Source organism: Halorussus amylolyticus (genome assembly GCF_004143485.2).
Classification (GTDB): domain Archaea; phylum Halobacteriota; class Halobacteria; order Halobacteriales; family Haladaptataceae; genus Halorussus; species Halorussus amylolyticus.
This window is the reverse complement of sequence record NZ_ML974130.1, coordinates 532363-647705: the sequence shown is the minus strand read 5'-3', so window position 1 is coordinate 647705 and position 115343 is coordinate 532363. Positions and strand designations below refer to the sequence as shown.

96 protein-coding genes, 1 tRNA gene and 1 pseudogene are annotated in these 115343 nt (G+C 62.6%); 61 read left to right on the top strand and 37 right to left on the bottom strand.

Annotated features, from left to right (window positions below; genetic code table 11):
* The first annotated feature begins 260 nt into the window (after positions 1 to 260).
* Positions 261 to 1796 carry a matrixin family metalloprotease gene (locus EKH81_RS03215; RefSeq protein ID WP_132057786.1) on the top strand — a complete coding sequence of 512 codons (1536 nt, stop codon included), beginning with the start codon at positions 261 to 263 and terminating at the stop codon, positions 1794 to 1796.
* Positions 1797 to 2078: 282 nt separating this feature from the next.
* On the opposite strand, the gene secY is transcribed toward EKH81_RS03215, so the two are convergent.
* Positions 2079 to 3539, bottom strand: coding sequence for a preprotein translocase subunit SecY (gene secY, locus EKH81_RS03210; RefSeq protein ID WP_132057787.1), 1461 nt, complete (start codon positions 3537 to 3539; stop codon positions 2079 to 2081).
* Positions 3540 to 3720: 181 nt separating this feature from the next.
* On the opposite strand from secY, the gene EKH81_RS03205 reads away from it, so the two are divergent.
* On the top strand, positions 3721 to 4923 hold the full coding sequence (locus tag EKH81_RS03205; protein WP_132057788.1) for a sugar phosphate nucleotidyltransferase: 1203 nt from the start codon (positions 3721 to 3723) through the stop codon (positions 4921 to 4923).
* Between the two features lies 1 nt (position 4924).
* Entirely contained in the window at positions 4925 to 6730 is a 1806-nt protein-coding gene (gene glmS / locus EKH81_RS03200; protein ID WP_132057789.1) for a glutamine--fructose-6-phosphate transaminase (isomerizing), read from the top strand.
* A gap of 27 nt (positions 6731 to 6757) precedes the next feature.
* Here the strand turns inward: glmS and EKH81_RS03195 are convergent, their stop codons facing one another.
* Positions 6758 to 7153 (bottom strand): PIN domain-containing protein, encoded by a 396-nt coding sequence (locus EKH81_RS03195; protein ID WP_132057790.1) that lies wholly within the window; start codon positions 7151 to 7153, stop codon positions 6758 to 6760.
* Positions 7150 to 7383, bottom strand: coding sequence for an antitoxin VapB family protein (locus tag EKH81_RS03190; protein WP_132057791.1), 234 nt, complete (start codon positions 7381 to 7383; stop codon positions 7150 to 7152). The genes EKH81_RS03195 and EKH81_RS03190 overlap by 4 nt, the downstream gene beginning before the upstream one ends.
* Before the next feature lie 165 nt (positions 7384 to 7548).
* Between EKH81_RS03190 and EKH81_RS03185 the strand changes: the two genes are divergently transcribed.
* On the top strand, positions 7549 to 8814 hold the full coding sequence (locus EKH81_RS03185; protein WP_132057792.1) for an MFS transporter: 1266 nt from the start codon (positions 7549 to 7551) through the stop codon (positions 8812 to 8814).
* Positions 8815 to 8906: 92 nt separating this feature from the next.
* Here the strand turns inward: EKH81_RS03185 and EKH81_RS03180 are convergent, their stop codons facing one another.
* Both EKH81_RS03180 and EKH81_RS03175 read right to left on the bottom strand, forming a co-directional pair.
* Positions 8907 to 9386, bottom strand: a complete 480-nt coding sequence (locus EKH81_RS03180) for a hypothetical protein (RefSeq protein WP_132057793.1) — start codon at positions 9384 to 9386, stop codon at positions 8907 to 8909.
* Complete coding sequence (locus EKH81_RS03175) at positions 9386 to 9883, bottom strand: DUF4330 domain-containing protein (protein ID WP_132057794.1); 498 nt, start codon at positions 9881 to 9883, stop codon at positions 9386 to 9388. The genes EKH81_RS03180 and EKH81_RS03175 overlap by 1 nt, the downstream gene beginning before the upstream one ends.
* A gap of 231 nt (positions 9884 to 10114) precedes the next feature.
* Here EKH81_RS03175 and pdhA point away from each other — a divergent pair, with 231 nt between their 5' ends.
* Both pdhA and EKH81_RS03165 read left to right on the top strand, forming a co-directional pair.
* Positions 10115 to 11233, top strand: a complete 1119-nt coding sequence (gene pdhA, locus EKH81_RS03170) for a pyruvate dehydrogenase (acetyl-transferring) E1 component subunit alpha (RefSeq protein ID WP_132057795.1) — start codon at positions 10115 to 10117, stop codon at positions 11231 to 11233.
* 96 nt (positions 11234 to 11329) lie between these two features.
* On the top strand, positions 11330 to 11704 hold the full coding sequence (locus EKH81_RS03165) for a VOC family protein (protein ID WP_132058218.1): 375 nt from the start codon (positions 11330 to 11332) through the stop codon (positions 11702 to 11704).
* Between the two features lie 43 nt (positions 11705 to 11747).
* Here EKH81_RS03165 and EKH81_RS03160 read toward each other — a convergent pair whose 3' ends face one another.
* Positions 11748 to 11984 (bottom strand): cyclophilin-like family protein, encoded by a 237-nt coding sequence (locus EKH81_RS03160; RefSeq protein ID WP_132057796.1) that lies wholly within the window; start codon positions 11982 to 11984, stop codon positions 11748 to 11750.
* A gap of 379 nt (positions 11985 to 12363) precedes the next feature.
* Between EKH81_RS03160 and EKH81_RS03155 the strand changes: the two genes are divergently transcribed.
* The 3 genes from EKH81_RS03155 to EKH81_RS03145 are packed head-to-tail and all read left to right on the top strand — an operon-like array spanning position 12364 to position 15557.
* On the top strand, positions 12364 to 13569 hold the full coding sequence (locus EKH81_RS03155) for an NAD-dependent epimerase/dehydratase family protein (RefSeq protein ID WP_132057797.1): 1206 nt from the start codon (positions 12364 to 12366) through the stop codon (positions 13567 to 13569).
* A gap of 6 nt (positions 13570 to 13575) precedes the next feature.
* On the top strand, positions 13576 to 14562 hold the full coding sequence (locus tag EKH81_RS03150; protein WP_132057798.1) for an NAD-dependent epimerase/dehydratase family protein: 987 nt from the start codon (positions 13576 to 13578) through the stop codon (positions 14560 to 14562).
* Positions 14559 to 15557 carry an NAD-dependent epimerase/dehydratase family protein gene (locus EKH81_RS03145; RefSeq protein WP_132057799.1) on the top strand — a complete coding sequence of 333 codons (999 nt, stop codon included), beginning with the start codon at positions 14559 to 14561 and terminating at the stop codon, positions 15555 to 15557. The genes EKH81_RS03150 and EKH81_RS03145 overlap by 4 nt, the downstream gene beginning before the upstream one ends.
* A 5-nt stretch (positions 15558 to 15562) precedes the next feature.
* Here EKH81_RS03145 and EKH81_RS03140 read toward each other — a convergent pair whose 3' ends face one another.
* From EKH81_RS03140 to EKH81_RS03120, 5 genes are all read right to left on the bottom strand, one after another.
* Positions 15563 to 16417 carry a TrmB family transcriptional regulator gene (locus tag EKH81_RS03140; protein WP_132057800.1) on the bottom strand — a complete coding sequence of 285 codons (855 nt, stop codon included), beginning with the start codon at positions 16415 to 16417 and terminating at the stop codon, positions 15563 to 15565.
* A gap of 109 nt (positions 16418 to 16526) precedes the next feature.
* Complete coding sequence (locus tag EKH81_RS03135) at positions 16527 to 17381, bottom strand: alkaline phosphatase family protein (RefSeq protein WP_132057801.1); 855 nt, start codon at positions 17379 to 17381, stop codon at positions 16527 to 16529.
* A gap of 180 nt (positions 17382 to 17561) precedes the next feature.
* On the bottom strand, positions 17562 to 18530 hold the full coding sequence (locus tag EKH81_RS03130) for a hypothetical protein (protein WP_132057802.1): 969 nt from the start codon (positions 18528 to 18530) through the stop codon (positions 17562 to 17564).
* 61 nt (positions 18531 to 18591) lie between these two features.
* A complete protein-coding gene (locus tag EKH81_RS03125) occupies positions 18592 to 19770 on the bottom strand; it encodes a glycosyltransferase family 4 protein (protein WP_132057803.1) in 1179 nt (392 codons plus the stop codon).
* Between the two features lie 180 nt (positions 19771 to 19950).
* Positions 19951 to 21432: a lipopolysaccharide biosynthesis protein gene (locus tag EKH81_RS03120; RefSeq protein WP_132057804.1), complete on the bottom strand. Its 1482-nt coding sequence runs from the start codon at positions 21430 to 21432 to the stop codon at positions 19951 to 19953.
* A 102-nt stretch (positions 21433 to 21534) separates the two neighbouring features.
* On the opposite strand from EKH81_RS03120, the gene EKH81_RS03115 reads away from it, so the two are divergent.
* The 8 genes from EKH81_RS03115 (at position 21535) to EKH81_RS03080 (ending at position 31271) form a co-directional block, all read left to right on the top strand.
* Positions 21535 to 22794, top strand: coding sequence for a glycosyltransferase (locus EKH81_RS03115; RefSeq protein WP_132057805.1), 1260 nt, complete (start codon positions 21535 to 21537; stop codon positions 22792 to 22794).
* A gap of 76 nt (positions 22795 to 22870) precedes the next feature.
* Positions 22871 to 23764: a methionyl-tRNA formyltransferase gene (locus EKH81_RS03110; protein ID WP_132057806.1), complete on the top strand. Its 894-nt coding sequence runs from the start codon at positions 22871 to 22873 to the stop codon at positions 23762 to 23764.
* Positions 23765 to 23774: 10 nt separating this feature from the next.
* Positions 23775 to 24464, top strand: a complete 690-nt coding sequence (locus EKH81_RS03105; RefSeq protein ID WP_132057807.1) for a PIG-L deacetylase family protein — start codon at positions 23775 to 23777, stop codon at positions 24462 to 24464.
* A 311-nt stretch (positions 24465 to 24775) separates the two neighbouring features.
* On the top strand, positions 24776 to 26350 hold the full coding sequence (locus tag EKH81_RS03100) for an alkaline phosphatase family protein (RefSeq protein WP_132057808.1): 1575 nt from the start codon (positions 24776 to 24778) through the stop codon (positions 26348 to 26350).
* A complete protein-coding gene (locus EKH81_RS03095) occupies positions 26347 to 27696 on the top strand; it encodes a hypothetical protein (protein ID WP_132057809.1) in 1350 nt (449 codons plus the stop codon). Before EKH81_RS03100 ends, EKH81_RS03095 begins: the two co-directional genes overlap by 4 nt.
* A gap of 165 nt (positions 27697 to 27861) precedes the next feature.
* Entirely contained in the window at positions 27862 to 28713 is an 852-nt protein-coding gene (locus tag EKH81_RS03090) for a glycosyltransferase family 2 protein (RefSeq protein ID WP_132057810.1), read from the top strand.
* Positions 28714 to 28715: 2 nt separating this feature from the next.
* Positions 28716 to 29909: a glycosyltransferase family 4 protein gene (locus tag EKH81_RS03085; protein WP_132057811.1), complete on the top strand. Its 1194-nt coding sequence runs from the start codon at positions 28716 to 28718 to the stop codon at positions 29907 to 29909.
* A 45-nt stretch (positions 29910 to 29954) separates the two neighbouring features.
* A complete protein-coding gene (locus EKH81_RS03080) occupies positions 29955 to 31271 on the top strand; it encodes a sulfatase family protein (protein ID WP_132057812.1) in 1317 nt (438 codons plus the stop codon).
* Positions 31272 to 31293: 22 nt separating this feature from the next.
* On the opposite strand, the gene EKH81_RS03075 is transcribed toward EKH81_RS03080, so the two are convergent.
* From EKH81_RS03075 to EKH81_RS03065, 3 genes are read right to left on the bottom strand one after another with little or no spacing between them, the layout of a single operon-like run.
* A complete protein-coding gene (locus tag EKH81_RS03075) occupies positions 31294 to 31752 on the bottom strand; it encodes an NUDIX domain-containing protein (RefSeq protein WP_132057813.1) in 459 nt (152 codons plus the stop codon).
* Entirely contained in the window at positions 31745 to 32710 is a 966-nt protein-coding gene (locus tag EKH81_RS03070) for a GDP-L-fucose synthase family protein (protein ID WP_162224353.1), read from the bottom strand. Before EKH81_RS03070 ends, EKH81_RS03075 begins: the two co-directional genes overlap by 8 nt.
* Positions 32707 to 33729: a GDP-mannose 4,6-dehydratase gene (locus tag EKH81_RS03065; protein ID WP_238392104.1), complete on the bottom strand. Its 1023-nt coding sequence runs from the start codon at positions 33727 to 33729 to the stop codon at positions 32707 to 32709. The genes EKH81_RS03070 and EKH81_RS03065 overlap by 4 nt, the downstream gene beginning before the upstream one ends.
* A 139-nt stretch (positions 33730 to 33868) precedes the next feature.
* Between EKH81_RS03065 and EKH81_RS03060 the strand changes: the two genes are divergently transcribed.
* Positions 33869 to 35116: a glycosyltransferase family 4 protein gene (locus EKH81_RS03060; RefSeq protein ID WP_132057815.1), complete on the top strand. Its 1248-nt coding sequence runs from the start codon at positions 33869 to 33871 to the stop codon at positions 35114 to 35116.
* Positions 35117 to 35127: 11 nt separating this feature from the next.
* Here the strand turns inward: EKH81_RS03060 and EKH81_RS03055 are convergent, their stop codons facing one another.
* Entirely contained in the window at positions 35128 to 36570 is a 1443-nt protein-coding gene (locus EKH81_RS03055; RefSeq protein WP_132057816.1) for a sugar transferase, read from the bottom strand.
* A 63-nt stretch (positions 36571 to 36633) separates the two neighbouring features.
* Positions 36634 to 36798: pseudogene (locus tag EKH81_RS03050) on the bottom strand (NAD-dependent epimerase/dehydratase family protein); the annotation flags it as partial.
* Between the two features lie 1366 nt (positions 36799 to 38164).
* Here EKH81_RS03050 and EKH81_RS03040 point away from each other — a divergent pair.
* The 3 genes from EKH81_RS03040 to EKH81_RS03030 are packed head-to-tail and all read left to right on the top strand — an operon-like array spanning position 38165 to position 40481.
* Positions 38165 to 39178: a thiamine pyrophosphate-dependent dehydrogenase E1 component subunit alpha gene (locus EKH81_RS03040; RefSeq protein WP_132058220.1), complete on the top strand. Its 1014-nt coding sequence runs from the start codon at positions 38165 to 38167 to the stop codon at positions 39176 to 39178.
* Positions 39178 to 40215 (top strand): alpha-ketoacid dehydrogenase subunit beta, encoded by a 1038-nt coding sequence (locus EKH81_RS03035; protein ID WP_132057817.1) that lies wholly within the window; start codon positions 39178 to 39180, stop codon positions 40213 to 40215. Before EKH81_RS03040 ends, EKH81_RS03035 begins: the two co-directional genes overlap by 1 nt.
* A complete protein-coding gene (locus EKH81_RS03030; protein ID WP_132057818.1) occupies positions 40212 to 40481 on the top strand; it encodes a lipoyl domain-containing protein in 270 nt (89 codons plus the stop codon). Before EKH81_RS03035 ends, EKH81_RS03030 begins: the two co-directional genes overlap by 4 nt.
* A 47-nt stretch (positions 40482 to 40528) precedes the next feature.
* On the opposite strand, the gene EKH81_RS03025 is transcribed toward EKH81_RS03030, so the two are convergent.
* Positions 40529 to 41869, bottom strand: a complete 1341-nt coding sequence (locus tag EKH81_RS03025; RefSeq protein WP_132057819.1) for an aminotransferase family protein — start codon at positions 41867 to 41869, stop codon at positions 40529 to 40531.
* A gap of 240 nt (positions 41870 to 42109) precedes the next feature.
* A complete protein-coding gene (locus EKH81_RS03020; protein WP_132057820.1) occupies positions 42110 to 42634 on the bottom strand; it encodes an Lrp/AsnC family transcriptional regulator in 525 nt (174 codons plus the stop codon).
* Positions 42635 to 42918: 284 nt separating this feature from the next.
* Here EKH81_RS03020 and EKH81_RS03015 point away from each other — a divergent pair, with 284 nt between their 5' ends.
* The 9 genes from EKH81_RS03015 to EKH81_RS02975 all read left to right on the top strand — a co-directional run bounded on the left by EKH81_RS03015 (position 42919) and on the right by EKH81_RS02975 (position 54293).
* Positions 42919 to 44094, top strand: a complete 1176-nt coding sequence (locus tag EKH81_RS03015) for a M20 family metallopeptidase (protein ID WP_132057821.1) — start codon at positions 42919 to 42921, stop codon at positions 44092 to 44094.
* A gap of 174 nt (positions 44095 to 44268) precedes the next feature.
* A complete protein-coding gene (locus tag EKH81_RS03010) occupies positions 44269 to 44454 on the top strand; it encodes a hypothetical protein (protein WP_238392102.1) in 186 nt (61 codons plus the stop codon).
* Positions 44441 to 45880 (top strand): sodium:solute symporter family protein, encoded by a 1440-nt coding sequence (locus tag EKH81_RS03005; protein ID WP_132057823.1) that lies wholly within the window; start codon positions 44441 to 44443, stop codon positions 45878 to 45880. Before EKH81_RS03010 ends, EKH81_RS03005 begins: the two co-directional genes overlap by 14 nt.
* A gap of 179 nt (positions 45881 to 46059) precedes the next feature.
* Positions 46060 to 47301, top strand: coding sequence for a Zn-dependent hydrolase (locus tag EKH81_RS03000; protein ID WP_132057824.1), 1242 nt, complete (start codon positions 46060 to 46062; stop codon positions 47299 to 47301).
* Between the two features lie 219 nt (positions 47302 to 47520).
* Positions 47521 to 48999, top strand: a complete 1479-nt coding sequence (locus tag EKH81_RS02995; protein WP_132057825.1) for an aldehyde dehydrogenase family protein — start codon at positions 47521 to 47523, stop codon at positions 48997 to 48999.
* Between the two features lie 202 nt (positions 49000 to 49201).
* Positions 49202 to 49954, top strand: coding sequence for an SDR family oxidoreductase (locus EKH81_RS02990; protein WP_202935041.1), 753 nt, complete (start codon positions 49202 to 49204; stop codon positions 49952 to 49954).
* 1 nt (position 49955) lies between these two features.
* Complete coding sequence (locus EKH81_RS02985; protein WP_132057827.1) at positions 49956 to 51218, top strand: ArgE/DapE family deacylase; 1263 nt, start codon at positions 49956 to 49958, stop codon at positions 51216 to 51218.
* 158 nt (positions 51219 to 51376) lie between these two features.
* Positions 51377 to 53221 (top strand): aldehyde ferredoxin oxidoreductase family protein, encoded by a 1845-nt coding sequence (locus EKH81_RS02980; protein ID WP_132057828.1) that lies wholly within the window; start codon positions 51377 to 51379, stop codon positions 53219 to 53221.
* A 220-nt stretch (positions 53222 to 53441) separates the two neighbouring features.
* Positions 53442 to 54293 carry a DUF7847 domain-containing protein gene (locus EKH81_RS02975; protein ID WP_132057829.1) on the top strand — a complete coding sequence of 284 codons (852 nt, stop codon included), beginning with the start codon at positions 53442 to 53444 and terminating at the stop codon, positions 54291 to 54293.
* A 48-nt stretch (positions 54294 to 54341) separates the two neighbouring features.
* On the opposite strand, the gene EKH81_RS02970 is transcribed toward EKH81_RS02975, so the two are convergent.
* A complete protein-coding gene (locus tag EKH81_RS02970) occupies positions 54342 to 56708 on the bottom strand; it encodes an STT3 domain-containing protein (protein WP_132057830.1) in 2367 nt (788 codons plus the stop codon).
* A gap of 86 nt (positions 56709 to 56794) precedes the next feature.
* Positions 56795 to 57298, bottom strand: coding sequence for a hypothetical protein (locus EKH81_RS02965; RefSeq protein ID WP_202935040.1), 504 nt, complete (start codon positions 57296 to 57298; stop codon positions 56795 to 56797).
* A 195-nt stretch (positions 57299 to 57493) separates the two neighbouring features.
* Here EKH81_RS02965 and EKH81_RS02960 point away from each other — a divergent pair, with 195 nt between their 5' ends.
* The 4 genes from EKH81_RS02960 (at position 57494) to EKH81_RS02945 (ending at position 66937) form a co-directional block, all read left to right on the top strand.
* Positions 57494 to 58459: an ROK family protein gene (locus EKH81_RS02960; RefSeq protein WP_132057831.1), complete on the top strand. Its 966-nt coding sequence runs from the start codon at positions 57494 to 57496 to the stop codon at positions 58457 to 58459.
* A 95-nt stretch (positions 58460 to 58554) separates the two neighbouring features.
* On the top strand, positions 58555 to 59481 hold the full coding sequence (locus EKH81_RS02955) for a DMT family transporter (protein WP_132057832.1): 927 nt from the start codon (positions 58555 to 58557) through the stop codon (positions 59479 to 59481).
* Positions 59482 to 59856: 375 nt separating this feature from the next.
* Positions 59857 to 60795: a phage tail protein gene (locus EKH81_RS02950; RefSeq protein ID WP_132057833.1), complete on the top strand. Its 939-nt coding sequence runs from the start codon at positions 59857 to 59859 to the stop codon at positions 60793 to 60795.
* Between the two features lie 259 nt (positions 60796 to 61054).
* A complete protein-coding gene (locus EKH81_RS02945; protein ID WP_132057834.1) occupies positions 61055 to 66937 on the top strand; it encodes a carboxypeptidase regulatory-like domain-containing protein in 5883 nt (1960 codons plus the stop codon).
* Between the two features lie 158 nt (positions 66938 to 67095).
* Here EKH81_RS02945 and EKH81_RS02940 read toward each other — a convergent pair whose 3' ends face one another.
* On the bottom strand, positions 67096 to 68061 hold the full coding sequence (locus EKH81_RS02940) for a transcription initiation factor IIB (RefSeq protein WP_132057835.1): 966 nt from the start codon (positions 68059 to 68061) through the stop codon (positions 67096 to 67098).
* A gap of 200 nt (positions 68062 to 68261) precedes the next feature.
* Here EKH81_RS02940 and EKH81_RS02935 point away from each other — a divergent pair, with 200 nt between their 5' ends.
* Positions 68262 to 69239, top strand: a complete 978-nt coding sequence (locus EKH81_RS02935; protein ID WP_202935039.1) for a M48 family metalloprotease — start codon at positions 68262 to 68264, stop codon at positions 69237 to 69239.
* Positions 69240 to 69257: 18 nt separating this feature from the next.
* Here the strand turns inward: EKH81_RS02935 and EKH81_RS02930 are convergent, their stop codons facing one another.
* From EKH81_RS02930 to EKH81_RS02920, 3 genes are all read right to left on the bottom strand, one after another.
* A complete protein-coding gene (locus EKH81_RS02930) occupies positions 69258 to 70214 on the bottom strand; it encodes a DMT family transporter (RefSeq protein WP_202935038.1) in 957 nt (318 codons plus the stop codon).
* Between the two features lie 238 nt (positions 70215 to 70452).
* Positions 70453 to 72219, bottom strand: coding sequence for a glycoside hydrolase family 13 protein (locus EKH81_RS02925; protein ID WP_132057836.1), 1767 nt, complete (start codon positions 72217 to 72219; stop codon positions 70453 to 70455).
* A gap of 173 nt (positions 72220 to 72392) precedes the next feature.
* Positions 72393 to 73451, bottom strand: coding sequence for a TrmB family transcriptional regulator sugar-binding domain-containing protein (locus tag EKH81_RS02920; protein ID WP_132057837.1), 1059 nt, complete (start codon positions 73449 to 73451; stop codon positions 72393 to 72395).
* A gap of 120 nt (positions 73452 to 73571) precedes the next feature.
* Between EKH81_RS02920 and EKH81_RS02915 the strand changes: the two genes are divergently transcribed.
* Positions 73572 to 75590 carry a DUF7997 domain-containing protein gene (locus EKH81_RS02915; RefSeq protein WP_132057838.1) on the top strand — a complete coding sequence of 673 codons (2019 nt, stop codon included), beginning with the start codon at positions 73572 to 73574 and terminating at the stop codon, positions 75588 to 75590.
* Positions 75591 to 75800: 210 nt separating this feature from the next.
* Here EKH81_RS02915 and EKH81_RS02910 read toward each other — a convergent pair whose 3' ends face one another.
* The gene (locus tag EKH81_RS02910; protein ID WP_132057839.1) at positions 75801 to 76931 is read right to left on the bottom strand and encodes an ABC transporter ATP-binding protein; all 1131 of its coding nucleotides are present in this window, start codon (positions 76929 to 76931) and stop codon (positions 75801 to 75803) included.
* Between the two features lie 250 nt (positions 76932 to 77181).
* Between EKH81_RS02910 and EKH81_RS02905 the strand changes: the two genes are divergently transcribed.
* The 4 genes from EKH81_RS02905 (at position 77182) to EKH81_RS02890 (ending at position 81599) form a co-directional block, all read left to right on the top strand.
* Positions 77182 to 78492: an extracellular solute-binding protein gene (locus EKH81_RS02905; RefSeq protein ID WP_132057840.1), complete on the top strand. Its 1311-nt coding sequence runs from the start codon at positions 77182 to 77184 to the stop codon at positions 78490 to 78492.
* A 7-nt stretch (positions 78493 to 78499) separates the two neighbouring features.
* The gene (locus tag EKH81_RS02900) at positions 78500 to 79465 is read left to right on the top strand and encodes a carbohydrate ABC transporter permease (RefSeq protein WP_132057841.1); all 966 of its coding nucleotides are present in this window, start codon (positions 78500 to 78502) and stop codon (positions 79463 to 79465) included.
* Positions 79462 to 80544: a sugar ABC transporter permease gene (locus tag EKH81_RS02895; RefSeq protein ID WP_132057842.1), complete on the top strand. Its 1083-nt coding sequence runs from the start codon at positions 79462 to 79464 to the stop codon at positions 80542 to 80544. The genes EKH81_RS02900 and EKH81_RS02895 overlap by 4 nt, the downstream gene beginning before the upstream one ends.
* A 140-nt stretch (positions 80545 to 80684) precedes the next feature.
* Complete coding sequence (locus EKH81_RS02890) at positions 80685 to 81599, top strand: DMT family transporter (RefSeq protein WP_132057843.1); 915 nt, start codon at positions 80685 to 80687, stop codon at positions 81597 to 81599.
* A 54-nt stretch (positions 81600 to 81653) separates the two neighbouring features.
* On the opposite strand, the gene EKH81_RS02885 is transcribed toward EKH81_RS02890, so the two are convergent.
* A complete protein-coding gene (locus EKH81_RS02885; protein ID WP_132057844.1) occupies positions 81654 to 82424 on the bottom strand; it encodes a fumarylacetoacetate hydrolase family protein in 771 nt (256 codons plus the stop codon).
* 243 nt (positions 82425 to 82667) lie between these two features.
* Between EKH81_RS02885 and EKH81_RS02880 the strand changes: the two genes are divergently transcribed.
* Together EKH81_RS02880 and EKH81_RS02875 are read left to right on the top strand one after the other, a co-directional pair.
* On the top strand, positions 82668 to 83444 hold the full coding sequence (locus EKH81_RS02880; protein WP_132057845.1) for an HpcH/HpaI aldolase family protein: 777 nt from the start codon (positions 82668 to 82670) through the stop codon (positions 83442 to 83444).
* Positions 83445 to 83552: 108 nt separating this feature from the next.
* The gene (locus tag EKH81_RS02875) at positions 83553 to 84362 is read left to right on the top strand and encodes a fumarylacetoacetate hydrolase family protein (protein ID WP_162224352.1); all 810 of its coding nucleotides are present in this window, start codon (positions 83553 to 83555) and stop codon (positions 84360 to 84362) included.
* Between the two features lie 64 nt (positions 84363 to 84426).
* Here EKH81_RS02875 and EKH81_RS02870 read toward each other — a convergent pair whose 3' ends face one another.
* Complete coding sequence (locus EKH81_RS02870; protein ID WP_132057847.1) at positions 84427 to 85245, bottom strand: aldo/keto reductase; 819 nt, start codon at positions 85243 to 85245, stop codon at positions 84427 to 84429.
* Positions 85246 to 85439: 194 nt separating this feature from the next.
* On the opposite strand from EKH81_RS02870, the gene EKH81_RS02865 reads away from it, so the two are divergent.
* The 9 genes from EKH81_RS02865 to EKH81_RS02825 all read left to right on the top strand — a co-directional run bounded on the left by EKH81_RS02865 (position 85440) and on the right by EKH81_RS02825 (position 95416).
* Positions 85440 to 86234, top strand: coding sequence for a fumarylacetoacetate hydrolase family protein (locus EKH81_RS02865; protein ID WP_132057848.1), 795 nt, complete (start codon positions 85440 to 85442; stop codon positions 86232 to 86234).
* 116 nt (positions 86235 to 86350) lie between these two features.
* A complete protein-coding gene (locus EKH81_RS02860; protein WP_132057849.1) occupies positions 86351 to 87007 on the top strand; it encodes a thioredoxin family protein in 657 nt (218 codons plus the stop codon).
* A 312-nt stretch (positions 87008 to 87319) separates the two neighbouring features.
* Complete coding sequence (locus EKH81_RS02855; protein WP_132057850.1) at positions 87320 to 88222, top strand: ABC transporter permease; 903 nt, start codon at positions 87320 to 87322, stop codon at positions 88220 to 88222.
* Between the two features lies 1 nt (position 88223).
* The gene (locus EKH81_RS02850; RefSeq protein ID WP_132057851.1) at positions 88224 to 89267 is read left to right on the top strand and encodes an ABC transporter ATP-binding protein; all 1044 of its coding nucleotides are present in this window, start codon (positions 88224 to 88226) and stop codon (positions 89265 to 89267) included.
* The gene (locus EKH81_RS02845; protein WP_132057852.1) at positions 89264 to 90343 is read left to right on the top strand and encodes an ABC transporter ATP-binding protein; all 1080 of its coding nucleotides are present in this window, start codon (positions 89264 to 89266) and stop codon (positions 90341 to 90343) included. The genes EKH81_RS02850 and EKH81_RS02845 overlap by 4 nt, the downstream gene beginning before the upstream one ends.
* The gene (locus EKH81_RS02840; protein WP_132057853.1) at positions 90340 to 91338 is read left to right on the top strand and encodes an ABC transporter permease; all 999 of its coding nucleotides are present in this window, start codon (positions 90340 to 90342) and stop codon (positions 91336 to 91338) included. The genes EKH81_RS02845 and EKH81_RS02840 overlap by 4 nt, the downstream gene beginning before the upstream one ends.
* 186 nt (positions 91339 to 91524) lie before the next feature.
* On the top strand, positions 91525 to 93345 hold the full coding sequence (locus EKH81_RS02835; protein WP_162224351.1) for an ABC transporter substrate-binding protein: 1821 nt from the start codon (positions 91525 to 91527) through the stop codon (positions 93343 to 93345).
* A gap of 112 nt (positions 93346 to 93457) precedes the next feature.
* Positions 93458 to 95023 carry an amidase gene (locus EKH81_RS02830; protein ID WP_132057855.1) on the top strand — a complete coding sequence of 522 codons (1566 nt, stop codon included), beginning with the start codon at positions 93458 to 93460 and terminating at the stop codon, positions 95021 to 95023.
* 162 nt (positions 95024 to 95185) lie between these two features.
* Positions 95186 to 95416 carry a DUF7385 family protein gene (locus EKH81_RS02825; RefSeq protein WP_132057856.1) on the top strand — a complete coding sequence of 77 codons (231 nt, stop codon included), beginning with the start codon at positions 95186 to 95188 and terminating at the stop codon, positions 95414 to 95416.
* A 104-nt stretch (positions 95417 to 95520) separates the two neighbouring features.
* Here EKH81_RS02825 and EKH81_RS02820 read toward each other — a convergent pair whose 3' ends face one another.
* Entirely contained in the window at positions 95521 to 96753 is a 1233-nt protein-coding gene (locus tag EKH81_RS02820; protein WP_132057857.1) for an ornithine cyclodeaminase, nickel-pincer nucleotide-dependent, read from the bottom strand.
* A gap of 223 nt (positions 96754 to 96976) precedes the next feature.
* Here EKH81_RS02820 and EKH81_RS02815 point away from each other — a divergent pair, with 223 nt between their 5' ends.
* Positions 96977 to 98203: an MFS transporter gene (locus tag EKH81_RS02815; protein ID WP_132057858.1), complete on the top strand. Its 1227-nt coding sequence runs from the start codon at positions 96977 to 96979 to the stop codon at positions 98201 to 98203.
* A 377-nt stretch (positions 98204 to 98580) separates the two neighbouring features.
* Here the strand turns inward: EKH81_RS02815 and rdfA are convergent, their stop codons facing one another.
* The 3 genes from rdfA to thrC form a co-directional block, all read right to left on the bottom strand.
* A complete protein-coding gene (gene rdfA / locus EKH81_RS02810) occupies positions 98581 to 99198 on the bottom strand; it encodes a rod-determining factor RdfA (RefSeq protein WP_132057859.1) in 618 nt (205 codons plus the stop codon).
* A 450-nt stretch (positions 99199 to 99648) separates the two neighbouring features.
* Entirely contained in the window at positions 99649 to 100887 is a 1239-nt protein-coding gene (locus tag EKH81_RS02805; RefSeq protein WP_132057860.1) for a Zn-dependent hydrolase, read from the bottom strand.
* Positions 100888 to 101194: 307 nt separating this feature from the next.
* Complete coding sequence (gene thrC, locus EKH81_RS02800) at positions 101195 to 102418, bottom strand: threonine synthase (RefSeq protein ID WP_132057861.1); 1224 nt, start codon at positions 102416 to 102418, stop codon at positions 101195 to 101197.
* A gap of 303 nt (positions 102419 to 102721) precedes the next feature.
* Here thrC and EKH81_RS02795 point away from each other — a divergent pair, with 303 nt between their 5' ends.
* Positions 102722 to 103153 (top strand): GtrA family protein, encoded by a 432-nt coding sequence (locus tag EKH81_RS02795; protein WP_132057862.1) that lies wholly within the window; start codon positions 102722 to 102724, stop codon positions 103151 to 103153.
* A 56-nt stretch (positions 103154 to 103209) separates the two neighbouring features.
* The gene (locus EKH81_RS02790) at positions 103210 to 103374 is read left to right on the top strand and encodes an HVO_A0556 family zinc finger protein (protein WP_162224350.1); all 165 of its coding nucleotides are present in this window, start codon (positions 103210 to 103212) and stop codon (positions 103372 to 103374) included.
* A gap of 24 nt (positions 103375 to 103398) precedes the next feature.
* Here the strand turns inward: EKH81_RS02790 and EKH81_RS02785 are convergent, their stop codons facing one another.
* On the bottom strand, positions 103399 to 104562 hold the full coding sequence (locus EKH81_RS02785; RefSeq protein WP_202935037.1) for a tubulin/FtsZ family protein: 1164 nt from the start codon (positions 104560 to 104562) through the stop codon (positions 103399 to 103401).
* A 364-nt stretch (positions 104563 to 104926) separates the two neighbouring features.
* Between EKH81_RS02785 and trmY the strand changes: the two genes are divergently transcribed.
* The 5 genes from trmY (at position 104927) to EKH81_RS02760 (ending at position 108273) form a co-directional block, all read left to right on the top strand.
* The gene (trmY, locus tag EKH81_RS02780; RefSeq protein WP_132057863.1) at positions 104927 to 105523 is read left to right on the top strand and encodes a tRNA (pseudouridine(54)-N(1))-methyltransferase TrmY; all 597 of its coding nucleotides are present in this window, start codon (positions 104927 to 104929) and stop codon (positions 105521 to 105523) included.
* A 322-nt stretch (positions 105524 to 105845) separates the two neighbouring features.
* Entirely contained in the window at positions 105846 to 106298 is a 453-nt protein-coding gene (locus EKH81_RS02775) for a TIGR00725 family protein (RefSeq protein ID WP_132057864.1), read from the top strand.
* A 42-nt stretch (positions 106299 to 106340) separates the two neighbouring features.
* Positions 106341 to 106413: transfer RNA gene (locus tag EKH81_RS02770), tRNA-Pro, on the top strand.
* Positions 106414 to 106785: 372 nt separating this feature from the next.
* Positions 106786 to 107178 carry a cupin domain-containing protein gene (locus EKH81_RS02765; protein WP_132057865.1) on the top strand — a complete coding sequence of 131 codons (393 nt, stop codon included), beginning with the start codon at positions 106786 to 106788 and terminating at the stop codon, positions 107176 to 107178.
* A gap of 63 nt (positions 107179 to 107241) precedes the next feature.
* Entirely contained in the window at positions 107242 to 108273 is a 1032-nt protein-coding gene (locus tag EKH81_RS02760; RefSeq protein WP_132057866.1) for an LLM class flavin-dependent oxidoreductase, read from the top strand.
* Positions 108274 to 108336: 63 nt separating this feature from the next.
* Here EKH81_RS02760 and EKH81_RS02755 read toward each other — a convergent pair whose 3' ends face one another.
* From EKH81_RS02755 to EKH81_RS02740, 4 genes are all read right to left on the bottom strand, one after another.
* The gene (locus EKH81_RS02755; protein ID WP_132057867.1) at positions 108337 to 109554 is read right to left on the bottom strand and encodes an MFS transporter; all 1218 of its coding nucleotides are present in this window, start codon (positions 109552 to 109554) and stop codon (positions 108337 to 108339) included.
* A gap of 114 nt (positions 109555 to 109668) precedes the next feature.
* Positions 109669 to 111132, bottom strand: coding sequence for a short-chain fatty acid transporter (locus EKH81_RS02750; protein ID WP_132057868.1), 1464 nt, complete (start codon positions 111130 to 111132; stop codon positions 109669 to 109671).
* Positions 111133 to 111286: 154 nt separating this feature from the next.
* Positions 111287 to 111637, bottom strand: a complete 351-nt coding sequence (locus EKH81_RS02745) for an AzlD domain-containing protein (protein WP_132057869.1) — start codon at positions 111635 to 111637, stop codon at positions 111287 to 111289.
* On the bottom strand, positions 111630 to 112316 hold the full coding sequence (locus tag EKH81_RS02740) for an AzlC family ABC transporter permease (RefSeq protein WP_132057870.1): 687 nt from the start codon (positions 112314 to 112316) through the stop codon (positions 111630 to 111632). The genes EKH81_RS02745 and EKH81_RS02740 overlap by 8 nt, the downstream gene beginning before the upstream one ends.
* 139 nt (positions 112317 to 112455) lie before the next feature.
* Here EKH81_RS02740 and EKH81_RS02735 point away from each other — a divergent pair, with 139 nt between their 5' ends.
* Both EKH81_RS02735 and EKH81_RS02730 read left to right on the top strand, forming a co-directional pair.
* Positions 112456 to 113742: an aryl-sulfate sulfotransferase gene (locus EKH81_RS02735; protein ID WP_132057871.1), complete on the top strand. Its 1287-nt coding sequence runs from the start codon at positions 112456 to 112458 to the stop codon at positions 113740 to 113742.
* A gap of 80 nt (positions 113743 to 113822) precedes the next feature.
* Positions 113823 to 114545, top strand: coding sequence for a profilin-fold protein (locus tag EKH81_RS02730; RefSeq protein WP_132057872.1), 723 nt, complete (start codon positions 113823 to 113825; stop codon positions 114543 to 114545).
* Between the two features lie 26 nt (positions 114546 to 114571).
* Here EKH81_RS02730 and EKH81_RS02725 read toward each other — a convergent pair whose 3' ends face one another.
* The gene (locus tag EKH81_RS02725) at positions 114572 to 115180 is read right to left on the bottom strand and encodes a hypothetical protein (protein WP_132057873.1); all 609 of its coding nucleotides are present in this window, start codon (positions 115178 to 115180) and stop codon (positions 114572 to 114574) included.
* Between the last annotated feature and the right edge of the window lie 163 nt (positions 115181 to 115343).

Below are 115343 nucleotides of genomic sequence, written 5' to 3'. Positions count from 1 at the left end.
ACGATATACCTATCGAAAGCATTAGTATGCAGAATTACAAAAATATTTAATTCTATATGAAGAAGATTTATTTTATGTTCGCTAGCTATCTTCCCGGGCGTCTTGGAGGCTATCGGTGTCCGTGTCCTGCACTCGGGTCGCGGTCACAACGCTGTTGAAATCCGGCGGAGGTGAACGACACGCTCCGGAGACCGTTCTCCTCGCCTCGGTTTTTGACTTTTATCGGAACGTTTTTGATTTTCTATTAGGCTCTGTATCCCATGGACCGGCGCTCACTGCTCGGAGCAATCGCAACGGCCAGCGTCGCAGGGCTGGCCGGATGTGGAAAATTGACCGAGGGAGACGGGGCTACCGACACGGATTCACCGATCGAGACAGAGACCGAAACCGAGACCGAGACCGAGACCGAGACCGAGACCCCTGAGCCCGACCCGGAAATCGTCGAAGCAGTGATCGAGGTAATGGAGGAACGAAGCGAGGACTTCCGAGTTGACACCGACATCGACGACGCGCCGGAGGCGTTCCGGGCGACACTCAAGGACGACGGGAGCTACACCGAGAACGGCCGGGCGTTCGTCTCCCGGTTGGAACGCATCGAGGAGTCGCTGAGTCTCGAAATCGCATTCGGTTTGTCGGTGTCGGTCTTGCCGTTCGACGAGATTTCCGAGGAGGACCTGACGGTCGTCGACAGATGGCTGAACTCCCCGAAGGAGTTCCAAGAGCTAGCGTTCATGGCGGGTCCCTCGACCGGTGCGTTCGACGGCCTCGTCGGGGGACTCATCGATTCGACCGGCGACGGCATTCGCGACGGGCTCTACATCGGTGTCCTCCCGGCGGGTGTGAGACTCATCACCGAACCAACCCCGAAAGTGGCCGAACGAGTCGAAGACCTGAGAGACGACGGTTACACCGAACAGTCGCTCGAATATCTCGGCGAGGTGGTACGGTGCCGACAGTATCAGGAGGACGAGTACGGCGAATGGCACCAAGCGGAACGAATGGGACTGTTGTCCGACGCCACCGAAAGCGGGGAGATAACGGACGAAGAGCTGTGGGGAATCCGAAACGACAGCGACAACCGACTCATCAACGCACAGGCCGAGGAGTTCGGCAGCGACCCGGAAGAGACGGACACGTCCGGCGACGGCTTCGACGACCACCTGCTGTGGCTCTTGCAGGAGGAGTTCGACTACGACGTTCACCCGACGGAACCGAACGTCTTCGTCGAGGTGGCCTCCGTCGAGGGCGTCGACCCGCTCACCGAATCCGAGCGTCAAACGCTCGTTGACTTCTTCCGCGAGGAAGCCCCGGAGGAGCCTATCCACCTCCACCTCTGGGAGGGCGCAAACGACGTCGAGCCGTTCGATGACGGAGACGAATTCGGACGAGTTGCGGCCGATACCGCCGAACGGGACACGTTAGGCCACCACTTCATGTTGCTCACCGACCGTGAGTACGAAATGGAGAACGTCGAAGAGGACGAACTCTCGGGGTACAATACCCGAAGTATCAGCTGGGTAGACGGGTCACTCTCGAAGGGATCCGAACGCGTCTCGGTCGCCGTTCACGAACTCGGCCACTCGCTCGGTATCAGTTCGAGTTCCTTCGACGGCGTGGACTCGGAGACCTACTCCGCTCAGGAGTACGACAGTGTGATGAACTACAATCAGGACGACATAACGTTCAACGAGGGGGAACCGTTCGACGACTGGGAACGAATACGAGAAGTCACGTACGGTCACATCGATCTCGATCTCTCCGGCCTCGAACGGGCGTGGGAAGAAGGGTCGACGTAGATATCGAGAGACCCCAACAGATTAGTCCCCGGTAGGGCCCTCTCCGGCCACTCGGTTCGGAGCGTAGGGATGTTTTCGACGGTGTAGAGGCGTGTCCAGTCGAGGTCATAGGCATTGTTCAATTAGCCAATTTTGAATTAGTCTATTCTGAGATAGGCTAAGTTAACATCAAAAGGGAGTCAAATTCGGTAGCCGAAGCCGAGTTTCGCCGACACGCCGCGCCGAGTCAATAGTTCGACTGCCTCGACCACACGCACGGGACCGTTCAGATGACGTTCATCACTACCCGAACATGTCGCGCATCATCGGGTGCATCTCCATCAACTGCTCTTCTGCGATTTCCTCGTAGAGCTTGTACGTGATGGAGACCGTCAGCAGGAGGCCCGTCCCGGAGACGTCGCCGATGGTGCCGAGCATGTTAGCCATGACCGCGAGCAGGCCGACGAGCGCGCCGCCGATGACGGTGACTTGCGGGATGTAGCGCTCCATCACCTTCTCGATGACGCCCGTGTTCTGGCGGAAGCCCGGAATCTGCATCCCGGAGTTCTGAATCTGCTTGGCGGTCGCCTCCGGCCCCATGTCGGTCGTCTCGACCCAGAAGATGGCGAATATCGCGCCGCCGATGACCATGAACGTGAGGTCGACCGCGACGCGGAGCATGATTTGCCACGGCTCTTGGGCGGTTCCGGTCCACCACATCCACTGGCCAGGCGACTGAATCGGCGCGAGGTAGTAGAACAGCCCGCCGGTCGGTTGGGCGCTGTTCTGGGAGTACTGGCCGAGCCACGCGGGCATGTTCGCGAGCTGGCTGTCGAGGATGCGGCCGAGGAACTGGAGGTTCATCTGGAGCGCCCGAACGAGAATCATGGGCAGGACGCTCGCGTAGATGAGCTTCACGGGGAATCGACCGCGCGCGCCCTTGACGCGCGCGTGACTGAGCGGTATCTCGACGCGCACGCTCTCTGCGTACACGACCACCGCGAAGATGAACACGGTCGTGATAATCGCGAGGATGCCGCCCTCGCCCGTGAACAGGAACTGGATTCCGGCGGGAGTCAGCACCGACGGCATATCGACGCTTCCGGTGATGATACCTATCCACGTCGCGATGAGGCCGTTTCGCTCGCCGAGTCCCGGCCACGCGAACAGGCCGCCGATGAGTCGCTGGCTCACGCCCGCGATGATGAACAGGCCGATACCGGAGCCGACGCCCCACTTGCTCACGATTTCGTCCATGAACAGGATGAGGATGCCCCCGACGAATATCTGGGCGAAGATGAGCCACTTGACGCCCACGAGACCGATACCGAGGCTCTGGGCGACCTGCGGGTCGGCGGGCAGGAAGCCACCGGCGAACACCATCGGGAAGCCGGTGAGGATGACCATCACGACGACCAGTAGCTTCTGGAGGCCCTGATACAGCACCTGGTCGCGCGGGTCGTCGGTGTCGAGACCGAGCAGGTCGGCACCGCCGAGCAGTTGGAGCACGATGCTCGCAGTGACTATCGGCCCGATGCCGAGTTGGAGAATCGTCCCCTGTCCACCTGCCAATATCGACCGAAACTGACCGAACACGTCGGCGGACTCGTTCGCGCCGTACAGGAAAATGTTGGTCAGGAAGAAGTACAGAACCAGAATCCCCGCAGTCCACCCAAGCTTTCGCTTGAAGGGGACGTGGCCCTCCGGGCGTCGAACGGAGGGCATCCGGGTGAGGACTGGTTCGGCCGTCTCTTTCCAACTCATATATCGCAATACATCGGACGGGGGCTTGTATGTGCTTCGCTTTGTACCCCGAAAAATCGGCGTGCGATACCGTCCCACGACCGATGAAACGGCTCGGTTTCGGCGTCGTTCGACTCGGGTTTCGTTCAAATCCACCCGAAAAAGCCGAACCTTGATACCGTTTCTTGGTGTTATGCCATCCATGACAGTTCGCGCCGCCATCGTGTTGGCCGCCGGAGAGGGGACGCGTCTCCGGCCGCTTACGCGGAATCGACCCAAGCCGATGCTTCCGGCCGCAGACCGACCGATTCTCGAACACGTTTTCGACGCGCTCATCGGCGCGGGCATCGAGCGCCTCCACGTCGTCGTCGGCTACAAGCGCGACCGGGTGCAGGACCACTTCGGGCCGACCTACCGGAACGTCCCCATCGACTACGTCGTCCAAAAAAAACAGCTCGGGAGCGGTCACGCCCTGCTCGGGGCCCGCGAGAGCGTGGCCGACGACGAGGGCTTTCTGGTGGTCAACGGCGACCAAATCATCGAACAAAAGATGGTCGAGGACATCCTCGACGCCTTCGAGGACGACGGCGCGAGCACGATGCTCGCAGTGACCGAGCGGGCCGACGTCTCCCACTACGGCGCGGTCGTGACCGAGGGCGACCGCGTGACCGACCTCGTCGAGAAGCCCGACACCGACGAGTACCGCCTGCTCAACGCCGGGGTGTACGCCTTCGACGCCTCCATCTTCGACGCCGTCGAGGAGACCCCGCGCGTGCAGGGCGAACTCGCGCTGACCGACACGCTCGTCCGCCTCATCGACCGGGATTCGACGGTTCGCGGCGTCACTACCGAAGGGTTGTGGGTGGACGCGACCTACCCGTGGGATTTGCTCGACGTGGCGCGCGAACTCCTGCTGGGCGGGCGCGTCACCGAACCCGAGCGCGCCGACTCGGTCTGGGTCGCTGACAGCGCGACCGTCCACGACGACGCGACCCTTCAGGGTCCCGTCGTCGTCGGTCCCGACTCGGAGGTCCGACCCGGTGCGGTGGTCGGGCCGTTCGCCGCGGTCGGCCGGAACGCGACGGTCGGCGCGAACGCCGTGATTTCGCGGTCGGTGTTGGACACCGACACGCGCGTCGGGCCGAACTCGACGCTCCTCGACTGCGTGACCGGGCAGGGAGTCGCGCTCGGCGCGAACGCCACCGTCTCGGGCGGGCCGGGCGACGTGCGCGTCGAAGACAGGGTGTTCGAGGACCAACCGCTGGGCGCGCTGCTGGCCGACCGCGTGCGCGCGGACGGCGCGGTCAGCTTCGACCCCGGCACGCTCGTCGGTCCGGGTGCCCGCCTCCACACCGGCGTCTCCGTATCCGAAAATATAAGCGAGCGCGCCGAGGTGTATCGCTGACATGTGCGGTATCATCGGCTGCGTGGGCCGAGACGCCGAAACCCTCGACGTGCTGCTCTCGGGTCTCGATAGCCTCGAATACCGGGGCTACGACTCGGCGGGTGTCGCGCTGGCCAACGGGTCGGTCGCGGTCGAAAAGCGCGAGGGCGAACTCGGTCACCTCAAAAACGCGGTCGCCGCTGGCGGCGACACGAGCGACCTCCGCGGTCCGGCGGGAATCGGCCACACGCGGTGGTCCACCCACGGCCCGCCCTCCGACGAGAACGCCCACCCGCACACCGACTGTGCGGGCGAGGTGGCGGTCGTTCACAACGGCATCATCGAGAACTACGACGAACTCAAAGCCGACCTGCTCGACGCTGGCCACGAGTTCGACAGCGACACCGACAGCGAAGTCGTCCCCCATCTCGTCGAGGATGCGCTCGCCGACGGCGCGACCCCCGAGGAGGCCTTCCGAGCGGCGGTCGCCCGATTGGAGGGGAGCTACGCGCTCGCCGCGGTGTTCGGCGACTCTGAGGCGATTCTGGCGACTCGCGAGGGGTCGCCGCTCGTCCTCGGGGTGGCCGACAACGCCGCCTATCTCGCGAGCGACGTGCCCGCGTTCTTGGAGTACACCGACCGCGTGGTGTACCTCGACGACGGCGAGTTCGCGCGACTCGAATCCGGGTCGTGGACTGTCACCGACCGCGAGGGGCGACTGCTGGAGAAGTCGGTCTCGCGCGTCGAATGGGACGCAGAACAGACCGCAAAGAGCGGCTACGACCACTACATGCTCAAGGAGATTCACGAGCAACCGCAAGCCCTTCGAAAATGTCTGCGCGGGCGCGTGGACGAACTCACCGGGACCGTAGACGTGGACGCGCTCGCGGGGTTGGCGGCCGAGTCGGTCCAGTTCGTCGCGTGCGGGACGAGCTATCACGCCGCGCTGTTCGGCGCGCAGTCGCTTCGAGAGGCTGGCGTCCCGGCGCAGGCGTTCTTGGCGAGCGAGTACGCGACATCGCCGCCGCCGGTATCCGACGGGACGCTCGTCGTGGGAATCACGCAGAGCGGCGAGACTGCAGACACCCTCTCTGCGCTCCGGGAAGCCAAGAACCGGGGCGTCGAGACGCTAGCCATGACGAACGTCGTGGGTTCGACCGCATCTCGGGAGTGCGACCGCACGCTGTTCATCCGGGCCGGGCCGGAAATCGGCGTGGCCGCGACCAAGACGTTCTCCTCGCAGGTAGTCGCGTGCAATCTGCTGTCGGCGTCGCTTGCCGAACAGGGCGACGCGCGCGACGTGGTCGAAGCGCTCCGCGATTTGCCGGGGCAGGTCCAAGAGATTCTGGACTCCTCGCGGGCGGAGCAGGTCGCCGAGCGGTTCGTGTACAGCGAGGGCTACTTCTTCATCGGCCGAGGCCATCACCACCCGGTCGCGCTCGAAGGCGCGCTCAAGATGAAGGAAATCACCTACGAGCACGCCGAGGGGTTCCCGGCAGGTGAGTTGAAGCACGGACCGCTCGCGCTCGTGACGAGCGAGACGCCCGTCTTCGCCGTGGTGACCGGCCGCGGGGAGAAGGCGACGAAGACGATAGGGAACGTAAAGGAGGTCGAAGCGCGCGATGCCCCGGTCGTCGCAGTCACGGACGGCGTCTCGGAAGTCGAACGGTACGCGGACGCGGTGCTGGAGATTCCCGAGACTCACCCGCGAGTAGCCCCGGTGCTGGCGAACGTCCAGTTGCAGTTGGTGGCGTACTTCGTGGCGAAACAGTTGGGGCGGTCGATAGATAAACCGCGGAATCTGGCGAAGAGCGTGACGGTGGAGTGAGCCACTGAGTTGAGATTCACGACTCAGTCAGTACGTTTCGACTTCCAGACCGGGAATTCGCTCGAAGTGGTCGACGTTTTTCGTGAGTACGGACTCGTCGTGAACGACGCCTGTCGCTCCGATAATCTCGTCACCGGGGTCGTTCAACGGGCGTCCGTCGCTCGATAGGTGGCCAGCAATGCGGCCCGCTTTTCGCGCGATTTCGGGAGTAACATCGTAGATTTCTTTCGTTTCTAGTACAGCGTCGACCGCGTCTTTCTCCCGCTGAGGCGTATCGACGTACCCGACACCCCAGTACAGTTCGTAGAGCGTCATCACGGAGAGACGTTCGGGGATACCTTCGCGGGCGAGAGTGTCCGCCTTCGTGAGCGCGTCCGAGTCTTGACGTGCGATATCTTCGACGAACGATGTGTCGAGTATCACTTGTCGTGCTCCTGCGTTCGTCGGTCGGCGTACGTTTCGTAACTCCTCGCTCGCGCACTTCGAATCTCCGAAACCTCGTCGTCGGTGAAGAGACCAGCAAGGTCGCTAATCGGTCGTTCGCTAGCTAATCGTTCGACGGCCTCCGAGAACGTCTCGTCGTCGTGCTTGCGCCTTTCGAGAGTTTTGTACGCATCTTCTGTGAGTCGAACGCTTTTGTACTCCGTACTCATCTGTATACATTTGTATACGCGAGAATATGAGTGTTTCCCCTGTCAGAGGGTGAGCGCAGATAAATCCGAACCCGGAGGTTTCGTTGAAAAGGCTCCGCTTTCCTTGCCTCAAAGACGGGGTTTTACCGTTCGAAACTCGGAGACCGGAATGGAGTAATCTCTCGTATGCCGATACGTGTCGCCGACCGACTCGGAAGCCTTCGCCGTCTGGGAAGCGAACTCTGGAGCGGCGGTCGCGGGCCAGTGCTCGCCGCCGTCGCAGGTGGGTGGTTCCTCTCGCTGGGCGTCCGGATGATTTACCCCGCGGTACTGCCCCAGTTGCGAGACGCCTACGGACTCGACCTGACGACTGCGGGGATGCTCATCACCGCCCTCTGGGTGGCGTACGCGCTCGGCCAACTTCCCGGCGGGATACTCGACGACTGGCTCGGAGGCGGGCGAATTTTGGTCGTGAGCACCGGCGTCTCCGCGCTCGCGCTGGCATTCGTCGTCGTCGCAGACTCGATCGGCGTGCTGTTCGGCGCGACGATTCTGTTCGGGTTCGCGACCGCGCTGTACGGTGTTGCGCGATTCACCATCCTGACGACGACGTATCCCGAGCGCGGCGGGACGGCAATCGGCCTGACGATGGCCGCCGGGGACTTGGGGAACAGTCTGCTCCCGCCGGCCGCCGGCGCGCTCGCGGTCGCGCTCGCGTGGCAGTTCGGCTTCGGACTCGCGATTCCGCTGTTCGCCCTCGCAGCGGTCGGCATCTACGTCGTGGTTCCGGGCGACGGGAATCGTTCCGAAGCAGACGAGAGTGAGGTGGAAGAAAGCGAGTCGAACGAAAACGGCGAGTCGGAACCAAACGGCTTCCTCAGTACGCTTCGCCGAATGGGCGAGTCGATGTGGCGTCGGCCGGTGCTACTCGTCATCGCCATTCAAACGCTGAGCTACTGCATCTGGCAGGCGTTCACGGGATTCTATCCGACGTACCTCGTGGAAGTGAAGGGGGTCGCGCCGACGACGGCGACGGTCCTGTTCGGCGGATTCTTTGCACTGGGTATCGTCGTCAAGCCGGTCGCTGGGTCGGCCTACGACGCTCGCGGGGTTCGAAAAGTGCTCCCGGTCCTGCTGGTGTCGATGACCGCCGCGCTGTTTTTGCTTCCGCTGGTCGATGGGTTCGCGGGAGTGGTCGCCGTGACCGCGCTCGCGAGCAGCATTCTCGGGTACGGGACCGTCACGCTCACGTACCTCACCGATTCGTTCCCCGACGAGATTCAGGGCACTGGGTTGGGAGCACTGCGGACGGGCTACATGCTGGTGGGTGCGGGGAGTCCAACCGTCATGGGCGTGTTGGCGGACGCGGACTACTTCGACGAGGCGTTCTTCCTGTTGGCCGGTGTGGGCGCGGTTACGGCCGTGTTGTCAGTGTTGGTTTCGGAACGGTGAATTCGGGGACGATAGAGGAGATGAAGTACCGATACGCCTCTACATCACAATTACTCTGCCGAGCGTTCGAACATAGAGGCGTAGAACGCGAGTTACTCCCGACCGTGCTCCTCAGGCGACCTCGGCGGCTCGAGCGCGGCCGCGAGTAGACTCACGGTTCGAGAGTCGGCGACCCACGTCCAAACCGGTGCGGCTTTGACGCGTTCGGTCGCTCGGCGGACGAGCGACCCGAGCCAGATACGTTCGACGAGCGGGGCAAGTCTGTCAAGGACCGCGATGAAGGGTCCGACCGTGTGCGTCTCGCGGAGGTCGATAACGATCACGTCCGGGTCGGGTTCCTTCGTGAGCCAGCGGTAGACGAAGGAGTGGCGAATCCAGCGTTCGAGCATTCGGAACGCCCCAACGAGTCGTGAGGTTTCGGTCGCAACGTCGAATCGGCGTCCGAGGGCCGCACCGAGTCGGACGAACCACGATGCGGCGACCCACGCGCGGAGCTGAGAAGATGCGCCCCTAACGAAGGCGACGATTGCCGAGTGGTCCGCGTAGCTCCGAGTGGACTGTTCGGTGGACATCAGCTATCGGACTGGAGTTTCGTGACGGTTCCCTCGACGGTAACGTGGCCGAGGTCGAGGCTCAGTTCGCGGCCGATTTCGAGCGGTTCGTCCTCGTACAGAATGTCTCCATCTGTCTCGGTCGTGTTGAGCGCGAGTTCGAGGGTGACGGTTCGCTTCTGGGGGTGTTCGCGCTCGTGGAGTTCGCCGTTTTCGTCCTCGACCACGACTTTGCTGGATTCTGTGGACTTGCTCTCGACAGCGTCGATGGTGTCCGAGTCGATTTCGCCTTCGGGAATCGCATCGGCGACGTAGGGCTGGACGCCCGTGATTTCGAAGGTGATGGATGTGGTGGTGTTGATTGGTTCGTCAGTCGCTGAGCTTGTATTCGGTTGGTCGCCCGTACCGAGGACGAACGCCGCGCCCGCAGCGGCGACCGCGAGGACGAGCAGGACGACGAGCGCGTCGATGATGTTGACGGTGCCGAAGATTCGGCCCTTGTCGTCGATGAGAGGCATGGATGGTGACGTGTTTGGGAGTTTCGAAAGGGCAGTCGCTAAACTGTTGTGTTTCTCGAACATCACTCGTGCAGAGCTTGGTCGAGGATCTCCTCGGTTTCACATTGCGTACACGTGCCCTGAGATGTCCACGTTGCTACGTTCGTTTCGAGAGGCGACAAGTAGGAGACGGACGCGGCCTGCCACCACCCCGTGTTTCTTGTACTCGGTCTCCGATATGACCGGTATCGAATGACGCACACAGACGAACTGCTATCGCGTCCGCCGGACGACCGAATTCAGGTGCTCGACTCCGACGGTCGCGTCGTCGCCCCCGACCTCGTGCCGGACCTCGACGACGAGACGTTCGTGTCGATGTACCGCGACATGCGGTTCTGCCGACGGCTCGACGAGCGCGCGATTAGCCTCCAGCGCCAGGGCCGACTGGGAACGTTCGCCTCGCTCGCCGGTCAGGAAGGGTCTCAAATCGGCTCGACGTACGCACTCGCCGACGAGGATATCATCTCCTATCAGTACCGCGAGCACGGAGCCGTCGTCGCCCGAGGATTCCCGTGGGAGTACTTACTCTACTGGGCCGGTCACGAACGCGGAAACGCGGCGCTCGCCGACATCAACGTCTTCCCGCTCAACATCACCATCGGCGACCACCTTCCCCACGCGGTCGGACTCGCGTGGGCCGCGAAACTTCGGGGCGACGACCGCGTGACGGTCGCGCACTTCGGTGACGGCGCGACCAGTGAGGGCGACTTCCACGAGGCGCTCAACTTCGCGGGCGTGTACGACGTTCCGGCGGTGTTCGTCTGCAACAACAATCAGTGGGCCATCTCGGTCCCGCGCGAGCGCCAGACCGCGAGCGAGACCTTCGCTCAGAAAGCTCAGGCGTACGGCTTCGAGGGCGTGCAGGTGGACGGCATGGACCCGCTCGCGACGTACGTGGTGACGCGGGCCGCCCGCGAGAAGGCGCGGGAGACGGCTGGCGACCGCCCGCGACCGACGCTCATCGAGGCGGTCCAGTACCGATTCGGTGCCCACACCACCGCCGACGACCCCTCAGTGTACCGCGACGACGAGGAGGTCGAACGCTGGCGACAGCGCGACCCGCTCGACCGGTTCGAGACGTTTCTTCGGGACACGGGTCGGCTCGACGACGACCGAGTGAGCGCGATGGACGACGAAATCGAGGCCGAGCTTGCGGAGGCTGTTGAACGATTCGAGGCGTACGATGCCGACCCGGACGATATGTTCGAGGATACGTACGCCGAGCCGACCGACCGGCTTCACGACCAGCGAGCGTATCTGCGCTCGCTGCGCGAGCAGTACGGCGACGAGGCGCTGTTGGAGGACGAGTAGGGGGAGGTGTCTATTTTGTTGGAAGAGTGATTTTTCGTACGGGCCGTCTTCCGCCTCGGAGTGAGGATTTACTACCCTCCAGCCTGTGGCCGTCGTATGGATGTTATCCACGCGGCTATCTGGGTGTCAGACATGGAAGGAGCCCGCGAGTTCTTCGTCGACGGCGTCGGACTCTCGGAGAACTGGTCGTTCACCCTCGACGGCGTCGAGAACGTCTACGTCGGTGGCGACCGCGGCGAAATCCAACTTCGCTACGACCCCGACCGGGAAGTTCCTGAGACGGACCGTTCGAGACTCGACCACGTGGCGGTGTCCGTTAACGATACGGACGCTGAGTTCGAGCGAATCGTCGACGCGACCGATTGTGACGTGGTGGAGCCGCCGACGACCATCGACGCTGCTGATGCGCGGGTAGCGTTTCTGGCAGGGCCTGACGGGTACGTCGTGGAGTTGGTCGAGGACCTCGGGTGAGCAGATTAACGGTTGCGGCTGATTCTCCGAGGGATGGTGGCCATTATCCGCGCTCGATGCGAACACGTCCGCCACCGACTGTCTCTGTGAGCGGCGCGATGTCGTCGATCTCTGCGACCACGTTCACCGGAGAAGCGGCGCGGGGTCGGTCGTCGGTGCTCACGGGCGTTGGACCCCAGAATAGACAGAGCGCGTTGCCTCGGGGGCAGTAGGCGATGGCACCTGTCGGCACCGCCTCGAGGGCGTTCTCCGCGGGACATCGATAGGAATCGTAGAGCATTATTCAGGTTGTGACCGAGTTATGTCGTTTCAACGCTGTTCGATACAATCGTCGCGAATGAGGCTTATCATCAGTTCCGAAACATTAATAACCCTTCACTGAGGCGAGTTACTCAAGACATGAGTAACTCCAAAACAACTGAGAAAGACGACCAAACGGATCATCTATCCTGTCTAGCCGATGGAGACGGTTGCATCGAGATCGCAGAGCGGTTGAGCGAACAGAGAGAAGACGACTAACGGTGTCGTTCAGGACGCGCATATTTTGACGGGGAACTACCACTGGAACGGGAATCCTTGTTAGAACGACTCGTCGTTAGCTTGGTTCAAGTGCAAATAACAATACTTTTCACGTAGGTTACTCGCAATCTGAGTAACTCATGACAACCCTTGTGACGGGAGCCGACGGATACCTCGGATGGCCCACCGCACTCCGTATCGCCGACCGCACGGACGACCGCGTAGTTCTAGTCGATAACTTCGGTCGCCGGGAGTGGGTCGGCGAAATCGGAAGTACGAGTGCAGTCCCGATTCGACCGATGGACGAGCGAATCGGTGCCGCAAAGTCGCGTCTCGGAACTCGAAATCTCTCGTTCGTCGAGGGCGACCTCACGGATAAGAGCTTCGTGGACGAACTATTGGCGGTCCATGAACCCGACACCGTCGTTCACGCCGCCGCACAACCCTCCGCACCGTACTCGCAAATAAACGGCGAGCGCGCGAACTACACGCAGCACAACAATCTTCAAGCGACGCGGAATCTGCTCTGGGGCCTCGAAGAGCACGACCTCACGGACACCCACTTCATCGAGACGACGACGACTGGCGTCTACGGTGCGCCGGAGTTCCCCATCCCTGAGGGTGGCGCGACGATGGAGAATCAGGGCGAGCGCGACGAGGTTCCGTTCCCGGCGATGGCGGGTAGCTGGTACCACCTCACCAAGTCCCACGACGCGGCGAACATGCGACTCGCGCACAAGCAGTTCGACATCCCCGTCAGCGACGTTCGGACGGCAATCGTCTACGGGACCGAAACCGCAGAGACCCGCGCGGGCGACTACCACCTCAAGACTCGGTTCGACTTCGATTACTACTTCGGGACGGTCGCCCACCGCTTCTGCGCGCAGGCGGTCGCTGGCTACCCCGTCACCGTCTACGGCAAGGGGGAACAGCGAAAGCCGTTCATCAGCCTCGAAGACGCCGTGGAAGGTCTCGCACAACTCGCGCTCGCCGACCCCGAGACGCGCCCAGACGACTTTGCGGTCTACAATCAGGTGACGCGCGCAATCAGCATCGTCGAGGTGGCTGAAACCATCGCGGATGTCGCCGCCGAATTCGACTACGAAGTCGCCGTGGAACACTTCGAGAACCCCCGCGACGAAGACGAGACCCACAAGATGGAAATCGAGAACGACAATTACGCGGGTCTCATCGGCGAGCAGGCACAGACCTTCGAGGAGGGCGTCCGCGACATCTTCGAGACGCTCGAACAGTACGAGGACACGATTACCGCCCACGAGGACAGATTCCTCCCCGGCGTACTCGAAGAGCAGAACGAGCAGACGGCGGCGGAAGCAGACGACTGAGCACCCATGAACGTCCTCGTCACAGGCGGCTGTGGATACATCGGGAGCGTCCTCGTTCCGAAATTGCAGGCCGACGACAGCGTTGAGCGGGTCACAGTTCTGGACGACCTCTCGACCGGGTCGCCTCGCAATCTGTTCGGCGCTCGCGTCGGGACCGATTCGGGACTGGACTTCCGCCGAGGCGACGTTCGCAAGTACGGCGATGTCGAGAACGCGATGCGGAACGTCGATACCGTCGTTCACCTCGCGGCCGTCACGGGCGCGGGAAGCACCCACGACCGCCGCGAGGAGACGTACGCAATCAACCTCGATGGTACCGGAAACGTGCTGACTGCGGCCGCGAAGTTTGATGTCGAGAACGTCGTGTTCGCTTCGTCGTGCAACAATTACGGTCGAGCGACCAGTACGGACATCGACGAGTCGGTCGAACCCGACCCGCTCAACCCCTACGCAGAGACGAAGCACGAAGCCGAGCAGTTGCTCGCTGAGTACGTTTCCGACGGGGACTTCCGCGGGACGGCACTGCGGATGAGTACGAACTACGGCTACGCGCCCGGCATCAGGTTCAATCTCGTGATCAATCACTTCGTCTTTCGTGCGCTCACGGACCGCCCGCTCACGGTGTACGGCGACGGAACGAACTGGCGGCCGTTCATCCACGTACAAGACTCGGCGCGAGCGTTCAAGAACGCGGCGTGCGACCCAGATTCGTGGTCGGAGTTGGTGTACAACGTCGGCGCGAACGACGAGAACTACCAGATTGCAGATATCGCGGAGATAGTTCGAGAGGAGGTCGATGCCGGACTCGACATCACGTACCTCGAAGACGAACACCCCGGTCCGTCGTATCACGTGAACTTCGACCGACTCGCCGAGACCGGATTCGAACCGCGGTGGACGGTTCGTGACGGCGTTCAAGACCTCACGAACAGCTTCCGAGCGAGCTATGTACCCGGTGAAGTCACCACAAACCAACGACCTATCGACCAATGACAACCGACGAATCAGACCGGCGCCGAGACGCGCCCACGATTGCAGTGACCGGTGCAGCGGGATACATCGGAAGTCAAGTCGTATCCCTCCTCCGCAAAGAACATCCCGACTGGGAAATCGTCGCGCTCGACAACTTCTACTTGGGCACGGTGCGAGAGATCGGCGACGTTTCGGTCCAGCACATCGATATTCGCAATCGGGACCGACTCGAAACCGCGCTCAACGGTGCCGATATCGTTCTGCACTTGGCTGCAATCAGCGGCGTCGAGGACTGTGAAGCCAACGCCGACCTCGCGTACGAGGTCAACGTGCAGGGAACGACGAACGTGGCGTGGTTCTGCCGAAAGACAGGAGCGGGACTGGTGTTTCCGTTCAGTATGGCGGTCCTCGGCGACCCGGAGACGCTCCCTATCACCGTGGACATGCCGCGGGATCCGTTCAACTGGTACGGACGAACGAAACTCCTCGGTGAACACATCATCGAAGATATGGCCGAAGGTGCGTTCCCGGCCCACCTCTACCTCAAGTCGAACCTCTACGGCGAACACGAAATCGGCGACGAGACGGTTTCGAAGGGGACTGTCATCAATTTCTTCGTGAATCGGGTGTTCTCCGACGAACCGTTGACCGTCTACGAACCGGGGACCCAGTCGCGTAACTACGTTCACGTCAAGGACGTGTCGCGGGCGTACATTCGAAGTACGGAGGCCATGCTCGACCAACTCGAAGCGGGCGAAACCGGCGTCTCGAAGTACGAGGTTGCGAGCGACGAGGACCCGAGCGTGATAGCGGTGGCCGAGCTAGTACGAGAGATTGCCGTCGAAGACGCGGGTATCGAAACCGAGGTGGCGCTCGTCGATAATCCGCGTTCGGACGAGACGCTCGTGAGCGACTTCAAGGTAGATACGACCAAAGCGCGGACGGAACTCGGCTGGACAACGGAACACTCAGTTGAGGAGTCGGTTCGAGAACTCATCCGTCAAAAAGGGAGATAGCAAAGTCAGTTGCGTGGCGTTTTGTAGCTGTCGTGTTCCCAGATGAGCTCGAAATATCGTTTCATTCCCGCGACGAACGACCCGTTTTCGGTGACTGCAGCCTGTCGCATATGGAGCGGGACATCTTTTTCCTCGACAAGAAAGATGGCCTTTCCCGTATCGTAGTTCATGCTCGGGTCAACAAGGGTTCCGCGCCACGGTAGCTTCTCCCTGCTGAAACGGTAGTTGACTTCAGGATAGGTCGCATCAATTGTGGTGACAGTTTCTCGTTGAATAGTCTTGTTCTCGGCAGAGAGGTGACGCGGATCGAGAAAGATAAGTTGGACCGTAAGATTTCGCTCAACGGCATCGGAAAAAGCGGGTTCGACCTCGTCGAAGTATTCGAAGCTCTTAGTGAGAACGTTAACTCTCTCCTTGGCATCAGTGTAGAGTTGGCGCGTTTCGGTTTCACTCGGCTCACCGACACCAACTACGTAGAATAGCTCTTCGGTAGGTGTGATGTCCTTGCTCGCCTGTTCGTACAGTGGTCCAAAGGTGTTGAGGAATTCATCGCGGATGGATTCAATTTCTCTGCGGTAGGACTCGAACGACTGTCGACGATTTTCGCAGGCACGGTCGATGATTTCGTCGGGTGGCTTGGACTGGTACTTCTTCGGGCGTCCCGGAATCACCTTTACATAACCCATATCAGCGAGCGAACTGAGCACGCTGTAGATACGTGCCTGTGGAATGTTAGTGGCTTCAGCGAGGTTCGGTGCAGTTGTGCGACCAAGCGAAAAGAGATGTTCAAGTGCAGTTGCCTCGTACTGTTTGAGGTCAAGGTGTTTTAGAAGCTTGGCAGTGTCTGATGGAGTAGTCATATGTCTGTATGGCTATCGACGGTACTTAATCGCTCCCCGTTAACGTAGTATCGTATGCTCTGCACACCTGCAAGGTCATAGCTTGTGGATATAGTTGTACACTCAGGAGCTACCGATAGCCAAGCGCCTCCAACTGTTGCTCTATATCCACGTCTTCTGGACTCCCTTCATCAAGAGCATCAGTCCGTTTCGGCTCGTACGTGTCAGTGGTTTCGGTCGTCGGGAGGGTAATCCAAGGGACTCGTTTAAGCTGAGGGGTTGGTAAGTATCGAGAGTGGCCGTACAAAGCCCACTCCCCAAGGGCGTTCCCGTGGTCGGAAGTGATTACGATTCGTCGGTCGTCAAGTTGTTCGAAGAGTAAGTTGATATCGTCGAGAACCCACCGAAGGTTATCCTTGTACGCCTCCCACACGTCGTCTCGAGTAACAGTACCTAACTGTAGATGTCGCCAGATATCTCTCGGAAGGCACTCGGGCGCGTCATCAAATTCGTGAAGCGAACGAAACGGCTGGTGTGGTTGCATATAGTGGACAATCATCTGCTCGAAATCGGTACGGCGGTCCGTTGCTATGGCGTGGTCCGTCATCACCCGTGGATGGATGATACCGATTTCATCCCGATAATGTCGCCATACTTCGCTTAGCTGAGCCCAATCGTTCGGATCGGTCATATCTGAGTGCGGATTCCCAGTTACGTATGCCGTGTGGGCCATCTCGTCGGCGTACTGGTTAGAGAAGTTCTTCTGGACCCATTCACCGGTAAACGAACCAACCGAGTTCGTCGTCGGAATATCGTCGGGAAGAAAGTTATACTCCGCCGACACCTCCTGCATGAGGTCGGCGCGACACGAATCGAGGACGACGAGAACGTCCCACTCTTGTTCGTAAATTGGCGTTCCATAGTTCCAGATGTACTTACCTGCTACGCGGAGTGCGCCTTGCCAAAAAAGTTCCTTCGTAGCCACACTAGCTCCTCGAATCCCGTAATGTTGGATTTCACACCGTCTTTTCGAGGACCATCTTCGAAGGGTTTCCACGTCATCTTTAATTGACCTGAGCATTGTGTCTGTGTGGTTTACTACTGCTTAAGGTTGTTTCTACTTCTACCGTCAAAGCTTAGATTCGGCGTAGATTTGCTGGTGAACTCAACTATCCACATAGCCAAGATCTGCCAGTCGCTCCCGAGCGACCGTACTCTCGACGGTATCTCCCTGTTCCACCGGGCTATCGGTGATAAGCTCCTTTCGGGTAGTTCCGCCGATGACGAGCCAAGGGACGGTCACGAGCTCGTCAGTTCGAATTTCGGGATGTCCGTAAATTCGGATCGGGAAGGGCCAGGCGAACTCTCCGAGCATGTTTCCGTGGTCGGAGGTAACGATAGTCCGCTCATCGAAGTGTTCGACGAGTGGTTCGATAGCCTCAAGTACTGTTTCGAGATTCTCGTCGTACATCTCCTGTACTGATTCTCGGTCGATTGCGCCTTCTTCGAGCTGTTTCCAGATAGCTTTCGCTTGGACCTCACCATCTCCGGTAAGCACTTCTTTACGTCCCCTCTCGAACCCACGTTGCTCCGGCAAATTCTCTCGGGCGGTTTCGCCGATGAATGGATAATGCGGCTGGACGAAGTGGGCGATGATTCGCTTGTTCGGATACTGCTCGTATGCTTCCCGCGTTGCCTCGGCCATGGTTTCGGGCATGACCGTCCGAAACTCCTCGTTCCACGCTGACTCCCAAACGTTGATGACATCGTGGAACAGGTTCTCGGTATCGAGCATGATGTTGAGCATCGGTGTTGCGGTCACGTAGACGATGTCGTGATACGGCCCGTTCGAGAAGTTCCGATTTAGGAACGTCCCCGTCGAGGACGAACGTGACCGTCGGCGTTCGAGGTCGCCCGGTAGCGTATTCAGTCTGGAAAACATATCGTAGCGACACGCATCGAGAATGAGGAGGTTATCCCAGTCCTCTGCCACAATATCGACGCCGTTCTCCGGGTCGTCCCTTGCGAGAAAATAGGCAGGAACGATTCCGTTACGTAGTGAGAGATTCCGTCGCCACCAATCCCCGTCACGATAATTGTCACGTAGCTTCCGAAGGAGTACTCCAAGCGACATCCTAATACAGGTAGCTGTTTCTAAGGGAATTACATTGTATTCTTCGGTTCTTATTTGCGCGCTATCGTTCTATCCCCAGGGTCTTCGTATACGTCTGCCCGACATCCGCCGCGACATTTGCCCACGAGAAGTGTTCGACGGCGAACTCACGACAGGAGTCCAACTCAGGCGGGTGTTCCAACATGTTGGAAATCTCATCGGCTAAGTCGGACGACCTATCGAGTTCGGCGTACACACCGTCGGTAGATGATGGGAAAAATCGCGCGACGGAGGAGACGGTTGGTGTCCCACAGGCAAGTGACTCGACTGGCGAAATCAGTCCACCACCCCCGGCGAGAGAAGAATTCGAGAGCGGGTACGAGACGTAAGCCGAGGCCGCGTTGTAATACTGAACGACTTCCCGTGTCTCTAAGAACTCCGTTAATGGGTATGCCCCTTCAGTTTTTTTGACCTCCGAATAGAGGGGCTGAGAGGAGTTATGACAGAGTGCGACGAGTCCAACGTCTCGGTTTTCTCGAATTGATTTAAATGCGGAGAGGATGCGGTCAAACCCTTTCGAACTATCGAGCGGCCCGATGTAGAACAACAATTCGTCTTCCGTGAAACCGAGGTCTGATGGTTCGACCGCCTCGGGCGAGTACGTTTTCGGGTCGAACCCCATCGGACGAACGGTCACTTGGTCTGCTGGAAGTCCGGCTTTTTCGATTAGTCGCTGACGCTTCAGTTCGGTTATCACGAACACGTGATCCGCGTGCGGATAGACGGTCCGGTCGAAAATCGGAATCCCCCGTAATCCGCCGTGATGTTGCAAGAAGATAGGAGCGTCTCGGAAGAGTTCAGTAAGGAGATAGGTGTTTAAGTACGTGAGGGAGTGAAAGTGGAACGCAACGTTCTTGTCAGAACGGACGTACTCTCGGACCTTACGGAGAAGCGGAATCGAGAAGTCGAATGTACGACGGACGTACTTAATTGTGGGAAGTCGGTGTTCAATCCACGGAATAGTTGGCAGGGGTTGGCGTGACGGAAACGAACGGTACACTATGCCGTCTTCTGTTTCGGTGTGCGGTACGTCATGACCGTAATCAACGGACCAGCACTCGATATCAGTATTTAATTCGGCGTACTCGTCTATCGCGCGGCCAAGTCGGGCGTGCCAGCCGTGCTTTACATTGAACTCGGGTGCGGAACGCTTAGTGGAACTATGTGTGAGAATATGAACAACAGTCCAATCAGCAGTCATTGTACCGGTTACTTTTTGTTGGATACATCAATCTTCTGGTGACGGTTCGACTACTTTTAGGCTCTATTCTACATTCTGAAGGACTCCCTAATTTCAGGGCAGTATCAATTCGACACCGTTCTCGGAGTGTTTGTGGAATCCGATCGTGGTCTACTGTAGAACAGAGAGTCAGACCTCATATCACGATAGAGTTTCCGTAATCTGCCGAAGCTCGGCAACCGGCCGACGACCGAGGATTCGAAGAATAGCGTAAATTGTAACAGAATATACAAAAACCCCAACCGTCACCGAAGCTAAAAATCCGAACAGGGTCGGTCTACGAACGAGATACACCGGAACGGCCATCACTACGGACGCACTGGCGGGAACGAGAAATATTTTGAGGTAGTGGCGAAAGGGAGTTTCAGTAATACGTTGAGTTTGAAACAGCCACAGGGGGAGCATCGAAAATAAACCGAGCGTGACGCTCAGAGCGGCGCCTTCGATGCCAAATTCCTGTGTCAGTGGCCAGATAGTGAGTAGAATTACAGCCAACCGCACCACGTTCATCCAGAAGTCCCACCGCGGGACGCCGCAACCACGAAATAGTGAACGACCCGTCTGAGCGACCGTCCGAACGAACCCACCAATAACGAGAATCTGCAGTGCCGGAATCATCGGGGTCCACTGTTCACCGAGTACGACCTTGGTAAACGGCGGTGCGACGAGTACGATACCTACCGTTGCGGGAAGGGCGGCGACAAAAACCGCCTCAGTCACGCGCTTGAACGTGTGCCTGAGCGCCGGAGTGTCGTCTTGAAGTTTCGAATACAGCGGAAAAGTCACCGACGAGACGACGTTTGCGATTTCGGTAGCGGGCGCGTTGCCGAATTGGAAAGAAAGTCGATAGAGACCAAGCGCGGAGGAGCCAAGCAACCACCCAACGAGACTGTCATCGCCCTGTTGAGCGATGTAGATGGTAATCGAGGATGTGTACACCCATTTACTGAATTGAAGTAACTCTCCCGCAAGGTCACGGTTGAATCTGAACTTTGGCCGGTAGTCGGTAACCACGAACGACATGAGCAGTTCGACTATCTTTCCAGCGATGATTCCCACCACCAGCGCCCAGAACGTCTCGTACCAGACTGCGGTTAGAATGGCAGTACCGACGTTCGCGACCGTTCCAGAAAATCGGTAGCCAAACTCCCTGTGTAACTCTAAATCCTTCTGGAAATATATAATTGCAGGATTAATGACACCATCGAGGAGAGCGACGAGTGCGAATACGCGAATTACTGGGGTGAGACGCGGGTCAGAGAACCAAGTGGCGATTAGTGGGGCCACTAAGGAAAGAGAGACGAGCAAAACAACCCCTCGGAACGCTTGTACTACCCACGTCGTATCGATATACTCGTCAACGTTCGACTCCTTTCGTTGCACCAGAGCGTGATCGAAGCCGATATCTGTGATTTTCTGTGACACTTCGAACGTGATAATTGCGATTGCGACTAAGCCAAAGGCGTCTGGACTGAGAAGATTCGCTAGGATTATGGTTTTGAGAAGTTGTACTACTCGGTTGGCACCGTTGAGGGCAAACGACCAGACTCCGCTGTGAACCGCACGGTTTGAGAGCCCTTCCGCTGGAGAAAAGAGCCAACGGACGTACCTGCGGAGTTCCATTCGGTCGTAGTTAGAACATCTCCCATGTAAAGATGAAGAATTGAGCCCGAGCAAGTACGGCAAAAAGTATATATCGCCACGAGAGATACACCACCAGTTCAAATGCCATCGGTTGTATCGAAGCTGGCGATGCTAAAACACACGTGGAACTTCAACAAGAAGCGCGCAGTCGATATTTGTATTGACGAGGTCAATCACTGGCTCGAAGGAGAATCTGTTACGGATTATTTCTCGCCACCTGATGATTCGCAAAAGTACGTTCTCATCTCGTACAGTGTCAGCCACTACTACGATGGATTCCAATTTCCGAAGTTTTACTCGACACCGAGACAGAGCGTTTGGCAAGGCCGGGAGATTGCTCGGGCGTTCCATGACTTAGGGTACGGAGTCGATATTTACTCGTTAAATGGAGCTGTAGAACCGGAGGATTACAGTAAATACGATGTCCTGTTCGGGTGCGAACCGAACTTCGAGCGGTTCGCCCGCAATTTAGACGCCGACACCACGAAGATATACTACGGGGCGGGGATGCACTGGAGTCAGCGAAATCCTGCTGTACGGGAACACGTCGAACGGCTGAACGAGCGACGAGATACGGAGCGTGAGCCCAGTCGTCTTCTACCGGAAACCAAGGCCGAGGAGCTAGCTGACGCACTCGTAGTGATTGGCGACGAGTACACAAAATCGACGTATCTCGACCAAGTTGGCGACAAGCCGTGCTACAACATCTACACCACGACGTATGATTTTCTAAACTGTGGCACAGACGAGCGAAATTTCGAGACGGCTCGGTCTAACCTCCTCTGGTTCACCGGAGGAGACCTCGTGTACAAAGGGTTGGATATCACCCTCGACGCAGTTGCCAAGATGGACGGTGTTGACCTCTATGTCTGTGGTCCATTAGAAGCAGATGTAGAATTCGCAAAGATCTACGAACAGGAATTGTTTGAAACCGAAAATATCCATCCGGTCGGGTGGGTCGATGTGAGGTCTGACAAATTCCAAGAGCTAACCAAACAATGTGGCTACATGATTCACACGGGAATTACAGAGGGATTTCCGGGGAGTATAGCTCATTGTATGAAACGCGGCCTTGTACCGATTATAACCCACGAAGTAGCCAGTAACGTTGGTGAGTGGGGGGTTCAGATTCCGGATCACGAAATCGACACCATTCGCAGAACTATCGAGAAGGCGATAACTATTGCCCCCGATGAACTGCAAAAGAAGTCTCGACAAGCCTGCGAACGGGCCCGAGAAGAGCACACCCGCGAAGCCTATAGCACACGGTTTCGGGAGATTCTCGAATCGGCTTTGAACGAGGGATTTGGCGAGGCGACAGGAGAATCGCCAGAACAATAAACTGGCTCGAATAGCTGAAGACCGCTCCGGATAAGACCCAAAATTACAACACCTCTGTTGGTCAAAGGTGTGTTGGATGGCACTGAAATACGGCTATGTTGGTTCGACAGAAGTGAGCAAGGCAATCCTCGAAAGTTCGAGCGTAAACCCCGAGGTCGTCGTTTCCTTTTCGGACTCGCATCGTGACCGTATTTCTGGGTTCGCCACTTACCCGGAGTACGGTGACCGGTGGATACAGATCGACAGCATCAACGACGAGAGTACCAAGCGCCAACTTCGGAAGTACGACCTCGACATACTATTGGTGATGGCGTGGCAGGAACTTCTCAACGAGGAGGTACTCTCACTTCCCGAGGTCGGCTGCGTCGGCCGGCATTTATCACTACTACCAAAGCGACGGGGGCGCGCACCTGTCGCATGGGCGCTCATACACGGGCTCACGGAAACTGGAGTCACACTGTTCTGGCTCGATGAAGGTGTCGACAGTGGCGATATTGTCGTACAACAATCGGTGCCGATAGACCACGAGGACGAGGCACATGATCTTCACGAGAAGATGACCGACACCTCAGTTGCACTCCTTGACGATGTACTCCCAAAGTTCGAGGAGGGAACGTTTCCCCGAACACCTCAGAACACCGACGAAGCAACTTACACTCATCCTCGTCGGCCGGACATGGGCCTAATCGATTGGGAGCGAAGCGCGTCAACTATTTATAATTTTATCCGTGGGCAAACACGTCCGTATCCGGGAGCGTTTACGTATCATAAAATGGATAAGGTAACGGTGTGGCACGCGTCTATCGACCATCCGACCGCTGTCCGAGGGCAGGTAGGGGAGATACTGGAAACGATGACCGATGATGAGTTACTGGTACAAACCGGAAACGGAACATTACAAATCGAAGCAGAAAACCACGATGGAAGCTATCCGATTGAAAAAGGGAACGTTTTAGGCTGCCTTCCATAGATGTCCGAGTATGGAAGTCGCCATTTACGTGAGCCACGTTGACGATGATATTCTCGGAGTCGGGGGTCTTATTCCACAGATGATCGAGGCTGGCCACGATGTTCACATTGTTTATGTTACTGACGGCTTGCTCCACCCGCCGAAGGACATCGACAACAGACCGAAAGCGAAGCGGGCTGCAAAAATCCTCGGTGTCGACGAGATGAACGTTCATTTCTTAGGATTTCCGAATCAGCGATTTGACGAAAGCCCGCTAATCGAACTCAACAAGCAGTTCGAGAATCTCGATATCAAGCCGGACTTAATTATCACCAATGCGAAGACGGATGTGAATCAGGACCACCGGATGGTGTTCGAAAGCGCAATGATTGTCGGCCGGTCCATTGATTCCCAGACAAGAATTATGACGTGTGAGATACTTAGTTCGTCAGAGTGGAACGATGTCGAGTTTGAGCCCAATTTCTACGTCGACATTTCGGAAACGATCGAACTGAAGATTCAAGCGATGAGCGAAATCGATACCGAAATTGAGGAGTGGCCCCATCCCCGCTCAGAGAAAGGTATTCGAACGAAAGCACAGCAACGGGGGATGGAAGTCGGGATGGATTACGCCGAGGCGTATCGGATAGTTCGTTGGTTCGATTGGTCGGAACGGCTATCTGCGTCGGTAACGGCGCTCGCCCAAGGAGAATCAGAGTAGGACCGAGTGGTTAGTACCGGATAGGTGTGCTCGTGTCACAGAGACGCACGATACACCGAGGAAAGCGTTGTTTCGACTTCTTTAGAGAGTTGTATCAAATCACAGAAAAAACGCGGATAAGCGCTGTCTCGTTCGATAATCGTTAACGGAGTACAGAGCATCCAGCTGAAACTGCGCCAACAATCGGAATCGGGACAACAGTCTCGTTCTCCAGACTCAAAAGCCCCCGCGTCTGGAAATTGATTCGCCTACGCAGTCACACCGCGAAAATCGGCATCCTTATTATTGATGTGGAGGGGAAGAATGTGACAATGAAGACTCTGGTCATTGGGTTGGACGGTGCGACATGGAGATTTCTCGATCCACTCCTTGACGAAGGGAGTCTCCCAAATATCCAGTCGTTGCTCGACAGCGGGGTGAAAGGAAACCTCCAGTCAACCACTCCCCCGTTAACGCCGCCAGCGTGGACCTCAATCTCGACCGGCGTAAGTCCCGGAACACACGGAGTTCACGATTTCTTAGAATTGAATCGAGAAACCTACCAGCTTTCTCCGACGACTTATTCGAAAATGACGCGGCCAGCTATCTGGGATCTCTTCGAGCGCGAAGGCCATTCGATTGGAGTGGTGAACTTTCCGATGGCGTACCCACCCCGAAAGGTCGGTTCTTTCTTTGTTTCTGGACCACCCATCCACGAGAGCGAGAATATAGGACACCCGCCAAAAGTTAACGACATCTTAGAGAGCGTAAATTACCGCGTCGATCCAGAAAGGCGACCGAGCGACGGGGTAGAGGCCTTTTACAACGAAATTCAGAGCCTCACCGAGTCACAGCTACAAGCGACGCTCCAACTGATGGAGCAGTACAATCCCGAACTGCTCTGGACAGTGTTTATGGGTATCGACCGAATTCAACACTATCTGTGGGACGAACAAATCGATGGCGAAAACGCTGTGGAGCAGTTCTACAAATATATGGATACTGCAGTCGGAAGCCTCATCCAGGCTGCTAGTGATGACGTTACCGTTTGTGTCCTCTCTGACCACGGGGCTCGTCGGATCGAAAAGAGAGTGAACGTAAACACGCTACTCAGCGAATGGGGGTATCTCGAACAGGCGAAACCCGGACTCACGAGTTCATTGAAACAGGCCCTCGTCAACAACGTGTGGTCCGCTGCAACCAGTTTTCCCCGACCGGTCAAGAGTTTCATTCGTGAGAAAACTCCCACAGAGGCCATTGCTCGATTCCGGTCGAAAACGACTGCCAGTACGCGGTCGCTATCGAAGTTCGTAGATTGGGAACAGACGGAAGCGTTTGCAGTCGGAAACGGCGGCGGTGTGTTCGTTCACGGCCAAGATTTCGAACACGGACCGGTTCCAGACTCGGGCTACGAGGAACTTCGAGACGAGCTAATTTCTGAATTCACCGACGTAAAAGACCCTGAAACTGGAGAGCCGATTTTCGAGGAAGCCACTCGAACCGAGGAACTGTATCCGACCGTCAACGAACGGACACCGGATATCACACTTCAGCCCAAAGAGTGGAAGTACACTGCGGGTGTCGAGTTAGAGGACGAGCGCCTACAGGAACCGGGTGACCGTGTCGCCGACCACGAACCGACAGGAGTCTTCATACTAAGCGGAGACGAGATACGCGGGTCGAGTATCACGTGCGATGCGGTCGACATCACGCCCACCTTGCTGTATCTCCACGATCTTCCCACCGTCGAAACCATGGAGGGGGAAATTCGTTCCGAGATTTTCACTGAAGCAGTTACGGACGACCGACAACGGCGGACGATACCGGTGTTCTCGCCGGAGCACCAAGAGGGTTCGATGAATGAGGAGAAAGTCGAAGAGCGACTGCAGAATCTAGGCTACTTATGAGCTTTGGCATTAGAGGGGTGACCGCGCTCCGACAGTCTCAATCATTTCGAAACCTTCCTGTCGCTCTCACGTGTCTGTATCTGCTCGGATTACTACTGAATAATTTCCCGCCACTCGTGATTTCGGCCGGAGGGACCACCATCCTGCGGCCGGATTGGCTGCTCACCGTCCCGCTGGTCGGATACGCGCTGTATCGGCGGCAGGTGGCCGTTACGTTTCCCGTAGTCGCCGCCAGCGTATTTTTGCTATTAGCGACCATCGGTTCTATCGTAAACCCATTAGTTTCTCCGCTCAACTTTTTCACGTTGTTTGCACAGCTTCTGTACGGTGTTGTGTTATTCACGCTCCTCTCTAGTATGAACTTCTCGACAGATGAGATGAGGGCCGTGCTTCGGTTCTGGGTACTCTTAGTCGCCGGTGTCGCAGTCCTCGGTATCATGCAGGCGTTGATAATAAATGTGCTTCAAATACAGATAGAGACAACGCTACTACGAGGATACAGAGCCGGTGCAGGATATCTGAGACCCGCATCAGTTTTCAAAGAACCGTCCTTCTTTGGGGACACGCTGCTGACGGGAATTGCAGTCCTCCTCCCATGTCTCGCTACTGATAGCGAGATACTTTTCAAGAAAGGAGCGCAGGAATCATTAGCCGTTATCCTGTTAATGGGGCTGATTATCTCAGGGTCGATGGGAAGCTATGTCACCCTCGTTTGTGGGGCCGTCGGTGTGTGGATACTTGTCGCCCATCTCCGCGGTTTTATTTCACGGCTGGTCGTCGTTTCCCTCCCGGTCGGTGGGACGATACTCACCATCGGAGAAGTAGCCGGGAGAGAGTTAATCACTACAATCGCCTTGCGAATGGGCCACTTCGCCGACCTCGTCACTGGAAACCCCAGAGGCGGCTCGATTGCGGTTAGATACATGTCCTATTTGATACAATTACGAACTTGGAGTGACGTCCCTTTGTTCGGTCTCGGCCTAGGACAGTACTCCCAAAGAGCGACAGTATATCTGAGCGAAATAAGAACGCTCCCTAATCTCACCGTCTACGATTTCACATCTCTCGCCGCTCGACAAAACGGAGCATGGGTGTCGGTTCTCGCCCACACCGGAGCCTTTGGACTAGCGTCGTTTCTGATGCTTTGGGTGTGCACATTACGGACACAACTCACCGGCGTGTACCGCGAAACGGGGGTTCGGCAAACACTGATCATGTCCGGTATCTGTCTCTCAATCGCGCTTCTTGTGGGATGGCTGTTCTCCTTCAGTTTTATACACCCATCGCGATGGGCACTAATCGGGTTAGTGTACGGATATGCAGTACCACCCTACCTTGATTCGTGACAACTCCGCCATCGCGCGGAAAGCGGAGTCTCTTGACCGACGCCTGGACCGGTTTACAAGATATTTAATACAGTGGTGCAAAGATGTATGAGACATGCACCGGCACGTTGATAGACTCTTACTCGGCATGGGAGCGGATTCTACAGAAACGCCCTTTACGACATCATGATCTCCGTCGTGACGCCATCGTACAACCAAGTGGATTTTATCGAAGAAACGCTGGAATCGGTTCGGTGCCAAACTTATGAAGACATTGAACACATCGTCGTCGACGGAGAGAGCAACGACGGAACGGTGGAACTTCTCGAATCCTACGACGAGGCCATCAGATGGAAGTCCGAGCCCGACAATGGACAATCTGATGCAATAAACAAGGGATTTGATATGGCCACAGGGGATGTCGTTGCGTGGCTGAACTCCGACGACGTGTTCTTTGACACGCGAACCGCCGAGCGCGTCGTCGAATACTTTCGACGATACGATGCCGACGTTATCTACGGAGACATCGCCCTCATCGACGCCGAGTCGGAGGTGTTGAAGGTTCGGTGCGTCCCGAACTTCGACTACAATCGGTTGTTGCGAGGCTGTTTCATCGAACAGCCCGCGCTGTTCTTCCGGTCAAATGTGCTCGAAGATGAACGCCTCGACACGTCCCTCGAATACGTGATGGATTATGAATTCTGGCTACGTTTAGCTCAGGATTACGATTTCCGACACGTTGAGGACGTCCTTGCAGGAGACAGAAATCACCCGAACCGAAAAATTCTGAAGGCACGCGACAAGATGAAAACAGAAGGGAAGAAGATGCGCCGCACGTACGGAGCAGAGTTCGGATTTCCGTATCGGTTGGGTCGCGCTTCGGATATTATGTTTTCCGGCGTTCCACGCCGGTTAAAGGCAGTAAATCGTACAGTAGAGCTCCACAGGGACGCTCCAGAACTCGCCTTCGGCGGACAGTTGAAACCGCTTTCGACGATGGCTCGAAACGTGTTCCGTCAGAACCGTTCCTTGCTATAATCATGTCCGGCAAACGCACGTGCTTGGTTCTCGCTCCGCGCTTCCCACTCCCGAAGCGGTCAGGGACCCAAATTCGGGAGTATCACGCCTTGGTAGAGCTTGCAAGTCGCTTCGATATAACGCTTGTCTCACTTATACAAGACAGTACTGCCTTCGACTATATTTCGGAAGTGGAATCTCTGGGCGTTACCGTCGAACCGGTTTCTCACGAGCGTAGTCGTCGTGATGCACTCGGTCACTTCTGTACATCGACAGATAGCTACCGTGTGTGTCGATTTGTTACCCCCGCCCTTCGCCGTCGGACTCACCGCGTTCTTCGAGAGCAGTCATTCAATTTAGTGTGGGTCAACTTCGCAACGACTGTTCCGGCTCTGCCGCCTTCCGTCTCCGCACCTGTCGTCGTTGATGAGCACAACGAGGACGTAAGATATTGGGAATCATTTCTCGACGGGGGCGTCGGAACTCGCTTGTTCGCCCGCGCGAACATCTGGAAGCTTCGGCGGTTGCGACGAACGCTTACCGAGCGCGTCGATGGATTCTTAGCGGTATCGGACAACGACGCAGAACGAACGCGACGGTGGTCCAGAGGGATTCCGGTATGGACCGTCCCGAACGGCGTCGATGTCCAGAAGTTCGACTCCGATAAACGAGCAGGTGCAATTGACGACACGATTCAGTTCGTTGGGTCGCTTGACGTTCGTATGAACACGGATGCACTTTCGTGGTTCGTGGAGAACGCGTGGCCCTTCGTTCGGGAACAGCGACCGAACGCCGTGTTCCAAATTATCGGGCGAAATCCAACTCCATCGGTCGAGAAATTAGGAACAGTCGGCGGTGTCCGCGTCCATGGAGAAGTTGACCGAGTCGTCCCTTGGTACGAGTCTGCCGCCCTGACGGTCGCCCCCTTCCGATTCGGTGGCGGTTCAAAGCTCAAAGTCCTCGAGTCGCTATCGATGCGGCGCCCAGTCGTCTCGACTCCGGTCGGAACGGTTGGTCTCGACGTGTCAGACAACGCTGGCGTCTTGGTACGAGATGACCCGGAGACGTTCGCCGATGCAGTCGTCGGACTTCTCGCTGACTCGACGAAGCGGACACGTTTAGGCGATGCCGGTCGGCAGTTTGTAACCGAACGGTACGCTTGGGAAGAGATAATGGCTGAGGGTATCGACACCATCGAATCCGCACTCCTCGAATAAAACGGAGAGCATAAGCGTACCGCGATACAGATTCCAGTTACGCCGATGACTCTCACCAGTCCGAACATCGTTTTAATAACGACGGACTCGCTTCGTGCCGACGCGATCTACGACTCTAAGTGCGATACGCCTGTCCACGATTCCCTTGCAGACGAAGGCATCGTCTACAAAAACGCCTTCTCACAGGGAGCGTTCACTACGTTCTCGATGCCCTCGTTGTTCACGTCTCGGTATCCCAGCGGCCTTCAGTACACGAAGTTCTCCGACAGCACCGTCGGAGTCTATATCGACGACGAACCGACGCTTCCCGAAAGACTCCGAGAACGGGGGTACGAAACCGCGGGATTCCACTCCAATCCTTTGCTCTCGAACCTCTTCGGCTTCGATCGGGGGTTCGACACCTTCGACGCTCGCCTTCCGCTCTCAGGAATCGATCACTTCTCGGGTCGCGCGAAGATTCTTACCGACAAGCTACTTCGAGTGTTCAGAAAGCACGCCTACCTCCCCGCGGAGAAACTCAACGACCGGGCGCTCGACTGGCTCGACGCCCGCGACGGAAACCGGCCATTCTTTCTCTGGCTCCACTACATGGACGTTCACGGCCCATATCAGGCCAAATCAGGGAGTACGTATCTGAACAAGTATCGCGGTGAACGCCTGTGGCGGAAGGCACTAAAGCAACCCGACGAGGTCACCGAGGCCGAACACGACCGGCTCGAAGAGCTATACCGGATCGAGGTCAAGTACACCGACCGCTGTCTCGGCGAGCTATTCGACGGATTCCGAACTCGCGGCGTGTTCGAAGATACGGTTACGGTTCTTACGTCCGACCACGGCGAGCAGTTCCGCGAACACGGCAAGTACTCCCACCCTCACCATCTTTACGAAGAACTCACGCACGTCCCGCTCATAGTCCGTGACCCCGACCGCGAGAGTGGACACGTGGACAGCCTGACTGAACTCGTGGATGTCGCACCGACGTTGGTCGAGCGCGCCGGTGGCACATCTTCCTCGACGTTCTCGGGTCGGTCGCTGTTCGGGAACTCGGACGACGCCCGTGTGGCGTTCAGCGAAGCCGACCTCACACCCGAGTACAACGGAAGCGTCCGCACCAACCGATGGCGCTACATCCGCGACGATACCCGTAACGAGGAACTCCTGTTCGACCACGAAACGGATCCCAGCGAGCAACAGGACGTGCTTTCGGACAACCCCGAGGTAGGTGAACGTCTCGCTGAGCGACTACGCCTCCACACCGCCGCAGACGGTCGATCGGTAGGCCGCGGACGAGACGTGACGAAAACAGAAATCGAGGACGGGGAGGTACAGGACAGGCTCAAAGACCTTGGGTATCTAAACTGAGCTTCGGTCGGAGAGGGTTGGGTTACAGTTCATGTTCGACGCCCGACGTATCGACCAGATAATCTCGCGTGTACTCGTGGAGGTCGGTGGGCAGTTCTTCGAACGCCCGTAATTCGCTGTGTTGAGCATCGGTTTCCGAGGGGCGAGTCGTGGCTTCCACGACGAACCCGTTTGCGAGATAATGTTTTCCACCGGCTTCGGACACGTCAGCGGTTTCGTAGAAGTGTTCGTACGCGCCGAGTCGCTCGACGATGTCAACCTCGATACCGAGTTCCTCCTCGGCAACTCGGTAAACCGCCTCGCGGAGCGTCTCGTGTTTCTGGACACGCCCGCCCGGAACGAACCACTCTCCTTTCGCGGGCTCGTTCTGTCGTTCACCCAGTACGATACCGGCATCACATTTGACCACGAGGTCAACCGACACAATAGGGACGTGTCGAACGATAGTCGCCCAGTCGTCGTCGGAAATCCACTCAGTCATCGGCCAGAATCTCTGTGCGGTTGTTCTCGTACCATGCGACGGTTTCACGAAGTCCATCTTCGAAGAGCGTCGTTGCTTCCCAGTCGAACCGCTCTTTCGCGCGCGACACGTCGAGACAACGCCGTGGCTGACCGTCTGGCTTGGACGTGTCCCAGACGACCTCGCCCTCGAAGTTGGTCAGTTCCGCGATAGTCTCTATCAGGTCCCGGATACTGATTTCCATTCCGCTTCCGAGGTTCACTGGGTCAGAGTTGTCATATCGCTCAGTCGCATCCAAAATCCCTTCCGCCGCGTCTTTCACGTAGAGGAACTCTCTGGTCGGCTCTCCGGTCCCCCAGGCGGTGATACGGTCGTCACCGCGCTCGCGGGCTTCGACGCACTTCCGGATAATCGCGGGAATGACGTGAGACGTTTCCAGGTCGAAGTCGTCACGTGGCCCGTACAGATTGACCGGCATCAAGTAGATACTGTCGAAGTCGTACTGCTTTCGGTAGGCGCGCGACTGAGTCAACAGCGCCTTCTTTGCGATACCGTAGGGAGCGTTAGTCTCCTCCGGGTATCCGTCGAATAAATCGTCTTCGCTGAACGGAACGTCAGTGTGCTTCGGATAAGCGCAGATGGTGCCGAGAATTGTGAACTTCTTCACGCCGTACTGGCGCGCCTGTTCGAGGAGTTCGATTCCCATAACGGCGTTGTCGTAAAAGTACCGCCCGGGGTTCTTCCGATTCGCTCCGATACCCCCGACGGTTGCTGCAAGATGTATCACGACGTCAGCGTTCGAATCCTCGAATGCGCGCTTAATGTCGGCCTTCTCTCGGAGATCATACTCGACACTCCGGGGAACGAATATATCGACCTCGTCCGACCGTCGTTCGAGTTCGTCGACGAGGTGGCTGCCGAGAAATCCTGCCCCACCAGTCACCATGACGGTCTTCCCATCCCAGAAGGCGTCGGTCATCGCCAATCGACCCTCCCGTACCAGCTTTCTTTGTTACCGGCGTACCACTCAATAGTTCTTTTGATACCCTCGCGCCAGTCGACTTTCGGTTCCCAGTTGGTTTCTTCGTGAAGTTTCTCGTACCCGACGAGCAGTTCCTCCACATCGCTGTCTCCGGGTCGGTATCGCTCTTCGTCTTGCACGATTTCGACCGTGTCCCAGAAGTCGTACTCCGCTCCGACTTCAAGGATAGTGTTGGTCCACTCACGCATCGAGATATTCTCACCGTAACCGTAGACGTACTGCTCGCCCGGGTTTCCCTCCAGCGCGACGTGGAGGTGTCCTCTAACGCCGTCACTGACGTAACACATATCACGCTTGGGAGTCAGATTCCCCAACTCAACTACATCTCGTTCGAGGGCTTGTGTGATAATTGTCCCAGTGATGTATCGCGGATTCTGTCTCGGCCCGTAGTTATTGAACATCCGCGTCGTGACCGTCGGAATCCCATAGCCGTCGTAGTAGTTCATCGTCAAGAAGTCGGCAGCCAACTTCGAAGTTGCATAAACGCTGGTGGGATTTACCGGCGACCGTTCGCTGAGCAACACGCGTCCGTCGTCTTCGAAGTCGTGTTTCTCCGCCATCTCCGATTTGACGTTTCCGTACTCTTCGCTCGTCCCTGCCGTGTCGAACTTCGCAATGTCGAGGTCAAGGTCCACGATAGATTGGAGGAGATTCAGCGTTCCGGTGACGTTCGTATCGACCGTCTCGTACGGACGTTCCCACGACTCGCCGACGTGTGCCTGCGCACCGAGATGAAAGACGAGCGCATCGTCGTGGCCTTTCAACGCGGAGAGCGCGCGCTCGACCGAGTGTTTGTCTCGCAGGTCCCCCCGGTGAATTGTTATGTTCTCCCGGTGCTGTCGAATGTTGTTTAACTCGCCGCTCGAAGTCGCTCTAACGAACGCGTGTACGTCCGCCTCCAACTTGAGTAGATGGTCTACGAGATGCGAACCGACGAACCCATCTGCGCCGGTCACGAAGACCGGGCGTTCAGCGAGTCGACCTTTCAAATCCATCATTGGTACCCTCCCACTTCTCCGCAATTTATCTTTCTATTCAGAAAACCGGGACACCGGAAACGACATATCCAAGTTCGACAACGAGAACTCACAATCAATGGGCTCCCGTGACGCCAAAATGCTCACATTTCTGACTGAATACTTCTACCCTGAGGAATCATCTACGGCGCAGTTACTCACCGAGTTGGCAGTTGAACTCTCGGAGTCGTACGACGTTTCTGCAGTGACCAATCTCCCGAACTATCACGATATTGACCAGCATAAAGCCGTTTCAAAGAGGGAGAGACACGAAGACGTCTCTGTCCGGCGTCTTCGTGGAACCCGTTTCGACAAGGATTCACTCGTCCTTCGAATCGTGAACTGGCTTTCGTTCACGCTGCTAACCACGCTCCATCTCGCTAGACGGCAGACCGACGTACTGCTCGTCGTTTCGAACCCACCCATCCTCCCGTTCGCAGCATGGGTGAAAAAGCGAGTATCTGGAACTCCGTACGTTTATCTCATCCACGACATGTATCCCGATATGCCCATTGGACTCGGTATCCTCTCGGAAGACAGTCTCATCGCCCGAATCTGGGAGCGAGGAATGCGAATACTCTACCGTGATGCCGACCGAATCGTGGTTCTTGGCGGTTCGATGGAGGACCGCCTCGTCGAAAAGATGGGGGCCGATGCTGGATTTGACCCCGAGAAGGTCAGCGTTATCCCAAACTGGGAGGACGAAGAGTTCATCCAACCGATGGCGAAGACCAAGAACGAGTTCGCAGCGGAGCAGGGCACGCGCGAAAAATTCACCGTCTTGTATTCCGGGAATATCGGTCGGTTCCACGAACTGAAAACTGTAATCGACGCTATTGATATACTCGAGAAGCAAGGTAGAGAAGATATTGAGTTACTGATAATTGGGGAGGGTGCTCGTAAGGAAGAACTGATTCAGTACGTTACTGAAAGCGATGTCAAAAATATTCGATTCCTTCCTTTTCAACCGCGTGATCGACTCCCGGAAACACTCACGTGCGCAGATGCATCTCTTGTCGGCATCAAACCCGAGATGGAGGGTATGTGTGTCTCTTCGAAACTCTATTCGTCGCTCGCGGCGGGAATGCCTGTTCTTGCTGTCGTGGGTGAAAGCGACGAAGTCGCTCGAGTTGTCCGCGAAGAGTCCTGCGGCGAATATATCTCGCCCTCCGATGCAGAAAAAGCCGCCAAAACCATTGCCCTGTGGGCCGATAATCCCGCTGAAGTGTCGAGGTACGGGCAGAATGCTCGGACGGCGTTAGAGAATAACTATACTAAAGCTCACGCTGTCGAAGCGTACGAGTCACTACTCTCAGACATAATTTAAACGTCCACAACTTAGCGCCTTCTGGAATATCTCAAACCCATCAGAACGTCCCACACTTGTCGGACGACGATTTTCACGTCGAACCAGAACGACCGCATGCGGATGTACCTGATGTCAAGCCGAAGTTTCTCCTCGGGCTTGTGGCCGGTCGCACCATTGATTTGCGCCAAGCCGGTCAGGCCCGGCTTGATGAACCAGCGTTTTCGCCACTCTACGACGCCAGTTCGGATGTCCGCATCCAATTCGGGCCGCTCGGGGCGAGGACCGACGACGCTCATGTCGCCGACCAAGATGGACCACAACTGTGGAATCTCGTCGAGATGCGTCTTACGAATGAAACACCCGACTCGAGTCACGCGGGGGTCGATACCGCCAGCGTCCTCCTCGCTAATCGTCGCACCCGTCTCGGCTTCCGCGTCCGTCACCATACTCCGGAACTTGTACACCTCGAACGTCTCGCCGAACTCCGCGGTTCGCTCCTGACTGTACAGTACCGGACCCGGACTGTCGAGTTTGATAGCCGCCGCAATCACGACGATGAATGGTACGAACGCCACCAATCCAACCACCGAAAACAGTACGTCGAACGCACGCTTGAACACGTAATCCTGCCAATCCCACGGTTCCAAATCAACCGCGACCAGCTCGCCGTCCGCGCCGGACGAGTCGGTCAGCACGTCGTCGGCGTGGTCGCGGTGGACCTTAGCTTCGAGACCGTGTTCGTAGCAGGTATCGAGCGCACCGAAGAACTCCGCGCGGTCCGCTTGCCCGAACGCCAGTACTGCCGTGTCGACGTCGTACTCTACGATCACCTCGTCGAAGCGCGAGAGCCCTCCGAGATACTCAACATCTTCTAACATCTCTCGACCGCTCCCATCTGCGACTGCAGTCGCCGCCAGTTCGGTCTCCTCGGACTCACTCGCCACGTAGTACTGGCTCGGCGGCGAGACGTACCCCACCACCGGTACGTCGATAACGTTGAGCACGTCTTGAATCTCCGCCGGGTCGTCGCCGACGACGACTGTACGCTCCCCTCCGACCGGACGCCGACGAATTGCGACGAACCACCACGGGAGCACGACGAACAGCGTCGTCACCGTCACTACCAGCGTTGAACGCGGCAAGCGATACGTATAATCGAAGTATCCGATTGCTGCGAGCGCCAGCCCGGCGACGACGACTCGCTTCTGGGCGATCAGTAACGTATCCAGAATCCGTCGCGGTCGGGGTTTGTACAGCGGTACGAAACAGCCGACCGTGACCGCCGCAGTCGTCGCCATCGCCAGCACGAGAGCCTCGCCCGAGAGCACGGTCGCGTTGAGCCTTCGGATGAGCGGAAACACCGTGGTCAGCGCCGACTGCACCGCCGAGAGGTTCGCGACGTACACGGCGAGCATCGACCCCGAAACGGTGCCGAGGACGCTCACCGCGCGGTACCGGTAGCCCGAGACCATCAGGCTATTTCGCTCAGGGACGTAATATAAAGGCTCTGAAGTGGTACGTCAGTGTCGATATTTGTCATCTATGTACGTGAAGTCCCGGACCTGGGTGCCGTCGCCGTAGATGACTGGTGGTTCGCTGTTCGTACAACGCGAGACGAAACTCGAGATTGCCATGTTCGGGGGAATCCGCGGGCCGTACACCGTGAAGTACCGCAACAAGACGGTCGGAAGGTCGTGCATTGATACACTCGCGCGTATTGCTCTTCGAATAGACTGTAGGTCTGCCGACTTACCGTTGACTGCCTGAATGCTTAGACCACCCCTACACCATTTTTCCGGAGTTCTCAGAACATATCGTGTTGAATACTGGATTCTCAAGCCGACAACTGAGAGACCGTAGTAGAATTCTAAAGAGAGCACGATTCGTCTACACCCGTGGGCCGCCGAAAAAGTGGATATTATGGACTGGTGTAGAGTGTTCTCGCGGAGTTCGATACACAGATTGTACGAGAATTTCTTCTCGAGTTGTAAACCATGCAGAGAGACGCTGAAACGCAGATGTAGAGGAAGGTTCTGAAAGACATCTTCTACCCTAACGTCTCGAATTCGACAGAGAATCAGAAGTGTACCTACAGATATGTGTCTCTCGAAGTCTGGACATCTACAGTCATATCTCGTGGTGCAGACACAGTATCCCGTATTTTCTTCCAAAGGAATGGCTCTCGAACCAGTTTCACCCTCATCGAGGAGTGCCGGTACGGTTTGAATCCCAATATTCAAAACGCCGAATTCGACACGCAAGTCCGCGTCGTACCGTCGAACCCGCTCGGAAGACCACGCAATACAGACACCGACAATGAGAGGCCAATTCAATAACAGTAACTTTGAGAGGAGAATCGAGTTTAGGCGGCTTCTAAGCCGTAGAGTAGAGCAGTAGCGATAGAGAATTCACTTTCCTATAGAGGTATTTCTCAGCACTACAAAACGGCAGTCTACATCCCTTCACACAGCGTACCTTTCGGAGAATAGCCGTTCCGTTAACCGCCACTCCGTCGTAAGCGAGAGAAGCAGCAACGGGAGAGGTCCACGGAAGAGGGTGTAACAAAGTACAGGAAACTGATAACAGAGAATCTGCACCGTGTGCATTCGAACACGCCGCCAGCAAAAACCCTGAGATCTGTCGATTGCTATTCAGCCGACAGCTTGGCCGTGTCCGGTCGTGACGGACTAGAACGAGTTCGCAGCGCTCGACACTGAGTTCGAGACGATGGTGAACTCCGTAGTAGTGGACGGTCGGCGAGTAATCGAGCGGCGCGATGGTATCATCTACGAAGGACTGACGTGGTGACTACGAACTGACGCTGAAATGATGTATTTATGGCATCGAAGTCCTTTTTCGAGAAGAACACGCCGTGTTACCGCGCTCAGACTTTCCCATCGGTTGCAGATGAATCACCCCTGCTCGCCCAATTCGCACCGTAGTCTGTGAGTCCCTCGGATTCGGAATCAGGACTGAGAGACGGCGACTTGGCTGGCAGCATACTTATTTACGGGTAGATGCCGTCAATCGAACGGTATCATGGTGGGTGTTAGCGAACTTCACGAGATGTACGAGGAGATGGTGACAGCGCGCCACTACGAGGAGCGCCTTCAGGAGGAGTATCTCGACGGCAAACAGCCAGCGTTCGACATTTCGGCCGGGCCGATTCCGGGCGAACTCCACCTCGCGGCGGGCCACGAAGCCTCGGGCGCGGGCGTCTGCCAGCACCTCCGAGACGACGACACGGTCACCGCCCCGCACCGGCCGCACCACATCGCCATCGCGAAGGGCGTCGATTTGAAGCGGATGACCGCAGAAATCTTCGGCCGGGAGACCGGCCTCAGCAAGGGCAAAGGCGGGCACATGCACCTGTTTGACCCGGATGTGAACTTCGCGTGTTCGGGCATCATCGCCGAGGGGTGTCCGCCCGCAATCGGTGCCGGACTCGCCGCGAAGAAGCGCAACACCGACAGCGTGGCCGTCGCGTTCCTCGGCGAGGGCGCAATCGACCAGGGCGCGTTCTTAGAATCGCTCAACATGGCGGCGGTCCACGACCTCCCGGTCGTGTTCGTCGTCGAGGACAACGACTGGGCAATCAGCATGCCGAAAGAGCGCGTGACCGACGTGGAAAACGGCGCACAGCGCGCGGGCGGGTTCGACCTGCCGGGCGCTCGCGTGGACGTGGACGACGCCGTCTCCATCTACGACGCCGCGAAGGAGGCGGTCGGACGCGCCCGCGACGGCAACGGCCCGACGCTCCTCGAAGTCCAGGTCCACCGGCGCATGGGACACTTCATGGGCGACCCCGAGAGCTACCGCCCGGACGAGGACAAGGCGGCGGCCGAACAGCGCGACTCCATCGAGCGGCTCGCCGAAGACCTTCGTGCCCACGGCGTCGAGGACACGACGATTCAAGAGTCGCGCGAGCGCGCCCACGAGCGCGTCGAGGAGGCCATCGAGTGGGCGAAGGACCAACCCGAACCCGACCCGGCGGACGCCCACGACGACGTGTTCTCGAATCCGCCGTCGGGAGTTACGGAGAGCGACCCGTCCGCCGAGGTCACGGGAGGTGACGACTGATGGCCCAACAGGAGGAAAGCGAGCAACAGGCCACCGAGCGGTCGCTCACGATGAGCCGAGCGATGGTCGAGGCCATCGCCCACGAGATGCGCGAGAACGACGAGGTGTTCTACATGGGCGAGGACGTTGCAGATTACGGCGGCATCTTCGACAGCACGGACGGCCTGCTCGATGAGTTCGGTCACGACCGCATCATGGACGTGCCCATCAGCGAGACCGCGTACATCGGTGCCGCGGTGGGCGCGGCCCAAGCCGGAATGCGCCCGATTGCGGAACTCATGTTCGTGGACTTCTTCGGCGTCGGCATGGACCAAATCTACAATCAGATGGCGAAGAACACGTACATGAGCGGCGGGAGCGTGTCCGTTCCGATGGTCCTCACGGCGGCGGTGGGCGGGACGTACAACGACGCCGCCCAGCACTCCCAGACGCTGTACGGCACCTTCGCCCACCTCCCCGGAATGAAAGTCGTCGTCCCCTCGACGGCCTACGACGCGAAGGGGTTGATGCACAACGCCATCCGCGACGACGACCCGGTCGTCTACCTGTTCCACAAGCGCCTGATGGGTATCGGGTGGATGCCCGCGCCCGACGGCCCGAAGACCGGCGTTCCGAAGGATGACTACACGATTCCGTTCGGAAGCGCCGACGTGAAGCGCGAGGGCGAGGACGTGACGGTCGTCACGCTCGGACTCCACGTCCACCGCGCGCTCGACGCCGCCGAATCGCTCGCCGACGAGGACATCGACGCAGAAATCATCGACCTCCGGACGCTCGTTCCGCTCGACACCGACACCGTCCGAGAATCTGTCGCGAAGACCGGCCGACTGGTCGTCGTGGACGAGGACTACCGCTCGTTCGGCGTGACCGGCGAAATCGTCGCGAGCGTGGCCGAGGACGGTCTCGCCGACCTCGAAGCCGTCGAGCGCGTCGCGGTCCCGGACGTGCCGATTCCGTACGCGCGACCGATGGAAGACGAGGTGATTCCGGACACCGACGACATCGCCGACGCCGTCAGAAGCGCCCACCGGACATGAGCGGAAATTCCGACCGCGTCCCCGTCGAGACGGCGGACGTGTGGCCCGACGGCGCGGACGCCGAGGAGGCGGTCGTCGTCAACTGGTTCGTCGGCGAGGGCGCTCGGGTCGAGGCGGGCGACGACCTGTGTGAGTTTCAGGTCGAGAAAGTGAGCGTGGACGTTCCGGCCCCGACGAGCGGGACGCTCGACGAAATCGTCCTCGGCGAAGACGCCGAATTCGGACGAGGTGACACGCTGGCGTGGATACGGCCCGACGACGGTTGAGCGACACCGGATGGAGAGGGCGGACGAAGACGGACGCGACCGCGTCGTCACTCCTCCATCGCGTCGTCGGAGACTTCGAGCGCCGCGTCGAGCGCCTCGACGGCTTGGTCTATCTCGGCTTCCGTGATGGTGAGCGGCGGGGCGAGTATCAGCGTGTTTATCATGTTCGCGACGTACGTGCCGTGGTCGTAGGCGGTCGCCGAGACCTCGTCCACGACCGTACTCCCCTTGCTAATCTTGTCCGCCCGTTCGCCGAACGGTACCCGCTCGTCTTCGCGCTTGGTGAGTTCGATGCCGCGGAACAGGCCGACGCCGCGCGCCTCGCCGACGCTGGGGTGGCGCTCGGCGAGTGCGTCGACGCGCTCGCCGAGGTACTCGCCGACCTCGCTCGCGCGTTCGATGAGGTTCTCCTCCTGGTAGGTCTCGACGGCCGCGAGGCCCGCCGCGACCGCGGCCGGATGGCCCGAGTACGTGTGGCCGTGACAGAACATTTCGTCCTCGAAGTGGACCGCGATGTCGTCGGTGACGACGGTCGCGCCGAGGGGTTGGTACGCGCCGGTCAGCCCCTTCGCCATCGTCATGATGTCGGGTTCGACGCCGAACACGTCCGCGCCGAACCACTCGCCGGTCCGACCGAATCCGCTCATCACCTCGTCGACGATGAGCAGCGCGCCGTGGTCGTGAGCTATCTCCTTCAGTCGCGGGAGATACTCGGGCGGTGGTACCAGAATCCCGTTCGACCCGACGATGGGTTCGACCAGAACCGCGGCGACGGTGTCGCCTTCGAGTTCGAGCATCTCGTCGATGTACTCGACGCTCTCCATCGGGTCGAGCGTCGAGCCGTAGGCGTAGGGGTCGGGAGCCTTGATGGTGCCGGGGATTCCCGGTTCGGCCGCGAGGCGACGGGGGTCGCCGGTGACGCTGATGGACCCGTACGTCGCGCCGTGGTACGACCGGTAGCGCGAGACTATCTTGTGGTTGCCGGTGTAGAAGCGCGCGATTTTGATGGCGGCTTCGACGGCTTCGGTCCCGCTGGTCGAGAAGAACGTCTTCGAGAGGTCGCCCGGCGTGATTTCGGCGAGCTTCTCGCCGAGCTTCGCGCGCGCCTCGGTCGTGTAACCCGGCGCGACGTACGCGGCGTCTCGCATCTGGTCGGCGACCGCGTCCGCGACCGCGTCGGCCGAGTGACCGAGGTTCGAGCACATCAGTTGGCTCGATAAGTCGATGAACTCGTTGCCGTCGGCGTCGGTGAACCGAACCCCTTCGGCGTGGGTGACTTCCGTCGGACTGACTTCGCTCTGGAACGACCACGTCCCGAAGACGTACTCCTTGTCGAGTCGCTCTATCTCCGTCCCGTCGGACTCGTCCGCCTCGCTATCAGTTGTCATACCGTTCGAGTTGGTTCGGAGCAGTAGTCCATTAATCTTTGGAGGAACGCAGGCTTTCGAGTATTTTGTCCCAATTATACCGGATTATGCTACTACTGTGCTTCTGAACCGCCCTTTTGTTGAATGAAATATTTCGCGGTGAGAGCGTCCACGACGCGCTGCTCGTGACAGCCAGCGATGGTTTGCAATCGCCAGCAATGGATTGTGACAGCCAGCGACGAAACGTCTCGTGCGACCCTCTCAGTCGCCCTGCGAATCGAGGATGACATCACGGGCTTCGTCCGATAGGGTCGCGGCGACCTGACGGTCGGTTTCGAACTCCTGCATCACGAAGCGCGAGGAGGTCTCGTTGATGCCGTCGATGGCGACCATTCGGTCTATCAAATCGTTGAGTTGGTCGCGGCTCTGGACCCGGCTTATCACCACGAAATCCACGTCACCCATCGTGTAGTACACCTGCTCGACACCGTCGAGGGCGGTGAGTTTCTCGCCGATGTCGTCGGAGTACCCGCGCTCGTGAGTCACCGAAACGTCGGTGATTGCGACCATCTCCAGGCCGAGGGCGAGAGGGTCAACGTCTGCCGTGACCGACGTGATAACGCCGCTGTCCTTGAGTTTGTTCAGTCGGTAGTGGACCGCGGACTTCGAGAGGTCCAGTTCTTCGGCGAGGGTTTCGAGACTGACATCGAAGTCGGATTCCACCTTTTCCAGAATCGCGAGATCGGTTTCGTCGAGCTTGGGAGCCGCCCGAAGCGCGTCGTTCATATTGGCAGATTAGGCGGGTCGAGCCAAGAAAGTTCCCTCTCGCGGACCGAACGCCGTCTCGCCGGTCGGAGAGCGGCCATCGGGGTCGGAGGGCGACCATCGACCTCGAATCACGGGCTGCACCGACCCCGAGTCACGGGCGGCCGGGAGGACAGCGCGGTCGGATGGATTTCGTCCGCTCCAAAAAGAGATTGAGAGAAAATTTCCACAGTTTCTCGGGACAGACTAGACAGTGTGTTACCCATATCACAACGATTTTGTCGGGAGGCCGAGTATGCGAGAGTATGACCAGCACGGTATCCGACGACGAACTGACCGAACTCATCGCCGACCTCGTCCGAATCCAGACCGAGAATCCGCCGGGCAACGAACGGGCGTGTTCTGAGTACATCGTCGAGTGGTTCGACGAGCGCGGCATCGACGCGGACCTCGTCGAAGAACCCTACGCCGACCGCCCGCAGGTGGGCGCTCGCGTCGGCGACGGCGGGCCGACGCTCGTGCTGAACGGACACATCGACGTGGTCCCCGCAGGCGACCGCGACCACTGGAGTCACGACCCCTACGGCGGACGCGTCGAGGGCGACTCCCTCTACGGTCGCGGGAGCGTCGATATGAAGACCGGCGTCGCGATAGCGATGCTCGCGACCGCGTCGCTCGCCGACGATATCGAGTCGGGAGAGCTTCCGGGGTCGGTCGTGTTCCACGCCGCCATCGGCGAGGAGACCGCCGAACCGGGAACCAAAACGTTGCTGGAAAGCGGGTACGACGGCGATTACGGCGTCGTGCTCGAACCGACGGAGATGCGGACCGCGACGAGCGAGAAGGGTCTCGCGTGGTACGAGATTGCCGTCTCGGGCGACCCCTCCCACGCGAGCCGTCCCGACCAGGGCGAGAACGCCATCGTCCGGGCGCGACCGGTCCTCGACGCGCTCGAAGCCTACGACCGACGGATACGCGAACGCGAAGACGACCTCGTCGGACAGGCGTACGCCACCGTCACGATGTTCGAGGCGGGAACCAAGGAGAACGTGGTCCCCGAGCGAGTCACTATCACCGTGGACCGGCGGTTCCTTCCGGACGAGAGCGTCGAGGAAATCGACGCGGAGTTCGACGACCTGCTCGCCGAGGTCCGGTCCGAACACGGCGTGGAGGCGTCGTGGGAGCGAACGCGGACGTACGAGTCGGCCGCAATCGACGCCGATAGCCCGCTCGCGGATGTCTTCAGACGCCACTCGGCCGAAGTCGCGGACGTGCCGACCGACCCGTGGGGCGTCAACGCTTCGACCGACGTTCGAAACTTCGTCAACGACGCCGACATCGAGGCGATTACGTGGGGACCCGGTGACATCGCCCAGGCTCACACCTACGACGAGCACGTCGACCTCGCGGCGGCCGCCGACGGTCTAAACGCGCTCGTCGGCGCGAGCCGGGAAATTCTCTCCGGTGAAACGGAGACGTGACGGGAGGATGGACGACGCGACACCAATTCGAACATACTGCGTTCTCCTAAAGAGCTGAACGCTGGAAAAAGTCCGGGAAAAACATAATTTCGCGCCATCGGATTTGATATATTCCCCTATATTTACAAGGGATTACCGTAATGTGGCAGATAGACACACATGACAATATTTGGCATGCCAGACACGATGTTCATCGTGTTCGTCGCGACCCTGCTCGCGGGGAGTTTAGGCGCGATGCACTACCTGACCGTCCACGTGTTACTCGGAAAGCCCGTGAACGATACGACCCAAGACCGTAGCGGGAGTGACGTCGTCAGAGACCGCGCGGCCGACGGAGGACAGACCGATGGCGGACGTTAATCCGTTCTACCTCGGGACGTTCATCGTCTACCTTCTCATCGTGCTCGCCATCGGCGTCTGGGGATACACCAAGACCACCGATGTCATGGACTTCTGGGCGTTCGGTCAGAACATGGGGCCGTGGCTGGCGACGTGGTCGTTCGTCGCGAACTTCGTGAGCGCGGTGAGCGTCATCGGCTTCATCGGAGCGGTGTACGGCGAGGGGTACGCGCTGATGACTCACACCATTTTCGGGCTGATGCTCGGGACGAGCGCGCTGTACTTCGCGGTCGACCGGGTTCGGAACCTCGACCTGCTCACGTTCCCGGACATCATCGCCGACGTGACAGGCTACGACGCGGCGCGACCCATCGCGGGAACGGTGTTGCTCGGAAACGGGTGGCTGTACCTCGTCATGCAGCTCGTGGGCGCGAGCCTCCTCGTGACCGCAATCACGGGCGTCCCCTACGAGTACATGGTGTGGGTCATCGGCATCGTGTTCATCGCGTACACCGTGCTCGGCGGCCTGATAAGCGTGGCGTGGACCGACTTCCTGCAGGGGACCGTGATGGTCGCCGCGGTGTTGCTCGCGCTCGGATTCATGCTGTTCGACCTCGGCGGATTTACCAGCATCAACCAACAGTTCGGCGCGCTCGATAGCTCGTACGTCAACCCGACGGCCGGAGGCGCGTACACCGCACTCGGCATCGTGGCGACCATCGTGGCGTTCTTCGGGACGATATTCACCGAACAGAACAACATCGTTCGCATCGCCGCGACCAAGGACGTTCGGACCGCGAAGCTCCACCTCGCGGCGTCCGGCGTCATCCTGTCGGTGTTCTACTCGGCGCTCGTCATCCTCGGTGGCGCGACCACCGTCGCGCTTGACGCGGGCGGGCTGAGCATCGAGACGCAGGACGGCGCGTTCCCCACGCTCATCACCGAGTACGTTCCCGACGAGGTCGGCATCATCCTCATCCTCGCGGTCATGAGCGCCATCCTCTCGACGACGGACACGCGACTGCACTCGACCGGTATCACCACGGCGCGCGACATCTACAGCTACTTCCGACCGGAGTCCGGCGACGACTCCCAGCTCAAGGTGTCGCGTCTCGCGACCATCGTCTTCGGCATCACGGCGACGGCCGCGGCAGTCAATCCGCCGGGGACCATCATCGAACTCTACAACTTCCGGGCGGTCTTGCTGACGAGCGCGTTCCTCCTCCCCGTGTACATGGGACTGTACTGGGCCGGTCTGAGCGGAAAGGCCATCCTCGCCTCCATCGTCACCGGGGCGATACTCGGGGTCGGAACCGAACTCACCGGCGGCCTGTTCGGCGTCCCCTCGACGTTCATCGGAGTCGGCTCGGCGCTGCTCGTGCTCCTCTTGGGTAGCGTGCTCCTCTCGGGGTCCGAACCGAAGGGCGGGGCGATGGCGGGCGACTGACCGGAGCGTAACCACCTCGAATCGATTATTTTGGCGACGACTAAACGACTACATAGCATGACAGAACAATCACACGGTATGGACAACCGACCGCACAGCACCCGTTCGAGAGCGGCGTACGACCGGAGCGCACCGATTACCCGCCGCGCTTCCGTGGCGGTTCGCCGGAGGGGTGCGACGTGACGCTCCGCCTCGACCGCGAGCGACTCGTCGCGACGATGGAAGAGCAGGCGACGTACGGCGCGACCGAAGACGGCGGCCTCCACCGCCTCGCGCTCACCGAGGCCGACCGCGAGATTCGAGACTGGTTCGTCGAACAACTCCGAAACGCTGACCTCGACGTGCGCATCGACGAATTCGGCAACACGTTCGGTCGGCGCGAAGGGACCGACCCCGACGCCGCGCCAGTGCTCGTGGGGTCGCACCTCGACTCACAGCCGAACGGCGGCATCTACGACGGCGCGCTCGGCGTGGTCGCGGCGCTGGAGTTCGTCCGGTCGCTCGACGACGAGGGAATCGAGACGACCCGCCCCGTCGAGGTCGTGAACTGGACGAACGAGGAGGGGTCGCGATTCCAGCCCGCAATGCAAGGAAGCGGCGTCTGGGCGGGTGCTCACGACATCGAAGCCGAGCGCGCAAAAACCGACGACGACGGTGTCTCGCTCGGCGACGCGCTCGACGACATCGGCTACCGGGGCGACGTCCCGGCCGAACCCGCCACCGAGTACGAGGCCTACCTCGAACTCCACGTCGAGCAGGGGCCGCGACTCGTCGAGGCGGACGCCGACGTGGGCGTCGTCACCGGAATCGTCGGCTTCACGTGGGGCGCGGTGACCTTCCACGGCGAGGCCGACCACTCCGGGCCGACGCCGATGCACCACCGGAGCGACGCGCTCGTCGCCGCCGCCGACCTGATTACGTCGGTTCGTCGCATCCCGGGCACGCTCGGCGAGCGGACGGTCGGCACCGTCGGCTACGTCGATGCCAGCCCCAACTCCATCAACATCATCCCCGAGGAGGTGACCGTGACGTGGGGGTTCCGGGACCCCGACGACGCGGTAGTCGAACAAGCGTACCGCCGCGTGCTCGCGGAAGCCGAGGACGCCGCCGACCGCGAGGGCGTCGAGTACGAGACCGAAGAGCGCATGCGCGCACCGGCCATCTCGTTCCCCGACCGCACCGTCGATGCGGTCCGCCGGGCGGCCGACGCTCGCGGGTGTCGCGGCCGAGAGCTCGTCAGCGGCGCGGGCCACGACGCGACCCACCTCGCGTCGGTGTGCGACACCGGGATGGTGTTCGCGGTGAGCGAGGGCGGCAAGAGCCACTCGCCCGAGGAGTTCACGAGCTGGGACGACTGCTACGAGGCGGCGAGCGTGCTGGCGAACGCCGCGCTCGAACTCGCGACCGACCCGGCGGAGTGAGCCGACGAGAGTCCGAGTCGGCGAGGGGCGTCGAGAACGACAGGAGTTCGCGACGGTGGTCGGGTCGAACGGTCTCTCGCCGAGTCCGGCTGAAAGCCGGACTCGGCTCGCGCCAACTCTGTTCTACTAAAGAGAGAAGATATAGAACGAAGTCCGACAGAATCCGATATCTATCGAACGTCCGAAAGACCTAACGGGGCCGTCCGCGGTACACGGAACATGGGCGTTTCCGACGCGAACGTCGAGGCACCGTACGACCTCTACATCGGAGGGAAGTGGACGGCGGCGGCCGACGGCGGACGGTTCGAGACCGAGAACCCGGCGACCGAGGAGCCGATAGCCGAGGTCGCGGAAGCGACGGCCGACGACGTCGAGCGCGCGGTCGGGGCCGCGCGCGAGGCGTTTCCGGCGTGGCGCGACACCGCCCCGGACGAACGCGGCCGAATCGTCGCCCGAATCGGACAGTTGGTTCGAGACCACCGCGACGAACTCGCCGCGCTCGAGAGCCTCGACCAGGGCAAGCCCGTCTCGCAGGCGAAAAGCGATATGGAGGGGGCGGCTCGGTACTTCGAGTACTACGCCGGCGCGGCCGACAAACTCGAAGGGAGGAGCGTCCCCGTCGGTCCCGACCAGGTGGATTTCACCCTCCGCGAACCGTACGGCGTGAGCGCACAGATAACGCCGTGGAACTTCCCGGGGAACCTCTTCGCGCGGGGAGTGGCACCCGCGCTCGTCGCGGGGAACGCCGCGGTCGTCAAGCCCGCCGAGCAGACGCCGCTCTCGTCGCTCCGACTCGCGGAGCTTTGTGCGCAGGCGGGCGTTCCGGACGGCGTGGTCAACGTCGTCACGGGCTTTGGCGACCCGGCGGGCGCGGCGCTCGTCTCCCACCCCGACGTGGACACCATCACGTTCACCGGGAGCGTTCCGACCGGGCAGGCCATCATGAAACAGGCCGCTGAGAACGTGACGCCGGTGACGCTCGAACTCGGCGGCAAGAACCCCGCGGTGGTGTTTCCCGACGCCGACCTCGACGAGGCGGCGGACTGGATAGCGAAGGCGATTTTCACCAACGCGGGACAGGTGTGTTCGGCGGCCGACCGGGTGGTCGTCCACGAGTCGGTCCGCGACCCGCTGGTCGAGCGCCTCGTCGAACGCGCCGAGCGCTACGAACTCGGCCCGGGGCGCGAGGACCTCGACATGGGACCGCTCGCCTCTGCCGACCAGTTCGAGAAGGTACGGAGTTACGTCGCCCTCGGCCGCGAGGAGGGCGCGACGCTCGCCACCGGCGGAACCGCGCCCGACCGGGAGGGGTACTTCGTAGAACCGACCGTGTTCACCGATGTCGAGAGCGACATGCGCATCGCTCAGGAGGAGATTTTCGGCCCGGTGCTCACCGTCCTCTCGGTCGCCGACGAGACCGAGGCGCTGGCGGTGGCCAACGACGTGGAGTTCGGGCTGGTCGCGGGCGTGTTCACGGCCGACGTGAGACGCGCCCACCGGTTCGCCCGACGGCTGGAGGCGGGGAACGTCTACGTCAACAAGTGGTTCGGCGACACGAACCAGACGCCGTTCGGCGGGTACAAGAAGAGCGGTATCGGCCGGGAGAAGGGACTGGAAGCGCTCGACTCGTACCTCCAGACCAAGAACGTCGCGGTGAACCTCGCTGAGGGGAGCGGGACGGACCTCCCGGGTGCTTGAGTCGTCCCACAGTCCGGAGTCATTCCACAATCCGGGGCCGTCCCACAGCGCGCCCTTCGACCGCCGAACTCGCGGGGGACTCGCGATGTATGAAATTTTGTCCGCCGAATACGGTATTTTCCGTTCAGTATCGCAAGATACGCAATTTCCATTTAATACAGTCCGATAGTTTGATACGGCGAACGCACAACTGTCTCGTATAATGCTAGGGGACACGGTAGCAGTCATCACGGGCGCGGGTTCCGGAATGGGACGCGCGACCGCCCGCCTGTTCGCAGAGCGAGGTGCAGACGTCGTGGTGGTCGACCTCGACGACGACGCCGCATCGGAGACCGTCTCGTCGATAGAGCGCGCAGAGGGGGACAGTTCGGCCGTCGCGGTGACCGCCGACGTCTCCGACGCCGACGACGTGGCGGGGTTCGTTGAGCGAACCGTCGAGGAGTTCGGGCGCATCGATGTGCTCCACAACAACGCTGGCATTCCGCAGGAGTCGACGCCGGTCGAGGACGTGACCGAGGAGACGTGGGACCGGATTCAGGACGTGAACCTGAAGAGCGCGTTCCTCGGCGCGAAGTACGCCGTCCCGCACATGCGCGAGCAGGGCGGCGGCGTCGTTCTCAACACGGCTTCGACCGCGGGCATCCGACCCCGGACCGGCCTCTCGGCGTACGCGGCGTCGAAGGGCGGGATGATTACCCTCACGAAACAGTTGGCGTACGAACTCGCCGACGACGGAATCCGAGTCAACGCGATCTGCCCGGTCGCGACCGACACCGACATGCTTCCCGAGTTCGCGGGCGACGACCTCAGCGTGGCGGGGATGGCGGACACGATTCCGCTCGGCCGACTGGCCGAACCCGAAGACATCGCGCACGCCGCCGCATTCCTCGCGAGCGACGAGGCCGCGATGGTCACCGGCACCGCGCTCGAAGTGGACGGGGGGCGGGACCTCTGACATGGTGGACAAACGCGAGATTTACGACGCGGTCGATGCCCGCGAGGACGCCATCGTCGCGTTCTTGGAGGAGTTCCTCGCCATCGAGACCGAGAATCCGCCGGGCCGGAACTACCGCGAGGGCGCGCAGTTCCTCGCGGACGCGATGGCCGAGCGCGACTACGCGGTCGAGACGGTCGAGGTTCCCGAGGCGGTCGTGGCCGAACACTACCCCGACCGGACCGACCACGAGCGCGTGAACGTGCTGGGTCGGAAGACGAGCGATACCGAGGGGCCGGACGTTCACTTCACCGGCCACTTCGACGTCGTGCCCGCGGGCGAAGACTGGAGCTACGACCCCTACGACCCCACCGTCGAAGACGGCCGTGTCTACGGCCGGGGGTCGAGCGACATGAAATCCGGCATCGCGGCCAGCTTGTTCGCAATCGACGCGCTCGAAGCGGTCGGAATCGACCTCCGCGGGTCGGTCACTCAGAGCATGACTATCGACGAGGAGACCGGCGGCTTCACCGGCCTCGGCTACCTCGTCGACGAGGGGTACGTCTCCCGGGAGAACACCGACTACTGCGTCTACACCGAGTGTTTCGACTCCTCGCGCATCTGCCTCGGCCACCGCGGCGTCCTGAAGTTCAGCGTCACGGCGCACGGCGAGAAAGCCCACGGTTGCATGGCTCACGACGGCGCGAACGCCGTCATGGCGATGAACGACTTCCTCACCCGAATCGACGAGTACGAGGACGAACTCCACGCGCGGACGACCGACCTGCCGGTCACGCCTCCCGAATCACGACGCGCGGACATCTCCGCGACCATGATAGACGCCGGATACTCCGAGAACGTCGTGCCCGACCGGTGTACGGCGACGTTCTACCGCGTGCTCGTCCCCGACGAGACCGTCGAGAGCGCCCGCGAGGAGATTCGCGGTCTCATCGACGACGCCGAGGTCGCGACGGGCCACGCGTTCGCGTACGATGAAATAATGTTCGCCGAACCCGCGAGCGTCCCCGCTGACTGCACGGTGGGTGCGACGTACACCGAGAACATCCTCGACTTCTACGACGAGACCGAACCGGTCGTCTCGCCGGGGTCAGACGACCAGCGGTTCGTCGTCAACGACGCCGGAATCGAAGAATGCATCGTCTACGGTCCGGGACTGCTCGAACAGGCCCACGTCGTCGACGAACACGTCCCTATCGACGAGGTCCTCACCGCGACGAAGGTGATGGCCGCGTCCACCGCTGACCTGCTGGGCGCGACCGAGTAGGCGCTCGGAACTCTCCTCGGCCCGAAAAGGCATTCCGACATTGTTCGGTAGAATCAACGTTTTCCCGTAACGTTTGCGAATAAGTCGAGGAATCAGTGAACTCCGCTCGAACCGACGCTAAACTTTTATCACGCCTCCGGTAGACGTTCCCACAACGCATGACACGCGACCTCCCCGACGTGTACGGCGGCGAGGTGCTGCACGTGGACCTCGCCTCGGGCGACCACCGACGCGAACCGCTCGCCCCCGAGACCGCCCGGAAGTTCCTCGGCGGGAACGGTCTCGCCGCGAAACTCGTCCGCGACCACGTCCCGACCGACGCCGACCCGTTCGACCCCGAGAACGTCGCCGTCTTCGCCGTCGGACCGATGACGGGCACGCCGTTCCAGAGCACCAGTCGCGGCGTCGTCGGCTTCGTGAGTCCGATGACCGAGGGCTTTTTCGACAGCACCTTCGGCGGCACGTTCCCGGCCGCCCAGAAATCGACCGGCTTCGACGCCATCGTTCTCCACGGAACGGCCGACGAACCGGTGTACGTCCGGGTCGGCGAGGACGGCGCAAGTCTCGAATCCGCCGACGACCTGACCGGCCTCGACACGTACGAAACGTGTGCCGCGGTGCGCGAACGCGAGGGGGCGGGATACGACACGCACGTCATCGCCACCGGACCGGCGGGCGAGAACCGCGTGCGCTACGCCTGCCTGCTCCACGACTCCGAGCGCCGAGAGGGCGTCGCGGGGCGTGGCGGCAGCGGGGCCGTCCTCGGGTCGAAGAACGTCAAAGCGGTCGCCGTCCGCGAGGGCGATTTCACACCGGAATCCGCCGACGACGGGGGGCTACGAGACCTCGCCACCGGACGGATGGGACCGCTCATGCAGGAGACCGAGATGCTCCAAGGCTTCGGCACCAGCGGTCTCGTCAACCCTATCAACGAGATGGGGAAACTCGGCCGCCGAAATCTCCAGTCAGAACACGGGCCGAGAGACGACGCGGAGGCGGTCAGCGGCGAGCGCATCAAGGAGGAGTTCGTGGTCGAGGACACCACCTGCACCGCGTGTCCGGTCGCGTGCGGGAAGCACGTCACCGTCGAGTCGGAGGGCCTCACCGAGGCCAAGATTCCCGAGTTCGAGAGCCTCTTCGCTACCTCCACGATGCAGGAGGTGTTCGACGTGAAGCGAGTGATGAAGGCCAACGACCTCTGTGACCGCCTCGGTCTCGACACCATCAGCTTCGGCGTCACGGTCGCGTTCGCCCGCGAGTGCTACGAGCAGGGACTGCTCGAAGACGACGTGTCCCCGCATCTGGAGTTCGGCGACGCCGACGGACTGGTCGAACTCGCGCGCCAGATTTCCCACCGCGAGGGTTTCGGTGACGACCTCGCGGAGGGGTCGTTCCGGCTGGCCGCGGCCGTCGGCGACGGGTCCGAGGAGTTCCTCTACGGCGTGAAGGGCCTCGAAATCGCCGCCCACTCCGCCCGCGGCCTCAAGGGAATGAGCGTCGGCTACGCCACTTCGACGCGCGGCGGGTCCCACCACGACACTCGCCCGACGCTTCAGTATCAGGGTGAACACGACGAGACAACCGAGGGAACCCCCGAGTTCGCCGCCCGGTCACAGCACTTCACCGCGCTCGGCGACTCGCTCACGCAGTGTCGGTTCGTCAGCGAGGGCGGATGGGGCAAGCGGATAAACGACCGCTACCGCGACGCCATCAACGCGGCGACGGGGTGGGACCTCACCACCGACGAGGTCGAGGCAATCGGCGAGCGAGTGTACAATCTGGAGCGGCTCATCAACGTCGAGCGCGGTGTCGCGTCGGTCGAGACCGACACACTCCCGCACCGAGTCCAACACGAGCCGATTCCGGACGGCCCCGCGGCGGGGATGCACTGCCCGCCGGAAGAACTCGACGCGATGCTCGACGAGTACTACGAGGTCCGCGGCTGGAACTCCGAGGGAGAGCCGACTTCGGAAACGCTCGACCGATTGGGGCTCGTACGGTGACGCCGCGCCCGCCGTCGGCGGGCGTCGGTCTGGGCGGCATCTCGACGTAGGTCTCGGATTTGGCGATTTTTCGGGGAGATTTCGACGCAAGGGACCACACGCGAACACGACCTGCTGGGCGGGAATCTCGACCCCGGAACCTCGCTTTTTTCGGGTCCGGCACCGCTCTCGCGCTTCCCGAACCCCAAATATTATCCCGATAGTGTCTCAACTCAAATACATGGCTGTATTCACAGCATTCAAAAAGGTCCCCTCCGCAATACTTCGAAACCCGATTCTCGTCGGGGTGTTCGCCGTATTCGGACTCCTCCAGACGCCTCCGCTACTCGCACAGACAATCAGTCCGGCCGCGACGCTCATGGTCTCGCTCGCGTTCATGGTCGTCACGTTGCTCGCCACACCCTTCATCTACGCTGGCATCGTCGCCGTCGCCGACGAAGCGCTGAAGGGTCGCACGCACCTCGGGACGTTCGTCGAGTCGGGCAAGCGAAACTACCTGTCGATACTCGGCGCGTACCTGCTCCTCCTGGCGGTGTTCATGGCGTTCGGCGTCCTCGCCGTCCTGGGGTTCATCGTGACCGGCGTCTCGGTCGGACTCGCCGGTGCCGCCGAGTCCGGCGGCATCTTCGTGATGCTCGGCGTGTTCGTCCTCATCGGTCTCGCGTTCGCGGCCCTCGTGCTGTTCACCCAGTTCTACGGGCAGGAAATCGTCCTGAACGACGCGGGCGCTGTCGGAGGACTGAAAGGTAGCGTCTCGCTCGTCCGCGATAACTTCGTGAGCACGCTCGGCTACACCGTCCTCGTCATGATCGTCGGCGGTACGTTCGGTCTCGTCATCTCGATTCCGTCAGCACTCCTCCAAGCGACTCCCCAACCGACCGGTGACCTCGCAACTGCGACGACGACCCAACTCTCACCGGCACTGCTGGTCGGCGTCACCGCCGTCTACGTGGTCTCCACTGCGACCATCGGCATGCTGCTCGCGGTGTACGCCGTCGCGTTCTACAACGAACTCCGGGAAAAAACCGATTCGCGCGGCGGTCGCGGGGCCGACCGTGCAGTGACGCGGTAACGACGCGCCGATTCTGCGCGAGAGCGACACACGGTTGGTGTGTAGAAACTACGCGCCGACCGTGACGTTGCCGCCGTTTCGAACCGCATCCTCGGACACATCCACGGTTTCGTTACCGACCGAGTACGTACCGGGGTGAGCAACGGTCACGGAGAAGTTCCCGTCGTCACCGGCTTCGACCGTGCGCCGATAGTCGAACTCCGCGCCCTCGATTTCGACGCGCCGTTCGACCGTCACGGATTCGCCCGCCGACGCGGTGCCGGTGACGTTCGCGCCGGGAACGAGCGTGAACACCTTGGTCGCGCCCGTGTCGCTGGCGTACACCGCGCGGAAGTGGCCGACGCCGGACGACCCGTCGTCGGCCTCGCTTCCGAACCGCTGGTGGAGTCGAGTGTACATGATGTCGTCGCGGGCCTGTCCGGGAAGCGTGAGGTCGCGCGTGACGACGAACCCGACTCTATCTCGTAACCGCTGATACTCCGCTTCCGAATCGTTGGCCGCGAGGAATCGCTCGTAGTTCTGGTCGGCGAACACGTAGGACCGCGATTCGCCGTTCACGTGGTAGTTGTACATCCGATTCCGGCCCCACTTGCTCAGCACGTAGTCCTCGGGGTACTCCCACTCCTGCTGGTCGGCGTAGCCGTCCATCCACTGGGCCGACTCGTACGTCTCGCCCACGATTTTGACCTGCTCGTGGCGGACCGCGGTCTGGACCGCGCCCGCGCTCGTCACGAGCAGGAAGAGGACGCCGAGGACGGTGACGGTGTTTCGACTCGGCATGCGGAGCGAACGCCGGTCGGGAGAGTCAGTTCGACCGGGCGCGGTGGACTCGTCGCGGTCGAACGCGGGCGGCACGGCCACATCGATTTTCGCGGCGAACGCGACGAACGCCCACCCGACGAGTATCGCCACGAACGGCGAGAGTTCGCCGACGAACCGGCGCTGGAGTGTCGCGAGTGCGAGGAAGTACCAGCCGTAGGTCACGACTACGAGCCACGTCGCGCGGTTGGTCCGGTAGGCACGCCACCCGGCGTACAGCAGCATCGGAACCGCGAGCAGCCACGCGAATCCGAGTTCGAACAGCGGACCGAGAAGCGGCCCCAACGCCCCACCGGCGAACATCGAGTTGGTTTCGGCGGGACCAGTTCTAAAGAGGAGAACGTCGAGTCTCGTAAACAGTGTGCTCGCGTACGACGGGAGAAACACCTGCAGGAGCGCGAGACCGCCGAGCGCGCCTGCGACCTCGGTAGTCCCGAGAACGAACGCAGGCATTCGGGCGCGGTGAATGGCTTCCCCGACAAGCGACACTCCAACGACGCCGACGAGCAACAGCGCGGGCGAGTACGCGACCACGCCCTCGTGCCACCCGAAGCCGGTGTGCGCGAGGTGCGAAAGGAGAGAGGCGAACGCCAGCCCCGCGACTATCGGAGCGTTTCCGGCGAGCGACGACCGCTCGGCGCGAACGTCGGCCGCGGTTCGGACCGCGACGTACACGCCGAGCGCGCCGATGAGGAGCGGTCCCGCCTCCCACGCCAGCACCTGTCCGGCGACCGCGAATCCGAGGACGCCCGAGACGACCCACGTCCGGGGGTCGCGGAGTTCGGGGTGGCCGACGTCCGCGAGCCAGACGAGCGCGAGCGCGGTGAGCGCGAGCCACGGGTAGTCGAAGGCGTGGTGGTCGGCGAACCCGAGACCGGTCCGGTAGGCGAACGCCGGAAGCACCGCGAGAAACAGGACCGACGCGACGGCGACCCGGGGGTCGTCGGTCAGTCGCTTGGCTATCGCGTAGGTGAGAACCGCGACGACGAGCGCCGAGACGACCGGATACCACGCCAGCACCGCCCCCGAGGCGTCGGCCCCGCCGAGCAGGTTCGTGACCCACCAGAGCGTACCGACCGTCAGCGGTTCGCCGTTCGCGACCGGACTCGGAAGGCCAGAGAGCACGCTGAAGTCGAAGACACCGACCGCCTCCGCCGAGAGCTGTTCGACCCAGTAGCGGTAGTAGTACGGGTCGTTCGAAGAGAGCAAGACGCCGTCGGAGCGGAACACGTGGGTGAGAAAGTACGTGCGCACCGCCGCGACGAACGCGAGCGCGGCCGCAAGTGCGGCCGCGTTCGCCCGAGAAACCGAGGGGAGCGAGAGCGAGGGAAGCGACCGAGACGGCGAATCGCCGTCGGCCGGGTCGCCGTCGAGGCTCGCTCGAACCGCCTCCGGGTCGGCGACTTCGTACTTCCCGTCGCGCTCGACGACGATATCGCGAGAGACGAGTTCGCCGAAAGTGCCCGAATCGAAGGGCACGTCGTCGAACGTCCATCCGTCAGTTCGCTCGTCAACTTCGAGGAGGTCTCGGAGGTGGGGTTCGAAGTCGGATTTCTCCGCGAGGAGGTCGTCGGTCGCCTCGCGTACGTCGGTCATGGTGGTCGAATGTCGTGAGGAGTGCATAAACCCTGCGACACTCGCTCCGGTCGAATCTCTCGAAAAAACGGCGAACGGCCGAGACGCTACCGAAATTCGCTGAGACTTTCGCCGACCGCGAGGAGGATTCCGTCTTCCTCGTCCTCGGCCCCGAACACGACCGCGAGCATCTGCTCGTCGGGGTTTTCGATGCTCACTGACCGTTCGGCGCGCGAGTCGCCGCTGACCTCGAAGCCGTCGTCCAGTTCGACGCTGGTCTCGTAGGTGCCAGTAGCCTGCCACACGTCCGCGTACACGCCGGTCGCGTCTTCGTTGGGTTCGTCTTCGGTCTGAGCGTGTAGTTCGAACCGTTCGGACAGGACCGAAGACCCGTCGGGACCGGTGATGTCGATGGTGCCTTCGAGCGACTCGCTGGACTCGTTGAAGAGGTTCACGTCTTCGAGGGCGCGGTCGGCCACCTCGTCGATGAGGTCCACACATCCGGCCGTCCCCGCAGTTCCGACGGCGGCGAGACCGGTCAGGACGGTCCGTCGAGGGAGACGCCGGGATTGTCGGCACTGTTCGTCGGCGGTGGAGGGCGAGTTCGCCATATTTTCGCTACGAGATTCTCAACACATAACTGTGTCGGAAAATCCACACGTCCGGATGTTCGGAACGATAGTCGAAGTTTGTCCGGAACGATAGCCGAAGTTTGTGGAGTAAGCGGGGGGTCCCACCGTCGTAGGGCTTCCCTCCAAGACCGTAGCAACAGGATACTTTATACGACGGCGCTATACACCTTCGCCATGGAGCGCATCGCCGTCTTCGGAATTGGTAGTACCCACTGCCGGTACGCCGTCGGCACGCCTTCGGGTGAGTTTCTCACCGACATCGAGGTCGAGGCCACCGACCCCGCCGACTTCGAAGCGCAGGTCCTCAGCGCGGTTCGGACGCTCGAAAACGCGGTTTCGTCGCCCCTCGCCGCGGTCTCGATTTCGTGTACCGGTCTCGTCGGTCACTCGACCGGCGTCGTCGAGGAACTCGACACCAAGGACGGTGACGCGGTTCGCGACATCGACCTCCGGACCGCGATTCGGAGCGAGTTCGACCTCCCGCTCTTTCTCGAAAACGACTGCAGCGCCTCCGCGCTCGGGGAGTGGCGGTTCGGCGTCGGCGAGACCTACGACTCGGTCGCTCACGTCACCTTCGGGACCGGCATCGGGGCCGGAGTGGTCGAGCGGGGACGACTCGTCCGCGGGGAGTCGGGTCACGCCGCGGAAGTGGGTCTCTTTCCGGTCGCGCCGACCACGGGTCTCGACAGTTTCGGCGTCCCCGGCGCGTGGGAAGCCGTCTGCTCGGGGCGAGGAATCCCCGAGTACGTCGCACACCGCCTCCGCGACGAGGACCGCGAGACGGCCTTGGCCGACATCGAATCGCTCCGCGCCCAGGACCTCTTCGAGGCCGCGAGCGACGGCGACGCCGTCGCTCGCGGCTATCTCGAAGACATCGGGCGATACAACGCCGCGGGCATCGGGACGCTGTGTAATGCCTACAATCCGGGCGTCGTCACGCTCGGGGGCGGCGTGGCGCTCAACAATCGACAGACGGTGTTGGAGGGAATTCGAGCGCACCTCGACGACTTCTGTTACGTCGAGACACCGGAGGTTCGGATGACGGGTCTCGGCGACGAAATCGGCCTGTACGGGGCACTCGCGAGGGGCGCTTCGGAGTCGGTCTCGAAGGCGGGCGAGACGCCGAGCGCCCGGTCGTAGGATTCCGGAACTCGGGCCGTCGGACTCCGGAACTCCGGTCGTGAGATTCTACCGGAATCGAGACCCATAATTGTCCGGCGGCCCTCGGACTGCGTGTGAACCACCGCTTCGTAACTGTGGGCTTGTTCGCGGCGCTCTCCGTGCTGTGGGGATTCTCGTTTCTGGCTATCTCGGTGGGTCTGGAGTCGCTGGAGCCGATACTCTTCGCGGCGTTTCGCTACGATATCGCGGCCGTCCTCCTGCTGGGGTACGCCTTCGCGAGCGAGACTCCGAGCCTTCCGACCGACCGGGCGAACGTCACCGCCGTCCTCGCGGGCGGGGTGTTCCTCGTGGCCGCGAACGCGTTTCTGTTCATCGGCCAGCAGACCGTCCCGAGCGGCGTGGCCGCCATCATGCAGAGCCTCGTCCCCATCGCGACCTCGCTGTGGGCGCTCGGACTCCTGCCCGAAGAGCGCGTGTCGTCGGTCGGTGCGGTCGGCATCGGTCTCGGATTCGTCGGCGTCGGTCTCATCGTTCGGCCCGACCCCGGAAATCTGCTCGGGGGCAACGCGGTCGGGCGACTCCTGATTCTCGGGCAGGTCGCGGGCGTGGCGCTCGGTGGCGTCCTCGTCCAGCGAGCGGGACCGACGCTCGACAAGGCCGCGCTGTCGGGGTGGTCGATGCTCGTCGGCGGTCTCGTCCTCCACGGCGTGAGCACCGGCGTCGGCGAAGCGTTCACGCTTCCCACGACCCTCACGGCGGGTGCGGCGGTCGCGTACCTCGGCGTGTTCGCGACAGCAATCGCGTTCTTCATCTACTTTACGCTGCTCGAAGTCCGGGGCGCGCTCGAAACGTCGCTGGTCGCGTACCTCGTTCCGGTGGTCGCGACTATCGTCGGCGTCGTGGTCTTGGGTGAGCCGATTACGCTCCCGACGCTCGTCGGATTCCTCGTCGTCTTCGCGGGGTTCGTCGTTCTCAAGCGCCGGGCGATTGCGGGTCTCGTAGACGAGATAGTGGCGTCCGGGAGCGGGTCGGGAAGCTAGAGCGGCGCGGCCACTTAGCGCCCGCGCCGTCGAGAGTCACGACTCGACCGGAGTCGGCGACATGGGAAAAGGGCAGCAGGTGGTTTGTCAGAGCCGATACCAGTGGCGAAAGCCTGAAACGACGGTTCCCCTGCTACCACACTGGCCAACGTACAGGGTGGTAATAAACCGCGTACCAAAACAGATAGGTTTTCCCCGAATTAAGTCACACTTCGTACACTTTCGCGGAGATATCCTGCCCGAGTGCGACGGCGAACGTTTCATTTTGCGCAAATATCCGGGACGGTCGTCCCGACCGCGGGAAGTGACAGTTTCGTTTCCGATTCGAATAAACATAATTTGAAATAGGGTGGGTTCGATGGACGCACGTCATCCATGACCGATTTGCACGCCGCACCATCGTTCGAAGCGCTCGACGACCACCAGGGAACCACGTTCACCGTCAGCGACGCGGACGCCGACCTCGAACTCGAACTCACAGAAATCGACACCACGTTCGACACCGCCGAAGACTGGGAGCGATTCACGCTCGTGTTCGACGGACCAGGCGACACCGTCCTCGACGACGACCTGTATCGACTCGAAAACGACGGCGGCGACCGGTTCGACGTGAGTCTGAGCGCGACGCCGACGATGAATCCCGACACCGAGCGCGTCCAGTACGAGGTCGCGTTCACGCGCCAGAACCCGGGTCGCGAACCGGGCCGCGCTCGGGGACGCGGCCCGGCGAACGCCGGGAACGGGGCATCGGTCGGCGCGCCACAGCTCGCGGCCAACCCGGTCCTCGGCGGTATCGAACTGTTCGGCGGGAAGTTCGCTCCGGTCGGCTTCTCGAAGTGTAGCGGACAGCGAATACCCATCTCGCAGAACGAGGCGCTCTACAGTCTTCTCGGGACGAAATACGGCGGCCAGGGGAGACAGACGTTCGGCCTCCCCGACCTGCGCGGCCGCGTCCCGATTTCCGCCGGACGGGGCGGTAGTCGGTCTCAACGGAAGGTCGGAGAGGCTGGCGGGTCCGAAACCGTCGCGCTGTCCCAGCAGCAACTGGCACCACACAACCACGCGTTGCAGGCGAACCTTCCGGTGAGCAAAGACCAGGCCGACAGCCGAAACCCCAACGGAAACCGGCTCGGTCTGGTGGCACGCGGCGGCGACGGCGTAGATATCTACACCGACGGCGACGCCAACGGGAAGATGGACGTCGACGGAACCGTCGGTCGAACGGGCGACGGTCGGCCCCACGACAACATGCCGCCGTTCCTGACGGTTACCTACGTCATCGCGGTGCAGGGCGTCTATCCGAGTCACTCCTGAGACGTAGCGCAAGCGGTTCGGGGCGTCGGCGTCCTCGTGGCGGTCCGAGACGCTCGACGGCGACCGCCGTCGAGCGTCTCGGTTGACGGGGACCAGCGCGTTCGAATCAGTACCGAGTATCGGTCGTTCGACCGACACGGCTGTTCACTGATGAAACGGCTGTTCAAGGATGGTACATCTATTATTAGAAAGAAATAAACTCCCCGACTGATTGGAGAGAGTTATGATTTCCCGGTCTGGGCACACGACTCGTTCGGTGGTGAGTGTGTGCCTCGTGGTTCTCGGCGCATGGATGCTCGCGGCCTCGGGCAGTGTCGCCGGACTCGACGCACCGGCGCACGCTCTCGATGACGGAGAGAACGCTGGCGGAGCGGGCGAGCGCACGCACGAAGTCCGCTCGATTTCGGCGATGAGTGCCCAGCAGGAGGGGCCGAATCTGCTCACGAACCCTGACTGCAACAGCGACGACGGCAGCGGCACCCCACCGGACGGGTGGACGGCGGTGTCGAGCAATGTCCAGTGTACGGACCCATCGACTATCGACGATTTGACTTCACCCGACGGGTCGGACTCCTTTGCCGATTTCTCCGGTGATGACTCCGACGGCATCGTCGAGCAAGAGGTCGACGTGACCGGCGAGACGGAGTACAACGTCGGCGGCGAGGCCGGGAGGGACACTGGCACCAGCGATTACGTCGAGATCGAGGTCGAGTACCGAGATAGCAGTGGCTCCGTCCTGTCGGGAAGCGGTACCACGGTGGAATCCAAGCCAGCGGGGGGAACGTACGAGTCGTTCGAGGGGACGACCGAGGCTCCGCAGGACGCGGCCACCGCCGTCGTCCGGGTCACCCTCGTCGATATCGACGACACCAGCTACTCGGACGCCTACCTCAACGAGGTCGAGTTCCGCGAGGTCACCAGCGGGGTGACTGCGTTCCCGGTCAGCGGCGTCGAGACGGGCGTCGAACAGACCCTCGACCCGTCGTGGACGCTGTTCGACGACGACTACGCCGAGGACGAAGACGACCTTGGCAGCGAACCCGCCGACCTCGCGAGCTTCGGCGGCGGCGACCTCGCAGGCGACGCCACCGAGTACGACGCGGGCGATACCGCCGACCTCGCGGGCGGCACGCTCGAAGTGAACGCCGACGGGTCGTTCAGCCTCACCGACCCGACCGAGACCGGCACGTACGCGTTCGACTACCGCATCGAGACGGATGACGGCCAGTCGGACGAGGCCACGGTGACAATCGAGGTCGGCGACCACGAACTCGAAAATCCGGCGTGCGAGGAGACCGACGGAACCGAGGTTCCGCCGGGATGGACCGGAACGCAGGGGGACATGACGTGTCTCGATTTGGACACCACCGACGACACCGACCACTCGGCCGCGGTCGGCGACAGCGCGTTCGCGGTGTCGGCCGGGACCGGCGACGTGGTCGCCGAACAGGAAGTGTGGGTCGTCCCCGACGAGGAGTACTCCATCGAGGGACTCGTCGGAACCGACCCCGGAGACGACTACGGCGAGGTCGAAGTCGAGTACCTCGACGAGGGGGGCAACGTCATCTCGGGCGAGGGCGTCACCGTCTCGAACCTCCAGTCGGACTCGGCAAGCGAGTTCGATAGATTCGCGGATTCGTCGGTGGCCCCGACCGACGCGCACAAAGCCGTCGTCCGCCTCCGGATGGCCCACGTCGAGAACGACGACTTCGCGGGCGTCTACTTCGACGACCTCGCGTTCACCCCCGGAACCGCCGCAGACGAACCGGTGAACGCCTACGACGTCGATGGGCTGGAGGTCGGAATCGAGAAGACGCTCGCGCCCGACGAGTCGGTGTTCGACCTCGGCGACCAGTCCGACGAGCGCGGCTTTCCGAAGGCCGACCTCGCGAGCTTCGGCGGCGGCGACCTCGCGGGCGACGTGACGAGTAACGACGCGGGCGACACCGCCGACCTCGCTGGCGGCACGCTCGAAGTGAACGCCGACGGCTCGTTCAGCCTCACCGACCCCACCGAAACCGGCACCTACGCGTTCGATTACCGCATCGAGAACGAGGACGCGTCCGACGACGCGACGGTCGAGATTCGGGTACGAGACCACACGCTCGACGACCCCTCGTGCGAGGACGGCGCCGACGGCTGGACCGACGCCTCGCCCGGCGAGTCCACGATGGGGTGTCTCGACCCCTCGACCGACGGGGACCAGAGCGCACCGAGCGGAACCGAGGCGTTCGGCGACACCACGGGGAGCGGCGACTACGCGAGCCTCGAACAGACCGTCCCGATACGGTCGGGCCGGTCGTACGAAGTCGGCGGATTCGTCGGCACCGACGACGACCTCTCGACCGCGGACTACGGCCAGGTCGAAGTCGAGTACCTCGACGAGTCGGGGTCAGTCGTCTCCGGCGCGGGCACGTCGCTCACCGACCTGCGCTCGGACTCGGACACCGAGTTCGACGAGTTCGGCGACACCTCGGCCGCCCCCGAGAACGCGGTTGACGCCGTCGTTCGAATCACCGCCCACCAAGAGGACGGCAGCTACGCCGAGGTGTACTTCGACGACCTCTCGTTCGAGGAACTCGGAATCGCGCCGACCGCGAACGACGCCGACGGCTTTGCGGTCGGATACGGCGGCACCCTCGGCGAGAGCGTGGTCGAAGACCACGGCAACGGAGCCGACGACCTCGGCGACCCGGAGGCGAGCGTCGCGAGCTTCGGCGGCGGCGACCTCGCAGGCGACGCCACCGAGTACGACGCGGGCGACACCGCAGACTTCGCAGGCGGGAGCCTGACGCTCGCCGCCGACGGTTCGCTCGAACTCGCCGGACCCACCGAGGACGGCACGTACGAAGTCGATTACCGACTCGAAAACGACGCCGGACACGACGACGCGACCGTGACCATCGACGTGAGGCGACCGAACGTCGATGGCACCGTCACCGACGCCGCGACGGGCGACCCGCTCGACGGCGCGACCGTCACGCTCGAAACCGACGACGGGACCGTCGCAGACACCCAAACGAGCGGTGACGGCTCCTACGCGTTCGACGCGGTCGAGGGCAACACCGACTACGACGTGACCGTCGAGCGCGACGGCTACGAGAGCGACACCGACTCCGTGACCGTCGGAAGCGACGACGAGACCCTCGACGTCGGACTCGACGGGAGCGCGTCGGTGAGCGGGACAATTTCCGACACGACGTTCGAGACGGGCGTCCCCGGCATCTCGGTATCGGTCGAGAACAGCGACGCGACGTACACTGCCGAGACAAGCAAAGACGGAACGTACAGCGTCTCCGTCCCCGGAACAGACGAGGCGTACACGGTGGGCGTCTCCCCCGAGGGCTGGGGCGCGAACTCGGCGACGACCGCGACGCTCGGCGACGGCGACGACGCGACCGACTTCGACCTCGACATCACCGGGGACGCGAAAGAGGAAGCCATGTCGGTCAGCGACGCCGTGACCGACGAACCCATCGAGGACGCGACCGTGACCGTCGAAAGCAACGTGTTCGGCGTCGCCGAGGACGTGTCCGCGACCGACCAGAACGGCTTCGTGGAGACGAGCGTTCCGGGCGGGTACACCTACGACTTCGTGTACTCGGCCGCGGGCTACGACGACTTCGAACACACGTCGTCGCTGGACCCGGGCGAAACGAATAGTCGAAGCTGGAAACTGACGGGCAACGCCGAGATTTCCGGCCGAATCATCGACGCCGACAGCGGGGCGGGAGTCGAGGGCGCGACCGTGACCGCCGAAATCGGCGGCGACGAGTACACCGCGACGACCGACGCCGACGGGTCGTACACCGTCGATGGCGTTCCCGGCGGCGACGACTACGACGTGAGCGTCGAAGCGGACGGCTACGACGCGACCACGTTCGCCGACGAGCGAGTTTCGGACGGCGCGACTCACGGACTCGACGCCGACCTGACGGGGACGGCCACCATCAGCGGCACGGTCACGGACGAAGTCTTCGGAACCGAACTCGAAGACGTAACGGTGACGGCCGAAGGCGACGCGGGGACGTACACCGTCGAGACCGACGAGAACGGCGAGTACACCCTCACGGTCGCCGGACTCGCCGACCCGCAAGCCGAGTCCTACGACGTCGGAGTCGAGACGACGGGATGGGAGTCTGACTCCGATACCGTCGGCGTGGGCGACGGCGAGGACGCCACGGGCACGGACTTCGAACTCAGCGGCGATGCGAGCGACGACCTCACGCTCACCGACGCCGAGTCGGGCGGAGAGATAGCCGACGCGGAGGTGTCGGTCGAGAGCGACTCGTTCGGCGTCGCGTTGGATTCCTACTCGGCCGACAGTTCGGGGACCGTCTCCATCCCCGCGCTCCCCGGCGGCCACGCCTACGACTACGTCATCGAAGCCGACGGCTACGACGGGAGCGACCTCGCGGACGTGTCGCTGAGTCCCGGCGAAACCGCCAGTCGGACCCACACGCTATCGGGGAACGCGACGCTCGCCGGAACGGTGACCGACGACGTTCTCGGAGCACCCGTCGAAGGCCTCGCCGTGACGGCCGAACACGGCGGCGACACGTACGACGCGACGACGGACGCGGACGGCGACTACCGGTTCGAAGCCGTCGCGGGGGGCCACGAGTACGACGTGGCAATCGACGAGGACGGCTACGAACTGGCCGAGACGCGCGTGACCGTCGGCGACGGCGCGAGCGCCACCGAAAGCGTCGTCGTCTCGGGCAACGCCGAACTCACCGGTACGGTGACCGACGCGGTGACCGGCGACGAAATCGACGGCGCGACCGTGAGCGTCGAAGACGGGTCGCGAACGTACACCGCGACGACCGACGCGGACGGCGAGTACGTCGTCGAAAATATCCCCGGAACCGGCACGGACTACGACCTCTCGGCGACTATCGCGGACTATGAGACGAACGCCACGGTCGTCTCGCTCGGCGACGGCGAGGACGAGACCGCCGACCTCGCGCTCGAAGGCGAACCCGGGTCGGTCTCGGGAACCGTCACCGAACTCGACGGCCAGACGCCGGTCGAGAACGCGACGGTGACGCTGTCGAACGCGAGCGAGACGCTCGACTCGATGACGACCGACGACGATGGAGACTACCGATTCGAAACGGTAGCGCACGGCGACGACTACGCGCTGGCGGCGAACGCGACCGAGTTCATCGAAGACGAGACGACCGGCGTCACTGTCGGTCCAGCGGCGTCGGTCACTGGGACCGACTTCGCGCTCGAACGCGACGCGTTCGTCGCGATGACGAACCTCGATGCCCCCGACACCGCCAAACGCGGCGACAACGTCACGCTGAACGCGACGGTCGAGAACGTTGGCGACGTGAGCGAGACCGCGCGCATCGAGTACCGAATCGACGACGCGTCCGAGGCCAACACGACCGTCTCGCTCGACGCTGGCGACGAGCGTTACGTCGAGTTCGTCTCCAAAGTCGCCGAGAACGCGACGTACGGCACCTACGAGCACGGCGTGTTCTCGCCCGACGACTCCGAGACGGCGAACGTGACGGTTCGGCGACCCAACTCCGGCTCGCCAGCCGAGCCAGCGAGTCTATCGGTCGTCGAGTTCTCGGCCGACCCGACCGAAGTGACGGTCGGCGAGTCGGTAACCGTGACCGCGACCGTCGAAAACACCGGCGACCAGACCGGCGGCGCGGAGTTCGAACTGTTCCTCGACGGCGACCGAATCGACCGCCGGACGCCGATGGTAGCGGGCGGTACGACCGAGACGATGACGTTCACCGCCGAACCCGAGAAGCCAGGGACCCACACGCTCGAACTCGACGGGCGGACCCTCGAAATCGACGTTCTCGAAGAGCGCGAGGACGAACGCGACGGCGACGAAAGCGAGGACGACGGCGACGGGAGCGACGGAAACGAAGACGACACCACGCAGACCACCGAAAGTCGCGAGACGACCGAAAACAACGAGACCCACGAGCGCGGCGAGACCAACGAAACCCGCGAGACCAGTCAAAACGATGGGGGCGACGGAAACGCGACCGGTTCGGACTCGGACGACGATCTGAGCGACGAGCCAACGAACGGGACGGTTCCCGGCTTCGACGCGGGCGTCACCCTCGTCGGTCTCGCCGTCGCGGTCATGGCGTTCGCTCGTCGGGAGTGAGTGCGGCGTCCGAACCGCGAAAAGTCAGCAATGCATCGTCGGAAAACGCGACCCGATATTTCTGCCGTCGTTCGGCGTCGAGCGGTCACGGGACCTCGACATCACGCGAACGCGCCACCGCGTCCCGACGCGTCGGGACGCGGTGGCGCTCGACGGTGTCAGTAAAGGCCCATCGCTTCGATTTGCTCTTGATACCGGTTTCGGATGGTGACCTCGGTGACCTGCGCGACGTCGGCGACCTCGCGCTGGGTCTTCTTCTCGTTACAGAGCAGCGAGGCGGCGTAAATCGCGGCCGCGGCGTACCCCGTCGGCGACTTGCCCGAGAGGAGGCCCTGCTCTGCGGTCTTGTCGATAATCTCGTTCGCCTTCATCTTGACCTCCTCGCTCACGCCGAGTTCGGAGGTGAACCGCGGCACGTACTCCTTGGGGTCCACCGGTTCCATCTTGAGGGTGAGTTCCTTCGCGATGTAGCGGTACGTCCGACCGATTTCCTTCTGCTCGACGCGGGACACCTCCGAGACCTCTTCGAGGCTCCGCGGAATGCCCTCCTGCCGACACGCCGCGTAGAGGCAACTGGTCGCGACGCCCTCGATGGACCGGCCCCGAATCAGGTCCTCGTTGAGCGTGCGCCGGTAGATGACCGACGCCACCTCGCGGACCGACCGCGGGACGCCGAGCGCGCTCGCCATCCGGTCGATTTCGGACAGCGCGAACTGGAGGTTCCGCTCGCCCGCGTCCTTCGTCCGGATGCGCTCTTGCCACTTGCGCAGACGGTGCATCTGACTCCGCTTCTCCGAGGAGAGCGACCGACCGTAGGCGTCCTTGTTCTTCCAGTCTATCTGGGTCGTGAGACCCTTGTCGTGCATCGTGTTCGTGGTCGGCGCGCCGACCCGACTCTTGCTCTGGCGTTCGCTGTGGTTGAACGCGCGCCACTCCGGCCCGCGGTCGATGGTTTGCTCTTCGAGGACGAGACCGCAGTCGTCGCAGACGATTTCGTTGCCGTCTCCGGTCGTGACGAGGTCCTCCGAGTCGCACTCGGGACAGCTCTGGGTCTCGGTCTGGTCTGTTTCCTCTTCCGATGTACGTTCACGCTCGCGTTCTCGCTGCCGATTCGGACGAACCATTCGATACGTTATAAAGAGCAGTTTGTCTGCCTAATAAGTATGGTATTGTTCGGGAGCGAAAGCCGGATACAATTTTATTTATTATTATATTTTCGAACTGGTAAAACTCGGGGAAGTCGGACAGGACGACCGAATCGGGTCCCGGAGAGCGTCGAGTCCGCCGCGTAACACTTTTCGGGTCGCGTTTAGATTCCGTTACTATGTCCTCCGAACGAATCGGCCTGCAGGTGCGGATGGTCGCCGCCCTCGTCGGTCTCGCGCTCGTCACGGTCGGGTTCCTCGCGGGCGTCTGGACGGTCTTCTACGGCGCGCTCCTGCTGTTCGACGTGGCGTTCGCGGCCGAAGCCGCGGGCGGTATCACTGCGATAACGCTGGTAACGGTCGGCTACCTCGAATACAGACAGCTCGACACCATCGAGCGACTGGCCGACGCCCACCCCGTCACGCGCGAGGAGGCACCGGAGCTGTACGAGACCGCGACGAGAGTCGCCGCCCAACTCGACGTTCCCGCGCCGACGATTGCGGTGTCGGAGCGGGACGCGCCCGAGGCGCTGGCGGTCGGCTTTCGCCCGAGCAACGTTCACCTCGTGGTCTCGCTCGGGACGCTCGACGCGCTCGACAGCAACGAGGAACTGGAGGCGGTGCTCGCACACGAACTCGCCCACGTCAGGAATCGGGACGCGATGGTGATGACGGTGGTCTCGCTCCCGGTGATTCTGGCTGACGGACTCGGCTCTCGGATTGCCGAGACCGAGGAAGTGGGATGGGCCGCAATCGTCATCATCCCACTGGCGTTCCTCTCGACCGTCGCGTGGGCGGTCGGACGGACGATTTCGGCCCGGCTGTCGAGAGCGAGAGAGCGCGCGGCCGACCGGGCGGCGGCCGAGGTGACGGGGTCTCCCGCCGCGCTCGCGAGCGCGCTCGAGCGACTCGACCGCGACATCGCCGAGACGCCCAATCGCGACCTCCGGGAGGTGTCGGGCATCTCGTCGCTGTCGATTCTCCCGCTCGAACCCGAGGAGCTCGAAAAGGTGATGCTCGGTCCCGAGGGCGAAACCGAGCCGTCGTACTGGTGGCTCGAAACGCGCCTCCACAGGCTCGAACGCTACCTCTTCGAGACCCATCCGCCGACAGAGGACCGAATCGAATCGCTGGCGGCGAGCGAGCGTGAGCAGTGAGGGACGGCGGTACCGCGTTCACCCCGACAGCGAGACCAGCGTCGCGCCGATGACGACGACGAGTGCGGCCGCGAGAAGTGGCCACGTGACTCGTTCGAGCCGTCGCGGAAGGAACACGGCCGACAGCCCAATCACGAGTAAGGGCGCGGTGTGGGTGATGGGAACGACGAGGACGACCGGGGCCGACGCGAGCGCCCCGAAGTACGCGAGCAGTCCAATCGTACTCGCGAGTCCGGCACCGACGTACCAGCGCGCGTGCGGACTCCGGACGGGGACGCGAAGCGTGTCCAGTCGGAGTTTCCGGTAGCCGACGTAGCTCGCGAACGCCGTGGACATCATCACCCCGAGACCGACGAGAATCGGCGTCCCGGAGCCGAGTCCGGCCCGGACGAGCACCGGTTCGATGCCGACGAACGCCGCCGCCCCCACCGGGAACAGCAGGGAGAGACCGACGCCGCGGAGCGAGACGTCCGCGTTCGCGTCGGTCGCGGTCACCCACGAGATGACCGCGACGCCGACGACGATGAGCGCGATTCCGACGACGTGAGCCGTCGTGAGCGACTCGTCGAGGAGCCACACCGCCAGCACGGTCGAGACGAGCGCCGAGGCCGAAACGACGGGGGTCGTTCGACTCGCGCCGATTCGGTCGATTCCGGCGAACGTACACAGCCGACCGAAGACGAGACCGGCGAGTCCCGCGGCGGCGAACACGCCGACGGCCTCCCACGAGAGACCGTAGTCCGGGTAGTGGAGAACGACCGCGAGCGGCCCGACGAGAGCGAGGTTGACCCCCATCATGACGACGACGGCGTCGCCCACGTCCCCCCTGTCGGTCGCAATCCGAATCAGCACGTTCTGGACCGCGAGGAGCACGGCGGCGAGCGTCGCCAGCGCGAGACCGACGAGCGAGACGAGTTCCATCGGTCCGGCGGTCAGCGGTCCCCTCGCGGGCGTCGGTCGTCCGTTTCGGAGCACGGGCGAGTCGGCGGGCGCGGCGGGTCTCGGCTCTCGGTGAGCATGTCGCAACCGAGTGTCCGAGAGGATATAATACCGCGACGAGGCGTGACACCATACAACATGCATCACGGTAGGGAGTCGCACCCTTCACGGAACACGACACGGACGGTCGTTCTCGATATCGTACCGTAGTTAGGCAGGAGCAGTCGGCAGTGCGTCGCGTGAGAGGACGGGACTCGGAGCGAGGGTTTCGACGCTACTTCCAAACCGCGCCCGACATCGGGGGGAGTTCGAAGACCGAATCGCCGTCCCGCGGAATCTCCTCGCCGGTCGTCGCCACGAGCGTCTCGGGGGTTCCGTCGCACGGAACGCGAACCTCGACCGGCGACTCGCCTCGGTTGACGCCCACCGTGACTTTCTCGGTCGAATCGCGCTCCGAGCGCGAGTAGACGACGCGGTCGCCGCGACACTGGTCCCTGTCGAAGGTGAGCGTTCCGCGCCGGAGCGGTCGGTGGGTCGTTCGCAGGTCGACGAGGTCGGACACGTACCGGTGGAGGTCCCGGTCCTGCTCGTCGGGGTCCCACACCATCGTCCGGCGACAGTCGGGGTCCTCGCCGCCGGTCATGCCGACTTCGTCGCCGTAGTACACGCAGGGCGTCCCCCGGAAGGTCAGCAACACGAGGAGCGCGAGTCGGACTTTTCGCTCGTCGCCGTCGTATCGGTGCTTGAGACGAGCGGTGTCGTGGCTCCCGAGCAGATTGAACAGGACTTCGTTGACCTGTTCGGGGTAGCGCGTGAGGAACCGATTCACTTTGTCGGCGAACGTCGAGGCGTCGATGGACTGCTCGCCGAGGAAGTCGTCGGCCGCGTAGGTGAACGGGTAGTTCATGACGGCGTCAAACTGGTCGCCTTGAAGCCACGGCCGCGAATCGTGCCAGATTTCGCCGAGGATGTAGGCGTCGGGCTTGACGTCCTTGACCGCCCGCCGGAACTCCCGCCAGAACTCGTGGTCCACTTCGTTCGCCACGTCGAGACGCCACCCGTCGATGCCCGTCTCTTCTATCCAGTCGGTCGCCACGTCGATGAGGTAGGACTTGACCTCGGGGTTCTCGGTGTTGAGCTTTGGCATGTAGCTCTCGAAGCCGAACGCGTCGTAGCTCGGTCGGGGTTCGAGTTGGATTGGGAACTCGTGGATGTGGAACCAATCGACGTACTCGGAGTCGCGGCCGTTTTCGAGGACGTCCTGAAACGGCCCGAACCGTCGCCCGCAGTGGTTGAACACCGCGTCGAGCATCACGCGCATGTCGCGGTCGTGGGCGGCGTCCACGAGTCGCTTCAGCGTCTCTTTGTCGCCGAAGTGGGGGTCGATTCGCTCGTAGTCGGTCGTGTTGTACTTGTGATTCGATGTGGATTCGAAGATGGGCGTGAGATACAGCGCCGTGATGCCGAGGTCGTCGAGGTAGTCGAGGTTGTCGATGACGCCCTGTAAGTCGCCGCCGAAGAAGTTGTCCTGTTCGGGCTTGCCGCCCCAGTCCTCGACCCCGTCGGGGTCGATGTCGGGATTGCCGTTGGCGAACCGCTCGGGGAAAATCTGGTAGAACACCGCGTCGGCGACCCACTCGGGCGGGTCGATGACGTCGGCGGGGTTGACGAACGGGTACTCGAAGTAGTGGAGCGGTTGGTCGGTTCCGGCGGTCGGCAGGTCGTTTTCGGCCTTCGACTCGAAGCCCCACTCGGTGAACCACAGTTCCTCGTCGTCGGCTTCGAGGAGGAACGCGTAGCAGAGTCGCCGGTGGGCGGGCGTGACCGACGTCTCCCAGTAGTCGAAGCGCGAATCGCTCCGGACCTTTTCGAGGCGAGTCAGACTCCGGTTCCCCCAGTCGAATTTGTCGGCGTGGAGCACCCGACACCCATCGAGGTTCCCCTTCTTCGCCCGGAGGCGAAGGCGGACGGTCTCGCCGTCCTCCGCGTACGCGAGGTTGCTCTTGGGTCGGTGGTGAATCGCTTCTCGACAGACCGACATCACGGCCCCTCCGTGTCGGTTCGGTGCGTCTCGTCGAGCGTGTGGGCGGACATCACGAGCGATTCGTCACGAGATTGCCTAAAAAATGTTTTGAATAGTTTCTTCAAAGTTAGAAGTCGAGGGGGCGGCGCACGCGCCGCCCCCTCGACTTCCGATGACTGTCGATTCGTCCGCTATTCTCGGGCGGTGAGGGTGACCTCGGTGGCCTCGAAGTCTTCGAGGAACGACCCGGGACCGCCGACGGTGACTCGCCCGTCGTCGGTCTCGGCGACGAGGGAGTTCTGGACCGGGAAGTCGTTGGTCGCGGGTTCGACCAACCCCTGATAGGTGTCCACGACCGTCCCGGTGAGCGTCTTGTGGTCGGGACCGCCCCGAGACGGCGTGACCGAGGCCTCGACGCCGACCGGGCGGTCCTCGCGGAGGCGGAGGGTCGCGTCGAGAACCGCGTGTCGAAAGCTCCGGTACGCCGCCGGGAGCGACCGGGGTTCGGCGACGTAGACTTCGTCCGCCGTCGGCCAGTAGTTGCCCATGAACGACCCGACGAGCACGGGGACTATCTGCTCCTGGGCGAACGCGATGGCCCGCTGGTCGGTGTTCGACCGCGCCACCATCTCGACGGGTGCCACCACGCCGTACTGCTGGTCGACCGTCAGAATCAGCGGCGTCGCGTGTTCCCACGTTCTGACGACCGTCGCGACGCCGTCCACGTCGTCGGTGTCGAATCCGTTCGACGGGGCGTCGTTGACAAGCACGAGCGCGAGGACGCCGCGGTCTACGGCCTCGCGGAGTTCGTCCGCGACTTCCGAGAGGTGTTCGTAGGGAATCGAGAGCGTGAGTTCGCTGTCGGCCGCCGAGATGAACTCCGCGATTCGCTTGACGACGGTGACTCGCGACTTGACCACATCGAACTGCTGGAGGTCGCGCTCGGCCCGAGAGTACCGCTCGGAGAGCGCCGGTTCCATCGCGGCGAGTTCGTCGGTGAGCGCCGCGACGACCTCCTCGGGCGGACGGGCCCAAATCTTCGTCGGCACCACGTGGTCGTCCACGTCCACGAACCCCCGGTCCTCGAGCGCTTCGCTGATGCTGTAGACGTACCGCTTCGAGACCCCGGTGGCGTCCGCGATTTCGCTCGCCGTCGCCTCGCCCTGTTCGAGAATCGCGAGATACGTGTCCACCTCTTTTTCGGACAGCCCGAGGTGGCGTAACTGCTCGGAGAGCGTCAGGTCGTCCATTACTCGGTACACCGTCCGCCGGGTTATTTAATGTACGCGATTGACACACTCGCGCACGGTCTCAAGAGAGAGAAAATATTACAACAAATCTTATTGCCGAGCAGTGCGCGTCTTTCGAGTATGAAACTGCGGCACGCACTGAACGACTACAAGCGCCACCGGGACCACGACACGAAGTTCCCCGGCGAGCGCAGGTCCACGACCGGCGTCTTCTCGGGGACGGACGGCCGCCTCGTTCACGTCAGCCGAACCGGCGCGCTCCGCGACTACTCCGACCCGCTCGTCGAGCTATCCGGCATCGAGCGGTCGCGTTTCGGGGTCGAAACCGACGAGGTTCGATGGTTCGCCGGAGCCTCAGCACAGGAGTACGTCGGCGACTCGGCAGTGGTCGAGACGGCCCACGAGTTCGACGACTGGACCGCGACCCAGTACGACCTCACGGTCGGTCGCGCCCACGTCACCCGGTTCGAGCTATCGGGCGACCCGCCCGACGACGCCCGCTTGCGGGGCGTCGTCGGCTTCGCACCGGACGGCCGGGAGGGACAGCTCGCCAACCTCCTCCACGAGAACGCCGTCGAGGTGTACCACCGGGACGAACACGATTACCTCGGCGTCTCGACCGACCTGCGCGACGTCGCGGGACAGGTGCCCGAGCGCTTCGACGAACTCGTTTCGCCCGACCCGGTGGCGTTCCCGCGAGCGACCGACGCCGCCACCTACGAGGAGCCGACGCTCTCGGGAACCGTCGGATTCGCCGCGCCCTTCGAGGACGGCGGCGTGACCGTGGTCTCGCTGCTCGCCGACTCCGACGAGCGCCCCCGCGGGGCGGCGCTGTCTCGCGTGGACGACCTGCTTTCGAGGTACGACGACGCGTCGGCGCTCCGACATCGCGGCGACGAACGGGCGCTCTCGGTCGGTGAGAACGTTCCGAACCGCCGGGCCGTGACCGCCGACCTCCGCGCGCTCTCGTTGCTCTCGGCGTCGTCGGGCGCGCGCATCGCGGGTCCCGACTTCGACCCGTTCTACGAACACTCGGGCGGTTACGGCTACACGTGGTTCCGCGACGACGCCGAGATATCGCGATTTCTGCTGACCGCCGACCGGGTGTTGGGTCTCCCCATCGACGACTGGCACGCCCGGTCGGCGGCGTTCTACTGCGACACCCAACTCGAAGACGGGACGTGGCCCCACCGGGTCTGGCCGCGGAGCGGGGCGCTCGCGCCCGGATGGGCGAACGCGCGACTCGAAGCCGGGAGCGACGCCGACTATCAGGCCGACCAGACCGCGAGCGTCGCGTCGTTCCTCGCGACCTACCTGCGCCAGTGCGACGGCGAGAACGCAGACGCCGTCGAGACCGCGCTCGAACGCGCGGTCGGCGCGCTCGACGCGACGCTGGCCGACGACGGCCTGCCGGTCGCCAGCCAGAACGCGTGGGAGAACATGCAGGGCCGATTCACCCACACGGCCGCCACCTTCCTCCACGCCTACGGTGCGGTCGCGCGCGCACCGGTCGAGGCGAGCCTTCGCGACCGCGCGCGCTCGCAGGCCGAGACGGTACTCGCGAGTCTCGACCGACTCTGGACGGGCGACCACTACGCGCTCCGACTCGCCGACGGCGAGCGCGACTCGCGACTCGATTCGAGCACGCTCGCGCTCGGTGCCGCCCACCGGGAGTACGCCGCCGTGGCCGACCTCTCCGACGAGAAGCGCGACCGACTGGTCGCGCACGTCGAGACGACGCTCGACGGCCTGCTCCGCGAGACCGGTTCGGTCCGGGGGCTGGCCCGCTTCGAGGACGACCCGTGGCGACGACGCTCCCAAGACGATCCGAAGATTTGGACCGTCTCGACCGCGTGGGGAGCCAACGCGGCCGCACAGCTCGGAACGCTCCTCGCGGACTTGGGCGACGACCGCGCGGCGCGCGCCTACGGTCGCGCGCGCGGTCTCCTTAGAGAACTGCTCCCCGAGGGGTCGCTCGTCCAGTCGAGCGGCTACCTGCCCGAGCAGGTGTTCGACGACGGGACGCCCGACTGTGCGACCCCGCTGGGGTGGCCTCACGCGCTTCGACTCGCGACGATAGCGCACCTCGCAGATGTGGGCGAACTCCGGGCCGAGAACGCGGTCGTCCAGACCGATTGAGCGACCGCTTCGCGAAACGGTCGGTGACTCGAACGGCGGGGGTGAACGGGGCCGCCCGGTCGCGACCGGGCGGCCCCGTTCGAGGGCTATTTCTGTAGAGGCGCTTCGAGAAAGACGATACGAAACGACCGAAGCCGTCGAAGGCAACCGAGTCACGTCACTCTGCGAGCACAGTCGCGACCCTTCGCGACAGAATCGCTCAGAGACCTCTCACGCCGTCACGGCTTGCTGGTCGGTCTCGTCGGTGAACAGGACGGATTCGCCGTCAGGCGCGAACAGGTGGAGGTCCGACTGGTCGAACTCGACTTCGACGGTGTCGCCCCGCGTCGGTTCGAGGTCCGCGTCCACGCGCGCGATGAAGTTCTTTCCCAAATCGAGGTAGAGGTAGTTGTCGCTCCCGATTGGCTCGACCACATCCACGACGGCTTCGACGCCCTCGCCCGACAGGTGTTCGCTGACCGTGACGTTCTCGGGGCGGATGCCGAGGCGCGCGTCCGACAGGTCGGCGTCGGCGACCCGCCGGCCGCGGTCGCCGTCGAGCGCGTAGGTGAATCGGTCGCCGTTCGTGAGGACGACCCCGTCGCCCTCGTTCGCGACCGACACGTCGAGCATGTTCATAGCCGGCGACCCGACGAACGTGCCGACGAACTCGTTCGCGGGGTTCCCGTACACCGATTTCGGCGGCCCCGTCTGCTGGAGGACGCCGCCGTCGAGGATTGCGATGCGGTCGCCCATCGTCATCGCCTCCTCCTGGTCGTGGGTGACGTAGATGGCGGTCGTGCCGAGTTCGTCCTGGAGGCGCTGGATTTCGGTCCGCATCGTGGTCCGGAGTTTGGCGTCGAGGTTCGAGAGGGGTTCGTCGAACAGGAACACGTCGGGTTCGCGCACGATGGCGCGTCCGAGCGCGACTCGCTGTTTCTGACCGCCCGAGAGCTCGCTGGGCCTGTCGTCGAGCAGTTCCTCGATGTCCATCATCTCGGCGGTCTCGTACACCTTCTCCTCGCGCTCGGCCTTCGAGAGGTCGGTGCTCATCCGGAGCCCGAACGCCATGTTCTGCTCGACCGTCTTGTGGGGGTAGAGGGCGTAGTTCTGGAACACCATCGCCACGTCGCGGTTGCGCGCGTGCACGTCAGTCACGTCCTCGCCGCCGATGTGAATCTGGCCCGACGTTGGCTTTTCGAGTCCAGCAATCATCCGGAGCGTCGTGGACTTCCCACACCCGGAGGGGCCGACTACGGTGAGGAACTCTCCGTCCTCGACCTCCAGCGAGAGGTCGTTGACCGCGACGATTCGGCTGTTGTCGAACTCCTTCCTAAGCGATTGTAGTGTGACGGTTGCCATTTGAGACGAGTATTGGTAAGCAGCGGGATAGTTCTTACGGAAATATTGATGTACGATTTCGTATTACTTTCTACGCGTGGCGCGATTCGTCTCTGCAAGAAGGAACCCTGCCGTCTTGGTCTGCGAGGAGTCGGCAACATTGGCCGATATTCGACAGTATACACGCCTGAACGACCGTGAACAATATGATTATTCGTGCAAGAGTCCAAAGGTTTAATAGATGAACGACTATTTCATCACATGTACACTCATGGCACTCGACCGTAGAAAGCTACTGAAGCAGATTGGCGGTGCGGGCACTATCGCGACTCTCGCGGGCTGTGCCAGCGTTCAGGAGAGTTCACAGGACACCACAGAAAGTGGAGGGGACTCCGGCGGCGGCGATAGCGACGGGAGCGAGAGCGACGGAAGCGACGAAAGCGACGATACCGAATCGCAGGGTCCGTCCGGGACCGCGACGGTCTGGTACTCGCTTTCGGACACCGAGAAGGCGCTCCGAGAGGATATCATGCAGACGTTCAACGACGAGTCCCATCACACGGTCGATGGCTCGGACATCTCGGAGATGCAGGACAAGACGACGAGTTCGATTCCCGCCGGGCAGGGACCCGAGATTTTCCAGTGGGCCCACGACTGGGTCGGCGACTACTACGAGCGCGAGTTCGTGGTCGACGGGAGCGACCAACTCTCGGTCGAGTTGGACCAGTTCTCGGACGCGGCGGCCAACGCGGTGCAGTACGACGACGCCGTCGTCGGTCTCCCGTTCTCCGCGGAGACGGTGACGCTCATCTACAACGCCGACATCGTGGACGAAGCGCCCGAGACCTTCGCCGACATGGAGGCCGCGATGGAAGACTACCACGACCCCGATAGCGGCCAGTACGGTCTGGCGTACCCGTTCGACCCGTACTTCGTGAGCGGGTTCGCGCAGGCGTTCGGCGGCTACTACTTCGACCCCGAGAAGGACCCGGCGCTCGGTCTCGAAGCCGACGAGACGATTCAGGGCCTCGAATTCGCGGTGGACAACCTCACGCCGTACATGCCCAACGACCCGGGCTACGAACCCCAGGAGGCCGCCTTCATGGAGGGGAACGCCGCGTTCGCCATCAGCGGCCCGTGGTATCTCGCGGGTCTCAACGACAACGACATCAACTACGAACTCATGACGTTCCCCGAAATCGACGGGGGACAGTTCAGGCCGTACACCGGCATCAAGATGTGGTACTTCTCGAAGGCGATGGAGGAGGACGGCGCGGACGCCGCCGCGGCCATGGAGTTCGCCGAGTGGTTCGTCACCAACGAGGACCACCTCCTGTCGCGCGCGGAAGACCAGGGCCACATCCCGGTGCTGGCCGACCTCGTCGGAAGCGACGAACTTCCCAGCGCGGTCCAGGTCTACTCGGAGGCGGTCGACCAGGGCGTGCCGATGCCGACCGACCCGCGGATGAACGACGTGTGGGCCGCCTTGGAGGAACCGATGGTGCAAGTCTTCAACGGGAGTCAGTCCCCGGAGGAGGCGCTCACCGGTGCCGCCGAGGAAGTCCGAAGTAACTGGGAGTAAACAACACATGAGTACGGCTTCACGCGTCGTACGCCGACTAGAGGAGGTGCCGTTCCTCGAATCGCGAGACGCATCGCTCCTGTTCGTCCTCCCGGGACTGTTCGTCTTCTCGACGTTCATGCTGTTTCCCGTGTTGTATCTCGTCGGGATTTCGTTCACCGACGCAGCGCCGTCGAACCTCTTCGCCGGGGAGGGCGTGTTCTCGGTCATGACGTTCGGCGAGGCGACGTTCGTCGGACTCCAGAACTACATCGACGTGCTCACCGACCCCGAGTTCTGGAACTCCTTCGGCGTGACGTGGCTGTTCGTCGCCACGAGCATCGTGCTGAAACTCTGTCTCAGCCTCGGGGTCGCGCTGGTCGTCACCAACGACCGGGTGCGCGGACGACGGCTGATGCGGTCGTTCATCATCCTGCCGATGGGTCTGCCCGCGATTTTCACCATCACGGTGTGGCGCGGCATCTTCAGCTCCGCCGAGTTCGGACTCGTGAATCAGGTGCTCGGCACCTTCGGAGCCGAATCGGTCGCGTGGCTCTCGACGAGGTGGCCCGCGTTCTTCGCGTACAACGTCACCGAGATGTGGCTGTCGTACCCGTTCATGGTCATCATCACGGTCAGCGCGCTTCAGGACGTGCCCGAGGAGCTCCACGAGGCCGCGACCGTGGACGGCGCGGGTCTGGTCTCGCGGTTCTTCCACGTGACGCTCCCCTCGATAAAGCGGCCGGTGCTGTTCGCGTCGATTCTGACGGCCGCGGCGTCGTTCCAGCAGTTCCTGATTCCGTTCGTCTTCAATCAGGGCGGTCCCGCACGCGCGAACGAACTCATCGTCGTCTACGGCTACCGGGAGGCGCTGTCGTTCTCGGAGTACGGACGCGGCGGCGCGGTGAGCCTCATCGCGGTCGTGTTCATCGGCGCGTTCATGTGGATTAACGTCAAGCGCGGGAAACTCGCCGACGGGGTGAGCGACGAATGAGCCTGCTCTCCGGTATCGTCCGGAAACTGACCGAGGACGCCAAGAACATCCTCGCGGTCCCGGTCGAGACGGCCCGAGACGTGACCTACACGGTCGAAGCCGTCCGAAGCGGGAAAGTCTCGCCGAAAGAACCACTCAAGACCGTGGGAGCGACCGCGGGCGCGCTCGTGATGGTGCTCGCGCTCCTGTTCCCGGTCTACTGGATTCTGCAGGCGGCGCTGTCGGGGTCGGGTGCCTCGCTGTACTCGGCGAACGGAATCTCGCTGTTCCCCGAGGACCCGACGCTTCAGGCGTTCGTGTGGGTGCTCGGAGACATCATCGTTCCGGGCTACAGCATCGCGTTCAACGTTCCGTTGACCGACGTTGCGCTCGTGTTCGACACGCCGCAGGTCACGCTGCTCGACGCCTCGACGTACGGCATCGACAGACCGTCCGACTTCAAACACTTCCTGTGGAACAGCGTCACGGTCGCGATTCCGACCGTCATCATCGCGATGTGTCTCATCGTGCCAGCGTCGTACGCGCTGTCGCGCCGCGAGTTCATCTTCCGGCGCAAAATTCTGTTCCTCTACGTTCTGCTGACCCAGGTGGGCGGCGGTCTCGGCATCGCGCTCCTCATCGGCCTGTACGCCATCTACGTCCAGTTCGGAGTCAACGACAGCAAACTCGCGCTGTCGGTGTACTACGCCGCGACCGCGGTCCCGTTCAACACGTGGCTGTTGAAGACGTACATGGACGGGATTCCGGTCTCCTACGAGGAGGCCGCCGTGGTGGACGGCGCGCCGCCGTGGCGGGTCGTCACCGAGGTCATCATCCCGCTCTCGACCGCCGGTCTCGCGACGGTGTTCATCTTCACCTTCCTGACCGGGTGGACCGAGTTCGTGGTGGCCCAGACGCTCCTCGGGACGGACAACTACACGCTTCCGGTGGGTCTCTACTCGCTGGTGGACGAGTACTCCATCCCGTGGGCGCGGTTCTCGGCGTTCGCGCTCACCTTCGCCACGCCCATCATGCTCGTGTACCTGTTCGCACAGCGGTACATCGAGGGCGGCCTCTCGTTCAGCGGCATGGAAGGCTAAGGGCGCGGTCGGTCCAACCGCGTTTCGTCGTTCGACTGTTCTCACCGATTCGAGAGACCGCGACCCAAATTCGACCGAATGCGACGGCACGATTGCCGGAATCACGGCGTATTACTCCCACCGACGACCACGTTCGAGGAATGAGTCGCTACCGCGTGGTCGGTGCGTTCGTCGCTCTCGCCGCGATTTGGGGGTCCACGTTCGTCGTCATCGAGGCGGGGCTAGCGTACCTGCCGCCGGTGCTGTTCGCCGCGCTCCGATTCGACCTCGCGGCCGCCGTCCTGCTCGGGTACGCGACGTGGCGCGGCCACCGCCTCCGGCCGCGCGGTCGGTCGGACTGGCGGTACCTGTTTCTCGGCGGGACGCTCCTCACCGGGGCGCACTACGGCTTCCTGTTCGCGGGCGAACTGTTCGTCTCCGCGACCGTGGCCGCGGTCCTCCTCGGCCTGATTCCGATTATCACGCCCGCGCTCACCCGGGCCGTCGGTTCGAGCGAGCGCCTCGGCGCGGGCGGGGTCCTCGGCGCTCTCCTCGGATTCATCGGCGTGGTAATCATCGCGCGACCGAGTCCGTCGAACCTCGCGGGCGAGACCGTCGTCGGCGTCGGTCTCGTCCTCGCGTCGGCGGTCTCGTTCGCCGCGGGCGCGGTCCTGCTCCACGATTCGGAGTCGTCGCTCCCCGCGGCCTCGACGCAGGGCGGGATGATGGCGATTGCGGCGGTGTTCCTCCACGCCGTCAGCGCGGTGTTGCCGACCGAGCGCGGAAGTTCCGCGGCGTGGACGCCCGAGATGGTCGCCTCGGTCGTCTACCTCGGCGTCGTCGGGAGCGTGGTGGGGTACGGCCTGTACTTCTACCTGCTCGGCGAAATCGGGCCGATAGAACTCAGCTTCATCGAGTACGCGATACCGCCGTTCGCGGCGCTGACAGGGTTCCTCGTCCTCGGTGACGTGGTGACGCTCCCGACCGCGCTCGGATTCGTCGCGATTCTGTGCGGGTTCGTCGCGGTCAAGTATCCGGTCCTCCGCGGGGAGTGGCGTCGGGTCGCGAATCGGTAGCCTGTTCGGGCCGAAAACCGAGTTCGACTCCGGCCTACCGGGTTCGAGTCCGACCTACTGGTCGGGCATGAAGTCCTGTTCGACCTCGCCCGTGAATTCGTTTGCGACGAACTCGTTGCGGAGCGTGCCGACGCCCTCGACCTCGACCTCGATGGTGTCGCCGTCGCTTATCGGACTCACGCCCGACGTGGTCCCGGTCGCGACGACGTCGCCGCGTTCGAGAGTCACCAGTTTCGTAATCTCCTCGATGAGTTCTGGAACCGAGAAGATGAGATTGTCGATGGTGGACTCCTGCTGGACCTCGCCGTTCTTCCGGAGTTCGATGGCGGCGTCGTCGGGGACGCTCTCGGGTGCCGCGACGTAGGGACCGACGGGTGCGGCGTTGTCGAACGACTTGCCCCGGACCCAGTTCTGCTCTTGGCGCTGGTCGTCGCGGTTCGAGAGGTCGTTGACGCAGGTGTAGCCCGCGATGACCTCCTCGGCCTTCTCGGCCGGAACGTTCCGGCACTGTTCGCCGATGACGACGCCGAGTTCGGCCTCGTGGTCGATTCGTTCTTTGTCGGGGAGCGCGATGGTGTCGCCGTGCGCCGCGAGCGTGTTCGGCGCTTTCAGGAACAGGAGCGGACGCTCGGGAATCTCCGAATCGGTCTCCTCGGCGTGGTCGGCGTAGTTCAGGCCGACGCACACGATTTTGCTCGGTTCGGTCGGCGGGAGAATCGTGACCTCGTCCACGTCGTAGCGCTGGGTCGAGAACACGACGCCGTCGTCGGTCCATTCGCCGACGCGCACCGACCCCGAAGGGTCTCGGAAGCGAACTCGTTGCATGGCGGGAAAAACTCTGACGGATTCGCCTAAATAGATTCGTTCCCCGGTAAAATGCACGTCTCGACGCTCGGCACCGATATGCTAGAGACACCCACACACAGTTCGAATCGGGAGACAGCGGACGCTTCACGGCCACGCCCAAGAAATACATTCCCTTGGTGAGGGCGAGTATTTGGCTACGAATTTTCAGGAATATTCGATGATGCCCCGAATATTGAATACGTCGCTCGTTCAGAGGGTCGTATGAACGAACGACGGTATCTGAGCAGTCTGCTCGGCGGCGACGACCCGGTTCTCGGGGCGAGGGCCTCGACGACCGCGCCCGCCATCGTGGAAGTGTACGGGGCCATCGGCCTCGACTTCGTGTGGGTGGACCTCGAACACACGGGCAGTAGCCCCTACGACAGTCGGGCGCTCGACGAGCTAAATCGGGCCGCCGACGCGGCCGGAATCGACCTCCTCGTTCGGCTTCCCTCCGGCGACCCGCACGTCGTTCGGAAGGTACTCGACACGGGAATCAAGTCGATACTGATTCCACGCGTGGACTCGGCCGCGGAAATTCGCGGGGCGGTCGAGGCTTCCCGGTTCGTCTACGAAGGACGCCCCGGCAACTACGGCGCAGGTGCGGGCCGCGACAGCGGGTGGGGAAACGTCTCGTCGCTGAACGTCGCCGACCACGACGAGGCGGTTTCGGTCGGATGCATGATAGAGAGCCGAACTGCGGTCGAGAATCTGGACGAGATTCTGCGCGTTCCCGAACTCGGCTTCGCGTTCGTCGGCCCGGCCGACCTCTCCATCTCGATGGGCCACCCCTTCGAAAAGGACCACCCCGACGTTCGAGACGCCATCGAGGCGGTCCGGGAAGCCTGCCTCGACGCCGACGTTCCGGTCGGGTGGGTCACGAACGACACCGACGACGCCGCGGACGCCATCGAGCGCGGCTACCGACTCCTCCGACTCGGCGACGAAATCGCGTCGGCGCGGTCGGTCCTCGGGTCGAGACTCGAGAATCTTCGGTAGTAAGCTGTTATTAGTTAACAACCCACAATCTATTTCTTCTGGGCCGACTATCACTAGTCGAGCATGCGACTACTCAGATTTTCCACCGGCCGCGGCCCCCGCGTCGGGGTGGCGGAGAACGGAACGGTCGCCGACATCACCGACGGCGTCGATGGCTTCACCGACGCGCTCGAAACAGTGACGGGCGGTGACTCGCTCCCCGACGGCGACGACACCCACGACGCCGACGATGTCGAGTACCTTCCGCCGACGACGCCGACGAACACCGTGTTCGCGGCCGCGCTGAACTATCACTCGCACATCGAGGAGGTCGGCAAGACCGACCGCGAGTTCGAGTGGCCCCTGCTGTTCATGAAGACGTACGGGTCGCTGGTCGGCCACGAACAGCCAATCGCGTACCACCGGCCAATCGTGGAGCGACTCGATTACGAGGGCGAACTCGCCGCGGTCATCGGCGAACCGGCGTGGCAGGTGGACGAAGACGAAGCGCTCGACTACGTCGCGGGGTACACCGTGCTGAACGACGTGACCGCGCGCAACCTCCAGCGACTCGAAGCGGGCGACGACGACGCCATCGACTGGTTCTCCTCGAAGAACATGGCCCGGACCACGCCGGTCGGTCCGGAAGTCGTCACGACCGACGAAGTCGGCGACCCGAACGACCTCCACGTCACCTCGCGGTACAACGGCGACGTGATGCAGGACGAGGACACCGACCTCATGATTTACGACACGGCCGAACTCGTTTCGTTCGCGTCGAGTCGCGTCGAACTCCAACCCGGCGACGTGATTGCGACCGGGACGCCCGAAGGCGTCGGCGAGTTCCAAGACATCTCGATGGAGGAAGGCGACACCATCGAGGTCGAGGTCGAGGGCGTCGGCACGCTGTCGAACACGGTCGGGAGTCCGGACGAGTAATTCGGGCAGGTAGTTCGAGGGCCGGGCGACTCGTTCCGAGTCGCCCGGCCCTCGAACTGGGCGCTCACCAGTCGGGCGCGTACTCGGGGTCGTACTGTCTGTCCTCGCGGTCGATGGCGTCGATAGCGTCGATGTCCTCGTCGTCGAGGTCGAACGCCAACGACTCCCAGTTGTCGCGGATGTGTTCGGCCGTGCTCGCTTTCGGAATCGTACAGACGCCCTTCTCGCGGAGCCACGCCAGACTCACCTGCGCCTCGCTGACGCCGTGTTCGTCGGCTATCTCCCGAATCTCGGGCGCGTCGAACACCGCACCGTACCCGAGTGGCGCGTACGCGACGAGTTCGATGTCGTGGCGCTCGCAGTACTCTCTGAGCGCTTCCTGCTGGAGGAGGGGGTGGCACTCGACCTGAAGCGCGCCAATCGGCACGTCCGAGGCGTCGCGTGCCTCGTCGAGCAGCTCCGGCGTGAGGTTACAGACGCCGACGTGGTCCACGACGCCCTCGTCGTGGAGGGTCGCACACGCGTCGAACGTCTCCTCGGGGTCGTAGTCGCCAGCGGGCCAGTGGACGCCGTAGAGCAGGTCTACGCTGTCGAGACCCAGTCGCTCGAGACAGTCGCGCGCGCTGGCGACGATTTCGTCCGAGGCGTACCCCTCGGCGAACTTCGGGTGAAGCACCTTCGTCGCCACGAACACCTCGTCGCGCGCCACCCCGGAGTCCGCGATTCCCTCGCCGACCGCGACTTCGTTGCCGTACGCTTCCGCGGTGTCGATGTGGCGATAGCCGAGGTCGAGTGCGCTTCGGACGTTGTCTCGACACTCCTCGCGGTCGGTGTTTCTGTAGGTCCCGAGACCGAGCGCCGGTATCTCCGGGCGTGTTACCATACCCCGCACAATGGACGATAGATTAGAAAAGCGTTACGCCGATGGTGTGCTACGTTTGCCCCCTCGAAAGCATGGATTTTGCAGTTATCCGCACGGTATCGCGGGATTCTCGTCCGAGAACGGTTGCTCTCCGACCGAATCTGACCGATACGTACCTATATGACCTCTCGGCGAATCTTTGTAGGCGAACATCCATGCGTAGTGTACGATTCAAAGATAAAGCCGGTTCTATCCGGCGAGGCGAGTGGCGAGACGGTGTCATCGAGTTCGGCGACGACGAGTACGACCCCGCGGAGGTCGATGTCCTACCGCCGGTCGAACCGTCGAAAATCGTCTGCGTCGCCGCCAATTACATCAACCACATCGAGGAGGCCGGCCGGTCGATTCCCGAGGACCTCCCGAAGCGGCCGGGATTCTTCCTCAAGGGACCGAACGCAGTCGCAGGCCACGGCGACACCGTGACGCTCCCGACGCCCGCGGCCGAGGCCGAGGAGTTCGAAGGCCGCGACAAGGGCGACATCGAACTCGGGCAGGGTCGAATCGACTACGAGGCCGAGTTCGGCGTCGTCATCGGCGAGCAGTGCCGGAACGTCGCCGAGGACGATTACATGGACGTGGTCGCGGGCTACACGTGTCTGAACGACCTCTCGAACCGCGACGACCAGGACGCCGAGCGCAACTGGGTCCGGGGCAAGGCGTTCGACAACTCGGCCCCCATCGGTCCCGTGATGGCGACTCCCGACGAGGTTCCCGAAGAACCGCGAGTCCAACTCTGGCTCAACGGCGAGCAGCGGCAGGACTCGAACAACGACGAACTCGTGTTTCCGGCATCGCGGGCGATTCACGAGGTGTCGAAGTTCCTCACGCTCGAACCCGGCGACATCGTGGCGATGGGCACCACGGTCGGGGTCGGTCCCCTGAGCGACGGCGACCACGTCGAAATCGAAGTCGAGGGCGTCGGCCGACTCGAACACTGGGTCGAGCGGTAGCGGCATTTCCGCGGAAGCCGCCGCTCCCGGCTCCCGCCCCCGGCGATATTTTACTTCGTCGCGAAAACACTCGCTTAAGCAATAATTCTTTATCTGTTCCGCGGTTTTGATGTTGTATGGACGAAGCCACAGCGTTACTCTTCTCGAACGACGTGCTCAACGAGCGAGACGGCGAAATCTCGCTGTCGAGCGAATTCGAGTCGTCGCTCGCCGACCATCAGGCGACCGTCGCCGAGGGGTCCGGGGACGAACTCGGGGCACTGATTCGGGAGAAAATCAGCGACGAGACCGTGGTCGAACCGTTCGTCAGACTGGCCGAGAAGGACCCTCGAACCGTGGCCGAGTTGTGCGCGCTCGCCGACTTCGTGGACGCGGCGGCCGACGAGTGGCTTCCGGTCGTGCCGCTCTTGAGGCTGTTCCGACCCGACCCCGTCCGGACCGACGGCGTGCCCGACCGGTTCGTGCCGGTGCCCGGCGACCACCTCCCCGAGTTCGTGGACATCTACGCCCGACTGTTCGTGTACGTCTGGCTCGACGACTGCGAACCGTGCGACGCGCTCAAGGCCCGACTCGAGTCCGTCTTCGAGGAACCTCGGGACGTGCTCCCGGTCGCGGTGTACGGCCCGGAGTACAAGGAGACGCTCAGGCGGGAGTACGACGTCACCGCGGGACCGGCGATGCTGTTCGTGCGCGACGGAGCGGTCGATACGAGGCTGTACGGTGACAACGACGAGGGGGTCATCGAAACCGAACTCGAAGCGCTGTGGCGGTGACGACGGCCGCCCCTCGGCCGTCGGCGTCGAACCCCCGAATCTTCTGCGTGCGCCCGAACCCGGACTAGTCATCTACTGAATACATTCGGGCATCTCGTCTCTGTATCCCCAATTCTGTTTTGCCGGTTTCCTATTTCATAGGTAATTTACCCCAAGAATCATAGAGAATAGAATCATTTTCACCGAAAATCTTAATAATATACGTGGATTGCTCTCAATGCACATACACCGGAGATGGCCCGTGATTATTCCAAATAACAGTCTTTCGAACGAATGGCGAGCAAAGCGCGACCCGAATAGGAGCGAACGACGATGAGTGTCACGAACGCATTCAAGAACTTCAAAGAGAGCGACTACGGTATCGTACTTCTCAACACTCTCAGGAAGCTACTGCAGGAGCGAATCACCAAGTTCGCGTTCGTCTGTCTGGTCATCATTCTGGTTCTCGGTACTATCGGGCCAGCGATAGCGCCGTATCAGTACAACGTCCAACACCGCGAAGACGGTCAGTTACTCCGGTACGCCGAGCCGTCGCTCGACCATCCGCTCGGGACGAACGACCGGGGTGAAGACGTGCTGTCGCGGCTCCTGTACGGCGCGCGAACCACCGTCATCACCGGCCTGCTGGCGGGGTCGCTCATGCTCTCTATCGGGCTTTTCGTCGGCGTGACCGCGGGGTACGTCGGGGGGAGAACGGAGAGCTTCCTCATGCGATTCGTGGACTTCATCTACGGGATTCCGTTCATCCCGTTCGCAATCGTCCTCATCACGTTCTTCGGCGCGGGCTTCTACACTACGATTGCGATAATCGGCCTGGTGTTGTGGCGATTCATCGCCCGCGTCATCCGGTCGCAGGTGCTTCAGATAAAGCAACGGCCGTACATCATGGCGGCTCAAGCCGCAGGCGCGAGCACGCCGTGGATTATCAGAAAGCACATCCTGCCCAACATCGCGAACATGGCCGCGCTGTTCTTCGCGATGGGCGTGGGGCTGGCGATTCTCGAACAGGCGGGGCTGTCGTTCATCGGCGTGACCGACCCGTTCAACCCCACGTGGGGAATCATGCTCAGGAACGCCCACCAGTCGGGCCGCGTGGTCGAAGCGTGGTGGTGGTCGTTCCCGCCGGGCATCATGATTTCGCTGACGGTCCTGTCGCTGTACCTCCTCGGGCGGGGCTACGAAGGCACGAGCGGCGACGACGAGGTGGTGGTCTAACATGTCCGAACCGATTCTCGAATTCGAAGACGTAGACATCACGTACCGAACCACCGGGGACAGCGACGTTCACGCGGTCAACAGCGCCTCGTTCGCAATCGAGGAGCACGACTACTTCGGTCTGGTCGGCGAGAGCGGATGCGGAAAGTCCACGCTCGCCGACTCCATCGTCGGTGGTCTCGACGACAACGGTGAGGTCACCTCCGGGAAAATCAGGTACAAGGGCGAGGAGATTCAGGACTACTCCGAATCCGAGTTCAACAAGAAGATTCGGTGGAAGGAGATTTCGGTCATCCCCCAGTCGTCGATGAACAGTCTCGACCCGGTGATGAAGCTGAGCGACCAGGCCATCGAGATGGCGAAGTACCACACCGACCTGACTAAGGCCGAGGCCGTCGACCGCCTCCGGGAACTGTTCGACGTGGTCGGCATCTCCGAGTCGCGCATCCACGACTACCCTCACCAGTTCTCGGGCGGGATGCAACAGCGGACCATCATCGCGTTCTCGCTGTTCTTACAGCCGAGTCTCATCATCGCGGACGAACCGACCACCGCGCTCGACGTGATAATGCAGGACCAAATCCTCGACTACATCAACGACCTGAAAGACGACTGGGACATCAGCATGCTGATGATAACCCACGACATCTCCATCGTGTTCGAGAACTGCGATTCGATGGCGGTGATGCACGGCGGGCAGATGGCCGAAACCGGGCGCGTCGTGGACCTGTTCGACCGGCCGCGCCACCCCTACGCCATCCTGCTTCAGAACGCGTTTCCCGACGTTCGGTTCCCCGACCGGGAACTCGCGGTCATCGACGGGCACCCGCCGCAGTTGCTGGACGACCCGGACTACTGCACGTTCGCCGACAGGTGTCCGTGGGCGGTCGAGGACTGTCGCCGGGGCGCACCCGACCCCCAGGAAATCGAGGGCGACGCGGACCACCGAGCGTGGTGTATCCGCGCCGACGAGATGGAGGACCTCGCCGCGGACCACCTCGCTCCGGCGACGGGTGAAACGAGCATTCTGGAGGAAGACACGTGAGCAACGAGACACCAGTGCTGGAGCTTCGGTCGTTGGAGAAGTACTTCGATACGTCGTCGGGTCTGTTCGACGCGGTCAAGAATCGGATACTCGGCGACGGCCCCTCGTACGTCCGGGCCGTCGATGGCGTGAACATGAAACTCGAACAGAACCAGGTGCAGGGCGTCATCGGCGAGAGCGGGTGCGGGAAGACCACGCTCCTCCGGACGCTCATCGGCCTGTACAATCCGACCGGCGGGGAGCTTCTGTTCCACGGCAGGCCGGTGTCGGAGTTCGACAAGGACGAGTGGAAGGAGTTCCGCCGCCACGTCCAAATCATCTTCCAGGACCCGTTCAACTCGCTCGACCCGAAGTTCAGCGTTCGGCGAACGCTCGCCGAACCGCTCGAAATTCACAACATGGAGTACGACGACGAGCGAATCGCAGAGATGCTGGAGTCCGTGGGGCTGACGCCCCCCGAGAAGTATCTGACCCGATTCCCGAATCAGTTGTCGGGCGGCGAGAAACAGCGGGTCGCCATCGCGCGGGCGCTCATCACCGAACCCGACATCATCCTCGCCGACGAGCCAGCGTCGATGCTCGACGTTTCGACGCAGGCCGAGATTCTGAATCTGCTGAACAAGCTCACAGACGAGTTCGGCGTGTCGATGGTGTACATCTCCCACGACCTCTCGACGGTCTCGTACATCTGCGACACCATCAACGTGATGTACCTCGGTCGGGTCGTCGAGGAGGCCCCGACGAGGACGCTCCTCGCGGAGCCGAAACATCCGTACACGAAGGCGTTGATACAGTCGATTCCGATTCCCGACCCCCACTACGACCGGAAGCGCCCCGACCTCGACGGCGAACCGGGCGACCCCATCAACATGCCCGAGGGATGTCGGTTCAAGAACCGGTGTCCGAAGCGGATGGACATCTGCGACCGGAAGCCTCTCGACATCGCTCTGGAGGGCGAAGACGACCACACGGTCGCGTGTCACCTCTACTACGACCACGACGAGGTCGAGGGCGACCAGCCGGAACCGACCGCAGACCCGGCTTCCTCGGCGACATCGGCGGGTGATGCGGCATGAGCCGACTTCGGTACTTCGTGCGCCGGACGTTCATCACGGCGTTTCTCATCTTCCTCGTGGCGTCGGCGCTGTTCCTGTTCTTCCGGCTGATGCCGGGCGACTACACCGCGCTTCTCACCCAACAGGGGATGCAACCCGACCAGATTGCGCGGTTGGAGGCCAAGTGGGGGCTGAACGAGCCGATGCACATCCAGTACGTGAGCTACGTGACGAATCTGTTGACCGCCGACGCCGGGCAGTCGTTCCGCCACGGAGCGCCCGTCTGGGACCTCGTCAAGCCGCGAATCATCAATTCATTCATCCTCGTCGCGCCCGCGATTACCGCGACGTACATCATCGGCGGCACCCTCGGCGCGGTCATCGGGAAGTACCGCGGCGGCCTGTTCGAGAAGTCGAGCATCATCTCGGTGTCGGTGTTCCACTCGATTCCCGACTTCTTCCTCGGAATCCTGCTCATCGCCGCGTTCTCCGAGACGGCGGGTATCTTCCCCACCTCGGGGATGCTCTCGACCCGAACGTCGATACTCATGCAGGGTGAGCCGTTCTACGCGAAGTTCTTCCTGAAGGAGTTCTGGATGCACTACGCGCTCCCGTTCGCCACGATTACGCTGTACTTCATGCAGTACCCCGCGCTCATCATGCGCAACAGCGTGGTCGAGGTCAGCGACCAGGAGTTCCTTCACTACCACCGGCTCAAGGGACTCCCGCAGTCGAAACTGCTCCAGAAGCTCATCCGCCACGCGTCGCTGCCGGTCATCACGCTCTACCCCATCTCGCTCGCGACCTCGATTAGCGGGCTCGTGCTCATCGAAGTCGTGTTCAACTGGCCCGGTATCGGTCGGCTCCTCGTGGACTCGGTGCTCGCACGCGACTTCCCGGTCATCCAGTTCGTGTTCCTCGTCGCAGCGGTGTGGGTCATCCTCGGAAACTTCGTGGTGGACCTGCTCTACGGCGTCATCGACCCGAGGGTGTCGGTCGAAGGCGACGGCGAGTAGAAACGCCGACGTTCGCGGGCGGCGGTTCGCCGCCCGCCTCGATACTGTCTCCGCTATTGAAGATATTGATTCATATCCGGATAAGTACCTACAGAATATCGGCGAAACGGCGAAGAAAAAATGAAAATCAGTCAAAATTGTTGGATATTACGAAACTCTTTTACTTGTCCCCGGAGAGCTAGACCCATGCCAACAGATGGCAAAGTGGCGAGCGTTGACAGACGGAGACTGCTACAGGCGATCGGGGCGGCGTCGGCCGTCGGACTGGCCGGGTGTAGCGGTAGTGGTCAAGACGAGGGGACGACCACTGAACAGGAGACCGACACGGACGGGGGCGACGGCGGCGGTGACGGAGGCGACCTCGGCGAGCGAGTTCCGACTCTCACGTTCCAGTACTGGTCGGACCAGGGTCCGCCGACGGTGCTGTTCGAGGAGACCATCTCGACGATTCAGGCCGTGACGGGCGACATCGGCATCAGCTTGGAGACCATGCCGATGACGACCGCCGAAGGACTGAGCGCGGTCAGCAACGACACCCGTGAATTCCACATCGCGGTCAACAGTCACGGTCCGTCTCCGGGGCGACTCGACCCGAACGAGCTACTGACCAACTACAGCATCGACTTCGCGGGGGCCAACGGCGACTACAATCCGTCGAACTACGCGAGCTGTGAGTTCTCGGAACTCGCAGAGGCCCAATCGACGGTCGGCGACCCCGAAGAGCGACAGTCTGCAGTCGACGACGCGCTGTCGGTGTACTCGGCCGACCTGCCGTTCATCCCGACCATCGAGCGACCGACCACGGCCGCCATCAACACCGACCAAGTCAATTCGATTGAATCGGGAGCGGCGGGACTGAACGACGTTCACTGGGCCGCGCTGGTGGAAGCGGGCGTGAGCACCGCGGGCGGAACCGACGCAATCGTGGCGAACCTCCCGACAGAGCACCTCACGAGTAGCTTCTACCCCACTGTGGCGGACGGCGACTCGATGGGGCTGTACACGAGTCTGACCCACAATCCGCTGTTGATGTACGACTCGGACTACGAGCTAACGCCCGTCCTCGCGGAGGACTGGGAGACGTCCGACGACGGGACGACGACCACGTTCACGCTCCGTGACGCGACGTTCCACAACGGCGACCCGGTCACGCCCGAGGACGTGAAGTGGACGTACGAGTTCCTGCGAGACCAGTACCACGACGGCGATTACCAGTGGACGTCGCTCCCCGAGAGCCTGTCTGTCGAAGTCGTAGACGACAGCACGGTGGCGTTCAACACGGACGAAGCCGCGCCGACGCTGCTCACCGCGAGCCTCTCGATTTACGGCGTGCTTCCGCGCGACCCCTACGTGAACGCTGGCATCGAGGACAATCCGACCGACTTCGACGACCCGATGATAGGGGCCGGACCGTACCGGATGGTCTCCTACCAGAATCAGCAGAACATGGCGCTCGAACCCCACGACGGCCACCCGGTGTACAGCCCGGAGGCCGACATCCTCTTCCAGTTGTACGAGAGCACCGACGGCGTCACGCGAGCGTTCGAGAACGGGGAACTCAACGTCGCGGTGGCGCTCCACCCGGAGGCCGGCCAGCAGATAGAGGAGTCGATGGGCGGCAACGTCCAGATAATCACGGGTGTGTCCCACCTCCCGTTCGGCGTCATGCCGCAGATGTCGTTCGCGCCCGGGAAGTTCATCGAGTTCCGACAGGCGCTCTCGCATCTCATCGACCGACAGAACATCAACGAGACCTACGCCTTCGGCGAGTCCGAGACCGTGACTCACTGCACGTTCCATTCGAGCGCGCACCCGTGGCACAACGAGGAGGTGCTCACCGAAATCGCGGGCGACTCCGCCGACGTGGACCAGGCGCGCTCGATTCTCGAAGACGCCGGTTGGGGCTGGGACGACAACGGCAATCTCCACTACCCGCCGGACGCCGAGATGGAAGCGTGGCCGCAGGGCGAGGAACCCGATCCGGAAGAGTTCCCCTGCCTCGGGTAGGCGACCCGACGCGCGACCCTTTTCTCGATGCGACTCGCTCGCGAGTCGCATCGCCGGTCGTGACCCGGAATCGGGAGCCGTTAAGTACGTGGGGCGGTATCAGTTCGCAAAGATGCCGACACCGACCGACGACTCGTCCGCAGAGGACAACGACCTATCGGCCGACACCGACCCATCGACGGACAGCGCCGCGTTCGACGTCGTGGAAGCCACCGTGGCGGAGATTCACGACGCCATCGAAAACCGCGACCTCACCGTCCGGTCGCTCGTCGAGGCGTACCTCGCTCGAATCGAGGCGTACGACGCCGACCTGAACGCGATTCTGACGGTGAACCCCGGCGCTCGGGACCGGGCCGACCGCCTCGACTCGGCGTTCGAGTCCGAGGGGTTCGTCGGCCCGCTCCACGGCGTCCCAATCGTCCTGAAGGACAACCACGACACCGGAGACATGCCGACGACGGCCGGGTCGAAGGCGCTCGAAGAGTCGGTGCCGCCCCGAGACGCGTTCGTCGTCTCCCAACTCCGCGAGGCCGGCGGCGTTGTTCTCGCGAAGGCGAACCTTCAGGAGTTCTCGTTCGGCGTCGATACGATTAGCTCGCTCGGCGGGGAGACCTCGAACGCCTACGCGCTCGACCGGCGACCGTCGGGGTCGAGCGGCGGCACCGCGGCCGCAATCGCGGCGAATCTGGGCGCAATCGGAACCGGGTCGGACACGTGTTCGTCGGTCCGGTCGCCGCCCGCGTTCAACAATCTGGTCGGGGTTCGACCCACCAGAGGACTGGTGAGTCGAACCGGCATCGTCCCCCTGAGCGAGACCCAGGACACGGCGGGTCCCATCGCCCGAACCGTCGCCGACGCCGCCCTGACGCTCGACGCGATGGTCGGCTACGACCCCGAGGACCCCGTGACCGCGAACGGCGTGGGCAACGTCCCCGAAGGCGGTTACGTCGCCCACCTCGACGAGGACGGTCTCGACGGCGCGCGAATCGGCGTCGTCCGGGAGTTCTTCGGCCGAAGCGACGACGAGAGCGCGACAGAGGCCGAGGCCGAGCGCGTCACCGCGACCGTCGAGGATGCAATCGCAGAGATGGACGCCGCCGGAGCCACCGTCGTGGACCCCGTCGAAGTGACCGACACCGACTTTCTGGACTCGGCCCGCGTCCTCCCCTACGAGTTCGCGCGCGACTTCGACCGGTATCTGGCGGGGTTGGACGACCCGCCGTACGACTCGCTCGCCGACATCGTGGCGTCCGGGCAGGTCGCCGAGGCGGTCGGGTCTCGAATCGAGGGGAGCGAAATCCTCGACACCGACCCCGAGACGCTCGACGAGAACGCCGAGTACCTCCGGAAACTCGACCGCCGCCGCCGAATCGCCGACGAGACGACCGCACTGCTGGTCGAGCGCGACCTCGACGCGCTCGTCTACCCGCCGTCGGCGATTCCGCCGGTCGAGATGCCCGCCCGCCAGCCGTTCTCGGAGTTGCGGTGCGAACTCGCGGCCCACACCGGTCTCCCCGCCGTCGTCCTGCAGGCGGGATTCACCGACGACGGTCTGCCGGTGGGCGTCGAACTGCTCGGTCGGAAGTTCGCCGAACCGCGACTGTTCGAACTCGCGTACGGCTACGAGCAGGCGAGCGACCACCGACGACCGCCCGAGAGATTCGGGAAATTGGCGTAGGCGACGGTTCGGAGACGCTCGCAGCCGACCCTGTCGGCCGCGAGCGTGCCAGAGGGAGTGTTCCGGAGAGAGCGTGCCAGAGAGAGAGTCTCAGAGGAAGCGTGCCAGCGGTTGTCTAAGCGATAGAACTATCACGATTCCCGACCACCGAACCGCCGAACGATGGACAAAAGCGAATTCGAAGAACTCGTCTCGTCGCTGACGCCGTACGAATCCGCGGGCACCGTCAACACCTACCGGAACACGGTCAGCATCGCGTGTCCGGCGTGCGAGGAACCGTTCGACGATTTGGTGGTCTGCGAGGGCGAGTACGACAGCCTCGAACTCAGCCGGGTCCTCGACCTCTGCGTGACGACTTCCGACGAGAACGTGCTGTTGTTCACCCACCAGTAGCGATTTCGGTTCGCCGGGCGCGTTCATTTCGACGAGCGCGTGATTCGGCGGGCGACGACGCCCTGCCGGGCGTCGTCGCCCGCGCGGAGAATCGCCCGGACCGACTACGACTCGTCCAGAATCTCGTCGGCGAGCGTCGGCACGAACGTCCCCACGTCCGTGACCATTCCGATGGCTTGGGCGCTCCCCCGGTCGAGGAGTTGGGTCACGGTCGCGGGGTTGATGTCCACGCAGACCACCCGCGTCGTGGAGGGCAGGCAGTTGCCGACCGCGACCGAGTGGAGGAGCGTCGAGAGCATCAACACCATGTCGGCGTCGTGGGCCTGCTCGCGGATGGCGTTCTGGGCCTCGACCGAGTCGGTAATCGTGTCGGGGAGCGGGCCGTCGTCCCGAATCGACCCCGCGAGGACGTAGGGAACGTCGTTTTCGACGCACTCGTACATCACGCCCTCCGAGACGAGTCCGTCCTCGACAGCGGCCTCGATGCCCCCCGCTCGGATGACCTCGCTGATGGTGTAGATGTGGTGTTTGTGTCCCTTTCGCGGGTGTTCGAGCGTCTCCATGTCCATCCCGAGCGAGGTGCCGTACCGGCCGCGTTCGAGGTCGTGGACCGCGAAGCCGTTACCCGCCGAGAGCGCATCGACGTAGCCCTCGCGGACGAGTCGCGCGAGCGCATCACCCGCCCCCGAGTGGATGAGCGCCGGGCCGACCACCGCGAGGACGTTCCCGCCGTCGGCCTTCGTGTCCGCGATTGCGTCGGCGATTTCGCGGATGAGCGACTCGGACGGTCGCTCCGAGGAGACCCCGCCCTGCATGAATCCGAACGGACCGCCCGACCCCCGGGGTCGCTCGGGCGGGTCCACCCGGACGCCCGCCTCGTCGGTGACGACTCGGTCGCCCTCCTCGATTGCGTTCAAGACCTTCGTGTACGCGCGCGGGCCGTCGTCGGTCTCCTCGACCACGATTGCACAGTCCATCTCGATGTTCTCCACGTCGAGCCACGCGCCCTCGTAGCGCACCTGTGTCGGGTGGTTCGTAGTCGAGTAGAAGCGGTCGGGGACCACCTGCGCGGCGGGCGCGGGCGCGAGCGTCGCGTCCGGCGGGTCGGGGAGGTGTGCGCCGACCTGGTGGAGCTCGTGGAGAATCTCGCGGAGTTGGTCCTCGTCGTCGGCCGACACCGTCATCCGGCAGTACGATTCTTCGTCCTTGCGTTTGCCGACTTCGAACACTTCCACGTCGAAGTCGCCGTCGAGGTCCATCACCACGCCGAAACACTGCTGCATCATCCCCGAGTCGATGATGTGTCCTTCGAGTTCGACCGTTTGGGCAACCGTCATACGCGATGATTGGGCCGGTGTCACATCAGCGTTCCCACGGCGGCGAACCGCGAACCGGTGTACCCACGAACCGGTACGAGGCTCGTTCGCGGTCACGCCCGACCGGGCGTGACCGCGAACCCGTTCGGGTGTGGTCGCGAGCGTGCCGATACGACAGTCGTCGCGAGCATGCCGATACGAAAACGTACATCCGAACACGGCGTCAAGACGAGTCCACAGTCGAATGACAGAGAGCGACGGCGCGGACGGCCGGACGATTCCGTGGGATTCGAGCGCGCTCTACGTCATCCTGTCGAGTTCGCTCATCGGCGTGATGGGCGTCTCGCTCATCAGTCCGGTCCTCCCCGACCTCCGGGCGGTGTTCGGCGTCTCCGACGCGCAGGTGGGGCTGGTCATCACCGTCTACACGCTTCCGGGCGTCTTCTTGACCCCGTTCATCGGTCTCGTCGCCGACCGAATCGGTCGGCGACGAGTCATCATCCCGCTGTTGTTCGTCTTCGGGGTGACGGGCGCGGGCATCACGCTCGCCGGGAGTTTCACCGAAATCCTCGTCCTGCGATTCCTCCAGGGAATCGGCGCGAGCGCGCTGGTCACGCTCGCGGTCACGCTCATCGGCGACTTCTACGAGGGGAACCGCCGGAACGCTGTCATGGGTCTCAACGGGAGCATGATAGGGACGGGTGCGGCGCTCTACCCGCTCGTCGGGGGCGCGCTCGCCGGAATCCGGTGGAACGTCCCGTTCCTGTTCTTCGGGGTGGCGCTCCTCGTCGGACTCGTCGCGGTGTTCGCGCTCGAAGAACCCGACCGGCGCGACCCGACCGGCGTGAGCGAGTATCTGGGCCGCATGCGCGACGTGGTGGTGCTCCCCGAGGCCGTCGCGCTGTTCGCCACGATTTTCGTCATCTTCTTCGTGTTCTACGGTGCGGTCCTGACCGCGCTGCCGCTCCTGTTGAGCGACGAGTTCGGTCTCTCGGCCGGCCAAATCGGCCCGGTGTTGGCGATGGTGTCGATCGCCAGCGCGACCGTCTCCTCGCAGTACGGCCGGGTCTCGGAGTGGCGGACCGCGCCCGAACTGCTCGCACTCGGGTTCGTGGCCTACGGCACCAGCCTGCTCGGGGTGTGGCTCGCGCCGTCGCCTGTTCTGGTCGGTGCGGCACTCCTCGTGTTCGGCGTGGGCTTCGGCATCGTGATGCCCTCCATCGACACCACGGTCGTCACCCTCGTCTCCGGGGAACTCCGCGCCGGGATGATGGGGATGCGGACCAGCATGCTCCGACTCGGACAGACCCTCGGCCCGGTCTCGTTCACGTACGTCGCCGAGGCCGCGTTCGCATCGTCGCTCGCGGGCTACCGGGTCCTCCTGCTCGTCTCGGGAATCCTCGTCGTCGGGTCGGGACTCGTCGGATACGCGCTCCTTCGACGCGGAGGCACTCATGAGATATATGCATAAATAGTTGAAGTCCGGCGACCGGAATCGGACGTTAGGCGTTCGACCCGGGGAAATTCTGAGCCGAGAGTCACGCATCGAGATAGCGACTGTCTCCCGAAATTCTCCCCAGTAGAGCCGATACGCGCTCGAAAGGGAGCGGTCGAATGCCGAATGCTCAGTAGTGAAGAAGAGATGGAAAATGCGCGACTCTCTTGGATTTCCGGCAGTATCTCGGGAAGAGTACGTCGAACCATCCTCGAATCTCTCTTTTTGTACGATTTGTTGAATTTCGATATCGGGAAGAGAACATATACAAACACTACTGTGTATTTACGAACAGTTGGTCGCCCCCGAGATAGTGTTTCGGGTCTCGACTACAGATAACAGCGGTACAGGCGTTACTCCGCCGAATCGCCGTTCTGACAGTCGCACCCGCCGCGCTCCAGTAGCGTTCCGACGCCGTACTGGGTCTCACACTGCTGGCAAAATACCTGTAGGTCCAGCAGGACGCGAAACTCCCCGAGGTCGATTCGGTCGGCGTCTCGCAACTGTTCGAGTTTGGTTTCGGTCACGGTCGCGGTGCGATTCTGCAAGCGGCCGAGCGTCTGCGCGACGGTTTCGACGCGGGCTTGGTCGTCGGGTCGCTCGTAGGTCACGTCGCGACCCTCGCGAAGGTACGTTCGAACCGCCTGATACGTGACGAAGTCCGATTCGAGTCGGTCCACGTCCACGCCGTTTCGTTCGAGTTGTTTTCTGGTCTCGGTCCGGACGCCGCTGCTCACCTCGTCGTCGGTCAGGAGGCGGTACGTGTTCGCGACTTCGCCGTCGAGCGACTCGATGCCCGCACTCTCCATCGCCGACCGGAGGACTGCCTCGTTGAAGTAGGTCGCGAGTTCGCGGAGGCTCATCGAGTCGTCGTCTCGGGTCCAGTACTCCGCGAGTTCGTCCTCGACGCCCGGCAGGTCGCGCTCCCGCGCGACCCGCGACACCTTGTAGGTAGGCGTGGACTCGGTCATCCGTCACCCTATTCGGAGTGCAGACATAAACGATTCGTGTACCGACGCGACCACTCGGCGGAGCCGGAGCGCAGTTGCAGAGATAAATAACTGTACTTTCTGGTGGTGGGACTCTGCGAGTCAAATAGACGATTGAGTAGGTCGTAATTGAGAGATCAAGTGACTGGTGAGCACCTCGTTTCACAGATGTATAGTATTCCGCTTTTACGTGCGTTTTTCGAGAACCGGAGCGAAGACACCGGTTCGGAACGACCACACCGATGTCCGATCGGCAGTCAGGAGACGATTGAAACTGAGTGCCGCCAAATAAACTAAGAAATCCAGATATTCCGATATAATATGTCCGTCTGTGGTCTTTTACTCATTTATTCCTATGAATGTACTGTAAATGAGTTAAAAGAAGCTGGTTCGAATTTCCCCACATGTCCTTCGACGAAGATACAATTACTTTTATTTTCCACCGGCTTTCTCCACCACCGCGTGAGCGAGGACGTTCGCGCCAGCGACCACGTCGTCCCACTCGGTGTACTCCTCCTCGACGTGGCTGATGCCGTCGACGCTCGGCACGAAAACCATGCCCGTCGGGCAGATTTTGTTGAGGTAGTTGGCGTCGTGCCCCGCACCGCTGACGAGGCGGGCGTAGCCGTCCTCGCCCACGACGCGCTCGGCGGCGCGTTCGACCGTCTCGATGCACTCGTCGGCGAACGGGTCGGCGTCGAGGCGCATGATTTCCTCGCACTCCCACTCGACGCCCTCGCGTTCTGCGGCCCACTCGATTTCGCGCCCGACCCGCTCGACAGCGGCTTCGACCACGGCGTTGTCGTACGACCGGAAGTCGACCGTGAACTCCACCCGCTCTGGGATGACGTTGATGGAGTTGGGGCGCACGTCGAGCGACCCGACGGTTCCGACGAGGTCCTCGCTCCCCGTTCCTGCGATGCGCCGAACCGCCTGAACGACGTCGCTCGTGGCGACCAGCGCGTCGTACCGCAGATGCATCGGCGTGGGTCCGGCGTGGTCGGCGCTTCCTTCGAACGCGGCGTTCAGCCACGAGAAGCCGTAGACGCCCTCCACGACGCCCACGCTCAGGTCGGCCTCGTCGAGGTACGGCCCCTGCTCGACGTGGAGTTCGAAGTAGCAGTGGAGACTGCGGGGTTCGCACGGCGTCTCGCCCTCGTAGCCGATTCGCCGGAGTTCCTCGCCGAACGTCTCGCCCTCCTTGTCTTCGAGCGAGTGGGCGTACTCGGTGTCGAACCGACCCGCGAACACCCCGCTGCCGAGCATGTCGGGCTGGAATCGCACGCCCTCCTCGTTGCTCCACGACACTACCTCTATCGGGCGTTCGGTCCGAACGTCGCGGTCGTTGAGCGTCTCGATTAGTTCGAGACCCGCGAGGACGCCGATGACGCCGTCGAACCGCCCGCCGTTGTACTGGCTATCGACGTGCGACCCGACCATCACGGGGGCGAGCGAGTCGTCGGTTCCGTCGCGCCGCCCGAAGATGTTTCCCATCTCGTCCACGACCACGTCGAGACCCGCGTCGGCGAACCACGTCACCAGCTTATCGCGGGCTTCCTTGTTCGCCGCCGAGAGCGACGGGCGGTTCACGCCCCCGCGCTCGGTCGCGCCGATTTCGTTGAGTGCTTCGAATCGTTGGCGGAACCGCTCGTCGTCGAGAGCCACGTTCATACGTGCCAGTTCGCGCGTCGGTATTTCAATCTGTGTACCGTGAGACCGTGGAGCAGAGCAGGTCGAGGCAGGGCAGAGTAGAGCGAGGCAAGCCGAAGCCAGTGGTGTGAGACGAGTCGAGGGAACGACGAAACGAGTCGGCGGAGCGACCGAGAGCGGCCGAGAGCTTTCGGGGAAGTCACTGTGGTATTCGTGGTGAAAACCGAGTGTGAGCGTCCGAACAGCGAGAAGCGAGCGACTCCCGGTACGGATGAAATCGCACCCGCACCGCGAACGAGGAAGTCCGACCGAAAACCCCCAGTCGTCTCTACTCGCCGTAGCGTTCGACCACGTCGCCGAGGTTCGGGTCGATTCGCTCGACTTCTCCGGCCGCGCGCATCGCGCTCTCGGCGTCTTTCAGGCCGTTGCCGGTCACGACTGCCACGACCGACTCGCCCGCCTCGATGATACCTTCCTGACGGGCCGTTCGGATACCCGCGATTGGCGCGGCCCCCGCCGGTTCGGCGTAGATTCCTTCGGTGCGCCCGAGCGTGGCTTCGGCCGCCAGAATCTCGTCGTCGGTCACGACCACCGAGTCGCCGCCGCTCTCGTCGAGCGCCGTGCAGGCTTTGAGCGTGTTGCGCGGGCGGCCGACCGCGATGCTGTCGGCGAGCGTGTCGGCGACCTCCGCGATATCGTCGTGGTTTTGGAAGGTGTCGTGGATGGCCGAGGCTCCCGCCGCCTGCACGCCGAGCATCTTCGGGGTGTTCTCGACGTAGTCGAGGTCGGCGAACTCCCGGAAACCCTTCCACCCGCCCGCAATGCTACAGCCGTCGCCCATCGAGAACACCACCCAGTCGGGGCAGTCGTCGCGGGTCTGCTCTGCGAGTTCGTGGCCAACGGTTCGCTTGCCCTCGACCTGAAACGGATTGATGGCGGCGTTTCGGTTGTACCACCCGAACTCCTCGGTGACTTCGAGCGAGAGGTCGTACGCCTCGTCGTAGCTTCCTGCGACTCCCAGCACGTCCGCGCCGTAGACGAGCGGTTGAGCGAGTTTTCCCTCCGGGGCGTCGTCCGGCACGAAGATACGGCAGTCGAGGCCGCCGCGCGCGGCGTACCCGCCGAGAGAGGCGGCGGCGTTACCGGTCGAGGCGCAGGTGATGACGTCCCGACCGGCGGCCTTCGCCTTCGTGACCGCCACGCTGGTCGCGCGGTCTTTCAGCACGCCCGTGGGATTCCGGCCGTCGTCTTTGATGCGCATCTCGACGCCGAGTTCCGCGCCGAGGCGTGGTGCGTCGAGAATATCGGTGCCGCCCTCGCCGAGACTGACGATTTCGGCGTCCTCAGCGACCGGAAGGAACGCGCGGTACTTCCACTGGTCGGGGATGTCGCCGTCGAGATCGGCGTCGAATCGGTCGTCGATAACGTCGTAGTCGTACTCGACCTCCAAGATTCCCGTCACGCCCTCGTGGTTCGGGCAGGTGTAAATGACTTGCTCGGGGTCGTACGTCTCGCCACAGAGCGGACACGCGAGCGTCGTGACGTGGTCCATACGCCGAGACTCTCGCGCGCCGACGAATAAGTACGCCTTTCCGCAACCCAGGGTCTCGGGCCGCGACCCGACTTCGATTCGAGCGACCGCGTCGAGGTCGAAAACAGCGACGTTCGTCGGAGGAGGAGAGTAACGACGTTCGTCGAATCGAAAGCAACGATTTTAGTCGGAGGAGATGAAAGCACTATATATCGCTATAGACGGAACCGACGCGGACGAGTGGGAGTCGCAGTGACTCGGTTCCGTCACCGCCCCGCGGACGTCGCACGCGGCCCCGTCGAGACGCGACCGACACCAATGAGAATGGGATATCAGAACCTCTGGAATCTGGTCGAACGAAGAACCGTCGTGCGCCTCTACCGATTCGTCCTCGTCGGGTCGGGGGCCGCGCTCGTCCAGACAGCCCTGCTCTGGATGCTCGTCGAGTACGGCGGACTCAACTATCTAATCGGTGCCACGATTGCCATCGAGGTCACCATCCTCCTTCAGTACGTCGTGAACAACGCGTGGACGTTCCAGCACTCCAGCCACACCACCCGGTTCGAGTACTTCGTTGGACTGCTCCGGACCAACGTGGTTCGCGGCACCGCGATTCCCCTGCAAGTGGGCCTGCTCTACGTGTTCGTGACGTGGGGCGGCCTGATGTATCTGATAGGGAACGGGTTCGCCATCTTCATCAGCGGTCTCTACCGGTACTATCTCGACTCGCGATGGACGTGGAAGATTCAGATGTGACGGATTTCCTTACTGAATCGACAGTTTCATACTCCGTTGCGGTAGCAATCCGAACGATGCAAGAAACTTCTCGAAGCGGGACGACCGAGTCGATGCTTCGGTCGCTCGTCGGCGACGACTGCTGCTGGTGCACGGCGGGGACGCTGACCCGCGAGACGTTCAAGGGCGACGACGCAGTCGTCTGCGAGAACTGCGAGACCCCCGCAGTCCGTGTGTGGTGAGCGCCGAACGCAGGTGACTCCGACTCAGAACAGCGCCTCCAACTCTCCGGCATCGTCCTGTACCAGATTCTGCAGATTGTCGTCGCTCTCCTCGCGGATGGTCTCGATGTTGTCCTGGGTCTCGACCGCAACGCCCTGTAGCTCTTTGATGCGCGGGACTTCCGTCACACCCGACAGGAGTGTCACCGCGCCCACGTGGTCGGTGCTCCGAAGCGGGTAGTCGCCGCCCCGGACCTCCATCGAGTGCGTCTCGTCTTCGAGCCACTTCCGCCCGCGCTCGACGCCTTTGCGATTCAGGTACTTCGGCGGCCCGCTCGTGACCACGAGCGACCGCTCGGTGCTCTCGACGTCGCAGGGAAGGGTGAGGCGGCCGAGCGCCGCCTTCCGGACGAGGCTCGTGATTCGGTTCGTGGTCTGGGTCGCGTCCACCTCGTCGTCTTTGAATCGGCCGAGGAGGCCGCCGTCGGTGCCTCCGACCGTCTCGGTCGCGTAGCCGATGGTCGAGACGCCGCCGCACGCGAGCGTGTTGATGATTTCGCTCGAATCCACCACGCTCTCTGCGACCTGTTGGCCCTGCTGGACCTCTCCCGCCGCGAACAGCACGCCGAACCGCCGGACGATTTCCTCGTTGATTCGGTCGTAGCCGCCCCGGACCGACTCGCCCGTCTCGCGCCACGCGTCGTTGTCGAACACGAGGAGATTGTCCACCTCGTCCACGAACGTCTTGAACGACCGCGCGGCGTTGAGCGTGTAGATGCCGCCCTCGTCTTGGGCCGGAAGGATGCCGAGTCCGTACACCGGTTCGGTGTAGATGCGCTTGAGATGCTTGGCGAGGACGGGCGCGCCGCCCGACCCCGTCCCGCCGCCCATCCCCGCGACGATGAGGAACGCGTCGATTTCGTGGACCGGAACCTCGTCGATGGCCCCCTGTACCTCGCCGATGTCCTCCTCGGCGATTTCCGCGCCGAGTTCGTTGTCCGCGCCCACACCGTGGCCCTTCACGCGGGCCTGTCCGATGAGCACGCGGTTGCGCTCGGGAACGTTGTCGAGTCCGCCGAGGTCGGCCTTCGCGGTGTTGACCGCGATGGCCGACCGGACGACGTCGCTCCCGATTCGCCGGTCGTACTCGACGAATCTATCCACTATCTTCCCGCCAGCCTGCCCAAAGCCTATCATTGCGAGCTTCATATCTTGGTGCCTCCCTAACGCCGATAGTCCGACGGTACCCGACCGGAGGCCGGGATTAGCGCCGCGTTATCGGCTCGTACCACCAACCGTAGTCGGACACACACATTGTTATGCGGCGGCAAACGGGGTTTCAGGCGGGGCCACACGAGAACTGCGCGAGCGAGTGCGGCGGTGGGCCGCGAGTCAGGGGTCGTTTGTTTCAGGTGAGTCGGGACCCCTCCGGAGCGGTCGGTTGCGCTCACGACTCGACACGCAGTCCGGCTGTTTCTGGGCGGAAGGGACCGCGTACCCGCTACCTGAGCCGACCGTCTCACTCTCGGGAGGCTTCGACGCGCGTATTATCCTCCCGCCAGTAGACCGGCCTATGCGACAGTTCATCGTCCTCGGTCACGACGCGCCCACGACCTCCGACTTCTCGCTCGACGACCTCGCGGGGAGCGCCGGCCGCCTCGACGTGCTGTGTCGGTGCGTCAACTCCGCCTTTTTCCTCTCGCACGACATCCGCGAGGACGTGCGAGTCTTCCTCGTCCTTCGGGACGAACTCGCGATTCGGTTCGAGGGGTCCGAACTCCGGCGGCTCAACCCCGACGAGCGAAGCACTGCCGCGCTGATTCGGCAAGCCCTCGACAAAAAAGACGAGGCCATCGGCCACATGGAAGCCGAGAGCACGCCGGGCGTCCACCTCTCGAAGCGGGGGTTCGACCCGATTCTGGAGGAGGTCGCGCGCACGGGAACGATAGTACAACTCCACGAGGACGGCGACCCCGTAGTGGACGTCGAGCCGCCCGAAAACCCGGCGTTCGTCCTCTCGGACCACCACGACTTCCGGGACGAGGAGGAAGCCCTGCTGGCCGACGCCGCGGACGAGCGGGTCCGACTCGGTCCCGAACGCCTCCACGCCGACCACGCGATTACGGTGGCGCACAACTATCTCGACACCGAGGGGTTCGTCAGCTACTGATTTCGCGGACTTACGCGAACCCCGGATTTCGTGAATTTCCGCAAGCCACGGGACGCGCCGCGGTCGCGCCCGAAGGCGCGACCGCACGCGGGGAGGCACGGGGGCGCGGTGCGGTCGCTGGGCGGTCGCAGTGCTGTGCGGTTTCTCATAGGTACCGGGAGTCACGGACTCGTTGTGTGGTCTCGCAAAGTCACGGACTCGTTGTGTGGTCTCGCAAAGTCGCGGACTCACTGTTTGGTCTCGCGGAAGCGAGTCCGAAGGCCTCGGTCCTTCTCGAAGCGTAAACGACATTCTCAACACCCTTCATCGACGACTCACACCCATGCGAGTCAGCGTCATCGGCGGCGGAACCGTCACCGACGAAGAAGCCGCGGTCGCTCAAGAAGTCGGCCGACTGCTCGCCGAACGCGGCCACGAGGTCGTCTGCGGCGGTCTCGGCGGCGTGATGGAAGCCGCCTGTCGCGGCGCGAGCGAGGCGGGCGGCCGAACCATCGGCATCCTCCCCGGCGAAGACCGCCGAGTCGCGAACCCCCACGTCGATGTCGCCGTCGCGACCGGACTCGGCCACGCCCGGAACGGGCTGGTCGTGCTGAACAGCGACGCCGCAATCGCCATCGACGGCGGACCGGGCACGCTCTCGGAACTCGGCTTCGCGGGCGTGTTCGAGCGCCCGGTGGCCGGTCTCGGGACCCACGACGCGCCGGGCGTCGAAGTGGTCGAGACCCCGCGAGAGGCGGTGACGTACGTCGAATCCGCGGTCGGCGACGGCGCATAATTTCGGAACCATTAAAGGCAGTCGTCGCTACGTTCGATATGCGGGCCGGTGGGGTAGCTTGGTATCCTTCGGCCTTCGGGTGGCCGTAACCGCAGTTCGAATCTGCGCCGGCCCACTACCTTTCCCGCACTCAACGAACGCCGAGCGATAGCGAGGCGTTCCGAGAGCGGGAATCGTGACGCCAAGCAGATTCGAGCAGGGAAGTCGCACGCCCGGAAGCGCAGCGAAGTCCTCGTGAGCGAAGCGAACGAGGGCACGGAAGAGTTTGCTCTTCCGGAGCGAGCATCCCGGACCGTCTTCCCGAGTTCGACATCTGCGTCGGCCCACTACCTTTCCCGCATTTCGTTTTACACGGTCAGAAACGAATCCGACCCGCACAGAGTGACCAGCGTTCACCGTCCGCGACGCAGTCAGTCGCTGATAAATCACCACGAGATGCCTACCTAACCCTCGGACTCGTATCGCTTCTCGCCGAGAGGCGAGACCGATGAAGCAAGCGAAACAAGACATTCCAATCAGAATCGACAGCCCGAACGCCGTCGCGCGCCAACAGACGGATTTCGGCGATGCGACGAACTACGGAACGTTCGGAGCCGAATACTTCACGCTCACGGAGGGAACCGACCTCACGCCGCTGCTCGAAGGGCTGAAAGACGACCGGTGTCAGTCGCCGCACTGGGGGTACGTGGTGGACGGCGCGCTCACGGTCACGTACACCGACGGGACCGACGAAGTGGACGAGACCGGAGACCTGTTCTACTGGCCGCCCGGACACACCCTCCGAGCCGACGAAGACACGGATTTCGTGCTGTTCAGCCCGCAACACGAACACGGGGAAGTCCTCGACCGAGTTCGGCACAACATGGACAAGAGCACGTAAGGTCAGCTAACGAGCACCCGCCCGGAGCCAAACCGTTATCCCTTCCAGGCCCCGAATTCGCGTATGAAACTCTCCGCCGTAGACCTCTCGCCGGTCCCCGCCGACGGGACCGCGACCGACGCCTACGCGAACACCGTCGAAACCGCGCGGCAGGCCGAGCGACTCGGCTTCTCGCGATTCTGGGTCGCCGAACACCATAACATGGCGGACACGCTCGCGGGCGTGAGTCCAGAGGTGTTGCTCGGGCATCTCGCGGGCGAAACCGACTCGATTCGGCTCGGGTCGGGCGCGGTGTTGCTCAACCACTACAGTCCGTTCAAGGCTGCGGAGTGGTTCGGCGCGCTCGACGCGCTCGCACCCGGTCGAATCGACGCCGGACTCGGGCGAGCGAACGGGTCGCCCGCGTCCGACAGCGCGCTCGGGACCGAGCGCCACGTCGAGAATCCCGACGAGGACCACGCCGAGAAAATCGAGGCCGTGGTGAATCACCTCTACGACGACTACCCCGACGACCACGCGTACGCCGACCTCCAAATCCCTCGTTCGAGTGCAGAAACGCCCGTCCCGTGGGCGCTCGGGTCGAGTCCCTCCAGCGCGGCCATCGCGGGCGAACTCGGCCTCCCGTACTGTTTCGCGGCGTTCATCCGGCCGCAGTTCGCCGTCCACTCGTTCGAGGAGTATCGCGAGGAGTTCGAGCCGTCGCGGTTGGCTGGCAGCATCGACGAACCGCGTGGAATGGTCGCGGTGAACGCGGTCTGTGCCGACACCGACGAGGAGGCGGCGCGACTTCGCGCGGTGGTCGAGGCGTCGTACAAGCGGATGCGCCGCGGCGAGGTCGGGCCTCGGCCGTCCGTCGAGGAGGCCATCGACGAACTCGGCGGCGTTCCGGAGCCGACGCCCGCCACGCTCGACGCCGACGAGTGGCCGCGTTCGATTTCGGGGAGTCCGGAGACGCTCGCCGGACTCCTCGAACAGCTCGCCGACCGCGTGGGCGTCGAGGAAGTGATGATTCAGCACGTCGTCGGCGACCACGACGACGCGCTGCGGTCCCACGAACTGCTGGCGGAAGGCGTCGGAATTTCGCCTCGCGAATAGTGTAGATGGGATAACGTAGATGGGAAACCGTCTCGCGCACGCGAGACGGTTTCCCGAGTGTACTCACGCGAGACGCCCGGCCGCGGCGACCGCACCCGCACCGACGAGAGCCGCCGCGCCGGTCGCCAGAAACGCCGGGTCGTAGGTTCCGAGCGCGTCGTAGGTCGCACCCGCGGCCGAGGGCGCGATGAGGCCCGAAATCGCGAACGCCATCGACAGCAGGCCGAACACCGCGTTGATGTTCGCCCGACCGAACAGGTCCGCGACGAGCGGCGAGAGCAGTGCCCCGTTGCCGCCGTACGCGAGTCCGTAGACCACCGCAAAGGCGTAGATTCCAGCGGCCGTGTCGGCCGCGACCAGCCAGAGCGTCGAGACGCCCATCGCGGCCGAACACGCGACGAAGACCCGGAGCCGTCCGCTCACGTCGCCGAGGTGCCCGATTCCGACGCGACCGACCGCGCTGGTCGCGCCGACGAGCGCCAGCGCGGTCGCACCGACGGCCCGCGAGAGACCTCCATCGACCGTGTGGAGCACGAGGTGGGCGAGGACGACGTAGAGCGTCGCGTAGACGAGCGTCCAGCCGACGAGCAACAGGCCGAACGACGGTCTGGTCGCGATGTCCTTCGCGTCGGCGTACTGGTCGGCCAGCGTCTGGCTGTTGGCCGTCGGCGTCGCGCCGACGAACTCGCCGTCCGGCGGCTCGACGGCAGTGGTCGTCGGGTCGTCGCGGACGAGCGCGGCGGCGACCAGCAGGACCGCGGCCGCGCCGACCGCGAGCGCGCCGAGCGCGTCCCGCCAACCGAGTCGGGCAACGAGCCACGTCGCCGACGGCACGACGACGAGCATCCCGACGCCGAGACCCGCCGAGGCGAGGCCGCCAGCGAGACCGAGTCGTCGGTCGAACCACCGCGTCACGGTGGCGTACGAGACGACGTAGACGACGCTGAGTCCGAGACCGGTCACGACGCCGTAGGTGAGAATCAGGCTCGGTAGGTCGGTGGCACGACTCGCGCTCGCGAGTCCGGCGGTCGTGAGCAGGGTTCCGACGACGAGCATCCGGCGCGTGCCGTAGCGGTCCACGAGCACGCCGACGCCGCTGGCGCCCACGTAAATCGAGAGCGTCTGGACGCCGAACGCCAACGAGGTCGCGCCGCGAGAGCGCCCGAACGCGTCGAGAATCCGGTCGAGGAAGACGCTAAAGGAGTAGCTCACGCCGAATACCACGAACGAGCCGAGAAAGCACGCGCCGACGATGACCCAGCCGTAGTAGGGGCGACGCATCGAGCGGACCGTCTCGCGCGGGAGAGAAAGTCGCTTCGGGTTCGAACCGCGCGATTCTCGCTTCGAATCGAAACGAGGCGGTTCTCGATTCGGGCTGAAGCGGGGCGATTCGGGTCAGTACGGCAGCGCGTAGAGGACGACCGCGAGGAACGGCACCAGCGCCAGCATCATGGCGATGGCGTAGCCGAACATCTCGCGCGCCTTGACGCCGGTGATGGCGAGCAGCGGCAGCGCCCAGAAGGGGTTCAGCAGATTCGTGTGGGCGTCGCCGACCGCGTAGGCGATGGTCGCCTGTCCCGCGGGCACGCCGAGGCTTTCCGCCGCCTGGAGCACCGACGGGCCGAGGACGAGCCACTCGCCGCCGCCGGAGGGGACGAACAGGTTCGCGACCGACCCGGCGAGCCACGCGACGACCGGGTAGGTCTCGGCCGTCGAGACGCTGAGCAGGGCCTCCGCGAGCATCGTGGCGAGTCCGGAGCTAGCCATGATGCCCTGAATCCCGGCGAAGAACGGGAACAGCAGGATGATTCCGGCGGCGGCCGTCGCGCCTTCGCCGAACCGCTCGCGGTAGTACGCGGGTCGCAGGTAGATGAGCAGACCCGCCATCAGGAAGCCGAAGTTGACCGTGTCGAGCGTGAACGCGCCCAGCCCCTGCTGGACGAACTGGTAGGCGACGACGGCCACGCCCGTCAGGGCGATGAGACCGCCGAGGAGTCTGCTGTTGTCGAGTCGCTCGGCCGGAACCGTCGCCGCGTTCGACGCCGACTGTGCATCCGCCGTCGCGTCGTCCGTCGCATCGTCGTCCACCGGCTCGGTCTCCGCCGAACCCCCGTCGGGGGTCGCGTCGAACAGTTCCTCCTCGGAGACGTACTCGGTGATTCCCTTCGCTCGGCCACCCGATGGCGCGAGGGCGTACAGCACGAGGGCCGCGAAGGCGATGGAGAGGACCGTCAGCATGATTGCGTACGGGTGGAAGATGGTCTCGGAGGCCGGGACGGTGGACGCGAGGAAGTCGAATCCGGTTCCCTCGCCGATGTTTTTCGGGTCGGTCAGCTGGAGCGGGGCCGACCCCGAGAGTCCCCAGTGCCACGTCAGCCCGAGACCCATGTACCCCGCGACCGCCAGCAGCGGGTAGTGGACGTCGATGCCCTTCTCGTGGGCCACCTTGCCCATCTCGCGGGCGAAGATGGCTCCCAAAATCAGGCTGAAGCCCCAGTGAACCCACGCCAGCGTCATCGAGACGACGCCGACGAAGGCGGCGGCCTGCGCGCCGGAGTTCGGTATCTCGGCGAGTCGCTTCAGGAGCGAATTGACTCGCGGATGGTAGGCGATGACGAACCCCGTCATCAGAATCAACACCATCTGCATCGAGAAGCCGAGGAACGCCCAGAACCCGTCGTACCAGAATTCGAGGAGTTCGACCGGTCCGGAGTCGGTCGCCGCCAATCCCGCGACGTACACGACGTACGTCAGCAGTATCGCGAACAGAAACGGACTGGGCATCCACCGCTCGACGACTGTCGAGAGCCTGTAGCCGATTCGCTCGACCGGACTCCCGCCACTGCCACTTGTTGACATGCGAGAGGGACCTTCCGCTCGCGACGTATAAGCCATTCGGATACCGTTCGCGCGAGCCAAACCGAGCGACGGGAGACGGCAGGCCCGTCGTCGTTCCGGTAACTCCCGGTTCGTTGTCGTTTCTCTGAGCGCGTAGCCCGGTCGCGAGACCGGGCTACGCGCCGACCGGGAGCCACTCTATAATCCAGAGCGCGACCATGCCGACTCCGATAGTCGCGAGCATATTCTCGGTGCGCCACGCCACGACGGCCGCGAGACCGCCCGCGAGCAGGCGGGGGTTCGTCGCGCCGAGCGCGAACGCGCCGTCGAGGTAGACGAGGTCCGGCACCACGAGCGCGGTCAGGACGGCGGCCGGGACGAACTGGAGCGCGCGCTCGACGCCCGGCGGTACGGTGTCGATTCGGCCGAACAGCGCGATGAACGACAGCCGAAGCCCGAACGTCCCGACGCTCGCGGCGACGATGACGAACCAGATGGTACTGTCCGCGAACGGCGCGCTACTCATCGGCCACCCCGTCGGCGAGAACCCCCGCGGCGATTCCTCCGGCGGCCGCCACCAGAATCCCGGCGTTGAACGGCAGGCCGAATCCGGCCACGGCGAGGACGCCGGACGCCGCGCTCGCGACGTAGGAGGCGGCGTCGTCGAGCGCGGAGAACAGCAGAGCCATGAACAGGAGCGGAATCGCGAAGTCGAGTTGCCAGTGGTCGGGCACGCCCGAGCCGAACGAGATTCCGACGGCGCTAGCCCCGACCCAGACGACCCAGAGCGGGAGCGCGGTGCCGAGGTAGTACCACCGATTGGCGTCGGGGCGGTCGGCGTCGAAGCGCGCGATGGAGAGCGCGTAGGTCACGTCGAGCAGGAAGAAGGCGGTCACGGCTTTCCAGCGCGCCGAGAGGCTCTCGAAGTGCGTCGCTATCGACGCGCTGTACATCACGTATCGCAGATTTACGACGAGCGCGGTCAGGACGACGACCGCAATCGGCGCGCGGTCGCCGACGAGTTCGACCGCCGCGACCTGTGCGGCCCCCGCGAACAGGAGGCCCGCGAACGCGAGCGCCTGCCCGGCGTCAATGCCGACGCCGACCGTCGCCACGCCGGCGATGATGCCGAACGGCACGTTCGCGGGGAGCGCGGGCAGCACGTCTCGCACGCCGGACAGGAACTCGGAGCGGGCCTCGGACATACACAGTCCAACTCGGAGCCACTGGTATCAAGCAGACGGTTCCGGCAGCGAGCGGTTCGAGAGCTGAACGGTTCGAGAAGGTCAGGAGAGTGGAAGGATTTCGAAGCCTTTTCCCGCGGTCCGTCACCACCGATTCGTGATGGATAGCCAGATGCGCGGCACGGTTCTCGCGGTTTTGGGGGTCGTCCTCCTCGCTTCGACGCTCACGGTCAGCGCGGTCGTCACGCCCGACCGGAGCGTCGATACGACCGACGACGAACAGCGCCAGACGCTCGTCGGCGTGCAGGGCGGGGGTCCGGGGTGGCACGACCACGGGAGCGTCAGCCTGTTCGAGGGCACCGACAGCGTCTGGCGTTCGGGCGACACCGACAGCTACTTCGACGTGACGATGCTCGACAACGGGAGCGTGATGGCCGGATTCATGCAGGGCGGCTACGACGACTGCGGCCCCTACGAGTCGCCGTGTACCCGGACCGGCTTCCGCATCATCGACCCCGACCCAGAACCGGAGACCGTCTTCGAGTACTCCTACCCGGTCAGAACGCCCACGAACAGCGAGGTCCACGACGTCGAGCGCGTCGGCGACGGCGAGTTTCTCGTCACCGACATGGAGCACGAGCGACTCGTCATCGTGAAGAACGGCGAGGAGGTGTGGGAGTGGAACGCCGAGTCGTTCTACGACGCGCCCGACGACCCCACGAAGACCGACTGGCTCCACATCAACGACGTGGACGTAATCAGCGAGAACCGGTACCTCGTATCGCTCCGCAACGCGAACCAGGTCCTCGTCGTCGAGCGCGGCGAGGGCGTCGTCGAGGTCATCAACGAGGACGACGGCGGCGACGACTCCTCGTGTACCCGAGACAACCAACTCAGCGACACCGACGGCGACGGCGACGTTCGCTGTGGCGACCCCGACGTGATGGACCACCAGCACAATCCCCAGTGGCTCGGCGAGGGGGCGGTCCTCGTCGCCGACAGCGACAACAACCGCGTGGTCGAACTCCACCGGAACGACGACGACGAGTGGGAGGTCGCGTGGGAACTCGATTCGGCCGGTGGGATTCCGTTCGACTGGCCGCGTGACGCCGACCGCCTCGAAAACGGCAACACCCTCGTCACTGACACGCTCAACAAGCGCGTCCTCGAAGTGGACGAGAACGGGACGGTCGTCCACAGTATCACCACCGACCACATCCCCTACGAGGCCGAGCGCCTCCCCGAGGGCGAGCGGCCGACCGGCGAGCGCTACGGCACCATCAACACCCAGTCGGCCGACCGCCTGCCGGTCCTCGACCCGGCCGTGAGCCTCCTCCGCGGGGCCATTCCGGGTCTCCCCTACTGGTACGCGGGTCTCCAACTCGGTCTCACGCTGGTCTCTCTCGGTCTGGTCGGGACCGGCGGCTACCTCCGCTGGCGGGCGTAGACCACCCAATCGGCGGCCGCGGCGGTGGCGGTCGAATCCGGTTCACATCGCTTATGCCCCCCGCGTTCCTCGATTCCACAATGACAGACCCCACGGAGCAGGCGGTCGATTCGACCGCCGAACTCGCCGCCGAGCGCGACGAGGTGGTCGCGGCGGTCACCGAACACGCCGGGACCATCGCGCGCGAACTCGCAGTGTTACAGGGCGGCGACTACGGCCAGCGGAGTTTCGACACCGACGCCGGGGAGTGGACGCTCAAGTACGAGGCGGGCGCGCTCCAGTACCTCCGGTTCGACGGCGGGCCGGGCGGCGAGACCTACGTCGTCTCGACCAAACAGCCTCCCGAACCCGAGGCGCTCGCGACCGCGATGGCCGACTACGACGCGTTCGTGGAGTCGTACAATCGGTACGTCGATTCGCTCGACGGCGTGCTCGACGACGTGGACGCCGACTTTCCGGAAGTCGCCTCGACCGAGTCGGTGGTCGCCCAACGCGACCGAATCTTGAATCGAATCCGGGACGCCGCCGACCGGATGGCGCTCGAATGCTCGCGGTACGAACCCGACGAGTACGGCACCTTCTCGGCGCGCGTCTCGGGCACCCGGTGGGAACTCAAGTGGGACCGCGACGGCGCGTCGTATCTCCGGGTCGGCGGCGAGGGCGGCGTCTACCTCCTCTCGCAGTACGAACACCCGTCCGCGAAGGACGTTCGGCGTCTCGCGGACGATTTCTCGGGGTTCGTGGAGGCGTACAACGACCACGTCGAGGAGTTGGACGCCGACCTCGCGGACGTCTCGCTCTGAGTCGGTTTGTCTCGCTCTGAACGAATTCAATTATTCTCGGGGCGCGCTCGCTCGACCGCGCCGGACGACCGGACCGCCACCGCGGCGACGAACACCGCCGCGAGCGCGAGTCCCGCGGCCGACTCGGCCCACGTGTGCGCACCGGCGAGCGGCCGGGCCGCCACCATCCCGACCGGCACGGCGACGACCGGCGCGAACCGCCGGTCGGCCAGCGCGAGGTAGCCCGCCGGAACCGCGGTGTACGCGACGTGACTCGACACGTCCCAGAACGGCGTCACCGCGATGTGAACCGCCGTCACCGCGAACAGCGCCGCCGCGAACGTCGGGACGTGGCGGCCCCACCTGCGACTCCACCACACCCCGCCGATGAGGAGGATGCCGACACCCACGCCGAGACTCCCGGTGAAGTCCGACCCCCACGCCGGAATCGGGTCGAACAGCAGGCCGGTCGATTCGTAGATGGCGAACGCGACCGCCCACCCCGCGAGGACGGTGAAAAGTCGCGCGCCGAGTCGGGTCGCCCCGGATTCAGACCCCGCGCGCCACTCGTAGCCGAGGAGCGCGAGCGTGCAGGCGAGGATGAAGAGTTCCGGCGCGAACACGTCGGAGTACAGCGTTCCGAAGTCTGTCAGCATACTGATAGCGATTTTCGGGGCGGATATTCACGATTACGGTTCGCCCCCGAGAGTCGCTCTCGGGGGCGAACCGTCGCTCGGAGTATCCGCGTGAATCGTCGCGGGGGGGGGGCGGGGGCCCCCCGCGGCCCCCCGCCGGGGCACGGGGGGGGGGGGGGGGAAA

Coding starts and splice junctions, on each gene's coding strand:
- EKH81_RS03215 (WP_132057786.1), top strand. CDS start 261: ATGGACCGGCGCTCACTGCTCGGAGCAATCGCAACGGCCAGCGTCGCA.
- secY (WP_132057787.1), bottom strand. CDS start 3,539: ATGAGTTGGAAAGAGACGGCCGAACCAGTCCTCACCCGGATGCCCTCC.
- EKH81_RS03205 (WP_132057788.1), top strand. CDS start 3,721: ATGACAGTTCGCGCCGCCATCGTGTTGGCCGCCGGAGAGGGGACGCGT.
- glmS (WP_132057789.1), top strand. CDS start 4,925: ATGTGCGGTATCATCGGCTGCGTGGGCCGAGACGCCGAAACCCTCGAC.
- EKH81_RS03190 (WP_132057791.1), bottom strand. CDS start 7,383: ATGAGTACGGAGTACAAAAGCGTTCGACTCACAGAAGATGCGTACAAA.
- EKH81_RS03185 (WP_132057792.1), top strand. CDS start 7,549: ATGCCGATACGTGTCGCCGACCGACTCGGAAGCCTTCGCCGTCTGGGA.
- EKH81_RS03180 (WP_132057793.1), bottom strand. CDS start 9,386: ATGTCCACCGAACAGTCCACTCGGAGCTACGCGGACCACTCGGCAATC.
- EKH81_RS03175 (WP_132057794.1), bottom strand. CDS start 9,883: ATGCCTCTCATCGACGACAAGGGCCGAATCTTCGGCACCGTCAACATC.
- pdhA (WP_132057795.1), top strand. CDS start 10,115: ATGACGCACACAGACGAACTGCTATCGCGTCCGCCGGACGACCGAATT.
- EKH81_RS03165 (WP_132058218.1), top strand. CDS start 11,330: ATGGATGTTATCCACGCGGCTATCTGGGTGTCAGACATGGAAGGAGCC.
- EKH81_RS03160 (WP_132057796.1), bottom strand. CDS start 11,984: ATGCTCTACGATTCCTATCGATGTCCCGCGGAGAACGCCCTCGAGGCG.
- EKH81_RS03155 (WP_132057797.1), top strand. CDS start 12,364: ATGACAACCCTTGTGACGGGAGCCGACGGATACCTCGGATGGCCCACC.
- EKH81_RS03150 (WP_132057798.1), top strand. CDS start 13,576: ATGAACGTCCTCGTCACAGGCGGCTGTGGATACATCGGGAGCGTCCTC.
- EKH81_RS03145 (WP_132057799.1), top strand. CDS start 14,559: ATGACAACCGACGAATCAGACCGGCGCCGAGACGCGCCCACGATTGCA.
- EKH81_RS03140 (WP_132057800.1), bottom strand. CDS start 16,417: ATGACTACTCCATCAGACACTGCCAAGCTTCTAAAACACCTTGACCTC.
- EKH81_RS03130 (WP_132057802.1), bottom strand. CDS start 18,530: ATGTCGCTTGGAGTACTCCTTCGGAAGCTACGTGACAATTATCGTGAC.
- EKH81_RS03125 (WP_132057803.1), bottom strand. CDS start 19,770: ATGACTGCTGATTGGACTGTTGTTCATATTCTCACACATAGTTCCACT.
- EKH81_RS03120 (WP_132057804.1), bottom strand. CDS start 21,432: ATGGAACTCCGCAGGTACGTCCGTTGGCTCTTTTCTCCAGCGGAAGGG.
- EKH81_RS03115 (WP_132057805.1), top strand. CDS start 21,535: ATGCCATCGGTTGTATCGAAGCTGGCGATGCTAAAACACACGTGGAAC.
- EKH81_RS03110 (WP_132057806.1), top strand. CDS start 22,871: ATGGCACTGAAATACGGCTATGTTGGTTCGACAGAAGTGAGCAAGGCA.
- EKH81_RS03105 (WP_132057807.1), top strand. CDS start 23,775: ATGGAAGTCGCCATTTACGTGAGCCACGTTGACGATGATATTCTCGGA.
- EKH81_RS03100 (WP_132057808.1), top strand. CDS start 24,776: ATGAAGACTCTGGTCATTGGGTTGGACGGTGCGACATGGAGATTTCTC.
- EKH81_RS03095 (WP_132057809.1), top strand. CDS start 26,347: ATGAGCTTTGGCATTAGAGGGGTGACCGCGCTCCGACAGTCTCAATCA.
- EKH81_RS03090 (WP_132057810.1), top strand. CDS start 27,862: ATGATCTCCGTCGTGACGCCATCGTACAACCAAGTGGATTTTATCGAA.
- EKH81_RS03085 (WP_132057811.1), top strand. CDS start 28,716: ATGTCCGGCAAACGCACGTGCTTGGTTCTCGCTCCGCGCTTCCCACTC.
- EKH81_RS03080 (WP_132057812.1), top strand. CDS start 29,955: ATGACTCTCACCAGTCCGAACATCGTTTTAATAACGACGGACTCGCTT.
- EKH81_RS03075 (WP_132057813.1), bottom strand. CDS start 31,752: ATGACTGAGTGGATTTCCGACGACGACTGGGCGACTATCGTTCGACAC.
- EKH81_RS03070 (WP_162224353.1), bottom strand. CDS start 32,710: ATGACCGACGCCTTCTGGGATGGGAAGACCGTCATGGTGACTGGTGGG.
- EKH81_RS03060 (WP_132057815.1), top strand. CDS start 33,869: ATGGGCTCCCGTGACGCCAAAATGCTCACATTTCTGACTGAATACTTC.
- EKH81_RS03055 (WP_132057816.1), bottom strand. CDS start 36,570: ATGGTCTCGGGCTACCGGTACCGCGCGGTGAGCGTCCTCGGCACCGTT.
- EKH81_RS03040 (WP_132058220.1), top strand. CDS start 38,165: ATGTACGAGGAGATGGTGACAGCGCGCCACTACGAGGAGCGCCTTCAG.
- EKH81_RS03035 (WP_132057817.1), top strand. CDS start 39,178: ATGGCCCAACAGGAGGAAAGCGAGCAACAGGCCACCGAGCGGTCGCTC.
- EKH81_RS03030 (WP_132057818.1), top strand. CDS start 40,212: ATGAGCGGAAATTCCGACCGCGTCCCCGTCGAGACGGCGGACGTGTGG.
- EKH81_RS03025 (WP_132057819.1), bottom strand. CDS start 41,869: ATGACAACTGATAGCGAGGCGGACGAGTCCGACGGGACGGAGATAGAG.
- EKH81_RS03020 (WP_132057820.1), bottom strand. CDS start 42,634: ATGAACGACGCGCTTCGGGCGGCTCCCAAGCTCGACGAAACCGATCTC.
- EKH81_RS03015 (WP_132057821.1), top strand. CDS start 42,919: ATGACCAGCACGGTATCCGACGACGAACTGACCGAACTCATCGCCGAC.
- EKH81_RS03010 (WP_238392102.1), top strand. CDS start 44,269: ATGCCAGACACGATGTTCATCGTGTTCGTCGCGACCCTGCTCGCGGGG.
- EKH81_RS03005 (WP_132057823.1), top strand. CDS start 44,441: ATGGCGGACGTTAATCCGTTCTACCTCGGGACGTTCATCGTCTACCTT.
- EKH81_RS02995 (WP_132057825.1), top strand. CDS start 47,521: ATGGGCGTTTCCGACGCGAACGTCGAGGCACCGTACGACCTCTACATC.
- EKH81_RS02990 (WP_202935041.1), top strand. CDS start 49,202: ATGCTAGGGGACACGGTAGCAGTCATCACGGGCGCGGGTTCCGGAATG.
- EKH81_RS02985 (WP_132057827.1), top strand. CDS start 49,956: ATGGTGGACAAACGCGAGATTTACGACGCGGTCGATGCCCGCGAGGAC.
- EKH81_RS02980 (WP_132057828.1), top strand. CDS start 51,377: ATGACACGCGACCTCCCCGACGTGTACGGCGGCGAGGTGCTGCACGTG.
- EKH81_RS02975 (WP_132057829.1), top strand. CDS start 53,442: ATGGCTGTATTCACAGCATTCAAAAAGGTCCCCTCCGCAATACTTCGA.
- EKH81_RS02970 (WP_132057830.1), bottom strand. CDS start 56,708: ATGACCGACGTACGCGAGGCGACCGACGACCTCCTCGCGGAGAAATCC.
- EKH81_RS02965 (WP_202935040.1), bottom strand. CDS start 57,298: ATGGCGAACTCGCCCTCCACCGCCGACGAACAGTGCCGACAATCCCGG.
- EKH81_RS02960 (WP_132057831.1), top strand. CDS start 57,494: ATGGAGCGCATCGCCGTCTTCGGAATTGGTAGTACCCACTGCCGGTAC.
- EKH81_RS02950 (WP_132057833.1), top strand. CDS start 59,857: ATGACCGATTTGCACGCCGCACCATCGTTCGAAGCGCTCGACGACCAC.
- EKH81_RS02940 (WP_132057835.1), bottom strand. CDS start 68,061: ATGGTTCGTCCGAATCGGCAGCGAGAACGCGAGCGTGAACGTACATCG.
- EKH81_RS02935 (WP_202935039.1), top strand. CDS start 68,262: ATGTCCTCCGAACGAATCGGCCTGCAGGTGCGGATGGTCGCCGCCCTC.
- EKH81_RS02925 (WP_132057836.1), bottom strand. CDS start 72,219: ATGTCGGTCTGTCGAGAAGCGATTCACCACCGACCCAAGAGCAACCTC.
- EKH81_RS02920 (WP_132057837.1), bottom strand. CDS start 73,451: ATGGACGACCTGACGCTCTCCGAGCAGTTACGCCACCTCGGGCTGTCC.
- EKH81_RS02915 (WP_132057838.1), top strand. CDS start 73,572: ATGAAACTGCGGCACGCACTGAACGACTACAAGCGCCACCGGGACCAC.
- EKH81_RS02910 (WP_132057839.1), bottom strand. CDS start 76,931: ATGGCAACCGTCACACTACAATCGCTTAGGAAGGAGTTCGACAACAGC.
- EKH81_RS02905 (WP_132057840.1), top strand. CDS start 77,182: ATGGCACTCGACCGTAGAAAGCTACTGAAGCAGATTGGCGGTGCGGGC.
- EKH81_RS02900 (WP_132057841.1), top strand. CDS start 78,500: ATGAGTACGGCTTCACGCGTCGTACGCCGACTAGAGGAGGTGCCGTTC.
- EKH81_RS02895 (WP_132057842.1), top strand. CDS start 79,462: ATGAGCCTGCTCTCCGGTATCGTCCGGAAACTGACCGAGGACGCCAAG.
- EKH81_RS02890 (WP_132057843.1), top strand. CDS start 80,685: ATGAGTCGCTACCGCGTGGTCGGTGCGTTCGTCGCTCTCGCCGCGATT.
- EKH81_RS02885 (WP_132057844.1), bottom strand. CDS start 82,424: ATGCAACGAGTTCGCTTCCGAGACCCTTCGGGGTCGGTGCGCGTCGGC.
- EKH81_RS02880 (WP_132057845.1), top strand. CDS start 82,668: ATGAACGAACGACGGTATCTGAGCAGTCTGCTCGGCGGCGACGACCCG.
- EKH81_RS02870 (WP_132057847.1), bottom strand. CDS start 85,245: ATGGTAACACGCCCGGAGATACCGGCGCTCGGTCTCGGGACCTACAGA.
- EKH81_RS02865 (WP_132057848.1), top strand. CDS start 85,440: ATGCGTAGTGTACGATTCAAAGATAAAGCCGGTTCTATCCGGCGAGGC.
- EKH81_RS02860 (WP_132057849.1), top strand. CDS start 86,351: ATGGACGAAGCCACAGCGTTACTCTTCTCGAACGACGTGCTCAACGAG.
- EKH81_RS02855 (WP_132057850.1), top strand. CDS start 87,320: ATGAGTGTCACGAACGCATTCAAGAACTTCAAAGAGAGCGACTACGGT.
- EKH81_RS02850 (WP_132057851.1), top strand. CDS start 88,224: ATGTCCGAACCGATTCTCGAATTCGAAGACGTAGACATCACGTACCGA.
- EKH81_RS02840 (WP_132057853.1), top strand. CDS start 90,340: ATGAGCCGACTTCGGTACTTCGTGCGCCGGACGTTCATCACGGCGTTT.
- EKH81_RS02835 (WP_162224351.1), top strand. CDS start 91,525: ATGCCAACAGATGGCAAAGTGGCGAGCGTTGACAGACGGAGACTGCTA.
- EKH81_RS02830 (WP_132057855.1), top strand. CDS start 93,458: ATGCCGACACCGACCGACGACTCGTCCGCAGAGGACAACGACCTATCG.
- EKH81_RS02825 (WP_132057856.1), top strand. CDS start 95,186: ATGGACAAAAGCGAATTCGAAGAACTCGTCTCGTCGCTGACGCCGTAC.
- EKH81_RS02820 (WP_132057857.1), bottom strand. CDS start 96,753: ATGACGGTTGCCCAAACGGTCGAACTCGAAGGACACATCATCGACTCG.
- EKH81_RS02815 (WP_132057858.1), top strand. CDS start 96,977: ATGACAGAGAGCGACGGCGCGGACGGCCGGACGATTCCGTGGGATTCG.
- rdfA (WP_132057859.1), bottom strand. CDS start 99,198: ATGACCGAGTCCACGCCTACCTACAAGGTGTCGCGGGTCGCGCGGGAG.
- EKH81_RS02805 (WP_132057860.1), bottom strand. CDS start 100,887: ATGAACGTGGCTCTCGACGACGAGCGGTTCCGCCAACGATTCGAAGCA.
- thrC (WP_132057861.1), bottom strand. CDS start 102,418: ATGGACCACGTCACGACGCTCGCGTGTCCGCTCTGTGGCGAGACGTAC.
- EKH81_RS02795 (WP_132057862.1), top strand. CDS start 102,722: ATGGGATATCAGAACCTCTGGAATCTGGTCGAACGAAGAACCGTCGTG.
- EKH81_RS02790 (WP_162224350.1), top strand. CDS start 103,210: ATGCAAGAAACTTCTCGAAGCGGGACGACCGAGTCGATGCTTCGGTCG.
- EKH81_RS02785 (WP_202935037.1), bottom strand. CDS start 104,562: ATGAAGCTCGCAATGATAGGCTTTGGGCAGGCTGGCGGGAAGATAGTG.
- trmY (WP_132057863.1), top strand. CDS start 104,927: ATGCGACAGTTCATCGTCCTCGGTCACGACGCGCCCACGACCTCCGAC.
- EKH81_RS02775 (WP_132057864.1), top strand. CDS start 105,846: ATGCGAGTCAGCGTCATCGGCGGCGGAACCGTCACCGACGAAGAAGCC.
- EKH81_RS02765 (WP_132057865.1), top strand. CDS start 106,786: ATGAAGCAAGCGAAACAAGACATTCCAATCAGAATCGACAGCCCGAAC.
- EKH81_RS02760 (WP_132057866.1), top strand. CDS start 107,242: ATGAAACTCTCCGCCGTAGACCTCTCGCCGGTCCCCGCCGACGGGACC.
- EKH81_RS02755 (WP_132057867.1), bottom strand. CDS start 109,554: ATGCGTCGCCCCTACTACGGCTGGGTCATCGTCGGCGCGTGCTTTCTC.
- EKH81_RS02750 (WP_132057868.1), bottom strand. CDS start 111,132: ATGTCAACAAGTGGCAGTGGCGGGAGTCCGGTCGAGCGAATCGGCTAC.
- EKH81_RS02745 (WP_132057869.1), bottom strand. CDS start 111,637: ATGAGTAGCGCGCCGTTCGCGGACAGTACCATCTGGTTCGTCATCGTC.
- EKH81_RS02740 (WP_132057870.1), bottom strand. CDS start 112,316: ATGTCCGAGGCCCGCTCCGAGTTCCTGTCCGGCGTGCGAGACGTGCTG.
- EKH81_RS02735 (WP_132057871.1), top strand. CDS start 112,456: ATGGATAGCCAGATGCGCGGCACGGTTCTCGCGGTTTTGGGGGTCGTC.
- EKH81_RS02730 (WP_132057872.1), top strand. CDS start 113,823: ATGACAGACCCCACGGAGCAGGCGGTCGATTCGACCGCCGAACTCGCC.
- EKH81_RS02725 (WP_132057873.1), bottom strand. CDS start 115,180: ATGCTGACAGACTTCGGAACGCTGTACTCCGACGTGTTCGCGCCGGAA.